General features: G+C 49.9%; 105 protein-coding genes, 4 tRNA genes and 1 other RNA gene (2 of these 110 only partly in view). 70 read left to right on the top strand and 40 right to left on the bottom strand.

From position 1 onward, the window contains the following. Positions 1–896, bottom strand: partial view of a DUF3360 family protein gene (locus WN56_RS03615; protein ID WP_046073649.1) — the 5' portion only. Its footprint begins 616 nt before the window's first position; 896 of the gene's 1,512 nt are visible here — the first part of the coding sequence; it begins with the start codon at positions 894–896; its stop codon lies beyond the left edge, outside the window. Positions 897–1,449: 553 nt separating this feature from the next. On the opposite strand from WN56_RS03615, the gene WN56_RS03610 reads away from it, so the two are divergent. The 8 genes from WN56_RS03610 to WN56_RS03575 all read left to right on the top strand — a co-directional run bounded on the left by WN56_RS03610 (position 1,450) and on the right by WN56_RS03575 (position 8,738). Further along, a complete protein-coding gene (locus WN56_RS03610) occupies positions 1,450–2,553 on the top strand; it encodes a hypothetical protein (protein WP_156146654.1) in 1,104 nt (367 codons plus the stop codon). Positions 2,554–2,985: 432 nt separating this feature from the next. Further along, a complete protein-coding gene (locus WN56_RS03605) occupies positions 2,986–3,756 on the top strand; it encodes an ABC transporter ATP-binding protein (protein ID WP_046073647.1) in 771 nt (256 codons plus the stop codon). Positions 3,757–3,840: 84 nt separating this feature from the next. After that, positions 3,841–4,617: an ABC transporter substrate-binding protein gene (locus tag WN56_RS03600; RefSeq protein ID WP_046073646.1), complete on the top strand. Its 777-nt coding sequence runs from the start codon at positions 3,841–3,843 to the stop codon at positions 4,615–4,617. Positions 4,618–4,655: 38 nt separating this feature from the next. Beyond that, the gene (locus WN56_RS03595; protein ID WP_046073645.1) at positions 4,656–5,396 is read left to right on the top strand and encodes an ABC transporter permease; all 741 of its coding nucleotides are present in this window, start codon (positions 4,656–4,658) and stop codon (positions 5,394–5,396) included. Between the two features lie 6 nt (positions 5,397–5,402). Then, positions 5,403–6,080, top strand: a complete 678-nt coding sequence (locus WN56_RS03590) for an ABC transporter permease (RefSeq protein WP_046073644.1) — start codon at positions 5,403–5,405, stop codon at positions 6,078–6,080. A gap of 121 nt (positions 6,081–6,201) precedes the next feature. Then, positions 6,202–6,642, top strand: a complete 441-nt coding sequence (locus WN56_RS03585; protein WP_046073643.1) for a MerR family transcriptional regulator — start codon at positions 6,202–6,204, stop codon at positions 6,640–6,642. 87 nt (positions 6,643–6,729) lie between these two features. After that, positions 6,730–7,668 (top strand): NAD-dependent epimerase/dehydratase family protein, encoded by a 939-nt coding sequence (locus WN56_RS03580; RefSeq protein WP_046073642.1) that lies wholly within the window; start codon positions 6,730–6,732, stop codon positions 7,666–7,668. After that, on the top strand, positions 7,668–8,738 hold the full coding sequence (locus WN56_RS03575; RefSeq protein ID WP_046073641.1) for a trans-acting enoyl reductase family protein: 1,071 nt from the start codon (positions 7,668–7,670) through the stop codon (positions 8,736–8,738). The genes WN56_RS03580 and WN56_RS03575 overlap by 1 nt, the downstream gene beginning before the upstream one ends. A gap of 93 nt (positions 8,739–8,831) precedes the next feature. On the opposite strand, the gene xthA is transcribed toward WN56_RS03575, so the two are convergent. Both xthA and WN56_RS03565 read right to left on the bottom strand, forming a co-directional pair. Next, a complete protein-coding gene (gene xthA, locus WN56_RS03570; protein ID WP_046073640.1) occupies positions 8,832–9,641 on the bottom strand; it encodes an exodeoxyribonuclease III in 810 nt (269 codons plus the stop codon). Between the two features lie 118 nt (positions 9,642–9,759). Beyond that, positions 9,760–9,960: a hypothetical protein gene (locus WN56_RS03565; protein WP_046073639.1), complete on the bottom strand. Its 201-nt coding sequence runs from the start codon at positions 9,958–9,960 to the stop codon at positions 9,760–9,762. 537 nt (positions 9,961–10,497) lie between these two features. Between WN56_RS03565 and WN56_RS03560 the strand changes: the two genes are divergently transcribed. The 5 genes from WN56_RS03560 (at position 10,498) to arsJ (ending at position 14,722) form a co-directional block, all read left to right on the top strand. Further along, entirely contained in the window at positions 10,498–10,833 is a 336-nt protein-coding gene (locus WN56_RS03560) for a metalloregulator ArsR/SmtB family transcription factor (RefSeq protein WP_046073638.1), read from the top strand. Between the two features lie 64 nt (positions 10,834–10,897). Beyond that, positions 10,898–11,959, top strand: a complete 1,062-nt coding sequence (gene arsB / locus WN56_RS03555) for an ACR3 family arsenite efflux transporter (protein ID WP_046073637.1) — start codon at positions 10,898–10,900, stop codon at positions 11,957–11,959. Positions 11,960–12,065: 106 nt separating this feature from the next. Beyond that, entirely contained in the window at positions 12,066–12,407 is a 342-nt protein-coding gene (locus WN56_RS03550) for a metalloregulator ArsR/SmtB family transcription factor (protein ID WP_021024015.1), read from the top strand. A gap of 11 nt (positions 12,408–12,418) precedes the next feature. Next, the gene (locus WN56_RS03545) at positions 12,419–13,426 is read left to right on the top strand and encodes an ArsJ-associated glyceraldehyde-3-phosphate dehydrogenase (RefSeq protein WP_046073636.1); all 1,008 of its coding nucleotides are present in this window, start codon (positions 12,419–12,421) and stop codon (positions 13,424–13,426) included. 72 nt (positions 13,427–13,498) lie between these two features. Continuing rightward, on the top strand, positions 13,499–14,722 hold the full coding sequence (gene arsJ / locus WN56_RS03540) for an organoarsenical effux MFS transporter ArsJ (RefSeq protein WP_046073856.1): 1,224 nt from the start codon (positions 13,499–13,501) through the stop codon (positions 14,720–14,722). A 47-nt stretch (positions 14,723–14,769) separates the two neighbouring features. Here the strand turns inward: arsJ and WN56_RS03535 are convergent, their stop codons facing one another. Further along, positions 14,770–15,123, bottom strand: a complete 354-nt coding sequence (locus WN56_RS03535; protein ID WP_046073635.1) for a DUF4168 domain-containing protein — start codon at positions 15,121–15,123, stop codon at positions 14,770–14,772. A 210-nt stretch (positions 15,124–15,333) separates the two neighbouring features. Here WN56_RS03535 and WN56_RS03530 point away from each other — a divergent pair, with 210 nt between their 5' ends. Further along, positions 15,334–16,311, top strand: a complete 978-nt coding sequence (locus WN56_RS03530) for a glutathione S-transferase family protein (RefSeq protein WP_046073634.1) — start codon at positions 15,334–15,336, stop codon at positions 16,309–16,311. A 57-nt stretch (positions 16,312–16,368) separates the two neighbouring features. Here the strand turns inward: WN56_RS03530 and WN56_RS03525 are convergent. The 4 genes from WN56_RS03525 to WN56_RS03510 all read right to left on the bottom strand — a co-directional run bounded on the left by WN56_RS03525 (position 16,369) and on the right by WN56_RS03510 (position 16,773). Continuing rightward, positions 16,369–16,453: transfer RNA gene (locus tag WN56_RS03525), tRNA-Tyr, on the bottom strand. A gap of 22 nt (positions 16,454–16,475) precedes the next feature. Further along, a tRNA-Tyr gene (locus WN56_RS03520) sits at positions 16,476–16,560 on the bottom strand. 21 nt (positions 16,561–16,581) lie between these two features. Continuing rightward, a tRNA-Tyr gene (locus WN56_RS03515) sits at positions 16,582–16,666 on the bottom strand. Positions 16,667–16,688: 22 nt separating this feature from the next. Beyond that, positions 16,689–16,773, bottom strand: a tRNA-Tyr gene (locus WN56_RS03510). 286 nt (positions 16,774–17,059) lie between these two features. Here WN56_RS03510 and WN56_RS03505 point away from each other — a divergent pair. Both WN56_RS03505 and WN56_RS03500 read left to right on the top strand, forming a co-directional pair. Further along, entirely contained in the window at positions 17,060–18,181 is a 1,122-nt protein-coding gene (locus tag WN56_RS03505; RefSeq protein WP_046073633.1) for an efflux RND transporter periplasmic adaptor subunit, read from the top strand. Next, entirely contained in the window at positions 18,181–21,330 is a 3,150-nt protein-coding gene (locus WN56_RS03500) for a multidrug efflux RND transporter permease subunit (protein ID WP_046073632.1), read from the top strand. Before WN56_RS03505 ends, WN56_RS03500 begins: the two co-directional genes overlap by 1 nt. Before the next feature lie 82 nt (positions 21,331–21,412). On the opposite strand, the gene queC is transcribed toward WN56_RS03500, so the two are convergent. Together queC and WN56_RS03490 are read right to left on the bottom strand one after the other, a co-directional pair. After that, positions 21,413–22,108: a 7-cyano-7-deazaguanine synthase QueC gene (gene queC / locus WN56_RS03495; protein ID WP_046073631.1), complete on the bottom strand. Its 696-nt coding sequence runs from the start codon at positions 22,106–22,108 to the stop codon at positions 21,413–21,415. A gap of 177 nt (positions 22,109–22,285) precedes the next feature. Then, positions 22,286–22,720 carry a thioesterase family protein gene (locus tag WN56_RS03490; RefSeq protein WP_231637397.1) on the bottom strand — a complete coding sequence of 145 codons (435 nt, stop codon included), beginning with the start codon at positions 22,718–22,720 and terminating at the stop codon, positions 22,286–22,288. 245 nt (positions 22,721–22,965) lie between these two features. Here WN56_RS03490 and dbpA point away from each other — a divergent pair, with 245 nt between their 5' ends. After that, positions 22,966–24,348 (top strand): ATP-dependent RNA helicase DbpA, encoded by a 1,383-nt coding sequence (gene dbpA / locus WN56_RS03485; protein WP_046073630.1) that lies wholly within the window; start codon positions 22,966–22,968, stop codon positions 24,346–24,348. 123 nt (positions 24,349–24,471) lie between these two features. Beyond that, complete coding sequence (locus WN56_RS03480; protein ID WP_046073629.1) at positions 24,472–24,966, top strand: DUF1003 domain-containing protein; 495 nt, start codon at positions 24,472–24,474, stop codon at positions 24,964–24,966. Between the two features lie 25 nt (positions 24,967–24,991). Here WN56_RS03480 and WN56_RS03475 read toward each other — a convergent pair whose 3' ends face one another. From WN56_RS03475 to WN56_RS03465, 3 genes are all read right to left on the bottom strand, one after another. Continuing rightward, the gene (locus WN56_RS03475) at positions 24,992–26,536 is read right to left on the bottom strand and encodes a tripartite tricarboxylate transporter permease (protein WP_046073628.1); all 1,545 of its coding nucleotides are present in this window, start codon (positions 26,534–26,536) and stop codon (positions 24,992–24,994) included. Between the two features lie 3 nt (positions 26,537–26,539). Beyond that, positions 26,540–27,013: a tripartite tricarboxylate transporter TctB family protein gene (locus WN56_RS03470; protein ID WP_046073627.1), complete on the bottom strand. Its 474-nt coding sequence runs from the start codon at positions 27,011–27,013 to the stop codon at positions 26,540–26,542. 78 nt (positions 27,014–27,091) lie between these two features. Beyond that, complete coding sequence (locus WN56_RS03465) at positions 27,092–28,069, bottom strand: tripartite tricarboxylate transporter substrate binding protein (RefSeq protein WP_046073626.1); 978 nt, start codon at positions 28,067–28,069, stop codon at positions 27,092–27,094. Positions 28,070–28,263: 194 nt separating this feature from the next. Here WN56_RS03465 and WN56_RS03460 point away from each other — a divergent pair, with 194 nt between their 5' ends. Together WN56_RS03460 and WN56_RS03455 are read left to right on the top strand one after the other, a co-directional pair. Next, on the top strand, positions 28,264–29,937 hold the full coding sequence (locus WN56_RS03460) for a sensor histidine kinase (RefSeq protein ID WP_046073625.1): 1,674 nt from the start codon (positions 28,264–28,266) through the stop codon (positions 29,935–29,937). Beyond that, a complete protein-coding gene (locus tag WN56_RS03455; protein WP_046073624.1) occupies positions 29,934–30,623 on the top strand; it encodes a response regulator in 690 nt (229 codons plus the stop codon). Before WN56_RS03460 ends, WN56_RS03455 begins: the two co-directional genes overlap by 4 nt. A gap of 14 nt (positions 30,624–30,637) precedes the next feature. Here the strand turns inward: WN56_RS03455 and WN56_RS03450 are convergent, their stop codons facing one another. Beyond that, a complete protein-coding gene (locus WN56_RS03450) occupies positions 30,638–31,699 on the bottom strand; it encodes a PLP-dependent cysteine synthase family protein (protein ID WP_197075737.1) in 1,062 nt (353 codons plus the stop codon). A 132-nt stretch (positions 31,700–31,831) separates the two neighbouring features. Between WN56_RS03450 and WN56_RS03445 the strand changes: the two genes are divergently transcribed. Genes WN56_RS03445 through WN56_RS03435 form a run of 3 tightly spaced genes read left to right on the top strand, consistent with a single transcriptional unit; the run spans position 31,832 to position 35,855 of the window. Continuing rightward, complete coding sequence (locus WN56_RS03445) at positions 31,832–32,299, top strand: Lrp/AsnC family transcriptional regulator (protein ID WP_046073854.1); 468 nt, start codon at positions 31,832–31,834, stop codon at positions 32,297–32,299. Positions 32,300–32,341: 42 nt separating this feature from the next. Continuing rightward, positions 32,342–34,102: an ABC transporter transmembrane domain-containing protein gene (locus WN56_RS03440; protein WP_046073622.1), complete on the top strand. Its 1,761-nt coding sequence runs from the start codon at positions 32,342–32,344 to the stop codon at positions 34,100–34,102. Continuing rightward, on the top strand, positions 34,095–35,855 hold the full coding sequence (locus WN56_RS03435) for an ABC transporter transmembrane domain-containing protein (protein ID WP_046073621.1): 1,761 nt from the start codon (positions 34,095–34,097) through the stop codon (positions 35,853–35,855). Before WN56_RS03440 ends, WN56_RS03435 begins: the two co-directional genes overlap by 8 nt. 88 nt (positions 35,856–35,943) lie before the next feature. On the opposite strand, the gene tesB is transcribed toward WN56_RS03435, so the two are convergent. Then, entirely contained in the window at positions 35,944–36,807 is an 864-nt protein-coding gene (gene tesB / locus WN56_RS03430) for an acyl-CoA thioesterase II (protein ID WP_046073853.1), read from the bottom strand. Between the two features lie 99 nt (positions 36,808–36,906). Between tesB and WN56_RS03425 the strand changes: the two genes are divergently transcribed. From WN56_RS03425 to WN56_RS03395, 8 genes are all read left to right on the top strand, one after another. Continuing rightward, on the top strand, positions 36,907–37,326 hold the full coding sequence (locus WN56_RS03425) for a YbaY family lipoprotein (RefSeq protein WP_046073620.1): 420 nt from the start codon (positions 36,907–36,909) through the stop codon (positions 37,324–37,326). 39 nt (positions 37,327–37,365) lie between these two features. Next, complete coding sequence (locus tag WN56_RS03420) at positions 37,366–38,097, top strand: hypothetical protein (RefSeq protein WP_046073619.1); 732 nt, start codon at positions 37,366–37,368, stop codon at positions 38,095–38,097. Positions 38,098–38,219: 122 nt separating this feature from the next. Then, positions 38,220–38,316: signal recognition particle sRNA small type (gene ffs / locus WN56_RS16710), an RNA gene on the top strand. Between the two features lie 171 nt (positions 38,317–38,487). Further along, positions 38,488–39,906, top strand: coding sequence for a DUF3404 domain-containing protein (locus WN56_RS03415; RefSeq protein WP_052708007.1), 1,419 nt, complete (start codon positions 38,488–38,490; stop codon positions 39,904–39,906). Beyond that, entirely contained in the window at positions 39,903–40,547 is a 645-nt protein-coding gene (locus WN56_RS03410) for a response regulator transcription factor (protein WP_046073618.1), read from the top strand. Before WN56_RS03415 ends, WN56_RS03410 begins: the two co-directional genes overlap by 4 nt. After that, positions 40,544–41,425: a DUF2861 family protein gene (locus WN56_RS03405; RefSeq protein WP_046073617.1), complete on the top strand. Its 882-nt coding sequence runs from the start codon at positions 40,544–40,546 to the stop codon at positions 41,423–41,425. The genes WN56_RS03410 and WN56_RS03405 overlap by 4 nt, the downstream gene beginning before the upstream one ends. A 73-nt stretch (positions 41,426–41,498) precedes the next feature. Beyond that, a complete protein-coding gene (locus tag WN56_RS03400) occupies positions 41,499–43,766 on the top strand; it encodes a glycoside hydrolase (RefSeq protein ID WP_046073616.1) in 2,268 nt (755 codons plus the stop codon). Positions 43,767–43,957: 191 nt separating this feature from the next. Then, positions 43,958–44,824 (top strand): aldo/keto reductase, encoded by an 867-nt coding sequence (locus WN56_RS03395; RefSeq protein ID WP_046073615.1) that lies wholly within the window; start codon positions 43,958–43,960, stop codon positions 44,822–44,824. Positions 44,825–44,874: 50 nt separating this feature from the next. Here WN56_RS03395 and WN56_RS03390 read toward each other — a convergent pair whose 3' ends face one another. Beyond that, positions 44,875–45,378, bottom strand: a complete 504-nt coding sequence (locus tag WN56_RS03390) for a cupin domain-containing protein (protein ID WP_046073614.1) — start codon at positions 45,376–45,378, stop codon at positions 44,875–44,877. A 630-nt stretch (positions 45,379–46,008) separates the two neighbouring features. Here WN56_RS03390 and WN56_RS03385 point away from each other — a divergent pair. From WN56_RS03385 to WN56_RS03375, 3 genes are all read left to right on the top strand, one after another. Further along, complete coding sequence (locus tag WN56_RS03385; protein ID WP_046073851.1) at positions 46,009–46,947, top strand: AraC family transcriptional regulator; 939 nt, start codon at positions 46,009–46,011, stop codon at positions 46,945–46,947. Positions 46,948–46,978: 31 nt separating this feature from the next. Then, the gene (locus WN56_RS03380) at positions 46,979–47,461 is read left to right on the top strand and encodes a cyclophilin-like fold protein (protein WP_158010024.1); all 483 of its coding nucleotides are present in this window, start codon (positions 46,979–46,981) and stop codon (positions 47,459–47,461) included. A gap of 65 nt (positions 47,462–47,526) precedes the next feature. Then, a complete protein-coding gene (locus WN56_RS03375) occupies positions 47,527–48,321 on the top strand; it encodes a carboxymuconolactone decarboxylase family protein (RefSeq protein ID WP_077578525.1) in 795 nt (264 codons plus the stop codon). A 59-nt stretch (positions 48,322–48,380) separates the two neighbouring features. Here WN56_RS03375 and WN56_RS03370 read toward each other — a convergent pair whose 3' ends face one another. The 3 genes from WN56_RS03370 to WN56_RS17155 all read right to left on the bottom strand — a co-directional run bounded on the left by WN56_RS03370 (position 48,381) and on the right by WN56_RS17155 (position 51,751). Beyond that, positions 48,381–48,857, bottom strand: a complete 477-nt coding sequence (locus WN56_RS03370; protein ID WP_046073613.1) for a Dps family protein — start codon at positions 48,855–48,857, stop codon at positions 48,381–48,383. A gap of 167 nt (positions 48,858–49,024) precedes the next feature. Continuing rightward, on the bottom strand, positions 49,025–50,404 hold the full coding sequence (locus WN56_RS03365; RefSeq protein ID WP_046073612.1) for an HD-GYP domain-containing protein: 1,380 nt from the start codon (positions 50,402–50,404) through the stop codon (positions 49,025–49,027). Positions 50,405–50,455: 51 nt separating this feature from the next. After that, positions 50,456–51,751: a PAS domain-containing methyl-accepting chemotaxis protein gene (locus WN56_RS17155; RefSeq protein ID WP_046073611.1), complete on the bottom strand. Its 1,296-nt coding sequence runs from the start codon at positions 51,749–51,751 to the stop codon at positions 50,456–50,458. Positions 51,752–52,171: 420 nt separating this feature from the next. Here WN56_RS17155 and WN56_RS03355 point away from each other — a divergent pair, with 420 nt between their 5' ends. The 9 genes from WN56_RS03355 to choV all read left to right on the top strand — a co-directional run bounded on the left by WN56_RS03355 (position 52,172) and on the right by choV (position 62,694). Beyond that, positions 52,172–52,735 carry a GbsR/MarR family transcriptional regulator gene (locus tag WN56_RS03355; RefSeq protein WP_046073610.1) on the top strand — a complete coding sequence of 188 codons (564 nt, stop codon included), beginning with the start codon at positions 52,172–52,174 and terminating at the stop codon, positions 52,733–52,735. An 18-nt stretch (positions 52,736–52,753) separates the two neighbouring features. Then, entirely contained in the window at positions 52,754–54,097 is a 1,344-nt protein-coding gene (locus WN56_RS03350) for a cytochrome ubiquinol oxidase subunit I (RefSeq protein ID WP_046073609.1), read from the top strand. After that, positions 54,094–55,092, top strand: a complete 999-nt coding sequence (gene cydB / locus WN56_RS03345) for a cytochrome d ubiquinol oxidase subunit II (RefSeq protein WP_046073608.1) — start codon at positions 54,094–54,096, stop codon at positions 55,090–55,092. The genes WN56_RS03350 and cydB overlap by 4 nt, the downstream gene beginning before the upstream one ends. A 649-nt stretch (positions 55,093–55,741) precedes the next feature. Then, on the top strand, positions 55,742–56,344 hold the full coding sequence (gene betI, locus WN56_RS03340; RefSeq protein ID WP_046073607.1) for a transcriptional regulator BetI: 603 nt from the start codon (positions 55,742–55,744) through the stop codon (positions 56,342–56,344). A 54-nt stretch (positions 56,345–56,398) separates the two neighbouring features. Continuing rightward, positions 56,399–57,859, top strand: coding sequence for a betaine-aldehyde dehydrogenase (gene betB / locus WN56_RS03335; protein ID WP_046073606.1), 1,461 nt, complete (start codon positions 56,399–56,401; stop codon positions 57,857–57,859). 20 nt (positions 57,860–57,879) lie between these two features. Beyond that, positions 57,880–59,604, top strand: coding sequence for a choline dehydrogenase (betA, locus tag WN56_RS03330; protein ID WP_046073605.1), 1,725 nt, complete (start codon positions 57,880–57,882; stop codon positions 59,602–59,604). 19 nt (positions 59,605–59,623) lie between these two features. After that, entirely contained in the window at positions 59,624–60,583 is a 960-nt protein-coding gene (locus WN56_RS03325) for a choline ABC transporter substrate-binding protein (RefSeq protein ID WP_046073604.1), read from the top strand. Positions 60,584–60,638: 55 nt separating this feature from the next. Continuing rightward, entirely contained in the window at positions 60,639–61,481 is an 843-nt protein-coding gene (gene choW / locus WN56_RS03320) for a choline ABC transporter permease subunit (RefSeq protein ID WP_046073603.1), read from the top strand. A 10-nt stretch (positions 61,482–61,491) separates the two neighbouring features. Continuing rightward, positions 61,492–62,694 carry a choline ABC transporter ATP-binding protein gene (choV, locus tag WN56_RS03315; RefSeq protein ID WP_046073602.1) on the top strand — a complete coding sequence of 401 codons (1,203 nt, stop codon included), beginning with the start codon at positions 61,492–61,494 and terminating at the stop codon, positions 62,692–62,694. Positions 62,695–62,846: 152 nt separating this feature from the next. Here choV and WN56_RS03310 read toward each other — a convergent pair whose 3' ends face one another. Then, positions 62,847–63,341, bottom strand: coding sequence for a fasciclin domain-containing protein (locus WN56_RS03310; protein ID WP_046073601.1), 495 nt, complete (start codon positions 63,339–63,341; stop codon positions 62,847–62,849). Positions 63,342–63,756: 415 nt separating this feature from the next. Between WN56_RS03310 and WN56_RS03305 the strand changes: the two genes are divergently transcribed. Beyond that, positions 63,757–64,062 carry a hypothetical protein gene (locus WN56_RS03305; RefSeq protein WP_046073600.1) on the top strand — a complete coding sequence of 102 codons (306 nt, stop codon included), beginning with the start codon at positions 63,757–63,759 and terminating at the stop codon, positions 64,060–64,062. Between the two features lie 86 nt (positions 64,063–64,148). Here the strand turns inward: WN56_RS03305 and yjjG are convergent, their stop codons facing one another. Beyond that, positions 64,149–64,826, bottom strand: coding sequence for a pyrimidine 5'-nucleotidase (yjjG, locus tag WN56_RS03300; RefSeq protein ID WP_046073599.1), 678 nt, complete (start codon positions 64,824–64,826; stop codon positions 64,149–64,151). Positions 64,827–64,959: 133 nt separating this feature from the next. Further along, positions 64,960–66,183: a NupC/NupG family nucleoside CNT transporter gene (locus WN56_RS03295; RefSeq protein ID WP_046073598.1), complete on the bottom strand. Its 1,224-nt coding sequence runs from the start codon at positions 66,181–66,183 to the stop codon at positions 64,960–64,962. 548 nt (positions 66,184–66,731) lie between these two features. On the opposite strand from WN56_RS03295, the gene WN56_RS03290 reads away from it, so the two are divergent. The 5 genes from WN56_RS03290 to WN56_RS03270 all read left to right on the top strand — a co-directional run bounded on the left by WN56_RS03290 (position 66,732) and on the right by WN56_RS03270 (position 73,510). Beyond that, on the top strand, positions 66,732–68,348 hold the full coding sequence (locus tag WN56_RS03290; RefSeq protein ID WP_197075735.1) for a BCCT family transporter: 1,617 nt from the start codon (positions 66,732–66,734) through the stop codon (positions 68,346–68,348). 423 nt (positions 68,349–68,771) lie between these two features. Then, a complete protein-coding gene (locus tag WN56_RS03285) occupies positions 68,772–70,388 on the top strand; it encodes a BCCT family transporter (RefSeq protein ID WP_197075734.1) in 1,617 nt (538 codons plus the stop codon). Positions 70,389–70,548: 160 nt separating this feature from the next. Continuing rightward, positions 70,549–72,426, top strand: a complete 1,878-nt coding sequence (locus WN56_RS03280) for a DUF294 nucleotidyltransferase-like domain-containing protein (RefSeq protein ID WP_046073595.1) — start codon at positions 70,549–70,551, stop codon at positions 72,424–72,426. Positions 72,427–72,435: 9 nt separating this feature from the next. After that, the gene (locus tag WN56_RS03275) at positions 72,436–73,167 is read left to right on the top strand and encodes a 3'-5' exonuclease (protein WP_046073594.1); all 732 of its coding nucleotides are present in this window, start codon (positions 72,436–72,438) and stop codon (positions 73,165–73,167) included. A 139-nt stretch (positions 73,168–73,306) separates the two neighbouring features. Beyond that, positions 73,307–73,510: a hypothetical protein gene (locus WN56_RS03270; RefSeq protein WP_046073593.1), complete on the top strand. Its 204-nt coding sequence runs from the start codon at positions 73,307–73,309 to the stop codon at positions 73,508–73,510. A gap of 106 nt (positions 73,511–73,616) precedes the next feature. Here WN56_RS03270 and WN56_RS03265 read toward each other — a convergent pair whose 3' ends face one another. From WN56_RS03265 to dinG, 6 genes are all read right to left on the bottom strand, one after another. Further along, complete coding sequence (locus tag WN56_RS03265) at positions 73,617–75,047, bottom strand: sodium:alanine symporter family protein (protein WP_046073592.1); 1,431 nt, start codon at positions 75,045–75,047, stop codon at positions 73,617–73,619. A gap of 582 nt (positions 75,048–75,629) precedes the next feature. Beyond that, positions 75,630–75,812: a DUF2496 domain-containing protein gene (locus WN56_RS03260; RefSeq protein ID WP_046073591.1), complete on the bottom strand. Its 183-nt coding sequence runs from the start codon at positions 75,810–75,812 to the stop codon at positions 75,630–75,632. After that, a complete protein-coding gene (locus WN56_RS03255) occupies positions 75,809–76,735 on the bottom strand; it encodes a histone deacetylase (protein ID WP_046073590.1) in 927 nt (308 codons plus the stop codon). The genes WN56_RS03260 and WN56_RS03255 overlap by 4 nt, the downstream gene beginning before the upstream one ends. A 14-nt stretch (positions 76,736–76,749) precedes the next feature. Then, positions 76,750–77,301 (bottom strand): primosomal replication protein, encoded by a 552-nt coding sequence (locus WN56_RS03250; RefSeq protein ID WP_046073589.1) that lies wholly within the window; start codon positions 77,299–77,301, stop codon positions 76,750–76,752. A 23-nt stretch (positions 77,302–77,324) separates the two neighbouring features. Continuing rightward, positions 77,325–78,098, bottom strand: coding sequence for a TSUP family transporter (locus tag WN56_RS03245; RefSeq protein WP_077578509.1), 774 nt, complete (start codon positions 78,096–78,098; stop codon positions 77,325–77,327). A 14-nt stretch (positions 78,099–78,112) separates the two neighbouring features. Next, complete coding sequence (dinG, locus tag WN56_RS03240) at positions 78,113–80,185, bottom strand: ATP-dependent DNA helicase DinG (protein WP_046073588.1); 2,073 nt, start codon at positions 80,183–80,185, stop codon at positions 78,113–78,115. A gap of 536 nt (positions 80,186–80,721) precedes the next feature. On the opposite strand from dinG, the gene WN56_RS03235 reads away from it, so the two are divergent. Continuing rightward, positions 80,722–81,684, top strand: a complete 963-nt coding sequence (locus WN56_RS03235) for a porin (RefSeq protein WP_046073587.1) — start codon at positions 80,722–80,724, stop codon at positions 81,682–81,684. 88 nt (positions 81,685–81,772) lie between these two features. Next, a complete protein-coding gene (locus WN56_RS03230; RefSeq protein ID WP_046073586.1) occupies positions 81,773–82,420 on the top strand; it encodes a DUF2057 domain-containing protein in 648 nt (215 codons plus the stop codon). A gap of 118 nt (positions 82,421–82,538) precedes the next feature. Here the strand turns inward: WN56_RS03230 and WN56_RS03225 are convergent, their stop codons facing one another. Next, entirely contained in the window at positions 82,539–82,922 is a 384-nt protein-coding gene (locus tag WN56_RS03225) for a hypothetical protein (protein ID WP_046073585.1), read from the bottom strand. 439 nt (positions 82,923–83,361) lie between these two features. Between WN56_RS03225 and WN56_RS03215 the strand changes: the two genes are divergently transcribed. From WN56_RS03215 to WN56_RS03175, 9 genes are all read left to right on the top strand, one after another. Then, positions 83,362–83,769, top strand: a complete 408-nt coding sequence (locus WN56_RS03215) for a YbaN family protein (protein ID WP_046073583.1) — start codon at positions 83,362–83,364, stop codon at positions 83,767–83,769. Between the two features lie 37 nt (positions 83,770–83,806). Further along, the gene (apt, locus tag WN56_RS03210; protein ID WP_046073847.1) at positions 83,807–84,352 is read left to right on the top strand and encodes an adenine phosphoribosyltransferase; all 546 of its coding nucleotides are present in this window, start codon (positions 83,807–83,809) and stop codon (positions 84,350–84,352) included. Positions 84,353–84,409: 57 nt separating this feature from the next. Then, positions 84,410–86,674, top strand: a complete 2,265-nt coding sequence (dnaX, locus tag WN56_RS03205) for a DNA polymerase III subunit gamma/tau (protein ID WP_046073582.1) — start codon at positions 84,410–84,412, stop codon at positions 86,672–86,674. A gap of 24 nt (positions 86,675–86,698) precedes the next feature. Continuing rightward, positions 86,699–87,028, top strand: coding sequence for a YbaB/EbfC family nucleoid-associated protein (locus tag WN56_RS03200; RefSeq protein WP_046073581.1), 330 nt, complete (start codon positions 86,699–86,701; stop codon positions 87,026–87,028). 3 nt (positions 87,029–87,031) lie between these two features. Then, positions 87,032–87,640 carry a recombination mediator RecR gene (gene recR / locus WN56_RS03195; protein WP_046073580.1) on the top strand — a complete coding sequence of 203 codons (609 nt, stop codon included), beginning with the start codon at positions 87,032–87,034 and terminating at the stop codon, positions 87,638–87,640. A gap of 320 nt (positions 87,641–87,960) precedes the next feature. Continuing rightward, positions 87,961–89,856: a molecular chaperone HtpG gene (htpG, locus tag WN56_RS03190; protein ID WP_046073579.1), complete on the top strand. Its 1,896-nt coding sequence runs from the start codon at positions 87,961–87,963 to the stop codon at positions 89,854–89,856. A gap of 157 nt (positions 89,857–90,013) precedes the next feature. Next, positions 90,014–90,658, top strand: coding sequence for an adenylate kinase (adk, locus tag WN56_RS03185; protein WP_046073578.1), 645 nt, complete (start codon positions 90,014–90,016; stop codon positions 90,656–90,658). A 205-nt stretch (positions 90,659–90,863) separates the two neighbouring features. Continuing rightward, the gene (hemH, locus tag WN56_RS03180; protein WP_046073577.1) at positions 90,864–91,838 is read left to right on the top strand and encodes a ferrochelatase; all 975 of its coding nucleotides are present in this window, start codon (positions 90,864–90,866) and stop codon (positions 91,836–91,838) included. Positions 91,839–91,927: 89 nt separating this feature from the next. Continuing rightward, positions 91,928–93,229, top strand: coding sequence for an inosine/guanosine kinase (locus WN56_RS03175; RefSeq protein ID WP_046073576.1), 1,302 nt, complete (start codon positions 91,928–91,930; stop codon positions 93,227–93,229). 74 nt (positions 93,230–93,303) lie between these two features. On the opposite strand, the gene asnB is transcribed toward WN56_RS03175, so the two are convergent. The 5 genes from asnB to nagB form a co-directional block, all read right to left on the bottom strand. Further along, complete coding sequence (asnB, locus tag WN56_RS03170) at positions 93,304–94,971, bottom strand: asparagine synthase B (RefSeq protein WP_046073575.1); 1,668 nt, start codon at positions 94,969–94,971, stop codon at positions 93,304–93,306. Between the two features lie 268 nt (positions 94,972–95,239). After that, positions 95,240–96,820 (bottom strand): cation:proton antiporter family protein, encoded by a 1,581-nt coding sequence (locus WN56_RS03165; RefSeq protein ID WP_046073574.1) that lies wholly within the window; start codon positions 96,818–96,820, stop codon positions 95,240–95,242. Positions 96,821–97,117: 297 nt separating this feature from the next. Beyond that, positions 97,118–98,332, bottom strand: a complete 1,215-nt coding sequence (locus tag WN56_RS03160; RefSeq protein WP_046073573.1) for an ROK family protein — start codon at positions 98,330–98,332, stop codon at positions 97,118–97,120. Between the two features lie 7 nt (positions 98,333–98,339). Continuing rightward, a complete protein-coding gene (gene nagA, locus WN56_RS03155; protein WP_046073572.1) occupies positions 98,340–99,476 on the bottom strand; it encodes an N-acetylglucosamine-6-phosphate deacetylase in 1,137 nt (378 codons plus the stop codon). Between the two features lie 11 nt (positions 99,477–99,487). After that, a complete protein-coding gene (gene nagB, locus WN56_RS03150; RefSeq protein ID WP_046073571.1) occupies positions 99,488–100,288 on the bottom strand; it encodes a glucosamine-6-phosphate deaminase in 801 nt (266 codons plus the stop codon). 317 nt (positions 100,289–100,605) lie between these two features. Between nagB and nagE the strand changes: the two genes are divergently transcribed. Further along, positions 100,606–102,114: an N-acetylglucosamine-specific PTS transporter subunit IIBC gene (gene nagE / locus WN56_RS03145; protein ID WP_046073570.1), complete on the top strand. Its 1,509-nt coding sequence runs from the start codon at positions 100,606–100,608 to the stop codon at positions 102,112–102,114. Positions 102,115–102,325: 211 nt separating this feature from the next. After that, a complete protein-coding gene (gene glnS / locus WN56_RS03140) occupies positions 102,326–103,993 on the top strand; it encodes a glutamine--tRNA ligase (RefSeq protein ID WP_046073569.1) in 1,668 nt (555 codons plus the stop codon). A gap of 52 nt (positions 103,994–104,045) precedes the next feature. Here glnS and fcrX read toward each other — a convergent pair whose 3' ends face one another. Then, positions 104,046–104,492 (bottom strand): ferric iron uptake transcriptional regulator FcrX, encoded by a 447-nt coding sequence (gene fcrX / locus WN56_RS03135; protein ID WP_046073568.1) that lies wholly within the window; start codon positions 104,490–104,492, stop codon positions 104,046–104,048. 196 nt (positions 104,493–104,688) lie between these two features. Between fcrX and WN56_RS03130 the strand changes: the two genes are divergently transcribed. Beyond that, complete coding sequence (locus tag WN56_RS03130; protein WP_369795673.1) at positions 104,689–105,177, top strand: DUF4442 domain-containing protein; 489 nt, start codon at positions 104,689–104,691, stop codon at positions 105,175–105,177. 70 nt (positions 105,178–105,247) lie between these two features. Here WN56_RS03130 and fldA read toward each other — a convergent pair whose 3' ends face one another. The 3 genes from fldA to WN56_RS03115 all read right to left on the bottom strand — a co-directional run bounded on the left by fldA (position 105,248) and on the right by WN56_RS03115 (position 106,942). Next, positions 105,248–105,775 carry a flavodoxin FldA gene (fldA, locus tag WN56_RS03125; protein WP_046073566.1) on the bottom strand — a complete coding sequence of 176 codons (528 nt, stop codon included), beginning with the start codon at positions 105,773–105,775 and terminating at the stop codon, positions 105,248–105,250. A 111-nt stretch (positions 105,776–105,886) separates the two neighbouring features. Beyond that, entirely contained in the window at positions 105,887–106,108 is a 222-nt protein-coding gene (locus WN56_RS03120) for a DUF2788 domain-containing protein (protein WP_021022467.1), read from the bottom strand. 60 nt (positions 106,109–106,168) lie between these two features. Next, positions 106,169–106,942 (bottom strand): alpha/beta fold hydrolase, encoded by a 774-nt coding sequence (locus WN56_RS03115; protein WP_046073565.1) that lies wholly within the window; start codon positions 106,940–106,942, stop codon positions 106,169–106,171. A 99-nt stretch (positions 106,943–107,041) separates the two neighbouring features. Between WN56_RS03115 and seqA the strand changes: the two genes are divergently transcribed. Continuing rightward, on the top strand, positions 107,042–107,587 hold the full coding sequence (gene seqA / locus WN56_RS03110; protein WP_046073564.1) for a replication initiation negative regulator SeqA: 546 nt from the start codon (positions 107,042–107,044) through the stop codon (positions 107,585–107,587). 28 nt (positions 107,588–107,615) lie between these two features. After that, positions 107,616–109,262, top strand: a complete 1,647-nt coding sequence (gene pgm, locus WN56_RS03105; protein WP_046073563.1) for a phosphoglucomutase (alpha-D-glucose-1,6-bisphosphate-dependent) — start codon at positions 107,616–107,618, stop codon at positions 109,260–109,262. 55 nt (positions 109,263–109,317) lie between these two features. On the opposite strand, the gene WN56_RS03100 is transcribed toward pgm, so the two are convergent. Next, positions 109,318–110,127, bottom strand: coding sequence for a DUF1853 family protein (locus tag WN56_RS03100; protein ID WP_046073562.1), 810 nt, complete (start codon positions 110,125–110,127; stop codon positions 109,318–109,320). 147 nt (positions 110,128–110,274) lie between these two features. On the opposite strand from WN56_RS03100, the gene WN56_RS03095 reads away from it, so the two are divergent. Both WN56_RS03095 and WN56_RS03090 read left to right on the top strand, forming a co-directional pair. Continuing rightward, the gene (locus WN56_RS03095; RefSeq protein ID WP_046073561.1) at positions 110,275–110,472 is read left to right on the top strand and encodes a DUF2517 family protein; all 198 of its coding nucleotides are present in this window, start codon (positions 110,275–110,277) and stop codon (positions 110,470–110,472) included. A gap of 176 nt (positions 110,473–110,648) precedes the next feature. After that, positions 110,649–111,407: a Nif3-like dinuclear metal center hexameric protein gene (locus WN56_RS03090; protein WP_046073560.1), complete on the top strand. Its 759-nt coding sequence runs from the start codon at positions 110,649–110,651 to the stop codon at positions 111,405–111,407. A 112-nt stretch (positions 111,408–111,519) separates the two neighbouring features. Here WN56_RS03090 and WN56_RS03085 read toward each other — a convergent pair whose 3' ends face one another. After that, complete coding sequence (locus WN56_RS03085) at positions 111,520–112,809, bottom strand: citrate synthase (RefSeq protein ID WP_046073559.1); 1,290 nt, start codon at positions 112,807–112,809, stop codon at positions 111,520–111,522. A 399-nt stretch (positions 112,810–113,208) separates the two neighbouring features. Here WN56_RS03085 and sdhC point away from each other — a divergent pair, with 399 nt between their 5' ends. The 3 genes in view from sdhC to sdhA are tightly spaced (each overlapping or abutting the next) and all read left to right on the top strand, a layout consistent with a single transcriptional unit that may run on beyond the window. Further along, the gene (gene sdhC, locus WN56_RS03080) at positions 113,209–113,601 is read left to right on the top strand and encodes a succinate dehydrogenase cytochrome b556 subunit (RefSeq protein ID WP_046073558.1); all 393 of its coding nucleotides are present in this window, start codon (positions 113,209–113,211) and stop codon (positions 113,599–113,601) included. Then, entirely contained in the window at positions 113,595–113,945 is a 351-nt protein-coding gene (gene sdhD / locus WN56_RS03075; protein ID WP_046073557.1) for a succinate dehydrogenase, hydrophobic membrane anchor protein, read from the top strand. Before sdhC ends, sdhD begins: the two co-directional genes overlap by 7 nt. Beyond that, positions 113,946–115,343, top strand: partial view of a succinate dehydrogenase flavoprotein subunit gene (sdhA, locus tag WN56_RS03070; protein ID WP_046073556.1) — the 5' portion only. The gene runs 369 nt beyond the window's last position; only the first 1,398 of its 1,767 coding nucleotides appear in the window; the start codon lies at positions 113,946–113,948; its stop codon lies beyond the right edge, outside the window. It abuts the gene before it with no gap.

Genomic DNA, 115,343 nt, shown 5'->3' with positions numbered 1-115,343 from the left:
GGCAAGGATGCGAGGAAGTGCGACAGGTTAGGAAGTCCTAGCTGCCAGCCTTGCTCGGTTGAGCCCCACCAGTAAACCGGATTGAGGTTAGGCACACCTGGTTGAGTAACGAACTCCAGTGAAGAGCCAGCACCCAGCGCGGTAGCAATCAGTCCGCCGGTGACCGCACACACGGGAATCGCGAGCCAGCGTTTACCGATGCGCGCCAAGAAGGCATAGATCACAATCGATACGGCGAGAATTAAAATGGAGATATAGCCCATATCAATCGCCGCGCCCCATGCGAGCAGACTCTCAATCTGGCCTTTTGCACCACCAAAGCCAAGGAAGATCAGCAAGCCACCGGCGACCCCTTGACTGGTCAAATTAACTAATTTGGAGCCACCTTTGAGGTAACTGAGTATCAGGCCAAAGGCACCAATCAGAATCCCCAATGCCAATGGGTGAGCACCTGCTAACGCGATGGTCCCGACCAGCGGAATCATTGGCCCATGGTTGCCGGCCAAGTTGGCGCGTGGGTTTATAAACCCGCACAACAGGACACAGAACAGAAGCGCTGGGATAAGCATTTCTACCCGCGCCACTTCAACGGCAAACGCTTTACCCAAGGTGATGTGATCCCAAGCGGCGGTTAAACCATCCGCCCAAGACATCATCACAGCAGAGTACATGGCAATAATGCCGATGGTACCCGCGAGCGCTGGGACAAGGTCTTCGATTTCAAAACGGAAGTCACGGCCAGGCAAGTTTAAGCCCCAACGGCGCGGACGCATAATTTGTAGTTCGTGATTCAGGTAGTCAGCGCGGGAGGCAAATGAAGAAGCCGGCTTGTGCTTCTTTTGATATTCGCTCTTTTCTTCGTGACTCACACTGCGGTCTTGAGCATGTGTTGCCATAATTTCCTCGTCGTACAGAAAGCAAACGCTTTCGAAACAGTGGCTTAGCCAGTCTTTATGTGTTGTTAACGCTGGCCTTGTGGCCGTGTTCTGTTTCGTTATCAGCATGCTAACAACAGGGGGGGCGCAGAATGTTGACTTAGATCATTACCGTGTAATTTTTTTACGTGCTACGCCCACTTGCGCCGAGGTTTTTGACCCTGTGTTCCTCTCGTCTCGCCGATAAACCAGCATTTATGTAATTTAATTACCAATCTAAGCGGCGAATATGTGCTACAAAACAGTAAGATAAACTCGCCTGATGTAAAGCGGACGTGGTGGCATCCTGAATCTGTGTCAATAAATAAAGACAGCCACCGCTTGCTCGCTGTAGTGAATAAAAAAGATAGGTTATAGTCGATATATTGTCCTCTAAAAATGGATCCTTATGGTGCGCCGATTGTTCCGCCTGTTTGTTTGTTCTCCCATGCTGATGCCAAAGTGGCGTTGTTTGAGCTTGGGTGTCTTGCTGTTTTGCCCTTTTATGGTTGTCAAGGCCGCGGGGGTGGAAACAGTGAGCGCAGCGATTCAAAACGGCGACTATCAACATGCGCTCACCGAGGCCGATACGTTGCTGACTCCATCGGATCAGCAGGCGCTGGCACCCTCCGAGCGTGCGGAGCTGCAACGTTTGCAGGCTATCGCCCACCTTTACCTTGGTCAGCGTGCCGAAGCCTACCGAGCCTATCGTCTTGCATTGGCATTGAACGCGCTCAGCAAAGAGAGCGAGGCGGATGCGTTAACTGCCGTGATTAGCTTGGCGTTTCGAGTCGAGCAATATGAAGAAGTATTGAACTATGCCCGCCAGCTCCGCGATAAGCACACACTGCAGCCGACCTCTGCTCGCTTCGCGATGCAGGCTGCTTATGCCCTGTCTCGTTTCGACGTGGCGATTGAGTATGCGCGCCAGCTGAAAAAGCTCGGCGCGGAGGATGCATTTATCCTGCAAACCAAAGGGCTCAGTGAAGTGGCGCTATCACGCTTTAAGGCGGCGGCAGCGACATTCGATAAGTTGGTCAATCAACCCGATGTGGCCCCTCGTTGGTTAGAGCAGGCCGCACGCGCTCACGCTAAAGCGGGCTCGCACCAAGCGGCACGCCAGTATTTAGCGCGTGCCAATGCTGACATTGCCCTTTACCGGACTCTCTCCGCCGGGCAAATGGAGCTGGGGGCCTCACAGCAGGCATTGCTATATTGGCAACAGGGATTACAGCAATTGACCCGGCTACCCACGCGTGATGAGCAGTTATTTCTGGTGCAGTGTTTGATTAAAACAGACCAGCGCGTGGCGGCGTTAAACCGGATCAGTGAAGTGAATTTGAGCGAGCCAGACAAGCAAACGCTCAAACTACAGGTGATGTTAGCGTATCAGCTTAATCATTGGCAGGAAGTGATTGATACCGCGCAAGTGGCGCTCTCTTATGGCCTGAAAGATGATCGTATGCTGTGGCAGTGGTTATCCATCAGTGCGATTAAAGCTGGGGACTATGCACTAGCAGACTATGCGCTAGAACAGTGGGAGGCGCGTGATCCTACCGGCCTTGCCGAGCGCTGGCGTGACACCTTAGAGCTACTTAAAGCGAAGCGAGCGAAACGTCGCGACGCGCGGCTGTCATAAGGTGAGAGGCTGCCTACTTTAAAAGCGCCACTGTCTTTTTTAGTAGGCGTTTAACTATGGTGTTCACAGTTTTGTTACGCACCGCTGATCGCATTGAAATGAAATAAATTGCACGTCTATCCCCTCCAACGCTAATTTTTGTCAGCTTTCACGATAAAAATAACCAGCTTTCTTCAAGTTAACTTCTATACTTACCTCGGTTAAAGCCGGTTTAGTACGGCTAATGGCTGACAAAGCAATTGTTGGTTTTTTCAGCAGTAAATTTTACGATTGACTTTTTATGCAGTAATAGTGACTATAATGAATGCACTTTAAAGGTTAACAAAATGTTGCTCATTGCGTTGAGGGGTGATATTTTCAATCCATACTCAGTGCATTTGGTGCGCTTTAACCACAAACACAACAGATTTCACGGATGACAGGAGTTAGCGCATGACGGATGCTGTGGCGCTACAGGTAAAATCACTTAAAAAAAGCTTTGGGCAGCATCAAGTGCTCAAAGGTATTTCCCTCGACGCCCACCGGGGCGACGTGATTTCCATTATCGGCTCTTCCGGTTCTGGCAAGAGCACCTTTCTTCGCTGTATCAATCTGCTGGAAACCCCCACGGGCGGTGAAATTTGGGTCAACGGTGAGTTGATCAAAATGAAAAACAATCGTGCCGGTGAGCCCATCCCCGTCAGTGACAAGCAAGTGCAACGCATTCGTTCGCGGCTGGCGATGGTGTTTCAAGGGTTCAATCTTTGGTCGCATATGACGGTGCTGCAAAATGTTATCGAAGCGCCCGTGCATGTGCTAGGTGTGCCTAAGGCACAAGCGATTGAAGAAGCAGAAGCGTTATTGCACCGCGTAGGGCTTTATGAGCGCCGCGATTACTACCCAGGCCATTTATCTGGTGGTCAGCAACAACGTGCAGCGATTGCGCGCGCACTCGCGGTAGAGCCAGAAGTCTTGCTGTTTGATGAGCCAACCTCCGCGCTGGATCCTGAATTAGTAGGAGAAGTGTTGGGTGTGATGCGCTCACTGGCTGAGGAAGGACGCACCATGCTGGTGGTTACCCATGAAATGAGCTTCGCGCGCGATGTCTCTAACCATGTGATGTTCTTGCACCAAGGGTTAGTAGAAGAGCAAGGCAACCCGAAAGAGTTGTTTGATTCGCCAGAATCAGAGCGTTTGCAGCAGTTTATCTCATCGATTTACTAATCTATTTATTAAAAATATCAATAGCATAACCATGCAATAGGGCAATGCCCTGACAACATCGTAAAAACGACAGGAGACAGGAAGATGAAAAAATGGCTAGTTGCCGCCGCTGTAATGGCCGCGGTTGGGTCAACCTCCGTAGCAGCCAAGGATTGGAAGGTCGTACGTTTCGGTATCGAAGGGGCCTATCCTCCATTTAGCTGGACCACCAACGAAGGCGAGCTGAAAGGCTTTGATGTGGATATGGCCAATGCGCTCTGCGAAGAGATGCAGGCAAAGTGTAAGATTGTGGCCCAGGATTGGGATGGCATTATTCCATCACTTCTGGCACGTAAATACGATGCCATTATCGCCGCGATGTCCATTACCGAAGAGCGGAAGCGAAAAGTTGACTTCACTAACAAATACGCGCTGATCCCTAATAAATTTGTGGCTGAAAAAGGCACGGATCTGACCTTTACCAAAGAGGGGTTAGAGGGCGTTAAAATTGGTGTACAACGTGCGACCACACACGACAAATACCTGACTGATAACTATGGTGACTCGGTGGATATCGTGCGTTACGGCACCTTTGATGAAGCCTACCTGGATCTAAAAGCAGGCCGTATTGAGTCAATCCTTGGCGATGCGTCGGCACTCCAGCAAGGGCTGCTCGACAAAGAGGGGGGTGACGAGTTTGCGTTCATCGGCCCGTCACTGACTGACCCTGAGTGGTTTGGTGAAGGCTTTGGGATTGCGACACGTAAGCAAGACAAAGAACTGACCAAGAAGCTCAACCAAGCGATCGATTCGTTGCGTGAAAAAGGCGTGTATGACGAGATTGCTGCCAAGTACTTTGACTACGACGTTTACGGCGAGTAATAGGCAGGCGGGCAGCATGAAAGTGCTGCCCGATTCATATGATTGATTTGAAAGGTTACGAGTGGTCCCTGCTTGAAGGCGCATGGGTGACCCTTCAGGTTGCGCTGCTCTCGTTAGGTCTTGCCATGCTACTGGGTATGCTGGGCGCACTGGCGAAACTCTCCAAATTTGGCTGGCTGCGTGGGATAGCGACGGTCTATACCACGGTCATACGCGGGATCCCTGATCTGGTGCTGATGATGCTGATTTTTTACGGCGGTCAAATGCTGCTGAACAACAGCTTGTATGGCATCAATGAGTGGCTTAACGAATACATGGCCGGTCAAAACCCCAATCACGACTGGACATCCTATTTACCTGACTATATTGATGTGAGCCCATTTATTGCCGGGATCCTAACCATCGGGTTTATCTTTGGTGCTTACATGGCGGAAACCTTCCGTGGCGCTATCATGGCGGTGGACGCTGGGGAAATGGAAGCCGCACGTGCTTATGGCATGAGCAGCAGTTTGGCATTCCGCCGTATTTTGCTGCCGCAGATGATCCGACATGCGCTGCCAGGCTTTGGTAACAACTGGCTGGTGCTGCTCAAAACCACTGCGCTGGTGTCGATTATTGGTCTTGATGACATGGTGCGAAAAGGCGCGTTGGCGGCCGGCTCAACTCAAATGCCATTTACTTTTTACTTTACCGTTGCACTGATTTTCTTGCTCTTTACCAGTATCTCGACCACGGGACTGCGCTGGATGGAGCGTCGTTTTAGCATTCACACGCGGTAGGTGACCATGGATTTTTCTCTCGTACTCGAAACCTGGCCGATATACTTAGAAGGCCTTTGGACCACCGTATGGCTGGTCGCCTCTGCGTTGGTGATTGGCTTAGTGGTCGCGGTGCCGGTAGCGGTCGCGCGTAATGCGCAATTCCCTTTATGGCGCTACCCAGCGTGGGCGTTTATTTATTTTTTCCGGGGTACACCGCTGTTAATTCAGTTGTATCTGATTTATTACGGCTTGAGCCAAGTGATCAATGTCGAGAACAGCTTGTGGCAGCACGCTTGGTTCTGCGCCTTGGTGGCCTTTGTGCTCAACACCGCCGCTTACACAGCGGAAATCATCCGTGGCGCGATTAATGGCCTCCCTAAAGGGGAAGTCGAGGCGGCGATCGCTTATGGCATGAGCCCCTATAAAGCCTTTTCGCGCATTGTGTTGCCGAGCGCGATGCGTCGTGCGTTACCCGCGTACAGTAACGAAGTGGTGTTTATGCTACACGGCTCAGCGGTGGCAGGGATTATCACCATTGTCGATTTAACCGGTGCCGCGCGGATAGTGAACTCTCGCTACTATGCGCCGTTCGAGTCGTTTTTGACCGCCGGCGTGTTTTATATGGCGCTGACATTTAGCATCCTTTGGATGTTCCGCTTAGCGGAGCGCCGCTTCCTACGCCATTTAAGGCCGCTTAGCTAGAATTTAAGGTGCTATTTTTTAGCACCTTATTAATCCCTCCTTTAGTCCGACATGCAAAATTGGCGAATCTTCAATGCTATAGTTAGCCGAGGTACTGCGATCTATATAGAGCGATAACAGCATGAAAATTGGAGAACTCGCGCGCCGATCAGGATTATCGGCCTCGCGTATACGTTTTTATGAACGCATAGGGCTTCTCAAAACAGTGACTCGTCAGTCAAATGGCTACCGACGTTATCCGCCGGAAGCACTAACTGTATTGTCTATGATCACTGCGGGGCAGCAAGCTGGCTTTAGTCTTGACGAGCTGAGAACGTTACTTCCAAGCAATATTTCTCAGTGGGATCATGCCAGTTTGGTAGCCACGCTAAAAAACAAAATATCCGAGCTGGCAGAACTTGAGAGAAAAATAGTCGCGAATAAAGCTCAGCTGGAGACGGTGTTAAATGATATTGCGGCCAAGCCGTATGACATGGACTGTGCTGAAAACGCACAGCGAGTGATGTCTCGGGTAGGATTAGTTTTATCATCGTCCAACCCTGAGCAAGATTCAGGAAAATAATCGACTAATTTGAGTTTGACCTTAAACCTTACTTCAACCTTAGAGTAGGAATTCTACTGAATGTGGAGTGTTGAATGAGGTCAATATATGCAAACAATAATGGGTGCTAACGGTCAGATAGGGCGTGAACTGGCAATTGCCTTGAAGCGAGATTATACCCAGTCGATTCGCTTAGTTAGTCGCCATCCCCAAAAAATTCACGATACAGATGAAGTCTTTCCTGCTGACTTACTTGATTCAGAACAGACGAAAGCAGCTGTTGCTGGCTCGAGTATTGTGTATTTGACCGCAGGTTTGCCAATGAGCCCGACGCTTTGGGCTTCTTCGTGGCCGGTGATAATGCGAAATGTTATTCAAGCCTGTATCACTCATAAAGCTAGCTTGGTCTTTTTCGATAATACCTATATGTACCCGCAAACTGCATCGCCGCTTGTCGAATCTACACCTTTTCGGCCAATTGGCGTGATGGGACGCGTGAGAGCGGAAATAGCCTCAATGCTATTGGCTGCGATGCAACAAGAACAAATAAATGCAGTCATTTGTCGAGCGCCGGAGTTTTATGGACCAGGAAAGACACAGAGCATTACGAACTCAGCCGTCATTGATAACTTGCTTAAAGGAAAACGAGCAACCGTATTATTGCGTGATGATGTGAAACGAAGTCTTATTTATACGCCAGATGCTAGCCGAGCGATGGCGTTGATTGGCAATACACCTGATGCGTATGGACAAACATGGCACTTGCCTTGTGATGATCACCGACTAACTTATTCTGAGTTTATTGCCTTAGCGGCGGATGTATTTGGCACATCTCCTCACTATCGAGTGGTGACATCGTTTCAACTACGTTTAGCGAGTTGGTTTGATAAGCGCTACAGATATATGAGAGAGCTATTGCCTCGTTACCAGACAGATAATGTGTTTGTTTCAGATAAGTTTAAGGCACGCTTTCCTGATTTTAGGGTGACAGAGTGGCGCCTCGGCTTAGCCAATATAATGAGTGAACGTCAAAAGGAGAGGGCATAATGGCTGGGACAGGAAAGACAAAGCGCTGGATGATCTATGGCGTCTATGGTTATACCGGACAGTTGATTGCGGAAGAGGCAGTGAGAAGAGGGTTTACCCCCATCCTAGCCGGCCGAGATCCTCAAAAAACAATAGAAGTGGCGAATGCACTAGGACTTGAATGCAGGACGTTTAGCCTAACTGATAAAGCGGAAGTTAAAAAGAACATTGCAGATATCGATATATTACTTAATTGTGCCGGACCGTTCTCAACGACGGCTGAGGTCATGATGGATATATGCTCACAGCTTGGTACGCATTATCTCGATATCACTGGAGAGATTGCAGTATTTGAACTGGCCCAAAGCTTTAGTCAACAAGCAAGACAAACAGGGGCTGTGATTTGCCCAGGCGTCGGCTTTGATGTTATTCCAACGGACTGTGTTGCCGCAATATTGAAGTTCGCTTTGCCAGATGCTACCCAGCTTTCTCTGGGCTTTGATTCGCGTTCAGGCTTTTCTCCGGGGACGGCGAAGACCTCAATAGAGGGGCTTGCGGACGGAGGAAAAATTAGAAGAAATGGTATTATTCGCACTGTGCCATTGGCCTACGATGTAAAAAAAATTGACTTTGGCAATGGCGAAAAGTTAGCAATGACTATTCCTTGGGGGGATATATCAACGGCTTATCACTCTACGGGGATACAGAATATAGATGTATATATTCCAAGCTCTGAGAAGATGGTTCGTCAGGCTCGGCGCGCTAACCTGATTCGTCCTTTACTTAAGCTGAGTATCATACAGTCTTTGGCTAAATTTTGGATATCCAAAAAGGTAAAGGGGCCTAGCCATAAAGAGAGGGAGCGTTATCCTACTTATGTGTGGGGTGAAGCGACTAACGCTAATGGTGACACGGCTACCGCTCGAATTAAAACGGCAAATGGCTACCATTTGACAATGATAGGGGCGATTGAGGTTGTCTCTTTTCTGCTAGAAAATGGTTGTGTTGGTGGTACTTATACGCCTTCTCAGCTGATGGGGGCCGATTTTATAGAGCGTTTATCGGGAGATGAATCCATCATTTTATCCTAATTGCTAAACCGAATACCGCAGCCTTCTTATGCTGCGGTATTTATCGTTGAATGACAGATTAATCGTTTGATCGTGTCGCCAACGACAGATCAATCATGCTGATTTAAAGGTCGCCCAAATCGGCGCGTGATCTGACGGTTTTTCAATCGCTCGGAGCTCGTAGTCAATGCCAGCATCGATGCATTGATTCGCCAGATCTGGAGTGGCCAGAATCACGTCAATACGCAGGCCGCGGTTATCGTCAAAGCCGCGTGAGCGGTAGTCAAACCACGAGAACTGATCGTTCACGCTAGGATGCAGGGCTCGGAAGGTGTCAACAAACCCCCAGTCCATTAGAGTGCCCAGCCACTCACGCTCTTCGGGTAAGAAAGAGCACTTACCGGTGCGTAGCCAGCGTTTGGCGTTTTGCTCACCAATGCCGATGTCATCGTCTTTCGGGCTGATATTAATGTCGCCCATCACCACCAACTGCTCACTCGGATCACGGTCAGCTAAATAGGTCATTAAGTCTTGATAAAACTTACGCTTGGCGGGGAATTTGGTTTCATGGCTGCGGTTTTCCCCTTGCGGGAAGTAACCGTTAAGCACAGTGATTGGCTTGCCGTTTTCGTCTTCAAAGGTCGCCATGATCATCCGGCGTTGAGCGTCCTCATCATCAGTAGGAAAGCCTTTTTGCACGCTGATAGGGGACTTTTTACATAGCATTGCCACGCCATAATGGGCTTTTTGGCCATGAAAGTGCACTTCGTAACCCATCGCTTCGACATCCGCGAGCGGGAAGGCGTCGTCATGAACTTTGGTTTCTTGTAACCCGATCACGTCAGGTTGATGCTTTTCAATCAAGGCTTGCAATTGATGCAAACGAGCACGAATACCATTGATATTGAATGAAATGATTTTCACGTGTGAGGCTGCCTTTGTTGTCTTGTTAATAGCAAGACACTTTACCAGCTTAGTTCAATGAACGGAAAGGCGGCCTCTATCTCTGTAGGTTATGGAAACGCGCGATATTGTCTAAGCGTTAGTGCGCAAGAGAGAATTCACCTAAGCATTCGCCTTGGCTAAAAATGGCGCCAAGCTCGGTGCTAGGATCAAACTGTAGCGTCGGTTGGGATAGTGTCGGTAGGCGATGGAGCAAGTGCTTGAGGATAATATCCCCATTAAATTGATGAATCGCGACCTGCCAGTTGGCAAGATTAGGGAGTGAAAAGTTAACTATCAATGGCGTTCCTTACTGTTTTGGTTGTGTTGTTAGCGGTTTTAGTTTGTGTTTGTGCACGGCGTAAATGATACCAGTGACGCAGTCTGCCGTTAGTAGCGGCCATATTTTATCTCCATGAGTTAAATGATTATTGCTCTGCCCCCTCAGTCGTTATCCATCAAAGCCGTATGAATGCGTCGGCCTCTTTGGATTGAGCGATCACCATCCATACAGTGATACTTACCAATGAGTGATAGCAAAAGGGGTGTTAACGGGTTATCAATCTAGGAAAAAAGCGAAAGTGGATTACTGCAGAGAGTCTATGCGGGAAATAGCGTGGTCTGTCTCGACTTTGACTTGATGTCTTTTGATGCTCCGTATCTAGAGCTTTGATCACACTACAGCATTTCTTACGGATGTAAAGGGCTTTTTAGACCGCAACGAGATAGCGATAGTGCTGTGTTTGTCATTCTAGCCACTATTCTACTTGCTGTTTGATTTGACATATGGTTTTTCATATATATGATTTATCGTATATATTGAAAAGAGAAAATGCAGATGTGTCAAACGCTTAGTTTTTACAAGGCTTTATCCGAGCCCACTCGGCTGACCTCTCTATTGTTGCTCTCACAGCATGGTGAGTTATGTGTATGTGATCTGATGGAGGCGTTAGCCCTAAGCCAACCAAAGATTTCTCGGCATTTGGCGGAGCTACGTAAGCACCAATTGGTTGTCGGAGAGCGTCGAGGAAAGTGGGTCTATTATCAGCTTCATCCTGCATTACCCGACTGGATGGTCGGTATTTTGCACACTACCGCTATCAACAATCCTTCACTTCTCTCGCCTTTCACTCCAGTGATGCAGGGAAAAACGGTGTGTGAGGATCATCAATAGTTAACCTCTCGCATCATGATGAGTGCCTGTTATTCAACGTCAGTAATCACCAAGGATTTGTATTATGTCTCAATCTGAAACCTGTGCGCCGTCGGCCGCCCAAAAGATGGGTTGGCTTGATCGGTATTTAACGGTATGGATTTTCCTCGCTATGGCCATAGGGGTCAGCATAGGGTGGATTTATCCAGAAGTGGCGACCCTCAGTGAGCGTTTATCGGTCGGCAGCACCAATGTGCCGCTGGCGATTGGCTTGATCTTAATGATGTATCCGCCACTGGCAAAAGTGAATTATCGTTTATTGGGCTCGGTCACGCGCGACAAAAAAGCCATCACGCTGTCGCTGATCATGAACTGGGTGGTCGGTCCTATTCTTATGTTCGCGCTGGCGGTGCTATTTTTACGTGATGAGCCAGGGTACATGGCGGGAGTGATATTGATTGGTCTTGCCCGTTGTATCGCCATGGTCTTGGTGTGGAACGATATCAGTGGCGGTAACAAAGAATATGGCGCAGCCCTAGTGGCACTGAATAGTTTATTTCAGATCCTGACTTACAGTGTGATGGCATGGCTATTTATCACCGTTTTACCCCCCATGCTGGGTCTACAAAGTTTTGTGGTGGATGTCACCATGGGCGACATCGCGAAAAGTGTGCTGATTTACTTGGGTATCCCTTTTTTAGCGGGTTACCTATCACGTGCCGTGTTGGTCGCTAAAAAGGGCGAGCAATGGTACGAAGATGTCTTTCTGCCACGTATCTCACCGATGACGTTAATCGCTTTGTTGGCGACCATTGTGTTGATGTTTAGCCTCAAAGGGGAAGCGATTATTGCGTTGCCGCTTGATGTGCTGCGTATCGCTGTACCGCTAGTGACCTACTTTGTGTTGATGTTCTTTATTAGCTTCTTTGTGGGCAAAAAACTGGGGATCCCCTATGACTGCAACGCGTCAATTGCGTTTACCTCATCCGGTAATAACTTTGAATTGGCGATTGCGGTGGCAATAGCAGTCTTTGGCATTCACTCTGATCAAGCCTTTGCAGGAGTGATTGGGCCGCTGGTGGAAGTGCCGGTGTTGATTGCCTTGGTGAATGTCGCGCTAAGGATGAAGCGGCGTTATACGATTTAATATGAAGCTTTTATGAATTCCGCCTTGTCCCATTTGCATGTATGCTTGGGTTTATTAATATTCGCATATCCATATATGCATTTAGTAAAGCGTTATGAGAGAGCCTATGTTGCCTCACCAGTTTTTCAAATTATTGGCCGATGAAACGCGCGTGCGATGTTTGCTGCTTATTGCCCGTGAAGGGCAGTTATGTGTATGCGAGCTTACCGAAGCGCTAGATACCTCGCAGCCGAAGATCTCACGCCATTTGGCGCAACTGCGGGCCAGTGGTGTGTTGGTTGATACGCGCCAAGGGCAATGGGTGTTTTATCGCTTAGCCGCTGACTTACCCGGTTGGATGCGCAAACAAATTCAGGGGTTAGTTGATTCCAACTGCCTAAAAGACACTTATCAAGAAGATATTACGCGGCTTGCCAAGATGGCGTCTCGCCCTACCTGCTGCGTGTAAAGGAGAGAGCAATGACAATTAAAGTCGGGATTAATGGGTTTGGCCGTATCGGTCGTTTGGCATTACGGGCAGCATTTGATTGGCCAGAGCTCGAGTTTGTGCATATTAACGATGTGGCGGGAGATACCGAAACGCTGGCGCATCTGCTGGAGTTTGATTCGGTACAAGGGCGTTGGCATCACGCGGTGAGTGCAGAAGGCAACCGCGTGCAGATTAACGGTCAAACACTGACGACAAGCCAAGAAAAAGCGATTGATGCAGTCGATTGGTCAGGCTGCGATGTGGTGATTGAGGCCACAGGAAAACACCGTGACGCGGATCTGCTGCAACAATATTTGGACCAAGGCGTAAAGCGCGTGGTGGTCTCTGCGCCGGTCAAAGATGAGCGTGTGGCGAATATCGTGGTGGGGGTGAATGACGCGATATTTGATCCGAGTAAACATCAAATCGTCACTGCGGCGTCGTGCACCACGAACTGTCTGGCACCGATTGTAAAAGTGATCCATGAAAAACTGGGAATTGCGCAGTCGACTTTCACCACCATTCATGATTTAACCAATACTCAAACGATTTTAGATGCGCCGCATAAAGATTTACGTCGTGCCCGCGCCTGTGGCATGAGCTTGATCCCGACCACCACCGGATCGGCGACCGCTATCGTAGAAATTTTCCCGGATCTAAAAGGCAAGATTAATGGCCATGCAGTGCGTGTCCCCCTCGCCAATGCGTCGCTAACGGATGTGATCTTTGACGTGGAAACCGATACCACTGCTGATGAGGTGAACGCCCTGTTGCAAGAGGCCGCGGACGGCGAGCTTAACGGCATTCTTGGCTTTGAGGCGCGTCCGTTAGTCTCGATTGATTACCGTGGCGATCAGCGCTCCACGATTGTCGATGGTTTGTCCACCATGGTGGTGGGTAAGCGTATGGTCAAAATCTATGCGTGGTATGACAACGAAATGGGGTATGCCACGCGCACCGCAGAGTTGGTGCGCAACGTCGGCGGCGTTGATAAGTAATCGCTTTTTATAGGGTAGCGATGCGTGCCCCGTACCGCATCGCCCTTTTTTGTATGTGAATCGATGACCACTATGTTTGCTCAATTAAGCCAATCCGTGCGCCAGTATATGCTGGTCACCTTTAACTATTGGAATTTCACCATCACCGACGGTGCACTGCGGATGCTGGTGGTGCTGTATTTTTATGAGCTGGGCTACGGCACGTTAGAAATCGCCTCGCTGTTTTTGTTTTACGAATTCTTCGGTGTGGTCACCAACCTTATCGGAGGCTGGTTAGGGGCTAGACTGGGCCTCAATCGCACCATGAATATTGGCCTTGGCATGCAAATTATCGCGCTTGCCATGTTAGCCGTGCCAGCCGTTTGGCTCACCATTCCCTGGGTGATGGCAGCTCAAGCCTTGTCTGGGATTGCGAAAGATCTGAATAAAATGAGCGCCAAAAGCGCGATTAAAACCTTGGTGCCTGACAACGCAGAGGGGGCGCTGTTTAAGTGGATTGCGATCTTGACCGGCTCGAAGAATGCACTCAAAGGTGTGGGCTTTTTTGTTGGTGGCGCATTGCTTTCTCTGATTGGCTTTCAGTACGCGGTGGCGGCGATGGCTGGCGTGTTGAGTTTGGTGTTTATCGGCAGTGTGGTGTCGCTCAATGCGGAGTTGGGAAAAGCCAAAAGTAAGCCCAAGTTTTCGGAAATTTTTTCTAAGTCTCGAAGCGTGAATATCCTCTCAGCAGCACGGATGTTCCTTTTCGGCGCGCGAGATGTTTGGTTTGTGGTGGCCTTGCCAATTTATCTTGGCACCACATTTGGTTGGAGCCACAGTGCGGTGGGCGGCTTTCTTGCGCTATGGGTGATCGCTTACGGCATGGTGCAAGGCATTGCGCCGAAAGTCACTGGGCGCCAATCTGGTCATTCGCCGGGTGGTAAGGCGGCGCTCGGTTGGGCATGTTTACTGGCGATGGTGACGGGTGTCATTGCTTATGCAATTGGCGAGCAGTGGCATCCGCAAGGGGTGATTATCGTCGGGCTTATGGTGTTCGGAGCGATCTTTGCGATTAACTCTTCACTGCATTCCTACTTGATTGTCAGCTACGCCAAAGGCGATGGTGTGTCGCTGGATGTGGGATTTTATTATATGGCGAACGCCATGGGACGCTTAATTGGCACCGTGTTATCCGGTTGGGTGTTCCAAGTATGGGGACTCGCCGCGTGTCTTTGGGTGTCTTTCGCATTTCTCGTTTTAACCACTGTGATTTCGCTAGGGCTACCCAACACGGCTGTCTCGACAGACCAAGCTTAAATAAACAGGGGTAGCATGGATATGCTTACCCCTGTTTCAAACTACGGTTACTCGTTGAGCATATTGCTGATTTTCTTCTGCAGCTCTTTATCTTCACGTGCTTGACGAAAAACAGCGTTATATTCTTCTATCGTCAGGCCCGTTGCCTCAATCGCTTGCGCCATTTCTTTTTGCGTCTCCGCCATTAGCGCTTTCGCCTTTTCTTCACTGCGAATGCTCTCAAGCTTGCTTTTGTAATCTTTTGAGATTGAAACCACCTGTTCAGCGGCCTCTGCGTAGCTGCTTACCACTTGGTCGGTCAGCTGATCCGCTGACAGTTCGTTTGTTTCGTTGGCAGCGAAACTTGGCAGACTGGCTGCAACAACAAACGCAAAAGATAGGGTCGCTAGTAAACGTTTCATCAATACTCTCCTTTTATTCATCACGGTCACCCTAAAAGAGATGGAGAGTGATGGTCAAACGCGAACAAGCAATCAGACAAATTCTCACAAGACCATGACATTGTTGATACTGTAAGGGTTGTTCAGCTTTTTCGAATAACTCCAACAAGTTGCTCTGCCGACTTTCCTTAGCGCGCTTCTTATACTGCTGATAGTAAAAAAGGAGGACATATGGGAAAACTGATAGACGGTATTTGGCATGATGTATGGTATGACACCAAGTCGTCGGGTGGTCGATTTGTCCGTGAAGACGCGGGCTTTCGTCATTGGGTGACCGCTGATGGCCAAGCTGGACCAAGTGGCGATGCGGGCTTTAGCGCTGAATCAGGCCGCTATCATCTGTATGTTTCTCTTGCTTGTCCATGGGCACATCGCACCCTGATTATGCGCCATTTAAAAGGGCTTGAGCCTCATATAGCGGTTACGGTCGTCGCGCCTGAGATGCTAGAACATGGCTGGACGTTTTCTGAGCCAGAGCCGCTGTATGGATACGACTATGCCCATCAGCTCTATACCCACGCGAAGCCTGATTACACCGGTCGAGTCACCGTTCCGATTTTATGGGATAAGCAAACTCAAACGATTGTCAGTAATGAATCCGCTGACATTATTCGAATGTTTAATTCGGCGTTTAATGGTATTACGGGCAATCATGACGATTATTACCCAGACAACCTGCGTGCGGCGATTGATCAGTGGAACGAGTTTGTTTACCCCAATGTGAATAATGGCGTCTATAAATGTGGCTTTGCCACCGAACAAGAGGCTTATGAAGAAGCCTTTGATCAGTTATTCACTGCATTGACGGTGTTGGATGATCATTTAAGTCGCAATCGTTATCTTGCTGGAAATCAGATTACTGAAGCAGACTGGCGGCTGTTCACCACGTTAATTCGCTTTGACCCCGTCTACGTGGGCCATTTTAAGTGTAACAAGCAACGTATTGCCGATTACTGCAATTTATTCTGTTACATGAAAGAGTTATTCCAAGTGCCAGGCGTGGCAGAGACAGTCGATATGCACCATATCAAAACCCATTATTATTACAGCCACGGCAACATTAACCCGACGCGCATTGTGCCGAAAGGACCAGAGCAAGACTTGTGGTCACCGCATGGCCGCGCATCACTCGCCTCTCACGCGGAATGATGAAGTTATCACCGCAAAAGCAACGAAAAAGGGCCAGCAAATGCTGGCCCTTAAAGATGGTGGTGGAGGAAGGATTCGAACCTTCGAAGGCTGAGCCGTCAGATTTACAGTCTGATCCCTTTGACCGCTCGGGAACTCCACCATGGAGTCTTGCTTTGTAAAAGTGGTGGTGGAGGAAGGATTCGAACCTTCGAAGGCTGAGCCGTCAGATTTACAGTCTGATCCCTTTGACCGCTCGGGAACTCCACCACGGAGTCTTGCTTTATAAAATGGTGGTGGAGGAAGGATTCGAACCTTCGAAGGCTGAGCCGTCAGATTTACAGTCTGATCCCTTTGACCGCTCGGGAACTCCACCACGGAGTCTTGCTTTGTAAAATTGGTGGTGGAGGAAGGATTCGAACCTTCGAAGGCTGAGCCGTCAGATTTACAGTCTGATCCCTTTGACCGCTCGGGAACTCCACCACGCGAACGAGGCGAATCTTACCAAACCGACTGGAGCTGTAAAGGGTTTTCTCTGTCCCGATTAGTGGTTGGTGCTTTTTTCAGCGTCTTGCGTGCGAAAAACGGTGTAAGTGAGCTTTTTTGATGTTTTTTGAAACCTGGCTGTCCTTACACAGTCTTACCTCTGTCTCGCTTTATCGCACAATCCTATGTAATAACGATAAAAAACAGTGTCTTTACAATTCTTTAAGGACAAAAAAATGCAGATCAGTACACTGGTGCTATCCAACATATAAGGTACATGGCAATGAAAAAGTGGATGCTATTGGGCGTCGTGGTATTGGCGGGCGTCGCGTTCTGGAAGTGGGGCGATATCCAGCCCTCGAGCGAGGAGGCCTCTGCGCCACCACCGGGGGCACGATCTGTGGATGTGATGACGGCACAAGTGGAAACCAAACCGATTGCGCCGTCGTTGTCATTGGTGGGCAATGTTAAAGCCCATCAGCAGATTGATATTGAGTCAGAAGTCTCGGCGCGCATTGAAACTGTGCATGTAAAACCGGGCGAGACGGTTGAAAAAGGGGCGCCTTTGGTGACCTTTAATCGCGCCAAAGCCCAAGCGGCGGTGTTGGAAGCGTCGGCTTATCTCAATGATGAGCAGCGCAAGCTAAAGGAGTACACCAAGCTGGCGCAACGTGGTGCCTTAACACAAACCGAGTTGGATGCGCAGCAAGCCAGTGTCAATATCGCCAAGGCCCGTTTGCAATCGGCGCAATCTGATCTAGATGATCACCGTTTAATTGCGCCTTTTTCTGGTCGCATTGGTTTGTTTGATTTAAGCGTCGGCCAGCGCGTGGATGTGGGCGAAACGCTTTTTAGTCTCGACAACCTGTCACGCATGAACCTTGATATTCAGGTGCCAGAGCAATACGTCGGACTGCTTTATCCCAATATGCCAGTGGCGGTCACCTCGCAAGCGTATCCCGATGATGCCTTTACCGGCACGGTGAGCGTGGTGGACTCTCGAGTGGATAAAGACGCGCTATCAGTCAGTGTTCGTGTGGCGCTGGATAACCCTGAACGCCAATTGCAGCCCGGCATGCTGATGGAGGCGAAACTGACTTTGCCGGAGCAGCAAGCGGTGATTGTGCCTGTGCAAGCTCTGCAGTATTCCGGTACGCGTCGCTATGTCTTCCGCGTTGATGACGAAGGCATTGCCCATCGTACCGAAATTACCCTTGGCGCGCGGATTGATAACCAAGTGGTGGTGAGTAAAGGACTTGAACCCGGTCAGCACATTGTGGTGCAAGGTTTGGTGAATATGCGCGATGGTGCGCAAGTGTCTGTATTAAATGCGGAAGCACCGAAAAATCCAGAAGATGACCAAAGCCGTATCGATGATACCGTGTCTGAGACGGAGGCCAGCTAATGTGGTTGTCTGATGTCTCAGTGAAACGACCAGTGATGGCGATCGTATTGAGTTTGCTGTTATGTGTCTTTGGCGCGGTTTCTTTCTCGACCTTATCAGTGCGTGAAATGCCTGATATCGATAGCCCGGTGGTGAGTATTTATACCGGCTATTCTGGCGCCTCGGCCAGCATTATGGAAAGCCAAGTCACGCAATTGATTGAGGATGAGCTTTCCGGCATTAGCGGCATTGAAGAGATCACCTCGGTCAGCCGCAATGGCTCATCACGGATCACGGTGGAATTTAAACTCGATCACCCGCTGACCGAGGGGGTGAGTGATGTGCGTGATGCCGTGGCGCGCGCGCAAGGGGGACTGCCTGATGATGCCAATGATCCGATTGTGTACAAAGACAACGGCACCGGTGAAGCGGCGGTTTATATCAACTTGGCCTCGTCAGAGATGGACCGCAACCAACTGACGGAATACGCCCAACGTACGCTGGAAGATAGATTCAGCTTGATCTCTGGGGTGAGTTCGGTCGATTTATACGGCGCGCTGTATAAAGTGATGTATGTGAAGCTGGATCCCACCCAAATGGCGGGGCACGGTGTCACCACCCAAGATATTCTTGACGCATTGAGGGATGAAAACTTAGAAAGTCCGGGCGGGGAAATCCGCAATGACGTGATGACCATGCCAGTGCGTAGCGATCGTTTATATCGTGACGCAGAGGACTTTAAACAACTGGTGGTGCGCACCACGGCGAACGGCACTGCGATTTATTTGTCGGATGTGGCGGAGGTGGCAATTGGCTCACGGAACGAAGATGCCACCTATAAAAACAATGGTATCAATAATTTAAGTTTAGCGCTGATCCCACAATCCGATGCCAATCCGCTCGATATTTCTGACCGCGCTCATAAGCTTGTCGATGAGATGCAGGCCTTCCTGCCCGAAGGTACGCGTCTTTGGGTGGATTACGATACTACGGTATTTATTGAGCGCTCGATTGAGGAAGTGTATAGCACCCTCTTTATCACTGGGGCGCTGGTGGTATTAGTCCTGTATATCTTTATCGGCCAAGCGCGCGCTACCTTGATCCCAGCAGTGACTGTGCCGGTATCCTTGATATCCGCCTTTATCGTTGCCTCAGCGATGGGCTTTTCGATTAACTTGCTGACCTTAATGGCGCTCATTCTCGCGATAGGTCTCGTGGTGGATGATGCCATTGTGGTGGTCGAAAATATCTTCCACCACTTACAACAAGGCGATAAACCCTTGGTGGCCGCTTACCGTGGCGCACGGGAGGTGGGTTTTGCAGTGATCGCCACCACCGCGGTGTTGGTGATGGTATTCCTCCCCATTACCTACATGGATGGCATGATTGGTAAGTTGTTCACCGAGTTTGCAGTGATGCTCGCCGTCACCGTGCTCTGTTCGTCCTTAATAGCGTTGACGCTTACGCCGGTGCTTGGCAGTAAATTGCTGCGCCTAAATGTGGCATCTAGTCCTGTGAACCGCGTGATCACCCGTGGGTTTGATGTGCTTGAAAGTTACTATCGCCGAGTATTGGCACATGTCCTGCGTTGGCGTTGGATTGCGCCTGTGGTTATCTTGCTCTGTATTGGCGGCAGTGGCGTGCTGATGCAACACTTACCGTCGCAATTAGTGCCACAAGAAGATCGCGGGGTGCTGCTGGCGTTTGTCCGTGGTGCGGAAGGCACGGCGTACAACCGTATGGTGGGCAACATTGAGCAAATTGAGCAGCGCTTAATGCCTTTGGTCGAGGCTGGTACTCTCAGCTCGGTCAGCTTACAAACACCAGCGTTTGGTGGTCGGGCCGGCGATCAAACGGGCTTCGTGATCATGCTATTGCCGGATTGGGATGAGCGCGACCGCTCCGCTCAAGCCATTCTCGGAGAAGTGCGTCAGGTGTTAAATGGTGTGCCAGATGTGCAAGTGTTCCCGTTTGCGCCTGGCTTTGGGGGCGGTAGTTCAGAGCCCGTGCAGTTTGTGTTAAGTGGTCCAGACTATCCTGAGCTTCATCGCTGGGCGGAAAAATTGGGCGAAATGGGCCGCGAGGCAGGCATGATTGACAGCCCTGATTATGACTACAACCAAAACACCCCTGAGTTGGTGGTCAAAGTAGACCGTCGCCGCGCCGCTGAACTTGGGATTTCGGTGCGGGATGTCTCCGATACCTTAGAGGTGATGCTCGGTGGTCGTGCCCAGACCAGCTATGTGGATCGTGGTGAAGAATACGATGTGTATGTACGCGGCGATGAAAAGGCCTTTAGCAGCAAAGGGGATCTTACCCGTATTTATATGCGTAGCCGCAGCGGCAAGTTAGTCTCGCTGGATGCAGTGACCACGGTGGAAGAAACAGCGTCCGCGCAGCGTTTAAGCCATACCAACAAGCAAAAGTCGATCACCTTATCGGCGCATTTAGGCGAGGATGTGACACTGGGTCAAGCACTCGATTATCTCGATAAAATCGCGGCTGAGAACCTGCCGGCCGATATCTCGGTGGGCTATTCAGGGGAGTCGAAAGATTTTCGTGACAACCAAACCAGTGTGCTGGTGGTGTTCGGTTTAGCGCTCTTGGTTTCGTACTTGGTGTTAGCGGCGCAATTTGAAAGCTTTATCAACCCCTTGGTGGTGATGTTGACGGTGCCCATGGGGATGCTAGGCGGCTTTTTAGGCCTGTGGCTGACCAACCAAGGGATCAATATTTACAGCCAAATTGGTTTGATTATGCTGATTGGGATGGTGACCAAAAACGGTATCTTAATCGTGGAGTTTGCCAACCAATTGCGTGACCGTGGCATTGCATTTGATAAAGCGATTATCGATGCGTCAGTCCGTCGCTTGCGACCGATTTTGATGACGGCGTTTACCACCTTGGCAGGGATGATCCCACTGATCCTCTCAACCGGCGCGGGGGCCGAAAGTCGTATCGCGGTTGGGACGGTGATCTTCACCGGCATGGCCTTTGCGACCTTTGTTACCTTGCTGGTGATCCCGGCGATGTATCGCTTGCTCTCCATTCATACTCACTCGCCTGAGTATGTGGCGCAGCAATTGGATAAAGCGCTCGCGGTGGAAACTGTGCATCGGGCCAGTCATGGTGAGTTTGATACCCATCCGCATGATGAGCCGCATAAATAACTGCTGTTTGATGCTCGACACAAAAACCGCCTCATTGCGAGGCGGTTTTTTATGTTTTGTCGCTGCCAGTGTGTGCCCGCTATTACGCGTTTTCGGCTTGTTTGCGTTGCAGTGTGGCTTGCACGTCCGCTTGGTTGGTGAGGTAGTCATCTAAGCCACGCTGACGCAAGTGACAGGCTGGACACTCGCCACAGCCAGTGCCTTTAATGCCGTTATAACAGGTTAGGGTGTGGTCGCGTACAAAATCGAGGGCGTGATACTGGTCGGCCAGTGCCCAAGTCTCGGCTTTATTCAGCCACATCAGTGGTGTGACTAACGCGAGTTTTCTGTCCATGCCTTGCTCAAGGGCTTGCTGCATTGATTGAATAAAATCATTGCGACAATCAGGGTAGCCAGAAAAGTCAGTTTCGCAGACACCGGTGATCACCGCCTCAGCGCCAATTTGATAGGCGTAAATGCCTGCCAAAGTCAAAAACAAGATATTACGACCCGGCACAAAGGAATTGGGCAGGCCGTTTTCGTTCAGTGCATTGGAAACAGGAATATTGTCGCGTGTGAGCGAGCTAATCGCCAATTCATTGAGCAAACCAACATCCAGTACCTTGTGCGCACTGACGTTGCGGTTTGCAGCAATCTCACGGGCAACGTCAATTTCTTGTTTGTGGCGCTGGTTATAGTCGAAAGTGAGGCAATGCACTTCGTCGTACTCTGCCTGCGCTTGAATCAAACAGGTGGTTGAATCCTGTCCTCCGCTAAATACCACAACGGCTTTTTTCATCGGTTTGTCCTTTGGCGGTGCTACTTACCCAGTGTTACACAGAGCACGGATGGTACCCCTGTGCGGTATCGACAGCAAGCCAGACGCTCTTGAGTCATCATGATGCCAAAGAACAAATGTCCAAATGGACCAACGGCTGACTGCGCGTCAGGCAACGCGCAGTGCTCGTCTCTATGCTTACTGTTTCGCCACAAAGGCTTTTAACCCTTCGAGCGTCTCGGCTGGGATAGGGCAGCTTTTACCGGTTTTAAAGTCGCAATAGACAATCAAGGCCTCGCCCTCGGCCACACAGCGTTCTTGATTGTGACTGTAGATTTCATACTTCATCGCATAGCGCTTTTCTTGAATATCCTCGACCCAAGCGACGGTGGTGATGGTATCTGGATACACCAAAGGGGCGCGATAATCGCAGCGGGTTGAGGCGACCACGGGGCCTACATGCAGCCGTTTGGCTAGCTCGAATACTTCCAGTTTTTCAAGCATCACCACACGTACATCTTCAAAGTAGCGAAAATACACGGTGTTATTGATATGTTGCAGGGCATCCATGTCATTCCAAACAATCGCCTGCGTATGAGAGAGCGGGTAGTTTTCTACTGGGATATTTGCCACAAGACAATCCTCCTTAATTGTGTGCCTTGATTGCACACCAAGCCCAATGACAAGACAAGTAGAGCAGGTATAAATACGGAGCTTTGTCTAACAATGACGTAACAAAATACATGACTCGACAAAGCGGTTCTCAACGCGGGTGGCGCTAATTGGTTAATGTGACAGCAATCAGACTCTGGTATGATACGCCCCCTTTTTGGCCGTGCTTGGGCGCGGCATGATTTACTTTTGCTGTGGATACGACTTTGACTGATACCGCTTTTTCCTCGCTCGCGTTACCTGCTGATTTACTCGATAACTTGGCAACCTTGGGTTATACGCAGATGACGCCCATTCAGGCGCAGAGCTTACCGTCTGTGCTCAGTGGCAAAGACATTATTGCCCAAGCTAAAACTGGCTCGGGGAAAACGGCGGCATTTAGCTTAGGTGTGTTAGCCAAACTGAACGTAAAACGCTTTCGCGTGCAATCTTTGGTGCTGTGCCCAACCCGTGAGCTGGCCGAGCAAGTGGCGGTTGAGATGCGTAAGTTGGCGCGTGGTCGCCATAATGTCAAAGTACTGACGCTGTGCGGTGGAGTATCGATTGGCCCACAAATTGGCTCACTGGAGCATGGTGCACACATTATTGTCGGCACTCCGGGGCGTGTGGATGACCATTTACGCAAGGGCACCTTGCGCCTTGATGATGTTGAGACCTTGGTGTTGGATGAAGCCGATCAGATGCTGGATATGGGCTTCCAAGATACTTTGGATGCCATCATTGCGCGTGTTCCTGCTCATCGCCAAACCTTGTTATTTAGCGCCACTTTCCCGCGCTCGATCAATGCGATTGCCCAGCGAGTGCTGAGTCACCCTGTCTCCGTTAAAGTGGATGAGGTGCAAACGCAAAGTACAATCACGCAACACGTTTATAAAGTCGATGACAACAAGCAGCGTTACCAAGCGTTAAAGCTACTGTTATTACATTTTCAGCCGCAAAGCTGTGTGGTGTTCTGTACGACCAAAGCTCAAACACAACAAGTTTGCGATAACCTAGAAGATGATGGTTTTAGCGCCGTTGCCTTGCATGGCGATATTGAACAGCGTGGCCGTGAGCGCACCTTGGTAAAATTTGCCAACAAAAGTGCGTCCGTGCTGGTGGCCACTGATGTGGCTGCGCGAGGCTTAGACATTGATGACATGGATATGGTGATCAACTATCAACTCGCCCACGATCCACAAACTCATGTACACCGTGTCGGCCGTACCGGTCGCGCTGGCAAAAAAGGGGTGGCGTGTTCGCTATATAACGATGCTGAGCACTATAAATTGGCGATGATTGGCGATCAATATGATCGTGATTTTCTCCCCGAAGCCCTGCCGCCGCAGCATTTGCTCGACACTGCGCCTTACCAGCCTGAGATGGCAACCTTGATGATTGACTCGGGTAAAAAGCAAAAAGTACGCGCGGGTGATATTTTAGGTGCGTTGACTGGCCAAGCGGGCATTGACGGTAAGCAGGTGGGTAAAATCAATGTGCTCGACAATGTGGCGTTTATTGCTGTGTCCCAATCCTGCGTTAAAGCCGCGTTGCGTAAACTCAATGATGGAAAAGTTAAAGGACGCACCATCCGCGCCCGCCGGATTTAGTTTGTATGATAAAGGATACTCTGCTTGCTAAGCCTCTAAGTTAATCTACTCTATTTCAATGGCTTAATGATAAAGTCTGCACGATACCTTGTTGGTGTCGTGCACGTTAGCATGGAGTGACAGATGAAAAAGTATTTTGAGAACTTAGCCAAAGCCTTGCTGGGCCAGCCGTTTGGTAGCCTTAGCTCGGGAGAAAAGAAAGTTATTGAGAGTATTGCTAACAACACGTCTGTCTCTGAGAACGTCAACAAGTCCTTTCATGAAAGCCTGACCACCGGGCAAATGGTGGCGGATAAAATTGCCTCATTTGGCGGTTCTTGGTCATTTATCGGGCTTTTCTTCGCATTCATCATTGGCTGGATTGTCGTGAATACGGTTTGGTTAGTGGGAGACGCGTCATTCGATCCCTATCCCTTTATTTTACTGAACCTTGGGTTATCCAGTCTGGCGGCTTTCCAAGCGCCGATCATCATGATGTCGCAAAACCGCCAAGCGGCAAAAGACAGGATGGAGCAAAAAGCCACCTACGAAATTAATCTAAAACTCGAGCTTGAACTAATGCGTCTGCACGACAAGTTTGATGCCCTGCAGACGCGGATAGATAAAAATACGGACTAGCGCATTAATACTTTTGTGCGTTTTATCAATCTGTCGCGTGCTCGGTCGCTTGGGTTGTACTGCTTTTCTTACCTCGTTTTTTATCCCAGACGGCGATAAAGCCAGGCAGTAACAAAGCGAGTACCGCTAACAGCATGATGGTAAGTGTTAGTGGCCTTTCCCATAGGAATGCATAGCTACCATCCGTCAGTGTTAGTGTACGGCTAAGATTTTTCTCCAATATATCGCCTAGAATAAACCCTAAAAGCATGGGAGCCATTGGAAAGTCTAGCAGTTTCAAAAAGGTGGCGATGATGGTGATGACGACCATCATTTGGATATCGAAGGCATTAAAACTGACCAGATAAACGCCCGTGATGGAGAAAAACAATATCAATGGGATTAAAATGGGGCGTGGGATCACCAACAGACGAGAGATGTAAGGGATCAGCGGTAGGTTGAGAATTAACAAAACCAGATTACCGAAGTACATCGAGATAATCACGGACCAGAACACATCAGGATTGTCGATAAAAAGGCGTGGACCGGGTTGAATGCCATAAGCGATTAGTGCCCCGAGCATAATGGCGGTCGTGCCAGAGCCCGGAATACCAAGCGTAAGTAGAGGAACAAAGGATCCTGTCGAGGCGGCATTGTTAGCAGACTCTGGGGCGGCAAGCCCACGCAACGCTCCGCGCCCAAATCTTTCTTTAAGTGCCTTAGGCGCAAAGTTTCTTTCCATGCCATAGCTTAAAAAGGCGGCGATCGTTGCGCCTGCGCCGGGTAATACGCCAACAAGAAAGCCAAAAAATGATGAGCGACCGACGGTCGGGGCGACGTGTTTTATTTCTTCTTTGCTTAGCTTCATGCTGCCGAGTGAGGTCATATCGATCTGCGCGTCTTTTTCTTTGTGCTCCCCCCTCAGCACTGTCATCACAACTTCCGTTAATGCAAAGGTTGCCATTGCTAGTAATAAGAAGCTGATACCATCAATTAAATCGACATTTCCAAAGGTAAATCGTGGGCTGCCTGACATCACATCAATGCCAACTGTCGCGATCATCAGGCCAAAGACAGTCATCATCATGGCTTTAAGTACGCGCCCTTTACCGGAAAATGCAGCCACAGCCGTGAGTCCCAGCACCATAAGTGCAAAGTAGTCACTGGATTGAAAACTCAAAGATACTTTTGCTAGCGCAGGCGCGGCAAAGAGTAAGATGATGGCGCCGATCGTGCCACCGGTGAAAGAGGAATAGGCGGCAAGCGCCAAGGCTTTTCCAGCTTGTTTTTGTTGCGCCAATGGATAACCGTCAAACGCGGTCACAACGGTACTGGCACATCCCGGAGCGTTGATAAGAATGGAGGAAGTAGATCCGCCAAAAACGGCACCGTAGTAAACGCCAGCCATCAGAATAATACCGGATGATGGGTCGAGCCCGTATGTGATCGGGATCATTAGGGCAATCGCTGAAATGGGGCCGAGTCCGGGTAACATCCCTATAAAGGTGCCGGCAAAGCAGCCAACAATTACCATGAGTAAGTTGAAGGGCATGATAGCAGTACCAAGCCCAGACATAATTCCATCAAACATCGCTTACCCTCCTTGTGCTAGGCGAAAAAGTTGACCAGGAGCTAGATAGATATCGAGCATTTGGGTCAATAAAAACCAGAAGCTGATAGCAAAAGGGACGGAGGCCAAGAGAATAACTTTGGGGCGCCGCTCACCAAGCAACCAATAACCGCCAGCAAGAAACAGCGCGGTGGATACCAAAAAACCGACCCATTTCAGTGCAAGCGAAAACGCGACCATCAATAATAAAAGTTTGCCCATAAGCCAAAAATCGTAGCCGGCTAATGAAAGCGTTGAGTATCGACTTTTTGTGGCGGTGAGCAACTGTAGTAGCGCGAGCACACTCCCTAATACGGCTAGAAAGTTGGGGAGGGTGCGGGCATGAAAGGGCTGAAACTCATCGCCAGGAATAAGCGCTATTTGATTAGCGTAATAACCGTAAGCAAGCGAAAAGCTCAGAAATATTAGGCCGCCGATATGGTCTTTGGTTATCGTCATTGGAGCTCCCTCTCTAGATGAACCAATAAAATGGAGAAGCAGCGCGCCAAGAAGCATGGCGACGCTGCGGTAAGGCGATTACATGAAACCAAGCTCAGTCATCAAGGCGCCGATTTCTTTTTCTTGTTGTTCAAGAAAGTGCATGAATTCGTCGCCAGGCTTATAGATTTCGGTCCAGCCGTATCGATCGCGCACGGATTTCCATTCAGGTGTGTCATACATCTCACCCAGTACTTGTGCATACTCTTTCGCACGTGCTTGACTGATTTCTGGGGAGCCAAAAAAGCCACGCCAGTTGACAAACGTCGCGTCGTAGCCCAGCTCTTTGAGGGTAGGCACATTGGGTGCAACGGGCGATCGCTTCTCTCCTGTCATCGCGAGGATGCGAACTTCGCCTGCTTCTGCAAGGGTTAAGGCTTCGCTCAAGCCGGTTGAGAGCACTTGTGTTTCGCCTGATAGTAACCCTGCCATGGCTTTACCACCGGCATCGTAGGCGAGGTATTTGACTTGTCGTGGGTCGCCGCCACCTGCTTTAAATGCGAGCGCTGCCACTAAATGATCCATACTGCCGCGCGCTGACCCACCGGCAACAGAAACGGAACGAGGATCGTTGTTGTATTGCTCCACAAGATCGGTAAAGCTTTGGTATTTTGAGTCTTTGGGTACAACGAACGCAGCATAATCACCAATAGTGGCCGCTACTGGGGTCAAATCACGAAACGATTGCGGAAAAACTTTGGCAAGAGAGCGGATCACAATCGGTGTGGAGTTAACCATTAACGTGTCGGTAGATTGCTCAGCGGTTTGGATCAGGTACGCAATGGCCTTACCTCCGCCACCGCCGGACATGTTCTCGTACGAAACCTGTTCGACAAGCTCAGATTTAGAAAGTACTTCCCCGACGCCACGTGCTGTGCTGTCCCAACCACCACCCGCGCCACCTGGTACTAGAAAATGAATGTTGTCGACGCTCGCTTGGACGTTAATGCTTAGCGCGGCTGCTATCACACCTGCGACGATGGCTGTTGATTTACCTTTTCGATATTGCTTGAACATTGTGCTTCCTCATGTATTGATTGCTTCCTCATGAGGACTCTAATGCTGTTGTTGAGCATTTCATATATTGTAAAAATAATGTGAATAAAAAATGTTTTGGTGGTTTTGTTCATATTGTTCACTGCAATAAAAACATAACGCAGATAAACTAACAGAACATGAGAATGCTTGGGTGAAAGGAGCTCGCCACCACAATGCGTCAGTTTCTCTCATTGCGTCGCTTGAAGCTAAAGCAGCGCATGGTATTGATTTTAGGTGTGATTGCCATCCTACAAACAGGGACGCTTGGCTACTTTGCTATCAATTACCTCGATAGAGTCCTTAATGAGCAAATTGGTCAGCAAGCGATGCGGGTCGCGATGACGATCGCGGCGATGCCTGATGTGGTTGAAGCCGTATCAAAAGAGAACTCAACATTTTTGCAACCTTTAAGTGTTGCTCTCGCACGTTCGGCTCAAGCACGGTTTGTCGTGTTTGGCAATGAGGTGGGGATTCGGCTTGCTCACCCTTTACCTGATCGTTTAGGGAAATCGATGGCCGATGATGACGGAGATACCAATGCCCCTGCGCTGATTCATGGTCAAGCGTACATTGCGCAAGCCGAGGGAAGTGTGGGTTGGTCTGTGCGCGGGAAGGCGCCTATTTTCAGTCCTGACGGGAAATCGATTATCGGCATTGTCTCGGTGGGGTACTTACTAGACACTGTTGATGCAATCGTCATACATCACACCAGTACAATGTTCTTCGCCATCCTCGCAGCCTTTATCTTTAGTGTTATTACCGCGATCTTATTCGCTAATCATTTTCGTCGAGCGATTTTCAATCTCGAGCCTGAGCAAATTGCCCGTCTGTTTCAGGAGCGTAATGTGACATTAGAAACTGTTCGCGAAGGGATTGTTGCGATTAACCAATCTGGATATATCACCACATTCAATCGTGCAGCCATAAAGACGCTAGCGCTGCCAGAAGACCAACTCTACATTGGTCGCCATATTACGGATGTATTACCCGATACCGGAATGGAAACTGTCCTGGCGGAGGGAGAGCCTGATTTTGATCAAGAGATTTGGCTTCATCATCACAATCTTATTGTTAACCGGATTCCATTGCGGCAAAACGGTCTCATCACGGGGGTCGTGTCTAGCTTTAGATTGAAAGACGAGGTGGATTTGGTAAGCCGTAAGCTAACGCGAATCAAACAGTATGCGGAGTCCTTGCGCAGCCAAGCACATGAGTACAACAACAAATTACATACTCTTGCTGGACTGATCCACATGGGGGCGACAAATGAGGCGTTGCGAATGATCGGCCAGGAAACCTCAGGCCACCAATCCTTTATTCAACGGGTGATGCAGGTCACTTCAGATAGCATTCTGGCGGGATGCCTGTTGGGTAAATATAATCGAGCAAGAGAGTTAGGTTTACGATTAACCGTTGATAAAGAAAGCCATATGCAGGATTTGCCAGAGGCTTTGCCGCGTGAGCAGCTGGTCAGTATTTTAGGTAACCTCGTTGATAACGCCCTAGAAGCAACGCTGGATCATTATGGTCCCGATGGCCAAGTCACACTGAGTTTTTCTGACTACGGTAAAGAGCTTATTTTCGAAGTGAATGATCAGGGGGCAGGTCTATCTCACCAACAAGCAGAGGCGATATTCACGCGTGGTTACACAACAAAAGAGACCGATGGTCATGGCATTGGCTTGGATTTAGTTCAGCGTCAAGTTGCACACCTAGGTGGTATCGTAACAGTTGAGCCGAATATGCGTGATAAGCAAGGTAGATTATCAGGAAGCCGCTTTACGGTTTATATACCTAGAGCTAAATGGCAAGAGCTCGATCAACATCCATATCAGGACAACACATGACAGAATTAATCAGTATTGTCATTGCAGAAGACGATCCGAAAATTGCAGAGATTCAGCGTCGCTTTATCGATAAAATCGAAGGGTTTGATGTAGTGGGAATTGCCCATGACTTGGATGATGCAAGAGACTTGCTTGATGTATTTCGACCTCAATTACTGCTTCTCGACAATCAGTTCCCCAAGGGCACAGGTCTGGAGTTACTGAGGGAATTGCGCGCCAAGAGTGCGCATACAGATGTGATATTGGTGACGGCAGCTAAGGAGGTAGAGACTCTTCGCACCGCCATGCACAACGGTATATTTGATTATATTTTAAAGCCCGTTGTTTTCGAGCGATTAAAAACGTCTTTGAACCAATATTCTACGCATGTTCAAAAGCTTGCAAATATGGATTCACTCATTCAAAGCCAAGTTGATGGCCTACTGGCGTCGGGCGTAAAGGAGAAGAGCGAACCTTATTCACCGCGACTACCAAAAGGCATAGACGCGATTACACTGAATAAAATTCGTGGGGTTTTAAATGCTCCCACGATAGCGCTAAATGCCGAGCAGGTTGGGCAGCAAATTGGCGCGAGCCGAACAACAGCGCGTCGTTACTTGGAATATATGGTCGGAAGAGATGAGCTTTGCGCTGAGGTGGCTTATGGTAGCGTCGGTCGCCCGGAGCGTCGCTACCACAAACCATAAGGCTGTTGTGCCTATTACCCCAACAAGGTTTGTAAATCATGAGTCGCTTGGTCGAGATCCCCAATGTGCTCGCGTACCCAATCAGGGTTGTAATAGGTGTCTAGGTAGCGCTCACCGCTGTCACATAGCAAGGTGACAATAGAGCCTTTCTCGCCGTTGGCGCGCATTTCATTCGCCAACATCAAGACACCGTACAGGTTGGTACCGGTGGACGCGCCGGCTTTGCGGCCAAGTTGGCTTTCTAGCCAGTGAATGGTGGCGATACTGTGAGTGTCCGGCACTGTGGTCATTCTATCAATCACCCCGGGAATAAAGCTGGGCTCGACACGTGGCCGTCCAATCCCTTCAATGCGACTGCTTTTATCGGTGGTCAGTGCGCTGTCGCCAGTGAGGTAGTAATCGTGAAACACCGAATGTTCAGCATCGGCCACCATCAGCTGAGTGGGTTGGCAACGATAACGAATGTAGCGGCCAATGGTCGCTGAGGTGCCACCGGTGCCCGGGCTCATCACAATCCAGCGAGGGATCGGAAAGCGCTCGTACTGCATTTGATCAAAAATGCGGTTGGCAATGTTGTTATTGCTACGCCAGTCGGTCGCTCGCTCGGCATACGTAAACTGGTCCATGTAATGGCCATTGAGCTCCTTAGCAAGGTGACGAGACTCGGCATAGATCTGATCTGACCGCTCGACAAAGTGCGCTTCACCGCCATAAAAACGGATTTGCTCAATCTTCTTACACGCAGTGTTTTTAGGCACTACGGCAATAAAACGTAAGCCAAGCAGACGGGCAAAATACGCTTCGGAAATGGCAGTACTGCCTGATGAGCTTTCAATGATGGTGGTGTGCTCATCAATCCAACCATTACACAAGCCGTACAAAAACAAAGAACGCGCCAAGCGGTGCTTCAAGCTGCCGGTTGGGTGAGTGCTTTCGTCTTTCAGATAGATATCAATGTCTGCAAAGCTGGGGAGATCGAGCTTAATTAAGTGGGTATCTGCAGAGCGTTTAAAGTCGGCTTCAATGAGGCGAATCGCGTTACCGACCCAAGTATGGCAAGGCTGTGGGGTTGTCATCATGCGTCTCCGAATGCGTAATTAGCACCAGTTTACGTAAAGAGTGGGATAAAAACCTTGCTATTTTTGCTCTATAATGCCACCTAAATAGAAAAATAAACTCCCATATAATACTTAATGGAAAAAATTTTTATGACTATCACTTTAGATGAGATAGATCGCACTTTACTCGCGGCGCTACAGGAAGATGCCAACTGGTCTGTGGCTGCGTTGGCCGAACGGGTGAATTTAACTACGACTCCCTGTTGGAAGCGGCTGAAACGGCTGGAATCACAAGGGGTGATCCGTGGGCGGGTGGCATTGCTTGACCCCGAAACCGTTGGCCTCGCATTTACCGCCTTCGTCCACATCAAAACCAATGACCACAGTGAGCAGTGGTACAAGACCTTTACCGAGGTGGTGACCGAGTTCCCTGAGGTGATGGAATTCTACCGTATGGCGGGGGAATATGATTATATGATGAAGGTGCAGGTGGCTGATATGACTCGATTTGATCATTTTTATAAAAAACTGGTCAATTCTGTGCCAAGTCTGAATAATGTGACATCAACATTCGCCATGGAAGCGCTTAAGTACACCACCGCCTTACCGATCCGATAGGTCGTTCTGATGATAAAAAGGCGGGGATAAAAAGGAGACCTCATGAAGGTGTTTTGGCAGTTAGGCTGGTTTTTTAAACGTGAATGGCGTCGTTATCTCGGCGCCATGATTATTTTAGTATTTGTTTCTGTCTTCGAGCTGATCCCGCCGATGGCCGTGGGCCATGTGGTTGATGGCGTGGTCGCGGGCGAGATTTCCACTGAGCTACTGATGTGGCTACTCGCGGGCATGCTAGCCATTTGGGTGGTGGTGTATGTTCTACGCATCGTTTGGCGAGTCTGGCTATTTGGTGCCGCGGCTGAGCTGGGCACTGTGCTGCGCAATCGGCTTTATGATCACTTTACCCGTCAATCCCCGCATTTTTTCCGTCGCTATCCGAGTGGCGATATCATGGCGCGTTCCACCAATGATGTGAAAGCAGTGGTAATGACGGCCGGTGAAGGGGTACTGACTGCCGGGGATTCCATTATCACAGGCGTTGCTGTGCTCATTGTGATGGTGAGCCAAATTAGCTGGCAGCTCACACTCTTAGCCCTGTTACCGATGCCGGTAATGGCAGTACTGGTTAATCGCTTTGGTCGCCGTTTGCACCATACCTTTACTGAATCGCAAGCGGCGTTTTCTGAGCTGTCAGAGGTGAGTCAGTCCTCACTGTCGGCGGTGCGTATGGTACGTGCATTCGGCTTAGAGCAGCACCAGATGAATCAGTTTAATCAAGTTGCCGATCGTACCGGGGAGAAAAACCTCGCGGTGGCACGGGTTGATGCGCTGTTTTCGCCGGTGATCCAAGGCACCATTGGCGCTTCGTTTTTCCTAACCGTGTCTGGCGGCGGCTACATGGTCGCCACTGGTGATATTTCGCTTGGGGATCTTACCGCATTTACCTTGTATCAAGGTTTGATGATTTGGCCGATGCTCGCAGTGGCGTGGCTATTTAATATTATTGAGCGTGGGCGCGCCGCTTGGACGCGGATAGATGCGTTGCTGCAAGAGCAGCCGGACATTGTTGGTGGTGACACGCCGCTGCCTGACACCATGCAGCCGTTAGCACTGGCCATTGAGAAGTTTAAGTGGCAACCGGATGACAGTTTTGCCCTCAAAGATATCCGTGTGACGCTTCCGCCTGGGGCCATGCTGGGGATTGCCGGCCCAGTCGGCAGTGGTAAATCAACCTTATTGCAATTGCTACTTCATCTGACCCAGCTTGAAAAGGGCGATATTCGCTATGGTGATGTGTCGATAGCGGAGGCTGACTTGTCGTCATGGCGACAACGTTTCGCGGTGGTGACGCAAACGCCGTTTTTGTTTTCGCGCTCGATTGCGGAAAACATCGCCCTTGGTCGTCCTGATGCGACCCAAGCGGAAATCGAACAGGCGGCGACACTTGCCTGCATTGATGAGGACATCCGTCAGCTGCCGCACGGGTATGAAACCGCAGTCGGTGAAAAAGGGATCACCTTATCTGGCGGTCAAAAGCAGCGTATTTCCATTGCCCGCGCTTTGTTGGTGGAAGCGGAGTGCTTGATTTTGGATGATGCCTTGTCAGCCGTTGACGGTGACACCGAGCACCGCATTTTGCAGAACCTGCAACAGCATCAGCACACCCGTACCACGATTGTGATAGCCCACCGTTTATCGGCACTCGAAAACGCCGATGAAATTGTGGTACTCAGCCACGGGCAAGTCCGAGAGCGTGGCCAGCATCGCCAATTGATTCAACAGCCAGGATGGTATCAAGAAATGCACCAATATCAGCAGCTGGAAGCGGCATTGGAAGCCGATGAGGAGCCGCGCCATGACTAAGCGAGAGATCTTATTTCGATTGCTAAGCTACATGCGCCGCGACAGGCGTCAATTTGTGATTGCCACGATTTTCTTGCTAGTCGCGGCGGTGGCCGAAGTAACAGGGCCTTATTTGGTGCAAATCTTTCTCGATAATTATGTCGCCAAAGATCATTATCCGGCGGTGATCATGTGGGCACTTGCAGTCGGCTACATCGTATCGACCATTGTTTCCGCCGGCTTTCAGTATCAGTACGAGCTGCGTTTTAACACCATGGCGGTGGCCATCATTCAACGTATTCGTAAAGCGGTGTTCGCCAACGTGATTAAACAGCCTCTGTCAGCCTTTGACTATGTGCCGATGGGACGAATTGTATCGCGCTTAACTAACGACACCGAGTCGTTGAAAGAGCTGTATGTGTCGGTGCTTTCTACCTTTTTACGCAACATCGCACTGATTGGTGTGATGCTGGTGGCAATGCTAATGCTCAGTGTGCAACTGACAATGGTGGTGTTGGTGCTACTGCCGTGTGTGGTGCTGGTGATGGCGCGCTATCAAAAACGCTCAGCGCCTGCGTATCGTCGGGCACGAGATCGGCTCGCAGATATCAACGGGGTGATGAATGAATCTGTGCTCGGCATGAATTTGATCCAGCTAATGCAGCAAGAGCGGGCGTTCTCCTCGCGATTCAGTGATATGACCGCGGATCACTTGGATGCCATGGTCACTATTCAGCGCCTGAACGGGATCTATCTCCGCCCTTTGATTGATTTATTGGCAGGGGCCGCGTTGCTGTCTTTGGTGGCGATCTTCGGTTTTAGCGGCACAGCAGTGATTGGTGTTGGGGTGCTATACGCCTTTTTAAGCTATTTGGGGCGGATCACCGAGCCATTGATTGAAATGATGCAGCAACTGTCACTGCTTCAGCAGGCTATCTCGGCCGGTGAGCGGCTTTTCGAAATGATGGATACGCCGCCTGAGCAATATGGTCATGACACCACGCCGATCCCTGATGGTGCCATTGCACTGCAGAATGTGTCGTTTTCCTATGATGGTGAAACACCGGTGTTGTCAGACGTGAATGTAGACGTCCCGGCCGGCGGCTTTCTGGCGTTGGTGGGACATACGGGCAGCGGTAAATCAACTTTGGCGTCGTTACTGATGGGATTTTATCGCGCAGGTGAGGGGACGCTGACGCTGGGTGGATTACCGATCGAAAGCTTGAGTCATCAAAGCTTGCGTGAGGGCGTTGCCATGGTGCAACAAGATCCGCACATGCTGACGGGGAGTTTGCGAGAAAACATCGCGCTGGGGCAGACGCTGGACGATGAAAAAATTTGGCATGCACTCGAGCAAGTGGCGTTGGCAGATTACGTGAAAGGATTGCCAGCGGGGCTGGATACCTTACTTGGTGAGGGCGGAATGACCTTTTCTGCCGGTCAGCGCCAGTTGTTGGCTCTGGCGCGCGTGTTAGTGCGTCAGCCTAAAATTCTGATCCTTGATGAAGCCACCGCCAATATCGACTCTGGTACCGAAGAGCTTGTGCAACAGGCGCTGAATCGGTTACGCCAACAGATGACAGTGGTGGTGATTGCGCACCGCTTATCGACCATTGCCGAGGCCGATAACATCCTCGTCTTGCATCGTGGCCGCGTGATTGAGCAAGGGCGTCATCAAAGCCTGCTGCGTCAGCAAGGCCGCTACTGGCAGATGTATCAACTCCAGCAAGCCAGCGCGCATTTAGCCGCACTAGAGGAAGAGGCGCAGGTGTAGAGCTCCAGCCATGAGTGAAACAGATAAAAAGGGGCGTTATGCCCCTTTTTGTGTTGCTCAGACTCGCTCACGCTCGAGACGTTGATGGTTAGGAGAGTTTACGCATCAAGCCTTCTTGGGTCGCTGAAGCAACAAGGTCGCCTTGCTGATTAAAAAGTTCGCCGCGTACAAAGCCACGCGCGCCACTGGCGGACGGGCTTTCAATCGCAAACAGCAGCCACTCATCCATTCTAAACGGGCGGTGGAACCACATGGAGTGATCAATGGTGGCCACTTTCATGCCCGGCGTAAGCAGCGTCACTGCGTGAGGCTGCAACGCCGTGACCAAAAAGCCCCAATCGGCGGCATAGCCGAGTAAATACTGGTGGACATGAAAATCGTCGCCGACTTCACCATTGGCGCGGATCCACAGATATTGCTTAGCCGGCGCGGAATGGGGTTTAAGTGGGTTGATCACTGTGGCAGGCCGCACTTCAATCGGCTTGTCACCCCCAAAGGCTTTGACCACATTAGGGGGAAGCTTGTGAGCGATATCATTGACAAGTGACTGCTCAGAGCGCAAGGTCTCGGGCGCTGGCACGTCTGTCGGCATGGTGTTCTGATGCTCAAAGCTTTCTTCCTCTTCTTGATAAGAGGCGGTGAGATAAAAAATAGGTTTGCCGTACTGCACGGCTTTTATTCGCCGTGTGCTGAAACTTTTTCCGTCTCTGAGTATCTCAACATCATAGATGATCGGCTGCTCAGGATCGCCTGGGCGCAGAAAATAGCTATGGAATGAATGCAAAAAGCGATCAGGGTCAACCGAGGTTTTGGAGGCCGATAATGCCTGTCCAATCACTTGCCCACCATACACTTGGGGGAGTCCAAGGTTCTCACTTTGACCGCGGTACAGGCCAGTGTCTAGTCGCTCAAGCTCTAGCAGCTGTAAGAGTTCTTTCAGTGGTTGGCTCATAAGTCCTTGATTCATGCTATGCTTCCATTGTTATTGTTCAAGCTATCATAACCTTAGCGTTTTTGCCGCATTTGAACGTGCTTCAGTGAGGATTCTTTAATGAAGAAACTAACGTTTCTATTGTTCGCCTTATTCACTGCTTTGGTGTTTACTGCTTGTTCTGGAAATAGCCAACCTAATGATTTAGCAAATGTTTCTGGTAGCTTGGTGTATCGAGAACGCCTTGCGTTGCCCGAAAATGCCAGTGTGACAGTGCGCTTGGTAGAGATTAAAAACATCGATGCGCCAGGCAAAGTGATCAGTCGACAGTCTTTCGTGACGGAGGGGCAACAAGCGCCTCTGCATTTTTCCCTCAACTATGATCCGAGCCAAATTACGACGACGCACGATTATGTGATCACCGCCCAGATCGATGTGAGTGATCGGCCTCTGTTTATTACCAATACGGTCAATAAAGTGATCACGGATACGAATCATACCTATGATCCAACGCTAACACTGGTGCGTGCGGGGCATTGATCGCTACACTGGTGAGAGATATCCGCACAAGGAGTGTGCATGCGAATCTCACTGTTTCTCTGGCCCGTGTTGGTGCTGACGGTTATCGCTGTCGCGGGGATTAGCGCCACGTTTTCCCTGAATAGTCTAGCGATTGGCGCGTCTGCTTTATTCTTTTTCTATCCAGATAAATTCGCGAGTTGGTGCTTGGCGCTAGCGATGGCGATTTTTGCCTTTACCTTGCCACATCTCCCTGAGCTGTTAGCCGCGAGCACGCTATTGCTTTTGCCGGCTTTGTCTCTCTGGTTCAATCCCGACCGACATCCACACGTCAAGCTATTACTCGGTGCGGTGATGGTTGCCATGTTCGCGGGGATGATGGCTTTGCAATCTGAAGCTAAATTGGGTGGCTCACCGAGTACTCTCGCGCTGCAAATGTTAGCACTCGTGGGGTTATGGCTTGCGATCAGATATTGGCCAGGTTATCAGCCTCCTCATCGCGGGGCCTGGCTGTTACTGCCTGTATTAGTGGCGGTGAGTGGCTGGCCTGCTGCGTTATGGAGTGCGACAACGGTGATGATTATTTGGTTGTTACAGTGGGTGGGGTTCACACCACAATTTGCTCGCTCACGTCACCTTGCCTTGCATCTTATCCCGAGTATTCCGTTTTTGGTGATTACATGGATTACCCCTGGACAACTCACGCTATCGCTATTGGTCGCGTGGGCCACCATGCTTGCGGCGATTTGGGTTGGTGAGTATTTGCTATTGGAAGAGCCGGACGATCAGTAGGAAAATTGCCTAGAAGATAAACAGTTAACGAATGAGGTCATGAATCCTCCTTGCATTGCATCCAGCCTTGCCACATAATGCCCCGCAGTTAAGCAAGCTTAACGACATATCGATGGAGGCCTCCTTGGTTCTCCCGCAACACTATCTTGTGTACTGGGTCAGGTCCGGAAGGAAGCAGCCCGCGCTTGGGACGTGTGTGCCGGGATGTAGCTGGGGAGGTCTCCGCCCTTTCTGCGCCATGAAAATCGCCTCATTCATTAACCACCGATACCTCTCGTTGTTCGTATGACCACATAGCGTCTTGGCCTCCTCACAATGTTGACACTCGGGTGACACAGCCCCTTACCGCTTAGCTATGATTTAATCATTAGCGCTGGTAGCGTAAGTGTGATGGTCCATAAGGGTGGCAAAGTGGTGTTTCGAGCGTTAGCAGCGTTATTGTTGGCTTTACTCAGCAGCCAAACGGTGGCCAGTGAGCTGCACACGCAACTGAAAGGATTTTATGATAAGGCCTGGCAAACGGGCACCTTGATGGTTGCACAGCCGGCATTAAATGCCTATCCGCAGGCTTTGTTGGTCAGTCAGTCGCAGTACCCTGATTTCGAGAATGTTAACTGGCAGGACTTAAACGCACTACACCAAGTGGTGCAAACGTGCCAGCCGACCCCCAGTATCGTCTCCCCCCTTTTGTTAGCCGCCCAGCGTTTTGAGTTGGCTTTGTGTCGTGATGAGCCTTTACCCATTGAGTGGTTTGAGCAAAACCCGCTACTCCATCCTGCCGGTGGAAGTTATGCTGAACGCTATGTGTCAGCGCGTGGGATCGCCACGCCGTCACCTGAGCTGGTACAACGTTTTACCTTAGCCAACGAAGAGCATCCTCTACATGCTGCACTGAATGTCCTCAGTCAGGCTGGCCGAGATGCGTTACTCAGTGGTTACCGCGCGTATTTAGATGGCGGGCGCCTGTGGCTTAACGGCGAAGAAGGATGGAAGGCGCTATCTCATGAACAATGGGCGCCAATTGCTGAACAATATCGTTTGAGTTTATCGACGAATACGACGGGGTGTGATTACCGCTATGGAAATATTTGTAATCAACTCCACCCGGCGTATCGTGGCGTGATGATTGCGGTGTTTGTAGCGGTTTTTTGTGCGCTGATAGTTGGTTTAGCGCGTAGCCTATACGATCGATACCAGCAGCGCCGTGAGCGCCAATTTATTCTCCAGTTGCTGACGCATGAGCTAAGAACACCGATCGCAAGCCTAGGTATGACGGTGGAAATGTTGCGCAGCCAGTTCGATTTGCTTGAGCCTAGCACGCAAGATGTGCTTTGGCGATTACTGGCGGATCATCAACGCTTAAGTCAGCTGACAGAGACCAGTAAGGGCTATTTAAGTACCGATAAACGTGAGCAATTTAAGTTACAAACTGCGTCCTTATCGGAGTGGCTGGATAATATTTGCGATTGCCTAGAGGTTGACTACACCCTTGAGCAAGATAAAACACTGACGTTGCCTTTCTACTGGTTATCCATCTGCTTGAAAAACCTGATTCAAAATGCCCATCATCATGGCGGTGATCAAATTTGGATTCGTGTATGCGTGGATAAGCGCGTACGAGTTTGTGTGTATGATAACGGAATTTTTCCATCCTGGTGGCAAAGGCTGTGGCGGCGATATAAGTCGTCACCGTCAGAAAGAAACATGGGGATTGGATTGTTTTTAGTGGCGCGTTTAATGCGTCAAATGGGGGGGAAGCTAGTGATCAAGCGTCACCCAACCTGCTGTATTCTGGAGTTGCCGCAATGAGCCATCTATTGTTGATTGAAGATGACACCTTATTAGGGGAAGGCTTACGCCAGTTTTTGGAACAGCAAGGGTTTGAATGCACCTGGCTGGCCGAGAGTAATAAGGTGGATAAGCATTGGTTTCATGCCGATTTGGTGATTTTAGACCGCCAGCTCGCCGATGGCGATAGTTTAGCGCATCTGCCTCATTGGCTGTCTTTAAAAGCAGTGCCAGTGATCGTATTGACAGCCAAAGTTGAGGTTGAGCAACGGGTTGAGGGCTTAATGGCCGGCGCCAAAGATTATGTGGTTAAACCCTTTTCACATCAGGAGCTCTTGGCGCGTATCTATGCCCAATTACGGCCCTTAGGAGAAAGCCAACTCGTATACGGGCAGATCAAGGTTGAACCTGGATCCCGTCATGTGTATTGGCAAGACCAGGATGTGACGCTCAAGCCTAAAGAGTTTGATTTATTGCTATTGCTGTTACAAAACCAAGGGCGGGTTTTTCATCGCGAAGAATTGCTTAATAAAATATGGGGGTATCAGGCGTTTCCTACCACGCGCACGGTTGACAATCATGTGTTGCGGCTACGACAAAAGTTGCCCGGTTTAGCGATAGAGACGCATCGCGGTGTCGGGTATCGGTTGGTGGTGCTATGAACGGGTTTGGCTACCACATACTCGTGATAGCATGCATGGTATGCAGCTTCAGCGTCCGCGCTGAGCAAGTTTGGTTTCCAAAAACACCGATGCAGGAAACCTATCAGGCACTCCTCGCAGATAGGCCCAAGGTGGCGTGGCAAGAGCTTATTTTTGCGCTATCTCAGCAGCAGATACCGACTGAGCATTGGGCGAAGATCAAGTACGCGATCATCAATCAAACGGATTGTGGCCAACAGTTAACTGAGCCCAACGGTAAAGGGATCCCTCAAGGGTTAACCATTGCATTTGTACGACGGGCAGGCGCCTCAAGTCTTGGCTATGAAATCAAACTTTCTGCCGAGCAGGTCGAGCGTGATACCTTGCTAACCCTCACTGATCCTACCGGGCAAACGGTGCTCAATGAGATCTTGAACGCGAAAAGTGGGTATCAAGAAATTGAATCAGGGCAACTATTTACCCAAATTATTCCTGGTATTTATGAGTTAAAAATGGGTGGTCAGCATTATAGTTTGGTGGTGTATGGGCTGCCACGCCGCCCTTGGGTAAAACTGATAGGCCATCCTGATCAACAGCTCGCAATCGATTTGCCCGCTACGCCTTTGAGTTGTTCGCCAGCCGCTGCACACTGGTTGTGGCTTGATGACGCCTATCGCTGGGTCGAACAAACGCCGATTTATTTGTCCGGCCGCGCAGACAACTCCCACGCGCCAACCAAGATAAAATTGCCCTCTTCATCGCTTGTTAATGCGGAGCATTTAAGCGTCACTGTCAGTCACTTTGAGTATCAAGGCGCAATAAAAGTCAACTATGTTGAGCGATTGGCGTTGCCGCTGCCCAATGCTGCCATCCGCACAGAGGCTGTTAATAGCGAATAAAGAGACATCGAGGTGACAAATGAGGGAGGACGTTAGCATTTAATAGCGCGCTGACATCAACTGGAGACAGCGCGTGAACCTATCATCTTTTTATTTTTCTTGTGTTGCATGTGGCCTGACGCTATTCAGCCTAACTGCCTACGCAGCGCCTCTCACTTTGACCCATCAAGATACACACGTCACCATTAACCCTAGCGATCTGAGGATGCACTGGGACAGTCTGCCCATTAATGACGCTAATTTGGCAGTGGGTCAGAAGCCCCAGCAGGTGGTGAATATACGTCACCCAGCGCCAAATCAAGTTAACTGGCGCTGGATGCCTGCCAATATCGAGGTATCTGCCACCTTGGATAACGCGTTGACGTTGTCTATGTCGTTGGATGACAACGCTAAAGTGACACGCCAACGCCCCGTTTCAGTGAATTGGTTTAATTTACCGGTCGAGGACACCCAAGCCTTATTATTGCCGTTTAGCGAAGGAATGCGAATACCCACGGATCATCCGCAATGGATTGACTATCTGCAGGCAAGCCGAGATGGTGCGAATACCACGCAAGATCTAAAAATGCCGTTTTGGACGGCTCAGATAGGTCGTCAATATGTCAGTTACCATCTAGTCACCGCCACCAATAACCGACTGAGTTTTGCTCGCAAACATGACAAACTCGCGACGGGCGCGGTTCATACCTTTACGCCGTTAAATCGCCATGACCCCTTTGTGGTAAGGATTAAACCGGGTCAGCATCCATTGGATGGGGCTAAATGGTATCGCCAGTGGCGGCAAGAGCAGCATCAAGCAACCTCGTTGGCGAAAAAAGTGCAACAAAACCCTGAAACGGCCAAGCTAATTGGCGCGACCCATGTGTATTTATTTGGTCAAGGACCGCTTGCGCGTGATGATGTGAAGGATTGGTGGGGACTTAAACATTGGGCGCTGAATACGTCACCATTGCCGCTTGATGATGAGACCAAAGCGGCGCTCCGAGAGCTTTCCGGTGACCAAGGCTGGTTTAGCCAATATCATAAAAACACCTTGGTGAATGGCATTAATCGTGCGTTGGCAGAGATCTTTTCGGCGACCGCTCCCACCGAAAAAGACAATACCATCAAACAGCAGTATCAGGCCGCGCAGCAACGTAAAAAGTGGTTAGCTTCGAGGGCAGGACAGTACCTTAAACCGGCAGACCAGTGGGGGCAGGGGCTTTCCACTGAGATGCTCGACAGTTTACACAAAGCGGGTATCCGTCAATTGTGGTTAGGCTTGGACAATTGGATGCCGGCATTTTATCAGCCGCATGTCGTCGAAAAAGCCAAGCAAGCGGGCTATTTAATTGGCCCCTATGACTCCTACAATACCGCGATCCCACGTGGCGTGAACGATAGCTGGCTGACTGCACAATTACCGGATGTGATGCGCACATCGTGTGCGATTGAACAGCGCAATGGCAAATTGAAAAAAGGGTTTCGTGGCAACGGCTTCTATCTCAATCCTGCCTGTGATGTTGATTATGTCGCTCAGCGTATCGCCGATATCATTAAATATGGACATTTCAATAGCTTGTTTATTGATGTGGATGCGACTGCGATGGCGCGAGAAGATTATCGCCGTGATACTCGCGAAGTCGATATGCTGGCGGCGTTCAATCAACGGATGAAATCGATCGTAGATCGTCAGGCTGTCGTGTTGGGCTCGGAAGATGGCAACAGTTTGACCACGCAGGGCATCGCTTTTGCTCATGGCCTAGAAACGATTGGTTTTGGATGGACAGATAAAGACATGAAGTCTAATCGTGCATCTCCCTATTATCTCGGTCCTTGGTATCCGGATAACAAGCCCGCTTTTTTCTTTCAGCCGGCGAAAGTGAAGCCGCTGTACCAAGCATTGTTATTTGCGCCCCAATTTCGTATCCCGCTTTATCAAGCGGTGTTCCATGATGAGGTGATCAATAGCCACCACTGGCATAGCGATAGCCTAAAGTTTACCAATGTTCGTGCTGAGAGAGATTTAATAGCCATGCTTTATAATGTGCCCGCCATGGTGCATTTAAGTCGTGATGAAGCAACGTCGCCATCGCAACCTCGGATTCGTGCGATTAAACATTACCAACAGGGCTTTATGCCAATTCATCAAGCCCTTTGGGACAAAGCCTTGGTGGACTTTCGTTGGTTGGATGAACGCGGACGCGTGCAGCAGGCCCAATTTAGCGATGGGTCGACGCTAACCGCCAACTTTACCGACCAACCAGTCGGTATGTCGGGCATCACTGTGCCCGCAAAAGGCTTGGTGGCGCAATTGAGTGATGGAACGCAAGTGGTTTGGTCTGTGTCTGAGCAGGATTAAGGTTCGCTAATAGGATATAAGAAAGCGCGTTCACGTTCTGTACGATTAGGCAATAAACCGCAAGGAATGCGTATTAATCAATGAGCCTGATTCGAGCATCATTTGGGTCATAAAGCGAGGTCTAATCACTTCGCTTTAATGCTCCCGCTGGCAGGGAGCCCTCAACTAGTTAAATAGATGGAGCGATCGAAATGATACTCGAAGAGACGTATTCACTGACGAATGGTATTGCGATTCCGAAGCTGGCTCTTGGAACCTGGATGATTGAAGGTGAATCCGCAACAAATGCTGTAACTTCGGCCATTGAACTTGGCTATCGGCACATTGATACGGCTCAGGATTACGGTAACGAAGCGGAAGTAGCCGATGGTGTGCGCGCCAGTTCCGTTGAGCGTGAGCAGATTTTCGTCACCAGCAAGCTGGCCGCCCGTCACAAGACCTATGAAGATGCCGCTGCTGCGATTGACGAATCCCTCGAAAAAATGGGGTTAGACTATCTGGACCTGATGATCATCCACAGCCCGCAACCCTGGGATCACTTCGGAACTGAAGACCGATTTGCTAAAGGCAACCAGGAAGCCTGGCGCGCCCTGGAAGACGCCTACAATGCCGGAAAACTGAAAGCCATCGGGCTGTCCAACTTCCAGGAAGCAGACATTGATAACATCGTCCAGCATAGCCGTGTCGCGCCGATGGTTCATCAGGTCCTGGCGCACGTGACCAATGTGCCGACGGCGTTGATCGAGTATTCACGTAATAAAGGCATGCTGGTAGAAGCTTATTCTCCGGTAGGGCATGGTGAGCTTTTCAAAAACGAGGCGATTATCAAAATGGCGGAGAGATATCAGGTGTCTGTGCCACAGCTGTGCATTCGTTATGACCTGCAACTCGGCCTTCTGCCGCTGCCTAAAACGGCGAAGCCGGCTCACATGGCCAACAATGCCGATGTGGATTTCGTCATTTCAGAGGCGGACATGCAGTCGTTGAGCGCCTTGGAGCCCATTCGGGATTACGGCAACGCAAGTCAGTTTCCGGTATTCCAGCAAGTTGATGGGTAAATCCCGGGATCGAAAAAAGCCCCTCTATCGTTGGAGGGGCTTTTTCGTTGTTACTCGACCTTTGCCAGCGCTTTTTCGTAGTCTTCGTTGCTTACCTTTTCTTTCCAGATCACGTTTTCACCATCTTTACTGGCGGTCACAACGAAGTGCTTCATGGGCGCGTCCGGTGTTGTGCCATGCCAGTGATCGAGATCGGGTGGGCACCACACTGCTTCGCCCTCATGAAGCTTGATGACATGACCATCCCGCGTGCCAGTCAGTGCGGTGCCTTGGGTCACCACCATGTGCTGACCGGCAGGGTGTTCATGCCACGCCGTACGAGCGCCTGGTGAGAAAGTGACGTAGGCACCGCTATAGTGGGCACTCTCGTTGCTTGGAAAAACAATGTCTACCTGAACCTCTCCGGTGAAAAGATCGCTCGGCCCGGCAAAGGATTTCTGCGTGTCCTCGGAGTAATGGGTCTGACTGTGGGATTCTTCGGCTGTTGCACTTGAGCCGACGGTCATACCCACCAGGGTTGCCGCTACGCTTTGAAACAGGGATTTTTTGAACATAGTTATGTCTCCATATCAGTATTTGATCGGTTTGGATGCCACATATTGATTAGAACACCTGATCCCTGGCCTTTTTTATCCACATCCTGTTCGTTTATTGCTCATTTCTCTTTGTTTCGCCTAAATGAGGTGATCAACTATTATTCGATAGTATTTAATGCGCGCCATTGTTTACGAACCACGGTTCAGAAAAAAGCTTCAGGTACGTTGTCAAGCTGATGAAAACGAAAGTAGTAAAGCTTTTTTGGGAATGAATGGCGTGTCGAAATTGTTGATTTGCTCGGGGGCGTTGCATCTTCAATACCCGAAGTTTGGCCAATAGGGGAAAGTCGTTCAGTCTGTTAACACCGAGGATTGGAACCCGTGTAAACCTGGACGGTGCGCAATCAGAGCGATTTAGCAACTGGTGGGAATAGGCAATATCGTGGTTGTGCGGTAACAAATTTTGTAAGCCATTAGCCGGCTAGGCAGAGATAACCCAATACTCTCGATTTATTGCCTGATTCTACGGGCAAGACGGGGTAGACGTGAACTGCTGCGGTAAATGAGCTTAAATGGTTACAGACCACCCAAATGACGATCTGGTCACTCATCAAGTTGGAACAGAGATTACTTAAGGGGCATAGGATCATGTCTGATACCGACAAATCTGAGAGCTACCGGCCCGAATTAGCCTGGGATCGCGGGGCGAAAGGTCTGGCCTCCAGAATAGAGATGTTGACTGGGGACGCGAATCGTCTGGATACGGACATCCAGGGGCTCTGTCTTCATCGCTGGCCGCACCCCACTGACCCTACCAGCTACATGTTGGCGCCCAGTATTTGCCTGATTGGCCTGGGCCGTAAACAGGTGGTGGTCGGGGAAGACACATTCCTCTACGACGCCAGTCAGTTCTTGATTACCTCTATTGATCTGCCAGTAGTCTCCAAAATCATCGAAGCCTCCAAAGAGAAGCCGTATCTGGGGCTCACCATGGAGATGGATTTTCAGATGCTGTCGCAGCTGATCATGGATAACCCGGCCCACATCGCGCGCGAGCAAACTGATAAGTCCCTGGGCATTGCGGTCAATAATGTCGATGCGCCGTTGCTTGACGCCTTCAACCGGTTGCTGGACCTTGTGGACGAGCCGGAGGACAGTGCCGTACTGGCACCACTCATTCAACGCGAAATTCTCTACCGGCTGCTGAAAGGAGATCAGGGCGCACGCCTTCGAAATATGGCGGCCTCTGGCCAGAACGGTTATCGGATTTCCAAAACCATTGAGTGGCTGAAGAAACATTATCGGGAGTCCATAAAAGTGGAGGAGATGGCTGGCCGGGCGGGGTTGAGCGTCTCCGCCTTTCATCACCATTTCCGTGCAATGACCGCGATGACACCTCTTCAGTACCAGAAGCGCATGCGACTCAGCGAAGCGCGTCGATTGATGCTGACCGAGCATGTGGATGCCTCACGGGCCGCTTTTCAGGTGGGGTACGAGAGCCCATCACAATTCAGTCGTGAATACAGCCGGATGTTTGGAGCTCCGCCGATGCAGGACATTCGCAATTTAGTACAGCAGTCTGCCTGACCGGTTCGTGCTGAATCTTGAAGAACTTTGTATGAAACCTTTTCGGTTGAAGAAAACCCCACTTTCTCTGCTACTTATTTTGCTTACCCTGGCGGGGGAGGTTTTATCTGTGTCGGCCGAGCCGCAATCCCGTTTAACTGAGGAGAAATCCATGCGGAATCAAACAGACATCATTCTGAACATAGACGGTTCGATCGTCCAAGTGCGACTGGCAGACTCGGTTGCCACACGGGATTTTCTGGCGCAGCTGCCACTGACACTGGAGTTTGAGGATTATCACGGTATTGAAAAGGTCAGTGACTTGCCAAGCCGCCTTTCAACGGATGATGCGCCAGCTGGCTTTGACCCGCAGGTGGGAAGCTTCACCTACTATGCCCCCTGGGGAAACCTTGCAATCTTTTACCAGGATTTCGGCTACGCAAATTCGCTGGTCAACCTTGGAACGGTCGTCAGTGGGATGAAGCATTTAAAGAGATCCGAACGGTTCACAGCCACCATCTCTCTGGCTCCGTAGCCGTTTTCGCCTCTCGCTGGAGAAAAGTCACATTACCTACCAACCCATCATTGGAAGACTTTGCTATGAGAAAGCTTGCACATACCGTTGTACCATTGGCCCTTTGCTTTTCCGGGGTCGCGTTCGGGCAGGGCCCCGCCTCAGGTCCGGAGCTCAGTCTGCCGGGAAGCGCGCCATCCTTGGAGCAGATTCGATCGGTCTCGCCTGCCTTGGCGTCCTACACGGAGAATCTAGTTCTGGAAGAGGTCTGGAACCGTCCGGGGCTGTCTGCCCGTGACCGAAGTGTTGTTACGCTGGCTGCGCTGATCTCCCGCAATCAGCAGGTCGAGCTGCCTTACCACGTCAACCTGGCGCTGGATAACGGGGTTGAGCCCTCCGAAATTTCAGAGCTTATTACCCATCTGGCGTTTTATTCCGGGTGGGCGAACGCCATGTCTGCCGTTGCTGTTACTGCGAACGTCTTCGAAGCCAGAGGTGTAAAGGCCTCTGAGTTGCCTGCGGTATCGCCAGAGCTTTTGCCGCTGGATAAAGAAGCTGAGGTGAAACGCCAAACCTTCGTGCAGGACACCTTTGGCGAGGTGTCGCAGGGTGTGGTGGACTATACCGAAAGTGCGCTCTTCCTGGATCTCTGGCTCAGGCCAGGATTAAAGCCTAGGGATCGAAGCCTCGTGACCGTCAGTGCACTCATCTCTACCGGCAAAGTCGAACAGGTTCCGTTCCATCTGAACAAGGCAATGACCAATGGGCTGAGTGAGGAGCAAGCCTCAGAAGTACTTACGCATCTCGCGTTCTATGCTGGTTGGCCGAACGTTTTCTCGGCGATGCCGGTAGTGAAAAAGGTATTCGCGGATAGAGATTAACTCACGAACAAAACCCGATCAGGCGACCTCGAAGGATAGCCTTCGAGGTCGCAGGGAGATTAGTTGAGGTAAGCGTTAAGCATCCACATCAGTTTTTCTTGTTCGCGGATGTAGTCGCTCATCAGTGCAGATGTCCCTTCGTCACCCGCATCTCCGGCAAGATTCATGATGTCGCGCTGAAGGCCAATCAGAACACTAAAGCCTTCAACCAGCGCACGGACACCAGCTTGACCATTCGCTTCGGGTGCGTGCTCTTTAATTTCACTGACCTTCAGGTACTCGCTGAAGCGATGCTCGGCGGTGCCACCGATGGTGAGAATGCGCTCAGCCACTTCATCAATCTTGGTTTGAAGATCGGTATAAATCTCTTCAAATTTGGTATGCAACTCGAAAAAGTCGTTGCCTTTGATGTTCCAGTGAAAACCACGCACATTGGTGTATAGCACTTGGTAGTTCGCCAATAGCGTATCCAAACGCGCGCCTAGATCGGCGGCTTTGCTGCTGTCTAGTCCAATCAATGCTGCTTGCTTACTCATTTAATGCCTCCTTAGTGGCAAATCAATGTGTTCGACCCTTCGCTTATCGCGAGTGCCAAGCACTGGAAACGGTTCGTTCCAAACGATGTGAATAGAGTAACTACCCGATATAAAAAAAGAAAATGGAGTTAACCTATATACGCGATAGGTGATATCTATGATGTGATCTAGGTATCGTCATGAACAATAAAGTGGTCAGGCAGTCGCTCGAGGCCAGCAATTAGCGCCTGTAAACATTGCGTGTCAATGGCAGTCCCTGTCTCCTCTTTCATGATCGAGAGGGCTTTGTTCATCGGAATAGGGCCACGATAGGGGCGCTCTGCAGTGATCGCATCGAAAATATCCGCGGTGGTGATAATGCGAGTGAGCAAAGAAATGTCATCGCTTTTGATACCTTCAGGGTACCCAGTACCATCGAGCTTTTCGTGATGAGCGCTGGCGAACTTGGCGAGGTGATCGAATTGGTGGATTTTCGATAAGATGGTTTTGCTCAGTGCTGCATGGCGTTTAACGTGCTCCCATTCGTCGTCATCCAGTTTTCCCGGTTTATCGAGCACATCATTGCTCACGCCGAGCTTGCCAATATCGTGCAGTAACGCGCCACGCTTTAGCCATTTTTTATCCTGTTCACTGATGCCAAGTTCATCAGCAATTAAGCTGGCGTAAACGGCCACGCGCTCGCTGTGCCCGGAGGTGAAAGGGCTTTTGGCATCAACAATGCGTCCGAAAGCCGCCGCAATGTCATCCAGATAGTCATCATCGACCCAGATACATGTGTCTGCCGGCGTCATCGACAGTACGTCTTCTTTTAATGCGGGGCTGTCCAGCTGCTGCCAAAACTGCGGATCGCGCGCTATCTGTAAAAAGGTGTCGACGAGCGTCGGATCAAACCAAGTACCGCGGCGGTTTTTTAGCTCGCTGAGTGCGGCGTTGACACCGGACTCGGTTCGGAAGACATCAATGACCTGTGTCATCAATGCGATGCGCGAAAACAAAGGGATCTGTTCGGCTTTTAACTGGTCAGGACGCCCTCCGCCATCATAGTGTTCATCCAGCGCATAGATGGCTTCAGCAACGGTTTCATTAAAACGCAAATCGCGTGCGACATCGGCACCGCGGGTACATCGTGTTTCAATCAGCTCTTGCGCATACATGTCACCGTTGCGGATGATATCAAGTGTCGTCGAGAGCTTTTGCATGAAGCCGCGTTTGACGCCGGTATTTTTAAGTACAAAGTTGAGTACGCTGGACAAGCTACCATCGACAACTTTGTAGCTTTGTTTAAAGGCCAAGTCGTTGGTGAGGTAAAGCTCACAGATCCGTGCCGCATTGCTGCTGCAGCCCGCATCTTTTAGCAGCAACGTATAGAAAAGATCATGACGTTGTTGATCATCGAGCGCTAAGGCGTCAGCGAGTTTCATTCCTAACCACGTGCAGCGCATACAGTGCTCAGGAGGCTGCCCCTCGGTCATATCCAACGCGGTACTTAACGCCAAAATGAGCTCCGATAATTTCAACTGTGTGGCGCTGCTGGCTTGGGTGTGCATGTTATTCCTTATCCTTGATGCTCATCGCGACCGGATGGCAATGACCAACAGTTAGTGTGTCAGGCGACGAACGGTAGCGGAGACCTCTTCTGCGCCAGCATGAATAGCGGTCATCACAGTATCGGCGGCGGTTACCTTTTCCTGTCCGAGCGAAGATTGTTCAGTGACTTTTGCCATCGCATCGCTTACCCCTTTGATCAGTTGTAGATTTTCATCGACGACATCGGCAATTTCGGTGGTAGATTGGCTGGTACGTTGTGATAAACCGCGCACTTCATCTGCGACGACGGCAAAACCACGTCCTTGTTCGCCGGCGCGTGCGGCCTCAATCGCTGCGTTCAATGCTAGGAGGTTGGTTTGTTCCGCGATCTGCTTAATGGTGGTCACGATGTTTTCGATACTTTGTGCGTGCTCACTCAATTGATTGACTTGATTCGCGGCTTCGCCCGCTTGGTCGGTCACGCTTTGTGATAAGGTCACGGCCTCTTGCAGCAGTGCACTGCCTTTTTCACTATCGCTAAGGGTTTGTTCTGACGAAGCTTGAGCGAGTTCAGCCGCTTGATTGACCGCTTGGTTTTGTTTCACCGTATCGGTGATGGCGGTAGCGAACTTGATCACCTGACGCACGTTTCCCTCCACATCAAAAACGGGATTATAGGTGGCTTCCAACCACACCTCATTGCCATGTTTGTCGCGGCGCAGGTATTGCCCGGAGGTGAATTGTCCTCGAGCTAAATTCTCCCAAAAGTCAGGGTTTTCATCATAAAAGTCCTGATCACAGAAGAGGCGGTGATGTTGGCCTTTTATCTCGTGATCTTGGTAGCCTACCGCGGTGAGGAAGTTATCGTTGGCACGAATAATCGTGCCATCCGGTTCAAATTCAATCACCGCCAATGAGCGATTAATCGCCGCCAATATGGCTTCTTGTCGACGCGCATCCTGGTGCGGCTTGGTGACATCCGCGGCTAACTTGCGAATACTGACTACCTTACCGTTGGCATCTTTAATGGGGACATAGGTCGCTTCCAGCCAAATTTCCGCGCCGGTCTGATGGCGGCGGCGAAACACCCCCTTTTGTGACTTTCCTTGTGCGAGCGATTGCCAAAACTGCCGATAGCTTGATGCTTGGCTGGTTTCCTCGAAACAGACCGTGCGATGATGCTGTCCGATCACTTCATCGTAGGTGTAGCCGATGATATTTAGCAATTTGTCATTAACATCGGTAATAATGCCATCGGGTGTGAAGGTGATGGTCGCAATATGTGCTTGGATAGCGTTGAGTTCTGCTTGGAGCGAGGCTTTTTCTGCTCGGCAGGTGTCCAGCTCTCGCTGCGTCTTTTTGAACATGACAGCAAACTTCCTTTTGTTCAGGTATTAATCATTGGTGCGCCATGTCGAATCGTTATAAGTTCGCGCACGCTGAGGAGTATAGCGCCTAGCGATGTCTCGCATGTGACATTGTCCCCAAATATATCGTGGTTTCCAGTATAAAAAACTATTTATGTTGAGAGACTCGATGTTTATAAACCTCTCAATTGTGTATCTGTTTGTGTGTTTCCTCTTTCTTTTGCGTCTGTGAATACGTAATCTGTGTGACTTCGATCATGTTTAATCATAGCCGACTGTAACGTATCCATAACCTCTCCTTACGTTTGCTTACAACTTCGCTTTTCTATTTTCAATAATTTCTGAAATTTCCAAATTTTCATTGATCCCCCGCAAAGAAACTCCGTATTATTTCTCAAAGGCACTGCGAGGGAGATCAAGATGGAGCTGTCACAAGAACTACGTAATGTGGTGATGCACTTTGGTGAAATGGGAAGTCGTTGGGGCTTTAACCGTTCGGTGGGCGAAATGCTGGCACTGATTGTTTTGAGTGAGCATCCACTGAGCGCAGACGACATTGTGTCGGCACTCAACATTTCTCGTGGCAATGTCAGTATGGCAACCAAAGAGCTGCAAGGCTGGCACTTGATCCGTTCGCAGCGTACCCCTGGAGATAGAAAGGACTACTTTGTGCCGAATGGCACTATCTGGGAATTGGCGCAGCAAGTTCTCGCCGAAAGGAAGAAGCGAGAAGTCGACCCTACCTTATCTATGCTGCGCTCACACTTTATGCGGAGTGAAGACGACGCAGAGAGTCACTCGGTTAAACAGTTGCACGAAATCCACGATCTCCTAGAGCTGTTTAACCACTGGTTTGACGATGTGCAGCAAATGAAACCTGAACATCTAAAAAACTTGATGAAGCTGGGTAGCAGTGTCGGCAAGCTTCTTGAGCTGTCCGGCAAGCTGTTTCACAGCAAATCCAACGAAGAATCGGGTAGTTAACCTCCTGAGGGTAATGTCATGTTAGATACATTAATGTTGTCGCGGATCCAGTTTGCGGCCAACATCAGTTTCCACATCCTGTTTCCCACCATCACGATAGCACTTGGGTGGATGCTGGTGTTTTTCAAGTTCCGGCACAACCGTACCGGTGAGCAAATCTGGTTGGATACCTACTATTTCTGGGTAAAAGTGTTCGCGCTCACGTTTGCGCTAGGGGTGGTGTCTGGGATCACCATGAGTTTCCAGTTCGGCACCAATTGGCCTGGCTTTATGGAAAAGGTCGGTAATATTGCCGGCCCACTGTTGGGTTATGAGGTGATGACCGCCTTTTTCATGGAGGCGACCTTCCTTGGCATTATGCTGTTTGGTAAAAATCGCGTCCCGAACTGGGTGCACACATTAGCGACGCTGCTGGTAGCGATTGGTACCACTATTTCTGCGTTCTGGATTTTGGTGCTGAATAGCTGGATGCATACGCCAACCGGTTTTGAAATCATCGATGGTGTGGTGCATCCAACCAGTTGGTTCGAGGTGATTTTTAATCCGTCCATGCCGTATCGTTTAAGCCATATGCTGCTGGCGTCTGGCCTGACGGCTTCTTTCTTGATCGCCGGTATTTCCGCCTACCAGAAGTTGAAATCGCCTAAATCAGGTGTGGCAGATAAACCATTAAAAGTAGGGATCACGGCTGCCGCCATCCTTATTCCCTTGCAAATTTTTGTCGGTGATATGCATGGTCTCAATACCCTTGAACATCAGCCGCAGAAAATTGCGGCCATGGAAGGGGTTTGGGAAACCGAGCAGGGTGCGCCTTTGCTGTTGTTTGCGGTACCCAATGAAGAAACACGTTCCAACGACTTTGAAGTTGGGATCCCGAATCTGGCGAGCTTGATTCTGACTCACCAACTCGACGGCGAGATCAAAGGGCTGGAAAGCTTTGACTATCATCCGCCGGTGAAGCCGTTGTTCTTTGGTTTCCGCATTATGGTCGGAGTGGGCGTATTGATGCTGCTGGTAAGCTGGTTTACAGCGTATCGCGTGTGGCGTAACCAGCCGATGCCCAAGTGGCACTTAATCGGCCTGGTCGCTATGACGTTTTCCGGTTGGGTGGCCACGCTTTCAGGCTGGTATGTGACGGAAATCGGTCGTCAGCCCTGGCTGGTGCAGGGGGTGCTTAAAACCGCCGATGCGGTCACTCCAGTCGCAAGCTCGCACGTAGGGATTACCTTAACCATTTACCTGACGCTCTACGCGGTGCTAATGGTGGCGTATATCCGCACCTTATTCTTTTTGGCGAAAAAACGCCTGCCTGAATATCAATCAGACAATCACGCTCAGCCTGAGAAAGAGGTGAACGTATGAGCATAACTCCTTATCTGCCTGAAATTTATCTGCTGCTGTTTGGCTTTTCGGTCTTCATGTATGCCGTGCTTGATGGCTACGACCTTGGCGTCGGTATGCTGTTACCAAGCTGCAATCAGGCGCAGCGTGACCGTATGATTGCGTCAATTGGTCCCTTTTGGGATGCCAACGAAACCTGGCTGGTGTTGGCGGTGGGATTGTTGCTGATTGCTTTCCCAGCGGCCCACAGCATGATTTTGACTGAACTGTACCTGCCAACGTCTGTGATGCTAGCAGGGCTTATCTTGCGTGGTGTCTCTTTTGATTTTCGTGCCAAGGTGAAGCCAGAGCGTAAAGATCTCTGGGACCGTTGTTTTAAAGCCGGGTCTTTTATCGCGTCAATGACGCAAGGCTACATGATTGGTCGCTATGTGTTGGCCTTTGATGACAGCACAGGCTCATATTTGTTTGCGCTATTAAGCGGCCTCTGTGTTACCGCAGCGTACATCTATATCGGCGGTACCTGGCTGGTGATGAAAACCGAGGGGGATTTGCAAAAACGTGCGGCTAAATGGTCACGTCGTGGCGGTTGGCTGGCAGCACTGGGGGTGTTAGCGATCAGTATTGTCAATCCTCTGGTCAGTGAGACAGTCGCAGCGCGTTGGTTTGGCTTCCCTGAAATTTTATTACTCGCACCCGTCCCGTTGGTTTGTCTTGCCATCATGCTGCTTGTTGATCGCTACCTACGCCACGTACCGGTCGAAAACGATGTGGGATACCAGTTCCCGTTCATTGGTGCAATTTTCCTATTCGCATTGAGTTTCTTTGGTCTCGCGTATAGCTTTTTCCCCGATATTATTCCTGGGGTGATGACAGCAAAAGAAGCGGCCAGTGCGCCGGGTACCTTATTGATTGTGGGCTATGGTGCCATGTTTGTCTTGCCCATGATCTTCTTGTATACCCTGTTTGTTTATCGTGTCTTCTCGGGGAAAGCGACAGAGCTTAACTACGAGTAAGGCGACGTTAACACCATCGATGAGGCGCTCAGGCTTTTTGACAGGCCTGAGCGCTTTTTTATGCCCTCCTTGTGGCTGGCCTTAAACGCGCTTCTATTAAGCGATGTCAAGGTTGCCTGTTATCGCTTCATGCATCACGCTGCGACGTCATAAAACTTGTCACCCTAAACATTTAGGGGGTTAACCATTACATCTCATTTATTTGTCGTCCGTTTAGTACGACGCTTTCCTCTCTTTATCTTATTGTGACGATCCGTGCCTAACTACCACTTGTGGCTAATTAGTAGCGATATTCCTCTAATGTGCCGCATTTTGCTGTTATCTTTTTATTGTTATGTGGGCGGCACGTCTCGGTCGTCGAGACAATGAAGCGTTTTTCTTCTTTATGCCCCTTATTAAAGCCAGCTTTTAGGGTTTGGTAAGGCGGTTTTTTACACGATTTGCTCACAAATAGTGCTATCAGCACAAAATATTAGGTCTGGAATCAGTCAGGGTAAAATTGACCTAAATCATTGTTTTATCTTTATCTAGCTGTTTTTTAGTAGGGGTGGGTGTAGCAAATTGGTTAAAAATAATGTTTGAGATCTAAAGATTAGCGTGTAAGATTATCTTTAACTAATCGTTCAATTAAAAACGAATGGGAGACGAAATGCCTAAGGTAGGGATGCCGGAAGTACGAAAACCGCAACTTGTTAGAGCCACCATGACGGTGATTGGTCGAGTGGGGCTACATGCGGCAAGTATTTCTCTGATTAGTAAGGAAGCCGGCGTATCGACAGGCATTATCAACCACTACTTCGGTGGTAAGCATGGCTTGCTGGAAGAAACGATGCGCGTGGTATTGCGCGAGCTTTCAGCCACTGTGATCGGCGCATTGAAAGAAATTCCGCGTCATCACCACCAGGCGCGTATTAACGCGATTATTAATGCCAACTTTGAAGGTTTTCAGGCCAAATCTGATGTGGTTAAAACCTGGTTGGCGTTCTGGTCTTATGCCATGCATGACAACGAGTTACATCGTTTACAACGCGTGAACGAGAAACGCTTGCTGTCACATTTGCGCATTGAACTTCGCGCACTATTGCCAGAAGAGCAGGCTGCGATGGTTGCTCAGGGGATTGCCGCATTGATTGATGGTATCTGGTTGCGTGGTGCATTGAACCCTAAAGGTATTGATGCCAACAACGCACGCACCATTATCAATGACTATTTGGATAAGCAACTGACCTTTTATGGTCGTCCTCAGAGCTAAGCCTCAACAGAGCCTTACATGCACACTCGAACAGAAAAGAATTCAGGATTAATCATGGATGCGAAAACGCTTTTTATTAACGGTCAGCTTACCTCCGCAACAAGCGGTGAGCAGTTTGCAACGGTAAACCCAGCAACGGGCGAGACACTGGCGCAAATTGGCCAAGCCTCGGCAGACGATGTGCAAGCTGCGGTGGATGCCGCTAAGCAAGGTTTTGCGGTTTGGTCACGTATGACGGCCATGGAGCGTAGCCGTATTTTGCTTAAAGCCGTTGCGTTGTTACGTGAACGTAATGATGAGCTAGCCAAACTGGAAGTACTAGATACCGGTAAACCGATGCAAGAAGCGGTAGAGGTTGACGTGGTGACGGGCGCGGATGCGATTGAGTACTTTGCTAACTTGGTACCATCAATGCAAGGTGAGCAGCAACCGCTTTCTGACAACCAATTCTTCTACACCCGCCGTGAGCCACTGGGTGTGTGTGCAGGCATTGGTGCATGGAACTATCCGATTCAAATTGCCATGTGGAAGTCAGCACCTGCCTTAGCCGCGGGTAATGCCATGGTTTTCAAACCCTCGGAAGAAACACCGCTGACCGCACTGAAACTGGCAGAGATCTTTGCAGAAGCGGGTATGCCTGCCGGTGTCTTTAATGTGGTGCAGGGTGATTATCGTGTGGGTCAAATGCTGACGGCACATCCTGAGATTGCCAAAGTATCGTTTACCGGTGAAGTGGGCACGGGCAAAACCGTGATGGGTGACGCCGCGAAGACCCTGAAATCAGTCACGATGGAACTAGGCGGTAAATCGCCATGTATCGTGTTTGATGATGCCGACCTGGACAACGCGGTATCCGCAGCAATGGTGGCAAACTTCTACACCCAGGGTGAAGTGTGTACGCACGGTACACGTGTGTTTGTTCATGACAGCATCTATGACCGCTTTATTGAACAGCTTAAACATCGTACTGAAAAGCTTGTTATCGGTGACCCAACCGACATGAACACGCAAATTGGTGCGCTGATCTCAACCGATCACCTTGAGAAAGTGATGACGGCTATCGAGACCGCAAAACAAAGCGGTGCGACCTTGCTGACGGGGGGGTATCGCGTGACTGAGAATGGTCTCGACAAGGGGAACTTTGTTGCCCCCACCATCTTTACTGACTGTGATGACAGCATGGCGCATGTTCGTGACGAGATCTTTGGCCCTGTGATGTCAGTGCTGCGTTTCTCTGACGAGGAAGAAGTGGTAGCACGTGCCAACAATACTCACTATGGCCTAGCGGCTGGTGTCTTCACCCAAAACCTATCGCGTGCACATCGCATTATTCATCAACTCGAAGCGGGTATTTGCTGGGTCAACACCTGGGGCGATTCGCCGGCTGAAATGCCTGTCGGTGGCTATAAGCATTCAGGGGTAGGGCGTGAAAATGGTGTCGAAACCCTCACGCATTATACCCAAACCAAGAGTGTGTTGATCGAGCTTGGCGACTTCGCCAGCCCTTACGCCTAATTTCTAACGGAGCGACCAATATGTCACAACGCTACGATTATATTATCGTCGGCGCGGGTTCGGCCGGCTGTGCATTGGCTGATCGGCTGACCGAGTCAGGCCAACATCAAGTGTTATTGCTGGAAGCCGGTGGTACCGATAAGAGCATTTTTATTCAGATGCCAACGGCGCTATCGATCCCGATGAATACCAAACGCTACGCGTGGCAGTTTGAATCTTTGCCTGAGCCAGGCCTTGATGGCCGCCAACTGCATTGTCCACGTGGCAAAGTGCTGGGGGGAAGCTCATCGATTAATGGCATGGTGTATGTCCGCGGTCACGCTTGTGACTTTGAAGAGTGGGTTGAGCACGGTGCTAACGGTTGGGATTACGCGAGCTGTTTGCCGTACTTTAAGCGCGCAGAAACCTGGTCTGGCGGTGCCGATACTTACCGTGGCGGTCAGGGGCCTGTGGGCACATGTAACGGTAACGACATGAAACTCAACCCGCTGTATCAAGCCTTTATTGATGCGGGTGTCGAAGCAGGCTATCCCGAAACCAACGATTACAACGGTTATCAGCAAGAGGGCTTTGGCCCTATGCACATGACTGTCGATAAGGGCGTGCGTGCCTCAACGTCGAACGCTTATCTGCGCCGCGCACTGAAGCGCAGCAACCTGACCTTGAAAAAAGGTGTGGTCACCCGCCGCATCTTGTTGGAAGGCAAGCGCGCGGTAGGTGTGGAATTTGAAAAAGGCGGCAACATCGAGCATGTGATGGCCGACAAAGAAGTCATTTCGAGTGCGGGTTCAGTGGGATCGCCACAGCTGCTGCAGTTATCAGGGATTGGTTCACGTGATGTGCTCGAGAAAGCTGGCGTAGACGTTAAGCATGAACTGCCGGGTGTGGGTGAAAACCTGCAAGATCACCTCGAGGTCTACTTCCAGTTCCACTGCAAACAGCCTATTACGCTTAATAGCAAGCTGGGCCTTATCAGCAAAGGCATGATTGGTACTGAGTGGATCTTAACCCGTAAGGGGCTGGGGGCCACCAACCACTTTGAGTCATGCGCTTTTATTCGCTCTCGTGAAGGATTGAAGTGGCCGAACGTTCAGTATCATTTCTTGCCTGCAGCGATGCGCTATGACGGCAAAGCCGCGTTTGATGGCCATGGTTTTCAGGTACACGTCGGCCCGAACAAACCAGAGAGCCGCGGCCACGTTCGGATCAAATCAGCCGATCCGCACGATAAGCCGTCAATCTTATTTAACTACATTACCACCGAGCAAGATCGCCAAGACTGGCGCGATACCATCCGTTTGACCCGTGAAATCATGGCGCAAAACGCGATGGATACCTTCCGCGGCGATGAAATTCAGCCGGGCAATGATGTTCAGTCTGATGAAGCGATTGACCGTTGGGTGAAAGACAACGTGGAAAGCGCGTATCACCCCTCGTGTACTTGCAAAATGGGCGCCGACGATGACGCATTGGCTGTGCTTGATGAGCAGTGCCGTGTGCGTGGAATTCAAGGGTTGCGGGTGGTGGACTCGTCTGTCTTCCCGACAATCCCTAACGGCAACCTAAATGCCCCAACCATCATGGTAGCGGAGCGCGCCGCTGACATGATCCTTGAAAAGCCACTCTTGCCTGCCGAGCAGGTGCCAGTATGGATTGCGGCTGAGTGGCAGCACAAGCAACGCAATCAAAACGCGCAGAGTGATGATGCCACCGTTGGTGAGCACACACTAGAAACTAATCAGTAAGCATTACAAGGAAACTAAGATGTCAATGAATAAACGTAAAACCAGCAAAACTCTGATGACCGCAGTCGGTTTGAGCTCAATGGTCGCTTTTAGCGCCGCCGCTAATCAGTGTGAGACAGTCCGCTTTTCGGATATCGGTTGGACAGACGTGACCTCAACGACTGCCATCACTACTGAAGTGCTGAAAGGCATGGGTTACGAGACACAAACCGATCTATTGTCTTTGCCGGTAACCTTCTCATCACTTGCGTCGGGCGACATCGACGTATTCCTCGGTAACTGGATGCCTACGCAAACAGGCGATATCAAAAAGTATCTTGACGAAGGCTCGATCGACAGCGTTCGCGCCAACCTGACAGGTGCCAAATACACCCTCGCCGTGCCTAAGTATGTTTACGATGCGGGTGTTACTAGCGTCGCAGATATCGCGAAATACGCTGACAAGTTCGACTCACGCATTTATGGCATTGAGCCAGGTAACGACGGTAACCGCCAGATCCAGAAAATGATCGATACCGATGATTTCAACCTGGGTGACTTCCGTCTTATCGAATCCAGTGAAGCTGGCATGGTGTCTCAGGTGTCTCGTGCCGTTCGTCGTGACAAGTGGGTTGCCTTCCTCGGTTGGGCCCCGCACCCAATGAACAGCAACTTTGATATGAAATACCTATCTGGTGCTGACGAGTACTTTGGTCCTAACTATGGCGGTGCCACGGTTCATACCAACGTGCGTAGCGGCTATGTCGAGCAGTGTGCGAACGTCGGTCAAATGCTTGAGCAACTTGAGTTCAGCCTCAAGATGGAAAACGAAATGATGGGCAAAATCCTTAATGACGGAGAGAAGCCTCAGGCCGCGGCACGCGAGTGGTTGCGTAATAACCCAAGTGTGCTGAACAAGTGGCTGGACGGCGTGACCACCGTTGATGGTGAGAACGCGGTTGAAGCGGTCACTGAGTACCTGAAAAAGACTGAAGCGTAAATAAAAAAAGTGTAGAAGGAGAGGGCGGTGTTAACGCCGCCCCTAAGGTTTTATTGTGAATATTATTACAGATAACAAGATCCCACTCGGTCAATGGATGGAAAATGGTGTTGACTGGCTAACCATGAACGCCGCCGGCTTTTTTGATGCGATCTCAATTGGCTTAGATACGACCATCACACTATTAGTCGACATTTTTAAATGGATGCCAGCGGCAGGGCCGATCATTATGACAGCCGCCTTAGCATGGTACCTGCAGCGTCGAATTTCCATCGTGATCTTTGTTGTGAGTGCGCTCTTGTTGATCCTCAACCTGGGCTACTGGCAAGAGATGCTGGAAACCTTTGTTCTGGTATTTGCCGCGACAACGATTTCCGTATTAATTGGCATACCGCTTGGGATAATGGCCGCGCATCGGCCCTTGGTGTACACCATTATGCGGCCCTTATTGGACTTGATGCAGACGGTACCGCCGTTTGTGTACTTGATCCCAACCTTGGTGCTGTTCGGTTTGGGCATTGTCCCAGGTCTGATTTCAACCATCATTTTTGCCATCGCGGCGCCGATTCGTTTGACGTATCTCGGCATTACCCGTGTACCGGAAGAGTTGGTAGAGGCAGGACGCGCATTTGGTGCTAACCGTATGAAACTACTGTTTAAAGTGGAGCTTCCTGCGGCACTGCCTAGCATTATGACGGGTGTGACTCAGTGCATTATGTTGTCACTGTCGATGGTGGTGATCGCGGCGCTGGTAGGTGCTGACGGCCTCGGTAAACCAGTGGTTCGTGCACTGAATACCGTCAACATTTCTCAGGGTTTTGAAGCGGGTCTGGCGATTGTATTGGTAGCCATCATTCTTGACCGCCTGTGTAAAGCACCAAATCAAGGCAACGAATAAGGGGGAAACCATGGACGCAATCGCAATTAAAAATTTAGACGTGGTGTTTGGCGACAATGTTAAGCCAGCACTGGATCTGCTTGATGACGGATTAAGCCGCTCAGAGATTATCGAAAAGACCGGTCAAGTTGTGGGCGTGGACAATGTCTCACTCAATGTGAAAGAAGGTGAAATCTGTGTCTTGATGGGTTTATCAGGCTCAGGTAAATCGAGCCTACTGCGCGCCGTGAATGGATTGAACCCCATCAGCCGCGGTAGTCTTGAAGTCCGTGATGGCAACAGAATGGTCGACATGGCAACAGTTGACTCGCAAACGCTTCGCCACCTTCGTACTAACCGTGCATCTATGGTGTTTCAAAAGTTTGCACTTATGCCTTGGATGACAGTGGTTGATAACGTCGCCTTTGGCCTAGAAATGAAAGGTATCAGCAAGAAAGAGCGTCGTCGACAAGCGCTGGAAAAGCTAGAAATGGTCGGGTTGGACGACTGGGCTTATCAATACCCGCATGAGCTGTCTGGTGGTATGCAGCAGCGCGTTGGCTTGGCCCGTGCGTTCGCGATGGACAGTGATATTCTACTGATGGATGAACCTTTCTCGGCACTGGATCCACTGATCCGTGCGCAGCTACAAGATGAGTTGCTAGAGTTGCAGAAAAAGCTCAATAAAACGATTTTGTTTGTGAGCCATGATTTGGACGAAGCCCTGAAAATTGGTAATAACATTGCCATTATGGAATCAGGCCAGCTTATTCAACATGGTAAGCCTGAAGACATTGTGCTGCGTCCTGAGACGGATTACGTGCGTGACTTTGTTGCTCATACTAATCCATTGAACGTGTTGAAAGGGCGTTCGATGATGAAATCTGTTGACGACTTACCTCATGTCGACAACCGTTGGAAAGTGTGTGAGCAGCGTGATATTTGGGTCACCGCAGAGCAGGGCGGTCGTTTGTCAGCCGCTGCAGGCTCACAGCCCTTACGAGTCGTTGAATGGGAAAAAGACGTTCAAGATCTGTCACAAGTTGGAGACGACACCATTGTGGTTGCCTCGCCTGACATCGAAATGCGTGATGCGATTGAAATTCGCTATCACACTGTTAAGCCGGTGTTACTCATCGAAGAAGGGAAACTGGTTGGTACCTTATCTGACCATGACTTCTACCACGCGCTGTTAGGTAAGTTTCAACAAAAGTGCACTGATAAAGCGGCGTGACATTCGGTGTATGATTTGTCTATAGACAGATGAATAAAACAGCCTGCTCCAAGAGCAGGCTGTTTTTTTTACGTATCTATGTGTGTACCGAGGTTTGGTGCCTCACTCATATCGCCTCACGAGCGACCTTGTTGAGCGAGACGGACAAAGTACTAGGGCATTATCACGGTATCAATCACATGGATTACGCCGTTGGAGGTCATGATATCGGGCTTGACGACGGTAGCGTTATCGATTTTGACATCCCCGTACGATGTTTTGATCATTACGTCACTGCCTTGCACTGTGGTCGCGGAAGACATTCCCATCACTTGCTCTGCCGTTACTTTTCCAGGGACGACGTGGTAGGTCAGGATCTCGGTGAGTTTGTCTTTGTTTTCTGGCTTGAGTAGGGTGTCTACCGTGCCATCAGGTAACTTATCGAAAGCCGCATTCGTGGGGGCAAAGACGGTAAACGGGCCCTTTCCTTTCAATGTATCAACAAGGTCCGCGGCTTTAACGGCTGCCACCAATGTTGAAAAGTCGTCATTTTTCATTGCTGTATCAACAATGTCATGCTCACCTTTGTGGTGGGCAGCGACGGCGTTTCCCATCCCAACCAGCAATGTCGCAGTGATGGCTAATTTCGTGATCGTGCGTGTTAACATCATTGTTCTCCCTTTTGCGTTCGTTTCCCCACCCAATAAGTTGCCTTATTACAACCCTTGGTGACGACTTGGGAAGTATCAACTTGTTGCAAGGGTGAAAACGAGGACGGAAGCGAAGTCGATCACTGGTAAGGAGAATATTCCCCATCTTCCTCTTTTCTACGCCTAATAACCGCCGCCGTCTTGTGAAATTTTTCGAACGAGTCATTCATATTATTGTGATTGTCGTCACGGTCTGTCAGGCGTAATCTCATTCTCGTTCCACGGCAATAGCGCAATGACAATGTCGAACCGTGATTGCGCCTTGATGAGTCTCTGGAGACAGATTTTTAGAAATGGAGACATTGAGGTGACAAATCACCGGCACAATTTGCGTTTAATAGCTGTCAACCCATTACGAAAGAGGAAACAAACCATGAAAAAACTTGCTGCAATCTTTGCCCTAACGCTCGCTTCAACGTCTGTCATGGCTGGTGGTCTGAACCTCGATGTAGACCCTGCAGAAGGGGGCGCTTGGGTAACGGTCACTGAACAAGGCCAAGCGGTAAAAGGCGCTAAAGTCGCCAATGAGTCGGGTCTTGATGCGAAGGTAACGGATGAGTCTGGTCGTGTATTTATCCATGCTCAGAACCAAAACAGCCGCTCAATCAACTTTGTGGCTAGCACCGATCAAGGTGAGCGTGTAGAGCAAGCCGCATTCATCAAAGGCGACCACAGCTAAAAGACGCGCGATTGAGTTCAAGCCGCCGTTAACAATGGCGGTGCCGATAAAAAGAGAGCATGTTTGCTCTCTTTTTTTGTCACTGTTTAGGTTGGCAGTAGCCAATTTTTTAATTGATGTAGAGAGTCAACTTGGTGTGTCGGCGCAATATCTTCAGGGACTGGGGTATTATCGACATTTAGCCAACACGTATCGATGCCGGCTTGCATGCCACCGAGAACGTCAGAATGTGGGTTATCACCCACCATCAAGATTTTCTCTTTAGGCGGATGCCCCATTTTTTCAAACGCATGTTCAAAGATACGTGGGTCAGGCTTAGCGACACCGACCTGCTCAGAAATGACTAACGTAGAGATCGCCGCCTTCAATCCTGTTTTTTCTAAACGAATATCTTGTAAAGCCGTAAACCCGTTGGTGATGATACCAATATGAGCATGCGGGGAAATGGCGTTGATGAGTTCCCGAGCCCCTGGTAATGGTTCACAGATGTCTGCCATGGCATCTAAAAACCCTTGGTTTAAGGAAGAAGGGGCGACGTTTAAGCGCTTTCCCCAGTCCGTAAAGCGTTCGGTCTGTAGAGTCTGGGCATCAATTTCCCCATTTTGATACTGTACCCACAGTGGTTTATTGCGTGCGGAGTATTCGGCAAACGCCTGCTGATCAAAATCGACATCGTAATGCGAGAACAGACGTTGTAAGCCGGAGAACGCATCAAAGTGAAACAAGGTCTCGTCGGCATCGAATAAAACCCATGGGTATCGCATGTTATTACATCTCTTTACGTGAAGTTAACTAAGTGTAACAGAGTGCCAGTGCGGTTTTCGAGTCCATTTTCGTTTACTCACCGTCCATGGTGAGAAACAGCGTGAGTGGCCGCGAGCGAATACGCTAGGGGAATCACAAGGAAAGGTAGAGACCTGCCAGGGTCGCACTCATCAGGTTGGCGAGTGTCGCCGCGAGAATGGCTCGCATACCGAGTGTCGCAATATCGCCTCGGCGTTCGGGTACGATGCCGCCTAGGCCTCCCATCAGCATGGCAATGGAGGTCAAGTTGGCAAAACCACACAGCGCAAACGTCACGATAGCTTGACTGTGGGCGGATAATTGGCCTTTTAAGTTCATAAAATCGGCAAAAGCAACAAACTCGTTCACCGCGATTTTTTTACCAATCAAGGTGCCTGCGGTCATGGCTTCATGCCAAGGAATGCCAATTAACCAAGCCACCGGCGCGAACAGGTAGCCAAACAGCCATTCAAGGCTTAGCTGAGGCAGGTTCAAAAGAGGACCAAGCTTACCTAACCCACCATTGATGAGCGCAATCATACTGATCACGGCCAATAAACTGGCACCCACTGCCATGGCGATTTGTAAGCCACTTAAGGCGCCTTGCGTGCCGGCATCAATCAGGTTCACTGGTTTGTCCTGTGTGTCTTGCACTGATTGATGTTGCGTCGGGGTCATCGGTGTTTCGGTTTGTGGCACGATGATCTTGGCCATCATGAGTCCTGCCGGTGCCGACATAAACGCCGCCGCAATAAGGTACTTCATTTCCACACCGAGCCCTGCATAGCCTACCATGGTGCCGCCAGCCACTGAGGCGAGCCCACCCACCATGACAGCAAACAGCTCTGAGCGTGTCATGGCAGCAAGAAAAGGCCGAACAACCAGCGGCGCTTCAACAGAGCCAACAAAAATATTGGCGGTGGCAGACATTGATTCTGTACGCGACGTGCCGAGTACACGTCGTAGTAGTCCACCAATCAGGCTAATGACCCATGTCATGACCCCAATGTGGTACAGCACAGCGATCAGTGCAGAGAAAAAAACGATGGTGGGCAATACATTAAAGGCGAATATAAAACCGAGTTTGAATTTAGCGAGATCGCCAAAGAGGAACTCTGCGCCTATGTCACCAAAGCTGATGATCGCAGAGACGGTGTCAGACGCGTTGGCCAAAATACGCTGGCCAAGGGGAACCGAGATGATAAAGCCAGCAAAGACGATTTGTATGAGGAATGCACCGCCAACGGTGCGCCAGTTAATCGCGGATCGATTTTCAGAAAAACCCATCGCGATAAGAAAGAGGACGCTAATCCCCAACAGGCCAATGCCAAACTGCATGATGTTGCTCCGCAAACGTTAAACTTGAGATGGAAAACGATTGCGGCGGTATTGTACGTGGTTTTTCTTATGTGACAAGTGTCACTTTGTGTGTTTTGTGTTTGCATTTTGTTTCATCAATGGTGTCTTTGATATGAGCAAGCGAGTTGCCCAAGCGTGATGACTTTCACGATCGTTATGTTTGCTTAGCAATGGTGGAAAATACGACTATGATTTTAAAAGGGTGTTAGGCGTTCTAAAACGCTATTAACCAAATTGTTTATTGTTCTGAAATAAAGAGTTCAAATAACCGGGAAAGCCAGTAAAATCGGGGCATGGAGGGAAGTTGGTGTTGGGTGCTTGGTTAGAAAGTAAACATTTGGTTAGGGGCCTAATTAAATTTTTTCTCAGATGTGGTAATGTAGTTGATTGTGTGGTGACAGCTGGTCTTTTATTGCTGGTAAAGATGGCTTGAACAGCAATGAATAATGGGCGCACCACCAACACTCACAGGCTTCCGAATAAACGGACTAAGGAGTTAACTCGTGAGCGATAAAAGCCATGAAGATATGATGACACCAGACGGGAAGGTTAACCCGATCGATACTGATTATCAGGTCGGTCAGGATAACGTGGCACTGAAACTCGGCCCGTTTGGTTTTGATATTCACAACCGAGTATTTATGGTCTCAGGGCTGGCTATTTTGGCCTTCATTTTTGTCACCCTGGCCTTTCAAAACCAAATTGGTCCTGTTTTTGGGGATCTACGTGGATGGCTAACTTCAAACCTAGACTGGTTCTTCCTTTCAGCAGGAAACATTTTTGTTATTGCCTGTCTAGTGCTGATTGCGTCTCCACTGGGTAAAGTGAGACTCGGTGGTACCGAAGCTAAGCCCGATTACAGCTACGGCGGCTGGTTTGCGATGCTTTTCGCAGCCGGTATGGGTATTGGTCTGATGTTCTACGGGGTTTCAGAGCCACTGACGCATTTCCAAACGGCGTTAGGCGGGACATCCGTGGGCGCTGATGGTCTTCGCACTGACTGGGCGCCTTTGGGTGCGGCAGCCGGTGATACAGAGGCGGCGCGCCGCTTGGGTATGTCTGCCACGATTTTCCACTGGGGCTTACACCCATGGGCGATTTACGCGGTATTGGCGTTAGGCCTGGCACTGTTTGCGTACAACAAAGGCTTGCCTTTGACCATGCGTTCTGTGTTCTACCCACTGTTCGGTGAACGTGTTTGGGGCTGGACGGGCCACGTGATTGACATTTTGGCAATCATCGCGACCTTGTTTGGTCTTGCAACATCGCTTGGCTTGGGTGCCTCACAGGCATCAGCGGGTCTTCACTATCTGTTTGATACACCGCTAGGTGATACCACAGAAGTGTTGCTGGTAATGGGCATCACAGGCGCCGCGATTCTTTCGGTTGTGGCTGGTGTTGATAAAGGGGTCAAGCGCTTATCTGAAATCAACATGATGCTTGCGCTATTGCTGCTCATCTTTGTGATTGCAGTGGGTCCAACCATCGCTATCCTGACCGGTTTCTTTGGTAACTTGGGCGCGTATCTACAAAACTTGCCTGCGCTGTCAATGCCATTTGGCCGTGAAGATGCCAACTTTACTCAAGGTTGGACATCCTTCTACTGGGCATGGTGGATTTCTTGGTCCCCATTCGTCGGTATGTTTATTGCGCGCGTATCGCGTGGCCGTACCGTGCGTGAATTCATCACTTGTGTGTTGATCATCCCATCAGCAGCCTGTGTATTGTGGATGACTGCCTTTGGTGGCACCGCAATTGGTCAGTTCGTCAATGAAGGCTATACCGCGGTTACGGACGCAGAGCTGTCACTGAAACTGTTTGCGATGTTAGATGATCTGCCACTAGCAGCGATCACCTCGTTTATCGGCATTATCCTGGTCATGGTGTTCTTTATCACCTCGTCAGACTCAGGGTCATTGGTTATCGACACCATTTCTGCCGGCGGTAAAGTGAATGTTCCTGTGCCACAGCGTGTATTCTGGGCCTCTTTCGAGGGCTTGGTGGCCGTTGCGCTGATCCTTGGCGGTGGCTTGGTCGCCCTGCAAGCAATGGCGGTGTCGACAGGCTTCCCATTCACGATTGTGTTGCTGGTTGCTACCGTGTCACTGTTTAAAGGTTTGGCCTCAGAGCCTCGTGCTTCTTAAGCCAAACACTTAACGTCGCGTTAAGGTTTTATAAGCAGCCCCAAGCGGGCTGCTTTTTTTATTGGTTACGTTTTCCCTACCTATTGTGTTTTTCTTCCCTGATTGCGCCAAAAGCGAGCACCTTTATCCAATCGTTATAACTGTTAAAGAATGAGTTCAAAGGATCTGCTTCGTTGTAACTAAGCTGTGCTGGCAAGGTATGTGTGTAACAACCTTGATGACAAAGTGACCAAGCGGTTAGGGGCCTAATTAAAGCGCGTGCGCTCTATGATATTCTTGTTGACCGTGTTGTCATTGCCACCCTTTTTGGTGTTTTTATCACGCTTAAATACCAAGCAACCTTCGGCAGTGTTCGGCAGCACATAAGGCTTGTGAATCGACGAACTAAGGAGTTAACGCGTGAGCGATAAAAGCCATGAAGATATGATGACGCCAGACGGAAAAGTTAATCCGATCGACACTGATTACCAAGTTGGTCAGGATAACGTCGCCCTAAAAGTGGGCCCGTTTGGTTTTGATATTCACAACCGTGTATTTATGGTCTCAGGGCTGGCGATTATGGCCTTTGTCTTTGTGACCTTGGCCTTTCAAGATAAAATGGGGCCGATTTTTGGCGATTTACGTGCTTGGCTGACTGCAAATCTCGATTGGTTTTTCCTCTCGACAGGCAATGTTTTCGTCATTGCTTGCTTAATACTGATTGTCTCGCCGTTAGGAAAAGTGCGGCTGGGTGGCACAGAAGCCAAGCCGGACTTTGGCTATGGTGGCTGGTTCGCGATGCTTTTCGCCGCGGGTATGGGCATTGGTCTTATGTTCTATGGCGTGTCAGAGCCGTTGACGCATTTTCAAACCGCGCTCGATGGCACGTCGACAAATGCTAATGGTATCCGGACTGACTGGGCCCCGTTAGGCGGTGCCGCGGGGGATACAGACGCGGCACGTCGTTTAGGTATGTCCGCGACCATTTTCCACTGGGGACTGCACCCTTGGGCCATCTATGCGGTGCTGGCGCTTGGTCTTGCACTGTTTGCTTACAATAAAGGGTTGCCGCTGACTATCCGCTCGGTGTTCTATCCCTTGTTTGGTGAGCGCGTTTGGGGCTGGACCGGTCATGTGATTGATATTTTAGCTATTGTGGCGACGCTCTTTGGTCTTGCCACCTCGCTCGGTATTGGTGCCTCACAAGCGTCCGGTGGTTTACATTACTTGTTCGATACGCCGTTAGGCGCAACGACCGAGATCATCTTGGTGGTGGTGATCACCGCGATGGCGATCTTCTCCGTTGTCGCTGGCGTCGATAAAGGGGTGAAGCGCCTATCTGAGCTTAATCTTATCCTTGCGTTCTTGTTGTTGCTGTTTGTGATTGCGGTTGGCCCGACGCTCGCGATTCTGACCGGTTTCTTCGGTAATCTCGGCGCCTATTTAGAAAATTTGCCAGCACTGGCGATGCCATTTGGGCGAGATGATGCCAACTTTACCCAAGGTTGGACATCCTTCTATTGGGCGTGGTGGATCTCTTGGTCACCATTTGTCGGGATGTTTATCGCGCGCGTATCTCGGGGTCGAACGGTACGCGAGTTCATTACCTGTGTGTTGTTGATCCCATCGGCGGCCAGTGTGCTTTGGATGACGTCATTCGGGGGCACGGCAATTGACCAGTTTGTCAACGACGGCTACACCGCCGTTGTCGATGCCGAGCTGTCTCTGACGTTGTTTGCGATGCTTGAAGGCCTGCCACTTGCGACGATCACCTCGTTCATTGGTATTATTCTTGTCATTGTCTTCTTCGTCACGTCATCCGACTCAGGCTCTTTGGTGCTTGATACCATCTCGGCGGGTGGAAAAATGGATGTACCCGTATCACAACGGGTGTTCTGGGCCACTTTTGAAGGTTTAGTGGCGGTGGCGCTGATCCTTGGCGGCGGCTTGGTGGCGTTGCAAGCGATGGCTGTCTCCACCGGCTTCCCATTCGCCGTGGTGCTCCTGGTAGCGACTGTCTCCTTGTTTAAAGGCTTGGCCTCTGAGCCACGCGCGAAATAAACAGGTGTGCTAACTGTTTGATTGTTAGCTAAGATAGGAAAGGCAGGCCTTCGGGGCTGCCTTTTTTATTACCCGGCCAGCGCTTGAGCTGTGTCGCTGGCGAAAGAACGGATGCCCCAAAGGGGAGCCCTTCAATAAAATGCAGGTTTAGGTGAGCATTATGGAAGCTGAACAAATTGAAATCGCGACATTTCTTGCCCAGTACGCCCCTTTTGACGCGATGCCGGAAGAGGTGGTGGCTGAGGTAGCAACCAGTATTGAAATCAGTTACTACCGTGCAGGCACCGATATTTTTGCTTACGGTGATGAAATTCACGATTTAGCCATCCTGCGTAGTGGCGCGGTCGAGCTCTTTCGCCGGAATGGAACCTTGTACAACCGTATTTCAGAAGGCGATATCTTTGGTCAGATGGGCCTTTTGATGAACAACCGCGTCCGGATGCCCGCCAAAGCGATCGAGGATACCTTGGTCTATTTTATCCCAGAGGCGATGTTCAACCGGCTCTTTGATGACTTTGAGCACTTTGCTGATTTTGTTGAGGTAGAGGACAGAACCCGATTGCGCCAAGCGGTATCGAGTCACAACGAAGCCAATGATTTGACCACCTCAAAAGTGAAAAAGCTGATTATCCGTGACCCGGTAATGATATCCAGTACAGACTCGGTTCAGCACGCTGCTCAGGTCATGTCACAAGAGACAGTCTCTTCTATTCTGGTGATGGGCGATGAGCCAGATCCTGATACTGGTATAAAGCCGGTACTGGGGATCATAACGGATCGTGACTTACGTAATCGCGTCTTAGCGGAAGGGTTGCCTTATGAGACGCCAGTGCAAGAAATCATGTCACCACAGCTGATCACGCTTGACCACAATGCGTATATCTTTGAGGCAATGCTGACCATCTTGCGCTCAAACCTTCATCATGTGCCCGTGATTCAACACGGTAAGCCGATTGGTGTGGTCGCACTGTCTGATATCGCGCGCTATGAGTCGCAAAACAGTTTGTTCTTGGTGGCGAGTATCTTCCGCCAACAATCTGTGGATGATTTGGTCATCTTGTCTAAACAAGTGAAAGATTGCTTTGTCCGTATGGTCAACGAAGACGCGAATTCACATATGATAGGCTCCGCGTTGTCGGTGATTGGCCGTAGTTTTAAACAGCGCTTGCTTGAGCTTGCTGAGGAAGAGCTCGGTGAGCCGCCAGTGCCGTATTGCTTTTTGGCCATGGGGTCAATGGCACGTGACGAGCAGTTAATTGTTACTGACCAAGATAACGCCATTATTTTGGACGATAGTTATGATCACAGTCAGCACAATGCGTATTTTGAAGCCTTGTCTAAACGTGTCTCTGATGGATTGAATGCGTGTGGGTATACGTATTGCACCGGCAATATTATGGCGACTAACCCTGAGTGGCGAAAAACGCTGAAAGAGTGGGAGCAATGCTTTGCTGATTGGATTGATAATCCCAGTCCGCGATCGCTACTTGATAGCAATATCTTTTTTGACCTTGATGGCGTCCATGGTCGCACCAACTGGGCAGAGCAACTTAAAGCCTTTATTGGTCGTCGTGCGCGCCGCAACAACCGCTTCTTGGCGGCGATGGCACGCAATGCGCTCAATCGCACACCGCCACTGGGCTTTTTCAAAGACTTTGTCATGGAGCAAGACGGGCGTCATAACAATTCCATTAACTTAAAACGTCGTGGCACGGCACCTTTGGCCGATCTGATTCGGGTACATTCATTGGCGATCGATTCACGCTCGCAAAACTCCTTTGAGCGTTTGGACGATATTATCGAGTCGGGGATCTTGCCTAAAGGTCGAGGCCCAGACTTACGCGATGCAATGGAATTTATCTCTATGGTGCGCATTCGTCATCAAGCGTTAGACATCGAAGCGGGTCGCGAGCCGGACAACAACATCGAGCCAGAGAACCTATCTGACTTTGAACGTCGAAACTTAAAAGATGCATTTCAGATCTTAAGTAACGCGCAGAAGTTCTTGAAATTCCGCTATCAGCCGAATCGGTCTTAAGGGGAGGGTATGCTTCATTTCGATTTGAGAAAAAAAGAGGATGCCGACGACGTGGATTGGCGTGCCATGCTGGAAACCAAACGTGAGACGGTCCAGCATGAGACGTTGCAAGCGTTTTATCAGCAAGGCTGGGTATCGCCTGATACGCCTGTCTCCCAGGTGTCTTTTGTGGCGTTAGACTTTGAAACCACAGGGCTTGATAGCCAGCAAGATGCGATTGTCAGTATTGGCTTGGTGCCCTTTACCCTGAATCGCATTCGTTGTCAGCATGCGCAACACTGGATTGTTAACCCTAACCGGCCGTTGGCAGAGTCGTCGATTGTCATTCATGGGATCACTCACTCAGATATCGTGAATGCCCCTGACTTTTCGCATGTGATTGAACCTTTACTGAGCGCGCTAGCCGGCTCAGTAGTCGTGGTTCATTATCGCCGTATTGAGCGGGAGTTTCTGGACCGTGCGATCAAACAGCGCCTAGGCGAGGGGATCATTTTCCCAATGGTCGATACCATGGAATTAGAAGCGCGCAAACATAGAAACGGTAAACGCAGCTTTATGGATTGGATTGCCCGTCGCCCGCCCGAGTCGATTCGTTTAGCCGATAGTCGTCATCGTTATCACTTACCCTTTTACCAGAGCCACCATGCGCTGACGGATGCGATGGCAACGGCTGAACTACTGCAAGCGCAAATTGCCCATGACTTTTCACCGGACACGCCCATCAGTGAACTGTGGCGCTAGCCGCGGGAGCGAGCTTCACTTCTAAAACGGATGATCTCGGGGCGAGAAAACGAATGAACCCTTTTCTGGTGGTTTTCGTAATGACTGACAAGGCGTATAATCGACGTGCTACAAGTCAGTGACGGAAGTGAGAGGAAAAATGACATTGATCCATGCGGTTGAAGGGTTAGCGTTCGGTCTCGGTGTGCTATTGCTGTCATCGTCCATTGGCTTTGCGTATTGGGGGATCACTTTAAAGCCTGAAGAGGCTGAGGACATGACCGCACGTAAAATTGAGTTGGGGTTTTATGCGGGCGCGTGTCTTGTTTTCGCTCTACTCATTGGCTATTGGTTGAGCGTGTAGCCTTAGAGACTTTGGTATAACGGCGCCAGCGCAAGCCTAAGACTTAAAAGTGAGTGTAAAAAAACCACCGATTGCTCGGTGGTTTTTTCGTATGACCCGTAGGGGATTACCAAACGTCTTTATCGATTTGCTTATCCAGTTTCGGGAACTTGGTGCGATCAAAGGTTGGGTTTTTGCCCGCACGGCGCTGGTCTTCATAGTCTTTCATCAGCGCGAAGGCGACACCCGACAAGAGCGCAATCGCCACCAAGTTGATCACGGCCATCATGCCCATCGACAAGTCAGCAAAGCTCCAGATTAACGGTAAGTCGGTAATCGATCCCACCAACACCATAGCTAGCACAGCAATACGGTAGAGCAGAATCGCGTTTTTCGAGCGGAAAATATACTCGATGTTTGACTCACCATAAGAATAGTTGGCAATGATAGAGGTGAAAGCGAATAAGAGGATTGCGATAGCAATAAACGCCGCACCCCAGTCACCCACTTGGCTAACCAATGCTTCTTGGGTAAGCGCAATACCCGTTAGGCCGCTATTTGGCTCAAGCATACCGGAGATCAAGATGATCGATGCTGTCGCGGTACAGATAACGATGGTGTCGACAAAAACACCCATCATCTGAACATAGCCTTGCGCCGCTGGGTGATTTGGCTTGGTGGTTGCGGTAGCGGCCGCATTCGGTGCTGAACCCATACCTGCTTCGTTTGAGAACAAACCGCGCTTGATACCGTGCATCATCGCTTGCGCGATCGCATAACCCATTGCACCACCCGCCGCTTGTTCAAGCCCGAGCGCGCTTTTAACAATGGTGGAGATCACAGCAGGTAGCTGCTCGATATTCATGCCAACCACGACAAGCGCAACCAGCAAATACGCCAGTGCCATAAACGGCACGATCAGCTCCGCCACACGCGCAACCGAACGCATACCGCCAAAAATCACGGGTGCGGTCACTACGGCAAGGGCGATGCCAACCGCTAAGGCATCAAAGCCAAACGCGGTATTCATTGCTGCAGCAATCGAGTTGGACTGGACACCGTTAAACGCCAGACCAAAGGCGATAATCAGACAAATAGCGAACGCAATACCTAACCAGCGCTGACCTAAGCCTTTCTCAATGTAGTAAGCCGGGCCACCGCGAAAGGTCTTATCGTTGTGGTTAACTTTGTATGCCTGCGCCAAGGTGGACTCGACGAAACTGGTTGCCATGCCGACCAATGCCGTCAGCCACATCCAGAAGATAGCACCAGGGCCACCCAGATAGAGTGCGACGGCCACACCGGCCATGTTTCCGGTACCGACGCGCGCTGCCAGACTGGTACTAAAGGCTTGGAAAGAAGAGATACCACCTGACGCGCCATCGCGGCTGTTGGCCATGAGTTTGAACATGTGGCCAAAGTTACGGAATTGAATAAAGCCAGATCGTACGGTGAAGTACAAACCTAAGCCAATCAAAAGATAAATGAGTACGCTGCCCCAAAGGAGGCCGTTACCTGTATCGACTATGGACACAAATAGATTTTTAAGTTGTTCCATCATTAAACTCTGTTTTGTCTGTTGGGAGACGCCTAACTCGATAAACACGTGAACTCAGGTTCATCGTGAAAGAGCGAGGGTCGACAACCACTGTCCATGTGAGATCTCTGCCGTCCATGCAGGTGAGCAACGAAACGCGCGATAGCACCAAAACATCTGGCTTGCTATGACGCGCGATGTTGGATCTGCAACAGCATTTTGAATCCATGCTCGGCTGTTGCCAGAGTGCGCCGTTGCCAGTGATAGCGATGTCTTAGCACATCAATACACTAGGTGGAGCACGCCGGATAATACCGACATTTGTGAGACAAAACACTAGATGATTATTGATCTGTTGGTTTTTTGAGCGGTCTTGGGTGTTAATAACAGCACTAAAAACTGTAACAAGAATGTAATGGGTTGCATGCTAATTACTTGATGTTAAAGCAGTCATCTCGACGCCTTTCGCATATTATTCCGTATTTTTTGACTAAATAACGTTTTCTTGCGCGCTGAACGAAATGTGATCAATGCCTCATATTACCGCCGATTCATCGTACCGACTGTCGAACGAATTTGCCCGAACCGGTAGATAAAGGTGACTTATTCACTGGATGACGCTGCTTTTTTGGTCAGCAAATCATGCTTAACGATATTGATCGCGGAGAGCGCTGTGTCGGTATCGATCGCATGGCTTTCAAGCAAGTAAATAAGATCGACGGCGAGTTTAACGTCGTCGGGGGCCTCTTCGAGTGCTTTTGACGAGGAAGAATGTGAGTCAGTCATGATGCCTCCAGGCTGGCGGAAAAGTCGGGAAAGTGGGTGAGCGCGGCTTGTATCAGTTGTTCGTGCAACGGGATTAGCCGCTCATGGGTGTCATGATAGCCTCCTCCTATGACCGCAGCGACAGGTATCTGGTGGGAGGCACACCGTGATAACACGCCTGTGTCGCGTTGAAAAATACCCTCAGCGGTAAGTGACAAATACCCCAACGCATCGTCTTTATGCACGTCGACACCCGCATCATAGATCACCATGTCGGGGCGGTGCTGAGCCAGTGCAAGGTCGAGTAAAGGCAAAAAGGCATCGAGATAGTCGCTATCTTGGGTGCCAATCGGGAGGGGTAAATCAAGCGTTGATGATGGCTTTCGCGAGGGGAAATTTTTCTCACAGTGGACGGAAAAGGTCACAATATCTGGATGTGAGGAGGCTAGCGCGGCGGTGCCGTCACCGTGGTGAACATCGCAATCGACGATCATCACTGTCTCTATGCCCGGCTGCGTGAGGGCATGACGCGCAGCAATCATTAAGTCGTTAAATAAACAAAAGCCACTGCCAAAGTCATAATGGGCGTGATGGTAGCCGCCGGTAAGATGAATAGCCAGACCCGTGCGCAATGCCTGATCCACCGTTAAGGTGGTGCCACCCAGTGAGGTTAAACTGCGCTTTATTAGCGACTTACTCCAAGGAAACCCAATACGGCGCATTTTTACCAAAGGCAAGTTGCCCTCGAGTAATTGACTCACATAGGCGGGGTCATGAATCGCGTCAATGATCTCTCTGTGCGCGGCGGTGGGCTGGTAAAACTCAACCGGCAATCCAAGCGCTTGCAATCGTTCGAACAGCAGCCTGTACTTTTGCAGTGGATAACGGTGACCCTCGGGAAGCGGGAAATCAGAGTAAATGGGATGGTATATCAGTGGTAGCACATTCGCTCCTTACGTTATCGCTTTTCCCGGTAAGTAATGGTGGTTTCAATGCGTTCTCGGGCTTTGGTGCACCGCGCTAGACGCTGCTCGAGCGCGAGAACTTGCTTTTGATGCTGTTGCCGTACAGCCGGACTGGAGGCCATCTCAACACTGGCGTTGGCATCACGGAGCTTGTCGGCGAGACGCCGCTCCCAGTCTTGATGCTTGGCCAAGTCTTGATAGAGCTCACCGATAGATTGGCGTCTTGGCCCACGACGTGCTTGTTCTTGCTTACGTAAAGGTTGAGTGGCAAGTTCACGCTGGAGTGCGGTGATTTGTGCTAACAAGGTTTCGCAAATATGGGTGGCTCGCGCATCCGTTAGTACCCCTTGCTGATGATCGCGGCGCATCACGGCTAACAGGCCTTGTGCTTCATTAACACAGGGCGTTAATAACTTACCTTTGCAGTGAAAAAGTGGCGTGGCAAATAGCGGTGCCTTGGCTTCTCCTCGGCGACGATCAACCTCTGCGGCTTGAACGGCGAGTTGATCTAAATGTTGAGCCATGGCATCGATTTGCGCTTTCATGATGTTTTCTCTCTCAATGAGGGTTAGAACCAAGCATCAACGGCGAGTTTGCCCGCTAGAATAACCACCGCGGTGATAAAAATAGGGCGAATAAAACGGCTACCAAAGCGGATGGCTGAGTGAGCGCCAATAAAAGCCCCTAGCATTAAGCAGGCTCCCATGGTTAAGCCCAGCGCCCAGCTTACATGGCCTAACAGCGCGAACGCCACCAGTGAGGTGAAGTTACTGGTAAAGTTCATCGCCTTTGCTAATCCCGAGGATAGCAAAATATTCATCCGATAGAGCGACATGGTGGAAACCGTCCAAAACGCGCCGGTTCCCGGACCTGCCACCCCGTCATAAAAGCCAAGTGATAAACCCTGACTCCACTGTTTTATGGGCAGCTTTGGGCAACGTGCGGGTAGCTGGTTGTTATCGCCTTTAGGGTGTGGATGCCAGATGGTATACACGGCGGCGACCAACACCACAATGGGAATGGCCTTCTCTAACCATTCGGTACTCAGAACGTCCACCAGCAGGGTGCCGGCCGTGGCGCCAATTAAGGTCCCCCAAAACGCATGCTGCCAAAATAAGGGAGAAAATAGGCGCTTTTTATAATAAGTGAACGCGGCGGTGCTCGACGCAAAGGTCGCGGCCAGCTTATTGGTGCCTAACGCAACATGCGGCGGCAGGCCAAGTGATAATAGGGCAGGGACAGTGAGCATGCCGCCACCGCCAGCTACCGCATCAATAAATCCAGCGACAAACGCGGTCAGCCCCAGAATAACTAAAGTAGAGAGGTCAATCAGTTCCAGCATGTTAACTCGTCAGTTTAAGGTTCGATCACGCGTGTAAAGGGAGGTAGCGAGTCGAGTAAGGATTGGCCATATCTACGGGTGATAATGCGCCGGTCAAGAAGCACTACTTTACCAGAGTCCTCTTCTTTGCGCAGTAGACGACCGACTGATTGTACAAGCTTTTTACTCGCTTCTGGCACCGCGATTTGTAAAAACGGGTTGCCACCACAGCGCTCGATATACTCCGCGTGCGCTTCTTCAACCGGCGAGGTGGGCACGGCAAAAGGGATCTTAGTAATAATGAGGTTGGTCAATAAGTTGCCCGGTAAGTCCAGGCCTTCGGAAAAGCTGCCGGTGCCAAAAATGATACTGGTTTTATCAGCGTTAACCGCTTGCTGATGCGCCTTTAGTAATCCGGGACGCGACTGGCTCCCTTGGCAAAGCAGCTGCCAGCCCCGTTGCTTGCAGGTGCTTTCTATCGCTTTTGTCACTTGCTGCATTTGCCAGTAGGAGGCGAAGAGCACCAAAGAGGCGCGTTCGCCTTCCAGATGTTCGAGTATTTTATCGCTCAGCACATCCGTAAAGTCGCTCGCTTGAGGTTCACAAGGCATCGTCGGGATCACCAAGCGCGCTTTATTGGGGTAATCAAATGGCGAAGGCAAGGCTAAATAACGCGAGCCGTCGGTTTCGCTCAAGCCCACTTGACGGCAGAAATAACTGAACCGGTTGAGTGCACGTAAGGTCGCGGAAAATAGGCCAACCCCGGCTGCACGGGACCAGAGCATTTGGTCTAAACGCCAACCCACTTCCAAGGGGGAGACATGGATCCAAAGGTCGCCTTCGCGCTCGCGACACGCTCGCACCCAACGTGCCAAGGGGGCGCCTTTATCCGAATTAGGTTGAGCCATCAAGGTCCACACCTTTTCTAAATTTTCTAACCGTTGCAGGAAAAAAGCCGTTTCCGCGAGCGCCGGATCAGCCAGTTTGGCCGAAATGTCATTTTCTTTCAGACGTTCATTGATCAAATCATGAATTTTTCCCAATGCCTGATGGGCTTTTTTGCTCGCCGTTTTGAGTTGCTCACTGGGTGAGATAAGCGCATCGGGGAGCTCGCCATCAGCAAAGCGGTAGCAACCATCATTGTTGAGCGGCAATTGACTGAGCTGTTGTTTAACCTCGCGTAAGCCTGGGATTAAGGTTTGAATCGCGTCTAGCAAGCTATCCACAAACCGATGTGCGCGCTTAATATCAGCGGTATTCCCCAACTTGGTCGTCGTTTGATTGAGCTTTTCCAGCCAGCTGACCACACCCAACAAGCTGGCACTGGCGGCCGAAAAGTCTCGCGCGACAGTGGGCAAGTGATGAGCTTCGTCAATCATATACAGGCATTGCTCCGGCTCGGGCAAGATCACCCCGCCGCCGAGCTCAAGATCGGCGAGCAGCAAACTGTGGTTCACCACCACCACATCCGCTTTATCCATCGCCTCTCGTGCTTTAGCAAACGGGCAAGCACGGTGGGCGGGCAAACCGGCATGACAAGTGTGCTTATCAGAGGCGATGGCTTGCCAAAGATGATCAGCAATGGGTTTTGGCCAACTGTCTCTGTCACCATCCCACTTACCTCGGCTCAGCGCAGCGTAGAGATCGTTGAGTGATAATTGCTCGTTGCGCTTGGGTTTTTGGGTAAATAGCGCCCCTTGAATGCTTTCCATGTCCGCTACCGCACTGAGCTTATGTGCACAGCAATAGCGTTGACGCCCTTTGGCTAAAATAAAATCGAACGGTTTGGGGCAGATGCGATGAAAAAACGGGATGTCTTTATTGGCAAGCTGTTCTTGCAACGCCACCGTCGCGGTTGAAATAACCACTTTTTTATTGTTGTTGAGTGCAAACGGGATCGCGCCCATCAGATAGGCCATCGACTTACCGACCCCTGTGCCTGCTTCTGCCACTAATAGTCGCCGTTTAGGCGCGTAATCGCCAGCTAGGGTCTTCGCGAGCTCTGCCACCAAATAGTTCTGAGCTTTACGGGGAATAAAGTGGGGAAGTTGATCTTGTAGCGTTTGGTAGCAAGCGCGAATGTCTGATTTTACGGCAGGACTGAGCATCAACAGGTCCGAGTTGCAAAGGTTGACGCCTAGTATAACACGGGGCAAAAACGTGAAAACGATCGCGAACTGCAAGATTTCCTTACAGATATGAGATCCTGGTCACGAATTTAATTTGAACCATTCTTCGCTATCTTGCTGATCTGCCGTTTGATTAACAAAACGCCTGATTTAAGCTACTGATTAGTTTTTTATTCTAATATAAGGGTAAATAATTACTGATTTTGGTGTTTTATGTTGTTATTGTTTGTTGTTTATTTTCATCAAAAGACGGGTGTCGAGTCAGTTAAACTGTGATCTCAGTTCAGCAAATATCACTATATTATTGTTTTTAAGCGGTTTTTGCCTAGATTGTAATGCGCTTCCGGCGAGTTGACAGAACCACATTTGTTCTGCACGATTAGCCACGAAGTTTCAGTGAACTGGCATTTTGTTCTTCGCAGCGTTTGCTGCTGGTAATAGAGTGACAGTCACCATAAAACAGAGTTCCATGAAGGAACTCATAATGACTAAATAGAAAAGGCAGTGGATTAACCATGAAAAAGACTATTCTAGCAATGGCAGTACCAGCTCTGCTGGCTGCTGGCTCAGCATCAGCAAGCATCAACCTGTATGACGCAGAAGGCGTTAAAGTAGACGCGTCTGGTGCAGCCGAAGTACAATACTTCCAAGCTATCGGTGAAAACAAAGATGGCGAGTGGCGCCTAGATGACGGTGACTTCGCTGTTAACACCGAAGTTGCTGTTTCTGAAGACTTGGCTGCAATCGGTCACTTCGCATTTAAATTCGAAGACAGCACCACTAAAAACGATGAGCTTTACGTTGGTTTCAAAGGCAGTGACTGGGGTACGCTTACTTTCGGTCGTCAACTGCTGATCAACGATGACATGGGCATCACCAAAGACTACGAGTTGTCATCAGCTTCTAACGGTACTCTTCGCACTGAAGGTGACCAAGTTGCTAAATACGTTTACGATAACGGTACATTCTACGCAGGCCTATCTACGCTGCAAAACAGCGATGGTGAAGAGTCAAGCGACGAGTACAAAATCTACGACGGCCGTCTTGGCTATCGTGTAGCTGACGTTGACATGCGTGTATATTACTACTATGCAGATGACGCAGGTGTTAACACAGCAGGAGACGATTTCGTCTATGCCTCAAAAGGTGACGTAGAAAACTACAACTTCGAAGTTGAGTATGCTGGCATCGAAAATGTAAGCCTTGCTGCTGCGTATGGTGTTAATACTGTTGACACTGGTTCAAGCGACACAGAAGCAGATTTCTTCTCTGTGGCAGCTGATTACACGCACGGCAAAACCACTTACGCTATCGGTATCGATAACAAAGATAACGACAACGAAGAAGACGTAACTGGTTACTACGCGAACGTAACTTATGCACTGCACAACAATGCAAAAGTATACGCAGAAGTGGGCGACAACGACGCTGATAACAACGACTGGGGTTATGTAGCAGGTATGGAAGTTAAGTTCTAATTGAACTTACACCATCACTGCTAAACGTAGCACTGATTACAAAAGCCGCCTTAGGGCGGCTTTTTTATTATCACGGTTTGGAGTAGAGATGAAAAAAGTAGTAGGTATGGGCTTGGTGCTCAGCACTCTCTTAGCAGCGAGTGTGGTTAATGCGGCAGAAATTACTTCAGCACGTAATATTGAGTTTGTGGTCGTAGATGGTAAGGAAGCCAGTTTTGAAAACTGGGCGCCGCAGCAGACGATTGAGCTGGATAACGGCACCCATCAATTAGTAATGCGCTTTGACGGCGAAGTAAAGAGGGGAAGTCAAGAGGTGATCTATACCTCCCGCCCGTATTTGTTTGAGCTTGAGGTCGATGGCCGCAATGCCACCATCAATATTGACTCGAAATTGCGGGTAAAAAGCCAAGCGACCAGCTATTTTGACGGTGCCCCGCAGTGGCAAGCCGAGTTCGATAACGGTGATGTGATGCCTTTAGATGCCGTCGAGTTAAAAGGGGATGGCTTTGCCGCCTATGCCGACATGGAAGCGCTGGTAGCGGAGTACAACCGTGAGAATGGTATCATTATCGACCAAGGTGAAAGCAAGAACCTTAACGATGTATTGGTGGAGGTGGATGATCAAGGTAAAGCCTCTATTAAAGGTGATGCCTTGTCGCAGTTAAAGCTTTGGTATACCAAAGCCAGTGACCAAGAGCGTAAGTCGTTCCGTCGTTGGATTATTGACCAAGATTAAGCGCCTCAGGATGATGTGTGCTCGTTAGTCTTTAAATAGTCAATAAAAAACGCGCCCAGCTGATGCTGGGCGCGTTCCGTTTAAGCCACGATGAGACAAGCGAAAGTCAACCTCGCGATCACACGGTTTTACGTGCTCCTGCTGTGGCTCGGCGAGTGGCTGGATCGTGATGATAATAATTTGACGCACGGCACTGTGGGCAGCGCTGCTCGGCGGCGTCTTTCATTAAATCATCCAGTGGAATTTCACTTTCACAATCGGCACACAAGCCATAAATCTCCAAATCCATGGCACATAAAGCCGCATCGACTTTTTCTAAACGTTCACCGAGGCATCGGATGGCGCCAGGTACCCCTTGGCTTTCTTTAATCAGATCCGAAATGGTGAGGTTCTCGCAATGCTTGTCCCAGTCTTCACGCAATCGCGTGGTTAATGTTGCTACTAGCTCAGTGCGTTCGCGGTTAAGTTCACGCCCCAGCTGAGCAAGGGTTGTTTTATCCATGGTCAGTTCGCTTGATTGGCTAAAATGACTTTTATCATGACGCAGTCACACAAGTTGTTACCCTGATGTAAATCAATGAACCGGCTAAAACCTTACAAAGAGTCCGTTTTTAGCGGTGTTGACCTGAGCTATAGTACCTGCTCACTGTTGTTATGCTGTTGTGAGTGAAGTAACAAAATGGAACATGATTTTAAAGAGCCTTATAACGTCAAGTACTTCATCGGCTTCCTGCTGGTATTACTGATCCCGACCTTACCTGCCAGTCTCACTTGGCTTGGCATTATTTTTGGCGGCTAATCACCGCCTTATTCACTCGCCGTGCGGCATTCCTTATTCGCCACCCTGTACCTCCATCGTCTCTGACACTACACTTAGCGTGAGTGAACAAGCGCGACCATCGCGAATCGAAAGGTACGCGAATTGAAAGGTAATAGAGACTATGCAACAAGCACCGACAGCCGCATGGCGTTGGTTATGGAATGGGTTAGGTTGGTTATGGGTCGCGCTGGGTGCGGCAGGCGCCTTTTTGCCGGTACTCCCGACCACGCCGTTTTTGCTGCTCGCCAGTGGTTGCTTTATGCGAGGCTCTCCTCGTATCGCTAACTGGCTCCACGCTCATCCTACGTTCGGGCCGATATTGACGGACTGGTACCAAAAGCGCGCGATTAGTCGCAAAGTAAAACGACGCGCGACCGTCATGATAGTGGCAAGTTTTAGCTTCTCCATTTATATCGTCGGGGCGATGTGGCTGAAAGCGTTACTGGTTACCTGCCTAATTGTGCTCTTATGCTGGTTTCTCCGCCTACCTGAAACGGAATCTGTTGCTGGTTCGGCCGAAAATTCATAACATGACGGTTTGCGTTTTTTACCGGCGAGAATTGGCCATGAGCACCGACAGCTTGAATGTCATCAAACAAAGTATTCAAACCATCCCAGACTATCCCAAACCTGGCATCTTATTTCGCGATGTCACCAGCTTAATGGAAGACCCTGCTGCCTACCAAGCCACCATTGATGCCCTGGTTGCGCAATACCGCGATCATGGATTTACCAAGGTGATTGGTACCGAGTCACGTGGCTTTTTATTTGGTGCACCATTGGCGCTTGCGCTAGGGCTCCCGTTTGTGCCAGTGCGTAAGCCTGGCAAGTTGCCACGCGCGGTGATCAGCGAAAACTATCAGCTAGAATACGGTGAAGATACCCTGGAAATCCATCGTGATGCGATTGCTGAGGGGGATCAAGTACTGGTGATTGATGATCTACTGGCGACAGGCGGCACCATAGAAGCCACCGTGAAGCTGGTACGCCGTTTAGGCGGCACCGTGGCGCATGCTGGGTTTGTGATAAGCTTGCCGGATATCGGCGGTGAAGAAAAGCTGGCCGCGCTTGGGATCAACGTTTATAGCTTGTGCGAATTTGCAGGCCATTAATGCCAGGCTATATGCAGGGTCCCGCGTTAGCAATAAGCATACAGGAAGCGGATTGACATGAGTTACCAAGTCCTCGCTCGCAAGTGGCGACCCCATAATTTTGAGTCTGTTGCCGGTCAAAGTCATGTGCTGACGGCCTTAGCCAATGCATTGGATCATGACCGCTTGCACCACGCATACTTGTTCAGTGGTACTCGTGGTGTGGGCAAAACCACCATTGCGCGCATTTTTGCCAAAGGGCTCAATTGCGAACAAGGGGTGTCTTCTTCGCCATGTGGTCAGTGCGCAACCTGCCTTGAAATTGACGAGGGACGTTACGTTGATTTGCTGGAGATTGACGCTGCGTCCCGGACCAAGGTGGAAGACACGCGAGAGCTGCTCGATAACGTCCAATACAAACCCGCACGTGGCCGCTTCAAAGTGTACCTCATTGATGAAGTCCATATGCTGTCACGGCACAGCTTCAATGCGCTGCTAAAAACGCTGGAAGAGCCGCCTGAGTACGTAAAGTTTTTATTGGCGACCACGGATCCACAAAAGCTGCCGGTCACCATTTTATCGCGTTGTTTGCAATTTCACCTAAAACACTTTGATGCGAGCCAGATTCAGACGCAGCTAGAGCATATCCTAGGTCAAGAAGGTGTCGAGGCAGAGTCACGTGCCTTAATGCTATTGTCACGGGCTGCGGAAGGCAGTATGCGTGATGCCTTGAGCTTAACCGACCAGGCCATCGCGCTGGGAAATGGCCACATCAGCACCCAAGCTGTCGCTGACATGCTGGGGACCTTGAGTACCGATAACGCACTCTTGCTCCTTGAAGCCTTGGCGAATCATGATGCGGTTGAATTGATGAACATGCTGGCGCAGATTGCGCACGTCGGGGTGGAGTGGGATGGTTTACTCAAAGAGTTAGCCAGCCAGCTTCACCATGTGGCGCTTGCCCAAGCACTGCCTCAGACCCATGATGATGACAGCGGGGAGCAAGCACGGATTCACGCCTTGGCCTCGCGGCTTGCGCCACAAGATGTGCAGCTGTGTTACCAAATGGCGCTGCAAGGACGGCAAGACCTGCCCTATGCCCCTGATGGGCGGGCCGGTCTAGAAATGGTCTTGCTGCGTATGTTGGCGTTTCAGCCGGTGAAAACGGTACCGTATGAACCGGCTACCATATCGGTGCCGGCACACGATCCCGCATCTTCACCACAACAGCCGGTCAAAAAAGATCCCTCGCAAGCACTGAACGCATTGAAAGCGCAGGTCTCATCGGCCAGTGCGGCGTCGCCAAACCAGTCGTCACCAAGCCAGGGGCACGAAGTACAACAGAACCGGCCCATGGGCGATACCCCGGAGAGCAATGACCGAGACACACCGGAAAGTCCCCAAGATATCAATGACACATGCGCGCCAGCTCCTCAGCAGGCGACGGCAAAGACTAGCGCGGAGGTGCCTAGCGCAGGTGCATCCGGCAGAGGGGCACATGAAGCGAGTGTTTCCGAGCTGAACCAACCAGCAGTCGATGACTCGGCGCCAGATGCCGCGTCATCACTTGCGAATCAGCCGTCTGCCTCTTCGCCTGCCTCTAGCCTTATTCAGGCTCGTAATCAGTTGCGTAGTCGTATGAAACGTCAATCCGAACAATCGGGGAGTGGGGTAAAAAAGGCGGGGCGGACACCGGCCAAGACTGATGCGTTATCTGTGCTCGATCGCGTCGCGACGGCGGCAGAGAGTGCATCGCCTGTGTCCGCGCCTGAACAAAAGACACCGAGTGTGTCGTTGTCACCCGTGACTGAACCTACTAACGGGTCGTCAGAGCCTTACCAGTGGCGCTCTACGCAACCGGTGTCACCGGAGCCCGAGACGGTGCCTTCACTGACACCTAAGTCGTTGAAACAGGCGTTAGAACATGAAAAAACGCCCGCCATGCGCGACAAACTGGTACAGGAAACCAACGCACAAGATCCTTGGTGTGCCTTGGCAGACAGTTTAGAGGTAGAGCGCCTGGTTAAACAAATGGCACTGAATGCGGCGATGTCCCAGCAAGGCGAGCGCGTACAGCTTACATTGCGCCCGGATCAATCGCACCTTAATACCGAAAAAGCGCAGCAGCAATTGACTCAGGCCTTGACGACGGCATTGGGCGCCCCCATAACCTTGGAGGTACAGCTCGGGGAAGCGGGAATCACACCTTTAGAGCGGCGCGAGCAGCTCTATCAACAAAAATTAGCGCAGGCGACACACAGCCTGCATAATGATCCGAATGTGACTTTTATTCTTCAACGCTTTGCGGCGGAGTTAGAAGAAGATAGCATTCGACCAATTTAAGACACCTAACCAAGAGAGAGAATTATGTTTGGTAAAGGCGGCATGGGTAACATGATGAAGCAGGCGCAGCAAATGCAAGAGCGCATGCAAAAAGTACAAGAAGAAATTGCCAGCATGGAAGTGACAGGCGAAGCGGGCGCAGGCATGGTGAAAGTCACCATGACAGGTAGCCACAGCATCCGTCGTGTCGACATCGACGATAGCTTGATGGAAGATGATAAAGACATGCTGGAAGACTTGATTGCGGCTGCATTCAACGATGCTGCCCGTCGTGTCGAGGAGCAACAAAAAGAGAAAATGGCGGAAGTGACAGGTGGTATGCAGTTACCACCAGGCATGAAAATGCCCTTTTAATCTATGCGCACCAGCCAGTTACTTGAACAACTGATGGACTCGCTGCGTTGTTTACCAGGCGTTGGCCCCAAATCAGCGCAGCGGATGGCCTACCACTTATTGCAACGAAACCGCCAAGGCGGGCTGGCCCTCGCGCAAGCACTGAGTACGGCAATGACTGACATTGGCCACTGCAGCCAATGTCGAACCTTTACCGAGCAAGACGTGTGCGCGATTTGCGATAACCCGAAACGCCAAGAAACAGGGTTGATTTGTGTGGTTGAAAGCCCGGCAGATATTGCAGCCGTGGAAGCCACGGGTCAGTACTCAGGGCGGTATTTTGTTTTGATGGGACACCTGTCACCCCTTGATGGCATTGGTCCGGCAGACATTGGCCTTGATGTGTTGGAAAAGCGTCTGCAACACGAACCGATCCAAGAGCTTATCTTGGCGACCAACCCGACAGTGGAAGGCGAGGCGACGGCGCAATACATCGCTGAGCTATGCCAAGAGCATCAAGTGGGTGCGAGCCGTATTGCACATGGCGTCCCCATGGGAGGCGAGCTAGAGCTGGTGGACGGTACCACGCTATCTCACTCAATTATTGGTCGCCAACAGTTGAAATATCGCTAGAAGCGCCTGACGTGCAGAGACCGCAGCTACCGTTGCTGGCATTGTCTTCCACCGCGAGGGGCGGCAAGACAATGTGGCAACACCCACGGTCAAAGCAGCGATGTCAATCACACTGCTGACGTGTAAAGCCTAGCCTTTGGTTAGGCTTTTCTTTTTTATTGTCTATCGACTTACTACTAACTGGCTTATATTTGACCACTTAGGCCTTGAAAGCGTGGTACCGGATCCCTATATCGAAGGAGACGGAAACAACGAATTCATTGTGACGCGGGCAGATTGTCCGCGTCGCCATTAATCCTCATAGTGTTAGGTAGATTGACATGAGCGTGAAAACCCCAGAAAAACATCAGTTTGGTTCTGATACCTCCAAATTGCTGCAGTTGATGATCCACTCTCTCTACTCAAACAAAGAGATTTTCCTGCGAGAGTTAGTGTCAAACGCGTCGGATGCCGCCGATAAGTTGCGCTTTAAAGCATTGTCAGCGCCTGAGCTTTACGAAAATGACGGTGACCTGCGTGTCCGTCTTTCTTTTGATAGCGAAGCCGGTACGTTAACTGTCTCAGACAATGGTATTGGTATGAGCCGTGACGATGTCATCGCTAACCTCGGTACCATTGCAAAATCAGGTACAGAAGAGTTTCTTAAACAGCTTAACGAAGATCAAAGCAAAGACTCGAACCTCATTGGCCAATTCGGGGTCGGCTTTTACTCTGCCTTTATTGTGGCTGACAAGGTAACCGTAAGCACTCGAGCGGCGGGTCTTGCGGCCGACGAGGCAGTGCAGTGGGAATCAACCGGTGAAGGTGAGTATACCCTAGAGCCTATCAGCAAAGCTGACCGTGGCACTGAGATAACGCTGCACCTTAAAGACGACGAGAAAGAATTCCTCAATGATTGGCGCCTACGTGAGGTGATCGGTAAATACTCCGACCACATCGGTATTCCGGTCGAAATGTGGACGCAAGAGAAAGACGAGGAAGGTAACGAGACGGGCGAAGGTAAGTGGGAGCAAGTTAACAAAGCGCAAGCGCTTTGGACTCGTGCTAAGTCAGATATCTCGGCAGACGAATACAAAGAGTTCTATAAGCATGTGTCTCACGACTTTGCCGAGCCGCTGACGTGGAGCCACAACCGTGTAGAGGGTAAAAACGACTACACCAGCTTGCTGTATATCCCGTCAAAAGCCCCTTGGGATCTATACAACCGCGAGCACAAACATGGACTGAAACTCTATGTACAACGCGTCTTTATCATGGATGATGCGTCACAGTTCATGCCAAGCTACTTGCGTTTTGTCCGGGGTTTGATTGACTCTAACGATCTGCCGCTTAACGTCTCGCGTGAGATCCTGCAAGACAACAAGATCACCCAGTCACTGCGCGGTGCGTGTACCAAGCGTGTGTTGTCGATGCTAGAAAAGCTGGCTAAAAACGATGCTGAAAAATATCAGACATTTTGGCGTGAATTTGGCCTGGTAATGAAAGAAGGGCCGGCGGAAGATTTCAGCAACAAAGAAAAAATTGCTGGCTTGCTGCGCTTTGCCTCAACGCATGAAGACAGCGCTGAGCAAACCGTCTCCTTGGCCGACTACGTGTCGCGCATGAAAGAAGAGCAAGACAAAATCTACTACATCACCGCGGATAGCTACAATGCGGCCAAACACAGCCCGCACTTGGAGCAGTTTAAAGCCAAAGGCATCGAAGTTATCTTGATGTATGACCGCATCGATGAGTGGTTGATGAGCTACCTGACCGAGTTTGATGGTAAGTCGTTCCAGGCAATCACCAAGGCAGATCTCGATCTGAGCCAATTCGATGATGAAGAAGCAAAAGCAGAGCGTGAAGAAACCGAAAAAGCGTTTGAGTCTGTGATTGAGCGAGTAAAGTCGCACTTGGGTGATCGTGTTAAAGATGTACGTACCACCTTTAAACTCTCTGGCACACCGGCGGTGGTGGTGACCGATCAGTTTGAAATGGGCACGCAAATGGCGAAGCTTTTAGAAGCCGCTGGCCAGCAAGCGCCTGATGTGAAGTACATCTTTGAACTGAACCCAGAGCACGCTCTGGTTAAGCGCATGGCAGATGAAAGCGATGAGCAGAAATTCGGTACCTGGGTAGAAATGCTGCTGGGTCAAGCGATGCTGGCAGAGAAAGGCAGCATGGACGATCCGTCAGACTTCTTGGCCTCGGTCAACCAGCTTCTGACTAAGGTATAATCGACAGGCGATTGTCGAGACCACATACTGAATGACTATCGAACAAGCCTGGCCGGATTGCCGGGCTTGATAGCGTTTAGTTAAGCGTGTATGTTTCGTGTCTTTGCGAATATAGACGCAGTTTAACGAAACCTAAATAATCATAAAGGGGATCACTATGCGCATCATTCTGTTGGGTGCACCGGGCGCGGGTAAAGGGACGCAAGCGCAGTTCATCATGGAAAAATACGGGATTCCGCAGATTTCTACGGGTGACATGCTGCGCGCCGCGATTAAAGCGGGCACTGAGCTTGGCAAACAAGCCAAAGCGGTTATTGATGCTGGCGAATTGGTGTCTGATGACATCATTCTTGGCTTGGTTAAAGAGCGTATCTCGCAAGATGATTGTGCCAACGGCTTCTTGCTAGATGGGTTCCCACGTACCATTCCACAAGCTGATGGACTGAAAGAGATCGGTGTTGCGATCGATTACGTACTCGAGTTCGATGTTCCGGATGACGTTATTGTTGAGCGTATGAGTGGTCGCCGTGCTCACCTTGCTTCAGGCCGTACTTATCATGTTGTTTATAACCCACCGAAAGTGGAAGGGAAAGACGACGTGACTGGCGAAGCGCTAGTGGTACGTGATGATGATAAAGAAGAGACGGTGCGCGCGCGTTTGAATGTTTATCATAATCAAACTGCACCACTGATTGCTTACTACAAAAAAGAAGCCGATGCTGGCAACACCCAGTTTGTGACCTTCGATGGCACACAAGGGGTTGAGCAAGTCAGCGCAGAGATCCAAAAGGTTCTCGGCTAATTTTTTGTTTAAAGGGTTAGTGCTCAGGCGCTGACACCTGTTCTCATCGGTATGACTGATGCCAGAAACCGGAGCTGACGATTAGTCGCTCCGGTTTTTTTATGGCAAGCTACGCGTCATTCTCCAAGCCATTTAATCAGATAACGTTAAATTGGAAAGGTACAACAAAAATAATCGGCTCGCGAATAAGCCAAGGACAACAAACATGACCGAAAAGCATAACCAAGTTGGCGTACTTCTAGTCAACCTGGGAACCCCAGATGCGCCTACTTCTTCTTCTGTAAAGCGCTTTTTATCTGAATTTCTGCATGATCATCGGGTGGTCGATTTAACGCGTTGGTTGTGGTGCCCTCTGCTGCATGGTGTGATTCTGCCGGTACGCTCTCCCAAGGTGGCGAAGCTCTATCAAAGTGTTTGGATGGATGAGGGATCGCCTTTGATGGTGTACGCTACACGTCAGCGTGATGCCTTAGCCACCAAGACGGGGTTACCTGTAGCTTTAGGAATGACCTATGGCTCACCCTCGATGACGGATGGTATTGAGAAACTGCAGCAACAAGGTTGCGAAAAGGTCATGGTTTTGCCTTTGTATCCGCAATACTCTGCGACCACCACGGCCGCGGTATTTGATAAAGTCGCCAAATCCCTTAAAGGACGCCCCTTGCTTCCTGAGCTTCGCTTTGTGCACCACTATCACGATCATCCGTCGTACCAATCCGCATTGGCAGACTCCGTCAGGCGCCACTGGGATAAACACGGCAAGGGCGATCTCTTACTGTGTTCATACCATGGGATCCCGCAACGTTTCGCGGATAACGGCGACCCGTACCCGCAACATTGCGAACAAACCACGGCATTGTTGCAGGCGGAACTTGGGCTCCCCGACCAAGCGATCATGATGAGCTACCAATCGCGTTTTGGGCGTGAAGAATGGCTTAAGCCCTATACCGATAAAACCTTGGAAGCACTACCCGCAAAAGGGGTTAAAACCCTCGATATCATGACACCAGCCTTTTCTTCTGACTGTTTGGAAACCTTGGAAGAAATTGCTGGCGAGTGTCGGGATATCTTTTTAGAAGCGGGTGGCGAAGCCTTTCGTTTTATCCCATGCTTGAATGATGACGAGGCGCATATTGAGTTAATGGCGACGCTGGTGGCAGAGCATACCCAAGGGTGGTAGACGGATAAAATTCGTTTCTCCAACGCTATGCAGGCGCAAATTCTGTGGTAGAATTCGCGCCTCCCTTCCATTAGCTAGTTACACGAACCATGAAATTTCCAGGACAACGTAAGTCTAAACACTACTTTCCGGTTCACGCCCGGGATCCTTTGCTTAACCCTGCCAGCGAGCGTGGCTTTAAACGCCCTCATGTGATTGGCATAGACCAAACCTTGGTGGACATAGAAGCAAAAGTGAGTGACGACTTCCTGGAGCGTTATGGTTTGAGCAAAGGCCATTCGTTGGTGATTGACGATGAACGGGCTGAAGCTTTGTATCAAGAGCTCAAAGACAACAATTTGGTGACGCATGAATTTGCCGGCGGCACCATTGGCAATACCTTGCACAACTACTCCGCTTTAGCGGACGACCAATCGATTCTGCTTGGCGTGATGAGTCAGGACATTCGTATTGGAAGCTACTCTTATCGCTATCTATGCAATACGTCCAGCCGCATGGACCTCAATTATCTGCAACCTGTCGAAGGCCCGATTGGCCGTTGCTATGCACTGATTGGCGATTGTGGCGAACGTACTTTTGCCATCAACGAAGGCTTAATGAATCAGCTGCGTCCTGAGTCGATTCCGGAACATATCTTTGAGCATGCGTCTGCCTTAGTCCTGACAGCCTATCTGGTACGTTGCAAGGACGGTGATCCGATGCCGGATGCGACCATGCGTGCCATCGAGTATGCCAAAAAGCATAACGTGCCTGTGGTGATGACGTTGGGCACCAAGTATGTGATTGAACAAAATCCACAATGGTGGCGTGATTTTCTGGCTGAGCACGTCAGTGTGGTGGCGATGAACGAAGATGAGGGTGAAGCGCTCACGGGTGAAAGTGACCCGCTGCTCGCGGCCGACGCCGCCTTACAATGGGTAGATATGGTGCTTTGCACCGCCGGTCCGATTGGCCTCTACATGGCGGGTTATAGTGAAGATAAAGCCAAACGCGAAACCTCACTGCCTTTATTACCCGGTGCCATTCCCGAATTCAATATGTATGAGTTCAGCCGTCCAATGATCAAAGCCGATTGCGAAAATCCAATCAAAATTTATTCGCACATTGCCCCATACATGGGTGGGCCGGAACGGATCAAAAACACCAATGGCGCGGGAGACGGTGCACTGTCTGCGTTGCTGCACGATATGTCAGCGAATCGTTACCACCGTGATAACGTGCCTAATTCGAGCAAACACCAGTATCCATTTTTAACTTACTCATCGTTTTCTCAGGTGTGCAAGTATGCCAACCGTGTTAGCTATGAGGTGCTGGCGCAGCATTCTCCGCGTTTGTCACGTGGCTTGCCGGAGCGCGAAGATAGCTTGGAAGAGGCTTACTGGGAACGTTAATCTCATTGCCATAAAAGATAAAAAACCGCCAATTGATGTTGGCGGTTTTTTATTATTGGTCGTGAGGCGTGGGCTTATTGATACGCTTTTTCGTGTACGTTGCGGACCGCACGACCTGATGGGTCGGCTTGGTTTTTGAACGATTCATCCCATTCAATCGCTTTGGCACTTGAGCAGGCGATCGACGGGCCGCCAGGAACACACTTCGCGGCATCTTCCAGAGGGAAGAGTTCGGCGAAAATCTCACGATACATATACGCTTCTTTGGTGGTCGGCGTGTTGTATGGGAAACGGAAGGCTGCCGTTGCCAACTGTTGATCGCTGACTTTTTCATCGGCAATGGCTTTCAAGGTATCAATCCAGCCGTAACCGACGCCATCGCTAAACTGCTCTTTTTGACGCCATGCCACCGATTCTGGCAACAGATCCCCGAAGCATTCACGAATGATGTGCTTTTCCATTTTACCCTCACCGCACATTTTATCATCCGGTTTGATTTGCATCGCCACTTCCAAAAATTCTTTATCCAAGAAGGGGACACGCGCTTCAACGCCCCAAGCGGCCATTGATTTGTTCGCACGAGCGCAATCAAACATGTTGAGTGCGAGCAGCTTGCGAACGGTTTCCTCGTGGAATTCTTGAGCGTTGGGCGCTTTGTGGAAATATAAGTAGCCGCCAAATACCTCATCGGCGCCTTCTCCCGATAGCACCATTTTAATTCCCATTGCACGGATTTTACGTGACATCAAATACATGGGGGTTGACGCTCGGATAGTGGTCACATCATAGGTCTCGATGTGATACACCACGTCGCGGATGGCATCCAAGCCTTCTTGAATACTGTAGGTAAATTCGTGGTGCACGGTGCCAAGGTGGTCGGCGACTTCTTTGGCGGCTTTCAAATCCGGCGCGCCTTCCAGGCCGATAGCAAACGAGTGCAAACGTGGCCACCAAGCTTGGCTTTGATCGTCATCCTCAATACGGTTGGCGGCATATTGCTTGGTCACTGCGGAAATCACCGATGAATCCAACCCGCCAGATAGCAGAACGCCATAAGGTACATCGGTCATAAGTTGACGGTGAACCGCTTTCTCTAGGGCTTCTTTGAGTGCCGCTTTATCCGTGGTGCTGTCTTTTACCCCGTCATATTCCATCCATGCGCGTTTGTAATAACGAACAGGCTCACCTTGTTTACTCCATAAAAAGTGACCCGGAGGGAACTCACTGATGGTTTTACAAATAGGCGTCAGTGCTTTCATTTCCGAAGCAACGTAGTAGTTGCCATGTTCATCGTGTCCATGATAAAGCGGGATAATGCCGATATGATCGCGACCAATTAAATACGCATCCTGCTCCTCATCATACAAAATAAAGGCAAAGATACCGTTGAGATAATCGAGCAATTCTGGCCCTTTCTCTTGATATAGGGCGAGAATGATTTCGCAGTCTGACTCTGTTTGGAACGGATAATCGGCGGCGAATTCAGCGCGGAGCTCTTTGTGATTGTAGATCTCACCGTTGACTGCGAGGGCTTGGGTTTGGTTTTGGTTATAAAGTGGCTGTGCCCCACTGTTAAGATCGACAATCGCAAGGCGCTCATGGACTAAAATAGCTTTTTCAGACGAATAAATCCCTGACCAGTCCGGACCTCGGTGACGCATGGTCTTCGACATTTTTAACGCGATTTCCCGCAATTGTTGCGAGTCGGTTTTAATGTCAAGCGCTCCAAAAATTGAACACATAATCTTCCTCTCTGTTTGTGTTATACGGTGTTTTCGCCGTGGCATGTCTGCGATATAGGACCACTGGTGGCGACCTGTTAATCACACTCTGCCCTGTGGCAGAGAAAGACACAAGTAGATAAAACAAATTCGTTATCCAAACTGACCTTGTGATAAATATTATTTAATAAAAACCATAAAAAATGAATTTAATTCAAAAATGGCGCAGTTTTTATACAAAAACGCACAAGTGAAGCATCACTTGTGCGTGAGTAGGGTGGAAGAGTGGTTAGGTATCCGGATGTGAGAAGCGGTCTCTTACGTGACGCGCAAAGCCACTACCTGCCTCTTGATAGATATTAAAGGCTTCATCCACGCCAAGTGCTTTGAGTTGGTCGAGCTCATCTTGATATTTGGCGATGGCAGCGACTTTACCACTGAATTGTGTTTGTCGAATTTGCTCGAGTGCCAACGTATTGGCGTGGCTGTGAGGCATGGCCAGTAAAATGAGCGAGATATTGCCATCAGACACGGCTCGTGACCAAAAGTCGGGATCAGTCGCATCGCCTAAAATAACACGTCTTCCTTCTTGCTGATGACGAGTGACAGAGTCTTCTCGTGTGTCAATCCCCACTATGGGTTGGTGGTGTGTGGTGGCGAGTTCGTCGTAGGCGCCTGAGCCAATACGTCCCATCCCCAATACTAAAATACTGGCATCACCGAGATTGATTTGTTGATCGCTGGGGTGAAGTTTGTCGGGTGCACGCTCAGGTAGCCAGCGTGATGCCCAACCATACAGCTGATTACTAAAGGTATTGAGCGGGGCGGAAAAGGCAAAACTGAGTGATACCGCGATGGCGATGGAGACCAAGATCGGGCCGGGCATCAGTCCTGTTTTATACGCCAAGCCACCCACAATGAGTCCAAACTCACTGAAGTTGAATAAGGTGAGCGTGGTAAATAAGGCAGTACGGACGCGGTAACGGAATCCATTAACGATCCAATAGTAGAGTACGCCCTTGATGGGCAGTAATAACATCAAAATCAGGGCAAAACTAAAGCTTTGCCAGGTAGGCTGTTCGGACAAGCCAATGTTGAGGAAAAAGCAAACTAGAAAAAGCTCTTTCATATTAAACAGTGACTTGGCCATTTCGGATGCACGTGGGTGACTGGCAAGCAGCATACCGAGAATAAGTGCGCCTAAGTCAGGTTTAATCCCCACCGCCTCAAACAATCCAGCGCCAGCCACTAGGGCGAGGAACACGGCATAAAGAACCAACATTTCACCGTGACCTGCCTTATCCAAAAGCTTACCCAATAGAGGTTTTAGCAGAGGTAAACCAAAGAGGAGGAGGGCGGTGAGTTCGGGGGTTTTTCCCGATGTGGCGGTGAGGAAAATCACGGCAAAGATATCTTGCATGATCAGCATGCCGATGGCCAAGGTGCCATAGGTGGCATTAAGCTCACCTTTTTCTTGCAGCGCTTTGATGGCAAAGACGGTGCTAGAAAACGAAAGCGCGAAGCCAAGCAGTAGCATTTCAGACACACTCATGCCTGACAGCATAGGAATGCTCAGTGCTTTAAGGCCCATTAGCGCGAGAGTAAAAAACGCGGTTGTCAGGACATTATGGGCCGTGGCCCCAAACCAGATTTCTTTCGCAAGCAAGGTTTTGACATCAAGCTTTAAGCCGATAGTAAACAGCAGCAATGTGACACCCAGATCGGCCAGCTGCGTGATCACCGGTGTCGACTGGTAGCCCATGGCATGGAGAACAAAGCCAGCGATAAGAAAGCCAACCAGTGGCGGGAGGTGGCAGCGCATTAATGCATAGCCACTGATAAATGCAGCGGAAATAAAAACCAGTTCCATATCTTGTACTTATTCTAAAGTTGAGTGAGACAAGGCATTGTCGGTAACGTGGCTATAATGTACACGTTTTGTGGTCAGTATGTGAATGTAAAATAAGGAAGCGTGAGAAAAGGCCGGTGAAGATAAGATGAGGCAAGGCGACATTTGCAGAGAAGACTGACGTTGCGAGAGAAGATGCCCGCTCTCCTAACCGCTGGCTGACCAACGGTTAGGGATTAACGTTTCGGCTAGGTTTAACGGCGATGCTTTAACTGACATGTTTTAATCACTCAACATGTCAATCCAAGTAGTGAAAAACTACTCCTCCAACAGCTCTTGTAGGAGCTCACCATTAAGCATCGCCCGCTTGACTAAGGAAAACGCAGCCATTGTAGGCTGAGCCTCCAGATTTGCGCTAACAATCGCCAGCTTCTCGTGGAAACTTGGCAGTGATTGATTCTCTACACAGCGCTCAATGGCAGGAAACACCACACTTTTTGCCGCGGTAATTTTGCCAGCAATCACCACCAGTTGTGGATTAAACAGGTTTACGGTCATCGCGATCGCTTTACCCAGATGATTGCCAACTTTAACCAACACTTGGCGTGCTAACTCATCACCTTGCTCTGCGGCTTGGCAAATGGCTTCGATGGTTAGGCTTTGATCATAACTGAGGCTACTGGGATGCCCTTGCGCAAGCAGTTGTTGGGCGTGCTCAATGATGGCTTCGTTTGAGGCCACGGTTTCTAAGCAGCCAAAGTTGCCACACTGACATTTTTTACCCAGTGGATCGATCTGCACATGGCCGAGCTCACCGACATTGCGGTTATGGCCAAGAAAAATTTGCCCATTGACGATGATCCCCGCGCCAGTACCATGATGCACACTGACCAGCATAGAGTCATAGTAGTCTTGGCTCGCCCCAAAGTAGTGCTCCGCCAGCGCTTGACCGCGAATATCGTTGCCAACGAAAGCCTGCACACCAAACTCTTCGCGCAAGGTATCAGCAAGTGCAAGTTGTTTGATATTGATGTTGGGCATGTATTCGACCACCCCTGAATCAGGGTCAACCAAGCCAGGCATGACCACGGATATCGCAATCAGTTCTCGGAGTGCGTGTTGGTGCGTTTCCAAAAATTGGCTAACGATATGAATCAAGCCTTGAACAAGCTCGTCCTGATCATGGTAGTGGAAGGTTTCGCCGTGTTCGGCCAAAGAGGCACCACTCAAGTCATACAAAGACAACTCAATAAAATGACGACCCAATCGTACCGCAAGGGTATGAAAGGGCGCACACTCGGTGGTGAGAGAAATGGCACGACGTCCACCTGTCGATGCTTGTTGTGCCACCTCTTTAATGAGGCCTCTTTCTAGCAGTTGGCGGGTAATTTTGGTCACACTTGCCGGCGCCAATCGGCTTACATCGGCAATTTGTATGCGTGAAATAGGCCCTTGTTGATCAATTAATCGATAAACGGCAGCTCCGTTAAGTTGCTTTACGAGATCGACATTCCCGATTTTTCCGCCAGTCATAGGTGTCCTAGCTTTGTAGATATTGTCCGTTTACGATCGTCGCTTGAACGTTGATTGCACGGTCGAAAATGGCAAGATTCGCAACTTTCCCCGGACGAATGCTGCCATAGTGTTGTTCGATACCGATTGCGCGAGCGGGATAGAGCGTAGCCATCCGCAAAGCTTCATCCAAGGCGATCCCTACATGCTCAACACTGTTATAAATCGCCTGATCCATCGTCAGTGCCGAGCCGCCAAGCGTGCCATTTTCATCTACACACTTACCGTCACGGTAATATACTTTCTTACCTACAAAAATAAAGTGATCCATGTCGGCTCCTGCTGGTGCAACAGCATCCGTAACCAACACTAATTTCTCACCTTTTACTTTATGTGCGAGACGAATATTAGGGTACGAGACGTGAAAGCCGTCAGCAATTACACCAGTGTACACATCAGATGTATCGTAGATGGCACCGACGACACCTGGCTCACGGCCTGAAATAGAGGTCATTGCGTTAAACAGGTGCGTGGCAAAGGAAATGCCGTGGGTAAAGCCTTGCTTAGCTTGTGCGTAAGTGGCATTGGTATGGCCAGCAGAGACCACGATACCAGCTCGCTTCAGGGATTGAATATGCGACGCGGGCGCCAGTTCAGGCGCGAGGGTGACTTTGGCAATCACATCCGCATTTTCGCATAAGTAGTTGATCATCTCATCGTTGCTTGGGCGAATATAGTCAGCGCTGTGTATCCCCTTTTTTTCGATATTCAAATAAGGGCCTTCAAGGTGTAACCCCAGCGCCTGATGAGGCTGCTGTTTTTGGTAAGCACGCATGGCGTTGATGGCGGCTTGCATATCGGTATCAGAGCTAGTGATCAGGGTGGGGAGAAAGTTGGTGCAACCTGATTTAAGGTTAGCCTGATGCATGGTCGCGATGGTGTCAGGGGTAATGGCATCATTAAACATCACGCCGCCACAGCCATTAAGCTGAAGGTCAATGAAGCCTGGGCTGACTAATGCACCGTCGAGCGCGCGCGTGGCAATATCATTGGGCAGGGCGTCTTGTCGACAGACGGCGTCAATCAGGCCTTCTTTAATCACGATGGCATGATCATCCAACACCTCATGGCCAGTAAAAATCCGGCAGTGGGTTAACGCATACATGCTTCAATTCCTTATAAATGGTGTATATTTTGGGCTTCAAGCTCTTGAAAATACTTCACAGTTTTTACTTTTAGTTCTGCTGTTGAAGGCGCATCGCACACAATCATCGCTTTTGGGTGCAGTTGTAGCGCTGATACTGTCCATAAGTGGTTCACTGACCCTTCTACCGCGGCCTCAAGTGCCTGGGCTTTATTGTGTCCTGTCACTAGGATCATGACTTCTTCTGCATCTAACAAGGTGCCGACACCAATGGTGAGCGCATGCTTAGGTACTTGATTGATATCATTATCAAAGAAGCGAGAGTTTGCCACACGGGTATCCTCGGTCAAGGTTTTGATCCGTGTTCTTGATGCTAATGATGACGCGGGTTCATTAAACGCAATATGACCATCGTTACCTACACCACCCATAAAGAGATGGATTTTGCCGTACGCTTTGATTTTTTCTTCATAGCGTTGGCACTCGGCATCGACATCGGTCGCATTTCCATTAAGCAAGTTGATGTTTTTTTCTTGAATATCAATATGGTTAAAAAAGTTTTCGTACATAAAGGTACGATACGCTTGTGGGTGATCAGCAGGGATCCCACAGTATTCGTCCATATTAAAGGTCACCACGTGCTCAAAACTGATTTCGCCTTGCTGGTGGAGCTTAATGAGTTGCTTATAGGTGTTGAGTGGCGTCCCCCCTGTGGGTAAGCCCAGAACAAAGGGGTTATCGGCAGTCGGCGAAAACGTGTTGATGGTATCGACGATATAGCGAGCCGACCATAGGCCGACTTGTTGGCTGGTTTGTAAAGGAATGAGTCGCATCGGTCACCTCGTTCTATCAATGCTCAGTTCGTGGCCATAGCATAACGGATATGCTCATTTATTTTCATCATAAAATAAGTTTTATGATCAGGCTAACAATTTTCTCTGTGTATGGGGTGTTTTGGTGATGATTCTCACAAATAACGCGGGTTTAATTTGCGAGGCGAATTTATTGACATAAACTGCAATTGACTAACATTGCTTTACAAAAGAAGTGATTTAACAAAAGTCCTTGGGCAAGCGTCCAAGTTAGATGCCCAGCCGCGGAGCAAGCGTTAGCGTGGTGGGGCACTGAAAAATATAAAGGGGGAACGACGGTGAATATTCTTGGTTATGCACAACGTATAGGTCGTGCGCTGATGGTACCGGTTGCGGTATTACCAGCGGCTGCGATCTTGATGGGGGTCGGCTACTGGCTTGACCCAACTGGATGGGGGGGCAACAGTGCCCTAGCTGCTTTCTTGATAAAATCAGGGGCAGCGATTATCGACAATATGTCAGTGTTATTTGCCATCGGTGTGGCATATGGCATGTCAAAAGATAAAGACGGCGCCGCCGCTCTGGCAGGCTTTGTTGGCTTTATGGTGATCACCACGCTGTGTGCGCCGGGTGCGGTAAGCCAAATTGGCTTGGTCGATATTTCAGTGGGCAACAATGAGCTTGCGTTCAGCAAAATCAACAACCAGTTTATCGGTATCTTGATCGGTGTGGTGTCTGCTGAGCTGTACAACCGTTATAGCGGTGTTGAGCTGCCTAAAGCCTTGGCTTTCTTTAGTGGCCGGCGTTTGGTGCCTATTTTGGTCTCTGTTGTGGCGATCATCATCTCGTTTGTATTGATGTTTGTCTGGCCTGTGTTATTTGGCGGCTTGGTTCACTTTGGTGAAAGCATCACCAACCTAGGTGCCGCGGGTGCCGGTGTTTATGGCTTCTTTAACCGCTTACTTATCCCTGTTGGTCTGCACCACGCGCTTAACGCCGTATTCTGGTTCGATACGGTCGGTATTAACGACTTGGGCCGCTTCTGGATGGGGGCACAAGGCCTTGAAACAGGCGAAGCGATTAAAGGGACCACAGGCATGTACATGGCAGGCTTCTTCCCCGTCATGATGTTTGGTCTACCGGGTGCAGCGCTTGCGATTTATCACACAGCGCGTCCTGAGAACAAAGCACGTGTTGCGTCTATCATGATTGCTGCTGGTTTTGCGTCTTTCTTTACTGGGGTGACCGAGCCACTTGAATTCTCATTCTTGTTTGTCGCACCTTTGTTGTTCGTGTTGCATGCGCTATTAACCGGTGTTTCCTTGTTTATCGCGGCCACTTTCGACTGGACGGCAGGCTTCGGCTTCTCGGCAGGTTTAGTTGACTTGGTGTTGTCGTCGAAAAACCCTGTGGCTAACCAGTGGTACATGCTGCCTATCATGGGCCTTGTATTCTTTGCGCTTTATTATGTGTCATTCCGCGCCGCGATTTCAGCGCTCAATCTGAAAACGCCAGGCCGAGAAGATGACGCAGTAGAAAGTGCACCGGCGAGCGCCAATACCGGTGAAGCGAGCGATAATCGCGAGCTTGCACGCAAGTACCTTAAAGCCCTTGGTGGTCATCAAAACCTAACATCGATTGATGCGTGTATCACCCGTCTGCGTCTGTCGGTTGCCGACCGCGAGGTGGTTGATGAAGCGAAATTGAAAGCCATTGGGGCGATGGGAGTCGTCAAGCTTGGCGAGAACAACTTGCAGGTCATTCTTGGCCCTCTAGCAGAAATCATTGCCGGTGAGCTGAAACAAATTCCAGAAGATGAAGATTTGTCAAACGTCGCGCTGCCATAAACGAGGCACTGTACGACAATGATCTGAACAAAGCGCCCAGCCAACAGCTGGGCGTTTTTTAGGTTTGTGTCATCGCTTTCGCGCAAAAAAGTAACAAATAGGCCTACACCGCGATGACAATGACAACAACGGGTTGAGTCGCAGCACGGAATAGGAGATCATAGTATCTATGTAGCTTTAAAATTCGCATTTTTGATACGAGGTAACCTTGATGAGTGATGCTGAAGCTCGTCCCACTAACTTTATTCGCCAAATCATTGATAAAGACTTGGCGGAAGGGAAACACACAGCGATCGTGACACGTTTCCCACCAGAGCCGAATGGCTATCTGCACATCGGCCATGCCAAATCAATTTGTTTGAATTTCGGGATCGCACAAGACTATCAGGGTGAATGCAACCTGCGTTTTGATGATACCAACCCAGAAAAAGAAAACGTGGAGTACGTTGAGTCTATCAAGCGTGACGTGCAATGGTTGGGCTTTGACTGGGCAGGAGAGGTGCGTTACTCCTCAAACTACTTTGATAAGCTTTATGGTTACGCGGTTGAACTGATTGAAAAAGGGCTAGCGTACGTCGAAGAGCTGACGCCCGATGAGATCCGAGAGTATCGTGGAACATTGACCGAGCCGGGCAAGCACAGCCCTTATCGCGAACGTTCGGTTGAAGAGAACTTAGCATTGTTTGAAAAAATGCGTGCTGGTGAGTTTGCAGAAGGTAAAGCCTGTTTGCGTGCCAAAATCGATATGGCGTCGCCCTTTATGGTGATGCGTGATCCGGTTTTATACCGCGTGCGTTTTGCGCATCATCACCAGACTGGGGATAAGTGGTGCATTTATCCAATGTATGACTTTACTCATTGTATCTCGGATGCACTAGAAGGAATTACCCATTCTCTTTGCACCCTTGAATTTCAAGATAACCGACGCCTATACGATTGGGTGTTGGAAAATATCACCATCGACTGTACGCCGCGCCAATATGAGTTCAGCCGCTTAAATCTCGAGTATACCGTGATGTCCAAGCGTAAGCTGAACCAACTGGTGGAAGAGCAGTTAGTGAACGGCTGGGATGACCCGCGTATGCTGACTATCTCTGGCTTGCGTCGTCGTGGTTACACGCCTGCCTCGATTCGTGAATTTTGCCAGCGTATTGGTGTGACCAAGCAAGACAATACCATAGAGATGAGTGCGCTTGAGTCTTGTGTACGCGATGATTTGAACGAAAATGCGCCACGCGCAATGGCGGTGCTCGATCCGATTAAACTGGTGATTGAAAACAAAGCCGATGATGTCGAATGGCTTGATGCGCCAAATCATCCCAATCAGCCCGAGATGGGCACGCGTCAGGTGCCCTTTTCGCGCGAGATCTGGATTGAACGTGAAGATTTCCGTGAATCAGCCAACAAGAAGTACAAGCGACTGGTGCTGGACAAGGAAGTGCGTTTGCGCAATGCCTATGTGGTAAAAGCAGAGCGTTGTGAGAAAGACGATGATGGCAATATTACCACTGTGTATTGCAGCTATGATCCAGACACCCTCGGTAAAGATCCTGCCGATGGGCGTAAAGTGAAAGGGGTGATCCATTGGGTCTCTGCTGCTGAGGCGTTACCCGCTGAATTCCGTTTGTACGACCGTTTATTCACGGTGCCAAATCCGGCGGGTGCGGATAACTTCGCTGAGACGATTAATCCGGCGTCATTGCAGGTACAACAGGGGTTTGTTGAACCAAGTATGCAAAATGCGCCAGTAGAGAAGGGTTATCAGTTTGAACGGACAGGCTATTTCTGTGCAGATAATAAAGATAGCCGTAAAGATGCACTTGTCTTTAACCGGACCGTGAGTTTACGTGATACCTGGGCGAAGATAGAAGGTAAATAATAAAAAGCCGGCGTGATGACCACGCCGGCTTTTTTCGAACGTTCACACTGAATCAATCAGCGTTATGAATGGATGGGTCGGCTTTGCAATCGCCTTCCTTACAGTGACCATACAAATACAAACTATGGTTTGTCAGTTGCACATTAAAGCGTGCGGCGATTTCTTTCTGACGCTCTTCAATCAAATCATCAGAAAATTCAATCACTTTACCGCAGTCAAGGCAGACTAGGTGGTCATGATGATGCTGTGTTGCCAATTCAAATACGGACTTTCCGCCTTCAAAATGGTGACGCGTGACAATGCCTGCATCGTCAAATTGGTTCAGTACGCGGTACACGGTTGCTAGGCCAATTTCTTCACCTAGGTCGATTAATTTCTTATACAGGTCTTCGGCACTGATGTGCTGGCAATCTGGCTGTTGCAGCACTTCTAGGATCTTGAGCCGTGGGAGGGTGACTTTGAGCCCAGCTTGCTTCAACGCCTGGTTATTGTCTGACATGTGTATCTACCTGTTTTCTGCCTGAGTTAAGACAGTTGGATTAGCAAGGAAAATATCTTATAAGCCTATCAAAATTGCACTGCTCTCGCTACTCTCGACATGCGTTCTTAGGACGAAATTTGATCATTTGTGGTTGCATCAATGTTTACGAGATGTGAATATTATCTGGTTAGACCAGATAAGGATGTCAACTTACATGTATCGCTTCTACAAACCACGTATTGTTAAGTGGGCACTTAACAGCTGGCCACCGTTTTGGGGCGCAGGGATCCATATTGATGCGATTAGCCAGGATTTTAAACGCGTCAACATGCGTTTGAAACTCCGCTGGTGGAATAAAAATGCCAATCGTACCCAGTATGGCGGTAGCATCTTCTCCTTAACCGATCCTGTCTATGCGCTCATGTTAATGGGGATTCTCGGCCCTCAGTACCATGTTTGGGACAAACAAGCAGATATCAATTTTATTAAGCCGGGAACCACGGACTTGTACGCAGATTTTGTGATCAGTGATGCGGTGTTAACCGATATCCAACAACAAGCAGGGCGAGGCGATAAGGTATTGCCCGAGTTTGTTGTCCACGTCAAAGACGCGCATGGCGAGGTGGTTGCTGAAGTAAGGCGTACACTTTATGTGAGAAAAAAACGCCAGTATCGAGATACAGCCAGTAAACAAGCCGCATGATCGGCCCGTTGTGCACCGATTAGATAAAAAACGCCAAGGTTGAGTCCCCTTGGCGTTTGATAAGCCAGACTTAGTCTTCAAGCTCTGCGAGACACATTTCTTCGTAAACTTGTTTCACCCACTTGCTCACACGCTCGTCGGTCAGTTCAGGCTGGCGATCTTCATCCACACACAAGCCAACAAAATGGTTGTCATCAACCAATGCTTGTGAGGCTTCAAATTCATACCCCTCAGTTGGCCAATGACCAATGATGGTCGCGCCTTTCGCTTCAATGATGTCGCGGACGGTGCCCATGGCATCACAGAAGTATTCTGCGTAATCTTCCTGGTCGCCACAGCCGAAAATAGCCACGAGTTTTGTTGAGAAGTCAATTTGCTCTAACTCTGGGAAAAAGTCATCCCAGTCGCACTGTGCTTCACCGTAATACCATGTTGGAATACCGATCAGCAGCAAATCGAAGTTATCAATATCTTCTTTGCTGCTCTTCGCGATATCCTGCACGTGAACCATTTGCTTGCCTAACTGCTTTTGAATGGTTTTTGCAATTGCTTCCGTGTTTCCCGTGTCACTACCAAAGAAGAGACCTACACTCGCCATATAAAAAACACCCGTTTTGTCAGTGGGTTGCTGTTTGCAACTAACTCGAATTAAAGAAAAAGCGTCGCTTTTTCAAACCTATATGATTAACCAGTGACTTCAGTGCTAGGGTTAGCCGATGCCGACCCCTTCCCAAACCAACTGAATCACACCTTTTACGATAAAGCCGACACAGCCTAGTGTGAGCACAAACCAGACGATCCGTCGGCCGAATACTGGCACATTGCCCTCACGTAACACGTCTTTAATTGCCATGCCGATAAAAAAGAAAATCGCGGCGAAGACGAGATCTAGACCTATTTTTTCGAGCAATTGAAAGTGCTCGTAAAGCATGCGTGCCTCCATTGAGCACCGACTTATGCGGCGCAATATATCACAAGGGTCACTTAACTGTTAACGCTCGCTCGGCATTAAAAAACGTTCTATGACACTGGCAACCACCGCCGGTTTTTCAGCATGTAGCCAATGACCCGTGCCTGCCACCATATGCGCTTTTGAATGAGGGAACTGAGCAACAATGGCCTCGCGGTGGTCTGGCAGAATGTATTCAGAGTTCTGCCCTTTGACAAACAGAGTTGGGCCCGAATACTGGCCAAACTCTGTCCATCCCATGATGTTACGATAGCCGTGATAAAGATTATCAATATTGAAGCGCCAGGCGTAGTGACCGTGATCGGTTTTATAGAGTGATTTCAATAAAAATTGGCTCACGCCTGGATTTTCAATCGATTCATTCATAATGGTTTGCGCTTGTTGGCGGCTTTCCAGTGTCACCGTTTGTGTCTGATGCAATGCCCTGAAAACATTGTCATGTCGGTTAACTTGATAATCGACTGGGGCAATATCCATCACCACCAATTGTTCTACGCGCTCAGGAAAACGCTGGGCGAGGGCCATCGCCACTTTGCCACCCATTGAATGACCAACGATAATGGCTGACTCAAGCTGTTGTGCATCCATCCACGCGACCACGGCATCGGACTGGCTTTGATAATCTGTGTCCTGTGTATGATAGGAGCGACCATGGTTAGGTAGATCAATTTGATAAACACAAAAATGGTCGACCAGTGTCTTAGCGAGCCCGCCTAAATTATCGAGATCACCGAATAAACCGTGGATCAATACGAGCGGTGAGCCCTCACCGCGAGACTTTCCGTTTAACAACACGTTGCTTTTCTCTCAGATTACTGGCTTTAACGTAGAGTATACCTATCTATCTCTGTATAATCGCCCCGTTAAACGATAAACAGGACGCGATGAAAAACAATGAAGACGATAGAGGTTGACGACGATCTATACCGGTATATTGCCAGCCAAACCCAGCATATTGGCGAAAGCGCATCAGACATCCTGCGTCGCTTACTGCTGTCGGACTCGGCACCGCAGCCAACCCAGGCTGCGCCGACGACGCCCTCTCGTTCTAGCGGTATTGTTGTCAGTAAAGACGCTGGGCGCAGTGCGTCCGTTGATCGTGTCAAAGCGATGCGAACGTTATTGATTTCAGATGAGTTTGCGGCTCAAGAACGAGCTATTGGTCGTTTTATGCTGATCCTCACCACCTTATACCGTGTTGACCAACAAGGATTCGCAGATGGTATGGCGCTAAAAGGGCGTACCCGTCTGTATTTTGCCGATAATCCACAAACTTTATTAGAAAGCGGCAAAACCACCAAACCCAAGCAGATTCCAGACACCCCTTTTTGGGTCATCACCAACACGAACACTGGCCGTAAGCGTCAGATGGTGGAGCAGCTTATGGAAAAAATGCAGTTCCCGAGTGATTTGACTGAGAAGGTTGTGAACGCGATTTAATCTATGCCACTCATGGGAGAAGAGAATTATGGCAGTGCATCCTCAAGCCGGACAGCGCGCAAATCCGCAAGATTTGTGTGATATCCCGGCGCTTGTGACGCGTTTTTTCCAGGCTCAACCACGTCCAGGTCATCCGTCGCAACGTGTTGCGTTTGGGACGTCAGGACACCGTGGAAGCGCGTTGAACACGACGTTTAACCGCGATCATATTTTGGCGATTGCACAAGCAATTTGTGATGAGCGCAGCGCGCGCGGCATTTCTGGCCCGGTCTTTGTGGGAAAAGACACTCATGCGCTTTCAGTACCAGCATTCGATGCCGTGGTTGAAGTGTTAACGGCCAATCACGTTACGGTGATTGGCCAAGCTGAGCAAGGGTATACACCCACCCCAGGGGTATCGCAGCAGATACTCGCCTACAACCGCGCGCATGACGCGAAAGCGGACGGGATTGTCATCACTCCCTCGCACAACCCACCGCAAGATGGGGGCATCAAATACAACCCGCCCCATGGTGGACCCGCCGAAGGCGAAATCACGAAAGCAATAGAAACGCGAGCGAATCACTATATTGAAACCCATCTCGTCGGCGTTAAACGCTCGGAGATTGATGCGGCGATGCACAGTGACTATTACCAAGCGCAAGATCTTGTGACGCCATATGTCTCTGGGCTGGCCAAGGTTGTTGATATCGAGGCTATTCAAAAAGCGGGTTTAAAACTTGCCGTTGACCCTTTGGGGGGAGCAGGGATCCGCTATTGGCAGCAAATTGCCGCGCATTATCAACTGGATATTACCCTGATTAACGATCATGTCGACCCAACGTTTGGCTTTATGCCGCGCGATAGCGATGGCGTGATTCGTATGGATTGCTCGTCTGCATACGCAATGGCCGGACTATTGGCGTACAAAGATGATTATGATTTGGCATTTGGCAATGATCCAGACTTTGATCGCCACGGCATCGTGACTCCCGAAGGATTGATGAACCCGAATCACTATTTAGCCGTGTGCATCGATTATTTGTTCCGCCACCGTCCGCAGTGGTCAGCCGATTTAGGCGTGGGTAAGACTTTGGTGTCCAGTGCGATCATTGATAAGGTGGTTGGCGATCTCGCTCGTCCGCTGGTTGAAGTGCCCGTCGGCTTTAAATGGTTTGTGCCTGGCTTGAGTGAAGGAACGCTTGGCTTTGGCGGGGAAGAAAGTGCCGGTGCCTCATTCTTAACCTTTGATGGGCAGCCATGGTCAACAGATAAAGATGGTATCATTCTTTGCTTACTGGCAGCAGAAATTCTGGCGGTAACGGGGTTTACGCCGCAGGCGTATTATCAAAAACTTGCCCACAAGCACGGTGATCCGTCGTATAACCGATTACAAGCGGTTGCCAATGCAGCGCAAAAGCAGGTGCTCAGTCAGCTCAGCCCCGAGATGGTGACGGCAGAGAGCTTGGCGGGCGATACCATCACCGCCAAACTGACGCATGCGCCGGGGAATGGCGCTGCCATCGGAGGACTGAAAGTGGTCACGGAGTTTGGTTGGTTCGCTGCGCGCCCATCAGGGACAGAAGATATTTATAAAATCTACTGTGAAAGCTTTAAAGGTGATGATCACTTGCGTTTGATTGAGCAAGAAGCGCAACAAATTGTTGACCGCGTGTTCAACGCTCAAGGCGTTTAGCGCGTCCCGTCGTGACGCTGTAGTCGAAAACGCGTACAGACAGTGTGCGCGTTTTTTATTTCAAAGCGGGTAACGTGGGTATCGTCTCTGGCCAGTCGCGGGGTACCACGAACCAAGGGGTGAGTGAGTCATCTAACAAGTGACAGGTGCGAGATAGCTCATCAAGTGATGCGCGTTCGAGCTTGGGCAAATCAGCGAAAGCGGGCAGTGACAACCACTGGTCGCGGGCCAATACGGCAAATTCCCTGTCTGTTGGTAATTCATCTGGCCAACACCACCATCCCCCAATGCTGTCATGATTGACGGGGGGCCACTCTGGTAGGGGCTGCTCGCCATGATGATAATGGCGGTACAACCTTCCTTGCACCATCAAACGCTTCTCACTCGGTTGCCAGTGTGGGTATTGCTGACAGAAGCTTGGGTGGCTGGACAGCGCCAATTGGTGGTCAAGCATTCGCGCCACTTTGATATCCAACGCATCCTTGGCATTGGGGCCTAACCAACGGTTGTCATGGGCGAGGTAGAATTTTACCGCTACCTCCCAGTGCTCTAGTTGCCCCTGATATCTGACTAAAAAGTCGATGGCACCTCGCGTCTTGCCGCCCTCATTAATTTGTATTTCCTCAGCTTCTAACCCCAAATGCGGGTGACAATCAATGAGCTGAGTGAGCAGCCACTGATAGTAAAAGCCGATACGCTTTGGTCCCTTATAGGGCGAGGGAGATGGCAGTAATTTGTGTTGCCAAAGATGATGAGGCACAACCGGGAAGTGCTTGTCGCTGAGAAGTGAGAACTGATTTTGTAACCAGCTAAAGTCGGCATTGATTTGAGCTTGGTTGCTAAATAGCGGATAGGCATCACTCATAATGTAATTTTATTACCTTGTTAAAAGACTGTTAAAGCTGAATCTGGTAATTTTTGGGTGAAAAATAACCATTTATGTAGTAAAAAAACAAAACAGGTGGTACACTACGCCCATACTTGCAAACTGGTCAGATGAGTGAGGTTGATTATGTATACACCGTTCGATAAAACCCGTGTTGTGTTGCGCCGCTGCGCGGTTGTGATCGCGGGCATCACTTGCCTGCCAACACTGATTGTGCCGCCCATGGCATCGCGTTTATATAGCCATTTACATCAAGTCTGGCTTAAAGACAGCACCAAGCCAGTCTGGTTAGCTGAGTCGGAAAAGGTCGGTGGTTTTTTCTAACCCACCTTTACCTCATCAAGGCTTAGCCTATCGTATAAGCCATAAATACGTATAGATGCAGCCGAACAGATAGGTTGCGATTAGATAAGCGGTGAGCCATTCGTGCTCGCCGCTTTTTTTATTTTTGCTTGTCAGGTTACACTGTTGCCATTGTCTCGCAAGTGGATGTGAATGCTATGAATAATTTTGAACTGGAAGCATTGCTCAACGCCGAACTAAAACCGGATAGCATCAAAGACTACAGCCCGAACGGACTGCAAGTGCAAGGGCGTGATGAGGTTCAAACCGTCGTCACAGGGGTGACGGCTTGCCAAGATCTTATTGATGCAGCGATTGAGCAGAATGCGGATGCCATCTTGGTGCACCATGGTTACTTCTGGCGCGGCGAACCACAGCAAATTCGCGGCATGAAGTACCAACGTATCAAGATGTTGATTGAACATGGCATCAATCTATACGGTTATCACTTGCCTTTGGATATTCACCCGACGCTGGGTAACAACGCGCAACTTGCCAAACGTTTAGGCATTGAGCTGCTTGGGGGACTGGAGCCTGACAACCCTGTCTCGATTCCTGTTTATGGAAAGCTTTCAACGCCCATGACGTTGGCACAGTTTGAGCAACAAGTGGCCACGGTGCTTAACCGGACACCCCTTGTGATTGACGGTGGCCAACAAACGCGGATTGAAACCGTTGGGCTGTGTACTGGTGGCGCGCAAGATTTTATCGACTTGGCCGCTTCACAAGGGATGGATGCGTATCTGTCGGGTGAGATTTCTGAGCGCACAACCTTTTCGGCGCGTGAGCAGGGTGTGCATTATATCGCGGCAGGGCATCACGCGACCGAGCGTTATGGCGTGAAAGCGCTAGGGGAGTGGCTTTCCCAGCAGCATGGTTTGAATGTGCACTTTATTGATATCGACAATCCAGCGTAACGCCTAGGCGTTGAGGCTAAGTGCGATAAAAGGTAGACGCAGCAATGTGATAAACTGCTGATGATAAAGAAAAAGCCGCCTATTGGCGGCTTTGTTATATGACATTCGCGGCTTAACTGCGCTTGTCCATCGGCGTAAACTCGCGTTGCGTATAGCCTGTGTAAAGCTGACGCGGGCGCCCAATACGCTTGTGTGGGTCGGTATGCATTTCATTCCAGTGAGCAATCCAACCAATGGTACGAGACATCGCGAAGATCACTGTAAACATCGACGTGGGAATCCCGATCGCTTTCAGGATAATGCCTGAATAGAAATCAACGTTCGGATAAAGTTTCTTATCGATAAAGTAATCATCTGACAATGCGATGCGTTCTAGCTCCATCGCTACATCAAGCAGTGGATCCTGTATTTGTAACTCATTGAGCACTTCGTGACAGGCTTCACGCATCACGGTTGCGCGAGGATCGTAGTTCTTGTAGACGCGGTGACCAAAGCCCATCAGGCGGAATGGATCATCTTTGTCTTTCGCGCGAGCAATATATTCAGGAATGTTATCAACATGCCCGATTTGCTCAAACATACGCAAGCACGCTTCATTCGCACCGCCGTGGGCGGGTCCCCATAACGAGGCAATCCCTGCCGCAATACAGGCAAATGGGTTCGCACCTGACGAGCCCGCAAGGCGTACTGTTGATGTGGATGCGTTTTGTTCGTGATCGGCGTGCAGCGTGAATATTTTATCCATTGCACGCGCAACCACAGGGTTGACCTCATACTCTTCGCATGGCGTGGCGAACATCATATGTAGGAAGTTCTCCGCGTAGTCGAGGTCGTTACGTGGATAAATAAATGGCTGCCCGATCGAGTACTTGTAACACATTGCAGCCAATGTTGGCATTTTCGACAGTAAACGGAACGCCGTGATTTCACGGTGTTGATCGTTGTTGATGTCGAGAGAGTCGTGATAGAACGCGGCCAGTGCACCTACAACCCCGACCATTACGGCCATTGGGTGAGCGTCACGGCGGAAGCCGTGGAAGAAGCTTGCAATCTGTTCATGCACCATGGTGTGGCGCACGATCATTGAGCGAAACTCATCGTATTGCTTTTGGGTAGGGACTTCACCGTAGAGCAGGATATAACAGACTTCTAAATAATCAGCGTTATTGGCAAGTTGATCTATCGGGTAACCGCGGTGCAGCAATACGCCGGCTGCGCCATCGATGTAGGTGATTTGCGAATTGCACGAACCCGTTGCGACAAAGCCAGGATCAAAGGTGAAATAGCCTTCGTTTACCAGCTGGCGCACATCAATGACTTCTGGACCGACGGTGCCCTCGATAATCGGCAGTTCGATTGGTGCTTTCCCTTCGATATGTAGGGTAGCTTTCTTCTCTGCCATAACAATCTCCTTTGTTATTTTATAATCCCATCCAGGATACGGACTCGACCGTTGTACCGATCGACCCTAATGATGTCAATTTTTAACCTATCGATGTGTGCGTCAGTTAATAACTTATTTGCAATGCGAGTTAAATATCTGTTGTGAGATTCCGGTCAATTTTGTGCGTTTGTAATTGTCTGTTACGCCACGTATACTTTTTCGAGGTCTCTGGGCAAATCAGTATCCTAGAGCGTTTAGGGGCTCAAACACCTTTCCTAACTGACGTGATCCATTCGCCAAGAATTGCAGTTATAAGCAATAAGGTACATGAAGCGCGTTACGCAGATGTTGCAGGTCTTACGCTTTGAGTACTGAGGTTCAGAGAGTGTAATAACTATAAATGCTCAATGGAGCTGAGTGGGCAATATCGTGAAAGAAAGAAAGTCAAGACCCGTAAACCTCGACCTCCAGACGATTCGTTTCCCGATAACAGCGATTGCGTCTATATTGCATCGAGTGGCAGGTGTCATCACCTTTGTCTCGATCGCCATCCTCCTATGGCTGCTTAGCCTGTCTCTCTCTTCTCCTGATGGATTTCAATCCGCTGCTGCCATTGTCGATAGCTTTTTCGTCAAACTGATCCTTTGGGGCATTTTGACGGCGCTGGCGTATCACATTGTTGGCGGGATCCGTCATTTGATCCAAGACATGGGTTATTTTGAAGAGCTGGAGTCTGGCGCGCAAAGTGCGCAGGTTGCATTTGTTATCACTGGCGTGTTGTCTGTGTTGGCGGGGGTTTTAGTATGGTAACTAAAAACATCTCATCGGTCGGGCGCAATGGTGTGCACGACTATGTGCTGATTCGCGCCACTGCGATTCTCATCACACTTTACACACTTTATATGGTCGGTTTTGCCGTTTTTGGTCCTGAGATTACGTATGCCTCATGGACAGCGTTTTTCGGCCAGACCAGTACCAAAGTCTTTACCATGTTAGCCCTGGTCTCCGTGCTGATTCACGGCTGGATCGGAATGTGGCAAGTATTGACTGATTATATCAAGCCAGCCTTGCTGCGTGGCATGTTGCAACTGGGCGTTGTGGCCATGCTACTGATCTATGTTTTCGCCGGTTTCTTTGTATTGTGGGGTGTGTAAGTGAGTATTCCAGTTCGCGAATTTGACGCAATTGTCATTGGCGCAGGTGGCGCAGGTATGCGCGCCGCACTGCAAATATCAGAGCAGGGCCTAACTTGTGCACTGTTATCTAAAGTGTTTCCAACTCGGTCGCACACTGTGTCCGCGCAGGGTGGGATTACGGTAGCACTGGGTAACTCGCACAAGGACAACTGGCAATGGCACATGTATGACACGGTGAAAGGGTCGGATTATATTGGCGACCAAGATGCCATTGAGTACATGTGTAAGACAGGCCCTCAATCTGTGATTGAGCTTGAAAAAATGGGGCTGCCATTTTCTCGCTTCGAAAACGGATCCATCTATCAACGCCCGTTTGGTGGCCAGTCCAAAGAGTTTGGTGGCGAGCAAGCAGCGAGAACGGCAGCGGCTGCTGACCGGACCGGGCACGCACTGCTGCACACCTTGTATCAACAGAATATTAAAAACAAGACCACGATCTTCTCTGAATGGTATGCGCTTGATTTGGTTAAAAACCAAGACGGTGTAATCGTTGGTGCCACGGCCATGTGTATGGAAACTGGGGAGATTTGCTACTTCAAATCCAAAGCAACCGTGTTGGCGACAGGTGGCGCTGGTCGTATCTATCAATCAACCACCAATGCGCATATCAATACCGGTGACGGTGTTGGTATGGCGCTGCGCGCAGGCGTGCCAATGCAAGATATGGAAATGTGGCAATTCCACCCCACAGGCATTGCTGGAGCGGGTGTATTGGTGACGGAAGGTTGTCGTGGTGAAGGCGGTTATCTGCTCAATAAAGATGGTGAACGCTTTATGGAGCGTTACGCCCCCAATGTGAAAGATTTGGCAGGGCGTGACGTGGTGGCGCGTTCGATGATGATCGAGATCCGAGAAGGGCGTGGCTGTGACGGCCCATGGGGCCCACACCTCAAATTGAAGCTCGATCACCTTGGCAAAGATGTGCTCGAGTCTCGTCTACCCGGTATCCTTGACTTGTCGCGTACCTTTGCGCACGTCGATCCTATCAAAGAACCGATTCCGGTGATCCCAACCTGTCACTACATGATGGGGGGCATTCCAACACAAGTGTCTGGCCAAGCAATCAAGCAAGACCCGCTCGGCAATGACATTGAAGTACAAGGTTTGTTTGCCTGTGGCGAGATTGCCAGCGTGTCTGTTCACGGTGCCAACCGCTTGGGCGGCAACTCATTGCTCGACTTGGTTGTCTTTGGCCGAGCGACCGGCCTGCACCTTGGCGAGACACTCGCCGCGCAAGTAGAAGCGCGCGATGCGAGCGAGTCAGACATTGAGGCGTCACTGGCACGGGTTAATCGTTGGAATAACACCCAGCAGGGTGAAGACCCGGTTGAGATCCGCAAAGATTTGCAAGCTTGT

It is taken from the genome of Salinivibrio sp. KP-1 (genome assembly GCF_000968645.1).
In the GTDB taxonomy this organism is placed as follows: domain Bacteria; phylum Pseudomonadota; class Gammaproteobacteria; order Enterobacterales; family Vibrionaceae; genus Salinivibrio; species Salinivibrio siamensis.
This window is presented reverse-complemented; position numbering and strand designations above follow the sequence as displayed.

Excerpts from the sequence above, each read along its gene's own strand:
- WN56_RS03605 (WP_046073647.1), top strand. The coding sequence starts at position 2,986 with ATGACGGATGCTGTGGCGCTACAGGTAAAATCACTTAAAAAAAGCTTT.
- WN56_RS03600 (WP_046073646.1), top strand. The coding sequence starts at position 3,841 with ATGAAAAAATGGCTAGTTGCCGCCGCTGTAATGGCCGCGGTTGGGTCA.
- WN56_RS03595 (WP_046073645.1), top strand. The coding sequence starts at position 4,656 with ATGATTGATTTGAAAGGTTACGAGTGGTCCCTGCTTGAAGGCGCATGG.
- WN56_RS03590 (WP_046073644.1), top strand. The coding sequence starts at position 5,403 with ATGGATTTTTCTCTCGTACTCGAAACCTGGCCGATATACTTAGAAGGC.
- WN56_RS03585 (WP_046073643.1), top strand. The coding sequence starts at position 6,202 with ATGAAAATTGGAGAACTCGCGCGCCGATCAGGATTATCGGCCTCGCGT.
- WN56_RS03580 (WP_046073642.1), top strand. The coding sequence starts at position 6,730 with ATGCAAACAATAATGGGTGCTAACGGTCAGATAGGGCGTGAACTGGCA.
- WN56_RS03575 (WP_046073641.1), top strand. The coding sequence starts at position 7,668 with ATGGCTGGGACAGGAAAGACAAAGCGCTGGATGATCTATGGCGTCTAT.
- WN56_RS03560 (WP_046073638.1), top strand. The coding sequence starts at position 10,498 with ATGTGTCAAACGCTTAGTTTTTACAAGGCTTTATCCGAGCCCACTCGG.
- arsB (WP_046073637.1), top strand. The coding sequence starts at position 10,898 with ATGTCTCAATCTGAAACCTGTGCGCCGTCGGCCGCCCAAAAGATGGGT.
- WN56_RS03550 (WP_021024015.1), top strand. The coding sequence starts at position 12,066 with ATGTTGCCTCACCAGTTTTTCAAATTATTGGCCGATGAAACGCGCGTG.
- WN56_RS03545 (WP_046073636.1), top strand. The coding sequence starts at position 12,419 with ATGACAATTAAAGTCGGGATTAATGGGTTTGGCCGTATCGGTCGTTTG.
- arsJ (WP_046073856.1), top strand. The coding sequence starts at position 13,499 with ATGTTTGCTCAATTAAGCCAATCCGTGCGCCAGTATATGCTGGTCACC.
- WN56_RS03535 (WP_046073635.1), bottom strand. The coding sequence starts at position 15,123 with ATGAAACGTTTACTAGCGACCCTATCTTTTGCGTTTGTTGTTGCAGCC.
- WN56_RS03530 (WP_046073634.1), top strand. The coding sequence starts at position 15,334 with ATGGGAAAACTGATAGACGGTATTTGGCATGATGTATGGTATGACACC.
- WN56_RS03505 (WP_046073633.1), top strand. The coding sequence starts at position 17,060 with ATGAAAAAGTGGATGCTATTGGGCGTCGTGGTATTGGCGGGCGTCGCG.
- WN56_RS03500 (WP_046073632.1), top strand. The coding sequence starts at position 18,181 with ATGTGGTTGTCTGATGTCTCAGTGAAACGACCAGTGATGGCGATCGTA.
- queC (WP_046073631.1), bottom strand. The coding sequence starts at position 22,108 with ATGAAAAAAGCCGTTGTGGTATTTAGCGGAGGACAGGATTCAACCACC.
- WN56_RS03480 (WP_046073629.1), top strand. The coding sequence starts at position 24,472 with ATGAAAAAGTATTTTGAGAACTTAGCCAAAGCCTTGCTGGGCCAGCCG.
- WN56_RS03475 (WP_046073628.1), bottom strand. The coding sequence starts at position 26,536 with ATGTTTGATGGAATTATGTCTGGGCTTGGTACTGCTATCATGCCCTTC.
- WN56_RS03470 (WP_046073627.1), bottom strand. The coding sequence starts at position 27,013 with ATGACGATAACCAAAGACCATATCGGCGGCCTAATATTTCTGAGCTTT.
- WN56_RS03465 (WP_046073626.1), bottom strand. The coding sequence starts at position 28,069 with ATGTTCAAGCAATATCGAAAAGGTAAATCAACAGCCATCGTCGCAGGT.
- WN56_RS03460 (WP_046073625.1), top strand. The coding sequence starts at position 28,264 with ATGCGTCAGTTTCTCTCATTGCGTCGCTTGAAGCTAAAGCAGCGCATG.
- WN56_RS03455 (WP_046073624.1), top strand. The coding sequence starts at position 29,934 with ATGACAGAATTAATCAGTATTGTCATTGCAGAAGACGATCCGAAAATT.
- WN56_RS03450 (WP_197075737.1), bottom strand. The coding sequence starts at position 31,699 with ATGACAACCCCACAGCCTTGCCATACTTGGGTCGGTAACGCGATTCGC.
- WN56_RS03445 (WP_046073854.1), top strand. The coding sequence starts at position 31,832 with ATGACTATCACTTTAGATGAGATAGATCGCACTTTACTCGCGGCGCTA.
- WN56_RS03440 (WP_046073622.1), top strand. The coding sequence starts at position 32,342 with ATGAAGGTGTTTTGGCAGTTAGGCTGGTTTTTTAAACGTGAATGGCGT.
- WN56_RS03435 (WP_046073621.1), top strand. The coding sequence starts at position 34,095 with ATGACTAAGCGAGAGATCTTATTTCGATTGCTAAGCTACATGCGCCGC.
- tesB (WP_046073853.1), bottom strand. The coding sequence starts at position 36,807 with ATGAGCCAACCACTGAAAGAACTCTTACAGCTGCTAGAGCTTGAGCGA.
- WN56_RS03425 (WP_046073620.1), top strand. The coding sequence starts at position 36,907 with ATGAAGAAACTAACGTTTCTATTGTTCGCCTTATTCACTGCTTTGGTG.
- WN56_RS03420 (WP_046073619.1), top strand. The coding sequence starts at position 37,366 with ATGCGAATCTCACTGTTTCTCTGGCCCGTGTTGGTGCTGACGGTTATC.
- WN56_RS03415 (WP_052708007.1), top strand. The coding sequence starts at position 38,488 with ATGGTCCATAAGGGTGGCAAAGTGGTGTTTCGAGCGTTAGCAGCGTTA.
- WN56_RS03410 (WP_046073618.1), top strand. The coding sequence starts at position 39,903 with ATGAGCCATCTATTGTTGATTGAAGATGACACCTTATTAGGGGAAGGC.
- WN56_RS03405 (WP_046073617.1), top strand. The coding sequence starts at position 40,544 with ATGAACGGGTTTGGCTACCACATACTCGTGATAGCATGCATGGTATGC.
- WN56_RS03395 (WP_046073615.1), top strand. The coding sequence starts at position 43,958 with ATGATACTCGAAGAGACGTATTCACTGACGAATGGTATTGCGATTCCG.
- WN56_RS03390 (WP_046073614.1), bottom strand. The coding sequence starts at position 45,378 with ATGTTCAAAAAATCCCTGTTTCAAAGCGTAGCGGCAACCCTGGTGGGT.
- WN56_RS03385 (WP_046073851.1), top strand. The coding sequence starts at position 46,009 with ATGTCTGATACCGACAAATCTGAGAGCTACCGGCCCGAATTAGCCTGG.
- WN56_RS03380 (WP_158010024.1), top strand. The coding sequence starts at position 46,979 with ATGAAACCTTTTCGGTTGAAGAAAACCCCACTTTCTCTGCTACTTATT.
- WN56_RS03375 (WP_077578525.1), top strand. The coding sequence starts at position 47,527 with ATGAGAAAGCTTGCACATACCGTTGTACCATTGGCCCTTTGCTTTTCC.
- WN56_RS03370 (WP_046073613.1), bottom strand. The coding sequence starts at position 48,857 with ATGAGTAAGCAAGCAGCATTGATTGGACTAGACAGCAGCAAAGCCGCC.
- WN56_RS03365 (WP_046073612.1), bottom strand. The coding sequence starts at position 50,404 with ATGCACACCCAAGCCAGCAGCGCCACACAGTTGAAATTATCGGAGCTC.
- WN56_RS17155 (WP_046073611.1), bottom strand. The coding sequence starts at position 51,751 with ATGTTCAAAAAGACGCAGCGAGAGCTGGACACCTGCCGAGCAGAAAAA.
- WN56_RS03355 (WP_046073610.1), top strand. The coding sequence starts at position 52,172 with ATGGAGCTGTCACAAGAACTACGTAATGTGGTGATGCACTTTGGTGAA.
- WN56_RS03350 (WP_046073609.1), top strand. The coding sequence starts at position 52,754 with ATGTTAGATACATTAATGTTGTCGCGGATCCAGTTTGCGGCCAACATC.
- cydB (WP_046073608.1), top strand. The coding sequence starts at position 54,094 with ATGAGCATAACTCCTTATCTGCCTGAAATTTATCTGCTGCTGTTTGGC.
- betI (WP_046073607.1), top strand. The coding sequence starts at position 55,742 with ATGCCTAAGGTAGGGATGCCGGAAGTACGAAAACCGCAACTTGTTAGA.
- betB (WP_046073606.1), top strand. The coding sequence starts at position 56,399 with ATGGATGCGAAAACGCTTTTTATTAACGGTCAGCTTACCTCCGCAACA.
- betA (WP_046073605.1), top strand. The coding sequence starts at position 57,880 with ATGTCACAACGCTACGATTATATTATCGTCGGCGCGGGTTCGGCCGGC.
- WN56_RS03325 (WP_046073604.1), top strand. The coding sequence starts at position 59,624 with ATGTCAATGAATAAACGTAAAACCAGCAAAACTCTGATGACCGCAGTC.
- choV (WP_046073602.1), top strand. The coding sequence starts at position 61,492 with ATGGACGCAATCGCAATTAAAAATTTAGACGTGGTGTTTGGCGACAAT.
- WN56_RS03310 (WP_046073601.1), bottom strand. The coding sequence starts at position 63,341 with ATGTTAACACGCACGATCACGAAATTAGCCATCACTGCGACATTGCTG.
- WN56_RS03305 (WP_046073600.1), top strand. The coding sequence starts at position 63,757 with ATGAAAAAACTTGCTGCAATCTTTGCCCTAACGCTCGCTTCAACGTCT.
- yjjG (WP_046073599.1), bottom strand. The coding sequence starts at position 64,826 with ATGCGATACCCATGGGTTTTATTCGATGCCGACGAGACCTTGTTTCAC.
- WN56_RS03295 (WP_046073598.1), bottom strand. The coding sequence starts at position 66,183 with ATGCAGTTTGGCATTGGCCTGTTGGGGATTAGCGTCCTCTTTCTTATC.
- WN56_RS03290 (WP_197075735.1), top strand. The coding sequence starts at position 66,732 with ATGATGACACCAGACGGGAAGGTTAACCCGATCGATACTGATTATCAG.
- WN56_RS03285 (WP_197075734.1), top strand. The coding sequence starts at position 68,772 with ATGATGACGCCAGACGGAAAAGTTAATCCGATCGACACTGATTACCAA.
- WN56_RS03280 (WP_046073595.1), top strand. The coding sequence starts at position 70,549 with ATGGAAGCTGAACAAATTGAAATCGCGACATTTCTTGCCCAGTACGCC.
- WN56_RS03275 (WP_046073594.1), top strand. The coding sequence starts at position 72,436 with ATGCTTCATTTCGATTTGAGAAAAAAAGAGGATGCCGACGACGTGGAT.
- WN56_RS03270 (WP_046073593.1), top strand. The coding sequence starts at position 73,307 with ATGACATTGATCCATGCGGTTGAAGGGTTAGCGTTCGGTCTCGGTGTG.
- WN56_RS03265 (WP_046073592.1), bottom strand. The coding sequence starts at position 75,047 with ATGGAACAACTTAAAAATCTATTTGTGTCCATAGTCGATACAGGTAAC.
- WN56_RS03260 (WP_046073591.1), bottom strand. The coding sequence starts at position 75,812 with ATGACTGACTCACATTCTTCCTCGTCAAAAGCACTCGAAGAGGCCCCC.
- WN56_RS03250 (WP_046073589.1), bottom strand. The coding sequence starts at position 77,301 with ATGAAAGCGCAAATCGATGCCATGGCTCAACATTTAGATCAACTCGCC.
- WN56_RS03245 (WP_077578509.1), bottom strand. The coding sequence starts at position 78,098 with ATGCTGGAACTGATTGACCTCTCTACTTTAGTTATTCTGGGGCTGACC.
- dinG (WP_046073588.1), bottom strand. The coding sequence starts at position 80,185 with ATGCTCAGTCCTGCCGTAAAATCAGACATTCGCGCTTGCTACCAAACG.
- WN56_RS03235 (WP_046073587.1), top strand. The coding sequence starts at position 80,722 with ATGAAAAAGACTATTCTAGCAATGGCAGTACCAGCTCTGCTGGCTGCT.
- WN56_RS03230 (WP_046073586.1), top strand. The coding sequence starts at position 81,773 with ATGAAAAAAGTAGTAGGTATGGGCTTGGTGCTCAGCACTCTCTTAGCA.
- WN56_RS03225 (WP_046073585.1), bottom strand. The coding sequence starts at position 82,922 with ATGGATAAAACAACCCTTGCTCAGCTGGGGCGTGAACTTAACCGCGAA.
- WN56_RS03215 (WP_046073583.1), top strand. The coding sequence starts at position 83,362 with ATGCAACAAGCACCGACAGCCGCATGGCGTTGGTTATGGAATGGGTTA.
- apt (WP_046073847.1), top strand. The coding sequence starts at position 83,807 with ATGAGCACCGACAGCTTGAATGTCATCAAACAAAGTATTCAAACCATC.
- dnaX (WP_046073582.1), top strand. The coding sequence starts at position 84,410 with ATGAGTTACCAAGTCCTCGCTCGCAAGTGGCGACCCCATAATTTTGAG.
- WN56_RS03200 (WP_046073581.1), top strand. The coding sequence starts at position 86,699 with ATGTTTGGTAAAGGCGGCATGGGTAACATGATGAAGCAGGCGCAGCAA.
- recR (WP_046073580.1), top strand. The coding sequence starts at position 87,032 with ATGCGCACCAGCCAGTTACTTGAACAACTGATGGACTCGCTGCGTTGT.
- htpG (WP_046073579.1), top strand. The coding sequence starts at position 87,961 with ATGAGCGTGAAAACCCCAGAAAAACATCAGTTTGGTTCTGATACCTCC.
- adk (WP_046073578.1), top strand. The coding sequence starts at position 90,014 with ATGCGCATCATTCTGTTGGGTGCACCGGGCGCGGGTAAAGGGACGCAA.
- hemH (WP_046073577.1), top strand. The coding sequence starts at position 90,864 with ATGACCGAAAAGCATAACCAAGTTGGCGTACTTCTAGTCAACCTGGGA.
- WN56_RS03175 (WP_046073576.1), top strand. The coding sequence starts at position 91,928 with ATGAAATTTCCAGGACAACGTAAGTCTAAACACTACTTTCCGGTTCAC.
- asnB (WP_046073575.1), bottom strand. The coding sequence starts at position 94,971 with ATGTGTTCAATTTTTGGAGCGCTTGACATTAAAACCGACTCGCAACAA.
- WN56_RS03165 (WP_046073574.1), bottom strand. The coding sequence starts at position 96,820 with ATGGAACTGGTTTTTATTTCCGCTGCATTTATCAGTGGCTATGCATTA.
- WN56_RS03160 (WP_046073573.1), bottom strand. The coding sequence starts at position 98,332 with ATGACTGGCGGAAAAATCGGGAATGTCGATCTCGTAAAGCAACTTAAC.
- nagA (WP_046073572.1), bottom strand. The coding sequence starts at position 99,476 with ATGTATGCGTTAACCCACTGCCGGATTTTTACTGGCCATGAGGTGTTG.
- nagB (WP_046073571.1), bottom strand. The coding sequence starts at position 100,288 with ATGCGACTCATTCCTTTACAAACCAGCCAACAAGTCGGCCTATGGTCG.
- glnS (WP_046073569.1), top strand. The coding sequence starts at position 102,326 with ATGAGTGATGCTGAAGCTCGTCCCACTAACTTTATTCGCCAAATCATT.
- fcrX (WP_046073568.1), bottom strand. The coding sequence starts at position 104,492 with ATGTCAGACAATAACCAGGCGTTGAAGCAAGCTGGGCTCAAAGTCACC.
- WN56_RS03130 (WP_369795673.1), top strand. The coding sequence starts at position 104,689 with ATGTATCGCTTCTACAAACCACGTATTGTTAAGTGGGCACTTAACAGC.
- fldA (WP_046073566.1), bottom strand. The coding sequence starts at position 105,775 with ATGGCGAGTGTAGGTCTCTTCTTTGGTAGTGACACGGGAAACACGGAA.
- WN56_RS03120 (WP_021022467.1), bottom strand. The coding sequence starts at position 106,108 with ATGCTTTACGAGCACTTTCAATTGCTCGAAAAAATAGGTCTAGATCTC.
- seqA (WP_046073564.1), top strand. The coding sequence starts at position 107,042 with ATGAAGACGATAGAGGTTGACGACGATCTATACCGGTATATTGCCAGC.
- pgm (WP_046073563.1), top strand. The coding sequence starts at position 107,616 with ATGGCAGTGCATCCTCAAGCCGGACAGCGCGCAAATCCGCAAGATTTG.
- WN56_RS03100 (WP_046073562.1), bottom strand. The coding sequence starts at position 110,127 with ATGAGTGATGCCTATCCGCTATTTAGCAACCAAGCTCAAATCAATGCC.
- WN56_RS03095 (WP_046073561.1), top strand. The coding sequence starts at position 110,275 with ATGTATACACCGTTCGATAAAACCCGTGTTGTGTTGCGCCGCTGCGCG.
- WN56_RS03090 (WP_046073560.1), top strand. The coding sequence starts at position 110,649 with ATGAATAATTTTGAACTGGAAGCATTGCTCAACGCCGAACTAAAACCG.
- WN56_RS03085 (WP_046073559.1), bottom strand. The coding sequence starts at position 112,809 with ATGGCAGAGAAGAAAGCTACCCTACATATCGAAGGGAAAGCACCAATC.
- sdhD (WP_046073557.1), top strand. The coding sequence starts at position 113,595 with ATGGTAACTAAAAACATCTCATCGGTCGGGCGCAATGGTGTGCACGAC.